98 protein-coding genes, 3 tRNA genes and 4 pseudogenes (2 of these 105 only partly in view) are annotated in these 114481 nt (G+C 72.7%); 41 read left to right on the top strand and 64 right to left on the bottom strand.

All coding sequences use genetic code 11. From position 1 onward, the window contains the following. Positions 1-1381 carry the 3' portion of a flotillin family protein gene (locus Sdia_RS05460; protein WP_100455210.1) on the top strand. It extends 86 nt beyond the left edge of the window, so 1381 of the gene's 1467 nt are visible here — the last part of the coding sequence; its start codon lies off the left edge, out of view; it ends in the stop codon at positions 1379-1381. A 113-nt stretch (positions 1382-1494) separates the two neighbouring features. After that, entirely contained in the window at positions 1495-1791 is a 297-nt protein-coding gene (locus Sdia_RS05455) for a metal-sensitive transcriptional regulator (RefSeq protein ID WP_100455209.1), read from the top strand. 17 nt (positions 1792-1808) lie between these two features. On the opposite strand, the gene Sdia_RS05450 is transcribed toward Sdia_RS05455, so the two are convergent. From Sdia_RS05450 to Sdia_RS05440, 3 genes are all read right to left on the bottom strand, one after another. Next, positions 1809-2849: an NAD(P)-dependent alcohol dehydrogenase gene (locus tag Sdia_RS05450; protein WP_100455481.1), complete on the bottom strand. Its 1041-nt coding sequence runs from the start codon at positions 2847-2849 to the stop codon at positions 1809-1811. An 885-nt stretch (positions 2850-3734) separates the two neighbouring features. Beyond that, on the bottom strand, positions 3735-4952 hold the full coding sequence (locus tag Sdia_RS05445; RefSeq protein ID WP_115068915.1) for a PP2C family protein-serine/threonine phosphatase: 1218 nt from the start codon (positions 4950-4952) through the stop codon (positions 3735-3737). Positions 4953-5007: 55 nt separating this feature from the next. After that, on the bottom strand, positions 5008-5694 hold the full coding sequence (locus tag Sdia_RS05440) for an NAD(P)-dependent oxidoreductase (protein ID WP_189500079.1): 687 nt from the start codon (positions 5692-5694) through the stop codon (positions 5008-5010). Positions 5695-6218: 524 nt separating this feature from the next. Between Sdia_RS05440 and Sdia_RS05435 the strand changes: the two genes are divergently transcribed. After that, positions 6219-6629 carry a COX20 family protein gene (locus Sdia_RS05435; protein WP_100455206.1) on the top strand — a complete coding sequence of 137 codons (411 nt, stop codon included), beginning with the start codon at positions 6219-6221 and terminating at the stop codon, positions 6627-6629. Positions 6630-6707: 78 nt separating this feature from the next. Continuing rightward, complete coding sequence (locus tag Sdia_RS05430; protein WP_100455205.1) at positions 6708-7622, top strand: hypothetical protein; 915 nt, start codon at positions 6708-6710, stop codon at positions 7620-7622. Positions 7623-7649: 27 nt separating this feature from the next. On the opposite strand, the gene Sdia_RS05425 is transcribed toward Sdia_RS05430, so the two are convergent. After that, positions 7650-9767, bottom strand: a complete 2118-nt coding sequence (locus Sdia_RS05425) for a PhoX family protein (RefSeq protein WP_124287412.1) — start codon at positions 9765-9767, stop codon at positions 7650-7652. Between the two features lie 617 nt (positions 9768-10384). On the opposite strand from Sdia_RS05425, the gene Sdia_RS05420 reads away from it, so the two are divergent. From Sdia_RS05420 to Sdia_RS05405, 4 genes are all read left to right on the top strand, one after another. Next, positions 10385-12178: a VWA domain-containing protein gene (locus tag Sdia_RS05420; protein WP_189500078.1), complete on the top strand. Its 1794-nt coding sequence runs from the start codon at positions 10385-10387 to the stop codon at positions 12176-12178. 107 nt (positions 12179-12285) lie between these two features. Further along, the gene (gene metG / locus Sdia_RS05415) at positions 12286-13902 is read left to right on the top strand and encodes a methionine--tRNA ligase (RefSeq protein ID WP_189500077.1); all 1617 of its coding nucleotides are present in this window, start codon (positions 12286-12288) and stop codon (positions 13900-13902) included. A 110-nt stretch (positions 13903-14012) separates the two neighbouring features. Beyond that, positions 14013-14507 carry a MarR family winged helix-turn-helix transcriptional regulator gene (locus Sdia_RS05410; protein WP_115068919.1) on the top strand — a complete coding sequence of 165 codons (495 nt, stop codon included), beginning with the start codon at positions 14013-14015 and terminating at the stop codon, positions 14505-14507. A 55-nt stretch (positions 14508-14562) separates the two neighbouring features. Beyond that, a complete protein-coding gene (locus Sdia_RS05405; RefSeq protein WP_189500076.1) occupies positions 14563-16146 on the top strand; it encodes an MFS transporter in 1584 nt (527 codons plus the stop codon). A gap of 9 nt (positions 16147-16155) precedes the next feature. Here Sdia_RS05405 and Sdia_RS05400 read toward each other — a convergent pair whose 3' ends face one another. The 4 genes from Sdia_RS05400 to Sdia_RS05385 form a co-directional block, all read right to left on the bottom strand. Beyond that, positions 16156-16962 carry an aminoglycoside phosphotransferase gene (locus tag Sdia_RS05400; protein ID WP_189500075.1) on the bottom strand — a complete coding sequence of 269 codons (807 nt, stop codon included), beginning with the start codon at positions 16960-16962 and terminating at the stop codon, positions 16156-16158. An 89-nt stretch (positions 16963-17051) separates the two neighbouring features. Beyond that, positions 17052-17189: a hypothetical protein gene (locus tag Sdia_RS05395; RefSeq protein WP_008415295.1), complete on the bottom strand. Its 138-nt coding sequence runs from the start codon at positions 17187-17189 to the stop codon at positions 17052-17054. Then, positions 17186-18304 carry a radical SAM protein gene (locus tag Sdia_RS05390; RefSeq protein ID WP_100455198.1) on the bottom strand — a complete coding sequence of 373 codons (1119 nt, stop codon included), beginning with the start codon at positions 18302-18304 and terminating at the stop codon, positions 17186-17188. The genes Sdia_RS05395 and Sdia_RS05390 overlap by 4 nt, the downstream gene beginning before the upstream one ends. Continuing rightward, positions 18292-18579, bottom strand: a complete 288-nt coding sequence (locus tag Sdia_RS05385) for a hypothetical protein (protein WP_100455480.1) — start codon at positions 18577-18579, stop codon at positions 18292-18294. The genes Sdia_RS05390 and Sdia_RS05385 overlap by 13 nt, the downstream gene beginning before the upstream one ends. A gap of 356 nt (positions 18580-18935) precedes the next feature. Here Sdia_RS05385 and Sdia_RS29930 point away from each other — a divergent pair. From Sdia_RS29930 to Sdia_RS05375, 3 genes and pseudogenes are all read left to right on the top strand, one after another. After that, positions 18936-19313 (top strand): annotated as a pseudogene (locus Sdia_RS29930) (helix-turn-helix domain-containing protein); the annotation flags it as partial. Positions 19314-19412: 99 nt separating this feature from the next. Beyond that, complete coding sequence (locus tag Sdia_RS05380; protein ID WP_229830799.1) at positions 19413-20798, top strand: helix-turn-helix domain-containing protein; 1386 nt, start codon at positions 19413-19415, stop codon at positions 20796-20798. Positions 20799-20829: 31 nt separating this feature from the next. Beyond that, a pseudogene (locus Sdia_RS05375) lies at positions 20830-22019 on the top strand (dihydrofolate reductase family protein). 12 nt (positions 22020-22031) lie between these two features. Here Sdia_RS05375 and Sdia_RS05370 read toward each other — a convergent pair. From Sdia_RS05370 to Sdia_RS05355, 4 genes are all read right to left on the bottom strand, one after another. After that, complete coding sequence (locus Sdia_RS05370) at positions 22032-22640, bottom strand: phosphatase PAP2 family protein (protein ID WP_164379436.1); 609 nt, start codon at positions 22638-22640, stop codon at positions 22032-22034. Beyond that, on the bottom strand, positions 22637-23926 hold the full coding sequence (locus Sdia_RS05365; RefSeq protein ID WP_100455193.1) for an MAB_1171c family putative transporter: 1290 nt from the start codon (positions 23924-23926) through the stop codon (positions 22637-22639). Before Sdia_RS05365 ends, Sdia_RS05370 begins: the two co-directional genes overlap by 4 nt. 75 nt (positions 23927-24001) lie before the next feature. Then, complete coding sequence (locus Sdia_RS05360; protein WP_100455192.1) at positions 24002-24607, bottom strand: toxin; 606 nt, start codon at positions 24605-24607, stop codon at positions 24002-24004. Between the two features lie 6 nt (positions 24608-24613). Then, on the bottom strand, positions 24614-25237 hold the full coding sequence (locus Sdia_RS05355; protein ID WP_185393179.1) for a hypothetical protein: 624 nt from the start codon (positions 25235-25237) through the stop codon (positions 24614-24616). A gap of 832 nt (positions 25238-26069) precedes the next feature. Here Sdia_RS05355 and Sdia_RS05350 point away from each other — a divergent pair. From Sdia_RS05350 to Sdia_RS05335, 4 genes are all read left to right on the top strand, one after another. Beyond that, positions 26070-27056, top strand: a complete 987-nt coding sequence (locus Sdia_RS05350; protein ID WP_100455191.1) for an alpha/beta hydrolase — start codon at positions 26070-26072, stop codon at positions 27054-27056. Between the two features lie 338 nt (positions 27057-27394). Next, on the top strand, positions 27395-29680 hold the full coding sequence (locus Sdia_RS05345; RefSeq protein ID WP_100455190.1) for a (Fe-S)-binding protein: 2286 nt from the start codon (positions 27395-27397) through the stop codon (positions 29678-29680). A 374-nt stretch (positions 29681-30054) separates the two neighbouring features. Then, on the top strand, positions 30055-30606 hold the full coding sequence (locus tag Sdia_RS05340; protein ID WP_189500074.1) for a GNAT family N-acetyltransferase: 552 nt from the start codon (positions 30055-30057) through the stop codon (positions 30604-30606). 62 nt (positions 30607-30668) lie between these two features. Next, entirely contained in the window at positions 30669-30923 is a 255-nt protein-coding gene (locus tag Sdia_RS05335) for a hypothetical protein (protein WP_189500073.1), read from the top strand. Between the two features lie 89 nt (positions 30924-31012). Here Sdia_RS05335 and aspS read toward each other — a convergent pair whose 3' ends face one another. Further along, positions 31013-32797, bottom strand: a complete 1785-nt coding sequence (gene aspS / locus Sdia_RS05330; RefSeq protein ID WP_124287418.1) for an aspartate--tRNA ligase — start codon at positions 32795-32797, stop codon at positions 31013-31015. A 371-nt stretch (positions 32798-33168) separates the two neighbouring features. Here aspS and Sdia_RS05325 point away from each other — a divergent pair, with 371 nt between their 5' ends. Next, the gene (locus Sdia_RS05325; RefSeq protein ID WP_100455186.1) at positions 33169-35502 is read left to right on the top strand and encodes a SpoIIE family protein phosphatase; all 2334 of its coding nucleotides are present in this window, start codon (positions 33169-33171) and stop codon (positions 35500-35502) included. Positions 35503-35558: 56 nt separating this feature from the next. Here Sdia_RS05325 and Sdia_RS05320 read toward each other — a convergent pair whose 3' ends face one another. The 3 genes from Sdia_RS05320 to Sdia_RS05310 all read right to left on the bottom strand — a co-directional run bounded on the left by Sdia_RS05320 (position 35559) and on the right by Sdia_RS05310 (position 39213). After that, positions 35559-36668: an AI-2E family transporter gene (locus Sdia_RS05320; RefSeq protein ID WP_164494941.1), complete on the bottom strand. Its 1110-nt coding sequence runs from the start codon at positions 36666-36668 to the stop codon at positions 35559-35561. Positions 36669-37453: 785 nt separating this feature from the next. Beyond that, positions 37454-38410: a pirin family protein gene (locus Sdia_RS05315; protein ID WP_124287420.1), complete on the bottom strand. Its 957-nt coding sequence runs from the start codon at positions 38408-38410 to the stop codon at positions 37454-37456. Positions 38411-38718: 308 nt separating this feature from the next. Then, positions 38719-39213, bottom strand: coding sequence for an SseB family protein (locus Sdia_RS05310; protein ID WP_100455183.1), 495 nt, complete (start codon positions 39211-39213; stop codon positions 38719-38721). Between the two features lie 140 nt (positions 39214-39353). Here Sdia_RS05310 and Sdia_RS05305 point away from each other — a divergent pair, with 140 nt between their 5' ends. Then, positions 39354-41180 carry an acyl-CoA dehydrogenase gene (locus Sdia_RS05305; RefSeq protein ID WP_100455182.1) on the top strand — a complete coding sequence of 609 codons (1827 nt, stop codon included), beginning with the start codon at positions 39354-39356 and terminating at the stop codon, positions 41178-41180. 143 nt (positions 41181-41323) lie between these two features. Here Sdia_RS05305 and Sdia_RS05300 read toward each other — a convergent pair whose 3' ends face one another. Further along, complete coding sequence (locus tag Sdia_RS05300) at positions 41324-41851, bottom strand: GNAT family N-acetyltransferase (RefSeq protein WP_100455181.1); 528 nt, start codon at positions 41849-41851, stop codon at positions 41324-41326. A 227-nt stretch (positions 41852-42078) separates the two neighbouring features. Here Sdia_RS05300 and Sdia_RS05295 point away from each other — a divergent pair, with 227 nt between their 5' ends. After that, entirely contained in the window at positions 42079-43056 is a 978-nt protein-coding gene (locus tag Sdia_RS05295) for a zinc-binding dehydrogenase (protein WP_189500071.1), read from the top strand. A 108-nt stretch (positions 43057-43164) separates the two neighbouring features. Here the strand turns inward: Sdia_RS05295 and Sdia_RS29925 are convergent, their stop codons facing one another. Beyond that, the gene (locus tag Sdia_RS29925) at positions 43165-43524 is read right to left on the bottom strand and encodes a DUF6083 domain-containing protein (protein ID WP_229830747.1); all 360 of its coding nucleotides are present in this window, start codon (positions 43522-43524) and stop codon (positions 43165-43167) included. An 845-nt stretch (positions 43525-44369) separates the two neighbouring features. On the opposite strand from Sdia_RS29925, the gene Sdia_RS05285 reads away from it, so the two are divergent. Next, positions 44370-45659 (top strand): M18 family aminopeptidase, encoded by a 1290-nt coding sequence (locus Sdia_RS05285; RefSeq protein ID WP_100455178.1) that lies wholly within the window; start codon positions 44370-44372, stop codon positions 45657-45659. Positions 45660-45881: 222 nt separating this feature from the next. Next, a complete protein-coding gene (locus Sdia_RS05280; RefSeq protein ID WP_100455177.1) occupies positions 45882-46112 on the top strand; it encodes a DUF6458 family protein in 231 nt (76 codons plus the stop codon). Between the two features lie 21 nt (positions 46113-46133). On the opposite strand, the gene Sdia_RS05275 is transcribed toward Sdia_RS05280, so the two are convergent. The 3 genes from Sdia_RS05275 to Sdia_RS05270 form a co-directional block, all read right to left on the bottom strand. After that, the gene (locus Sdia_RS05275; RefSeq protein WP_189500070.1) at positions 46134-47987 is read right to left on the bottom strand and encodes an NHL domain-containing thioredoxin family protein; all 1854 of its coding nucleotides are present in this window, start codon (positions 47985-47987) and stop codon (positions 46134-46136) included. Between the two features lie 92 nt (positions 47988-48079). Then, positions 48080-48295: a DUF7848 domain-containing protein gene (locus Sdia_RS30880; protein ID WP_435896911.1), complete on the bottom strand. Its 216-nt coding sequence runs from the start codon at positions 48293-48295 to the stop codon at positions 48080-48082. A gap of 11 nt (positions 48296-48306) precedes the next feature. Then, positions 48307-48504, bottom strand: coding sequence for a hypothetical protein (locus Sdia_RS05270; RefSeq protein WP_100455174.1), 198 nt, complete (start codon positions 48502-48504; stop codon positions 48307-48309). 280 nt (positions 48505-48784) lie between these two features. Between Sdia_RS05270 and Sdia_RS05265 the strand changes: the two genes are divergently transcribed. Beyond that, entirely contained in the window at positions 48785-49369 is a 585-nt protein-coding gene (locus tag Sdia_RS05265; protein ID WP_100455478.1) for a DNA-binding protein, read from the top strand. On the opposite strand, the pseudogene Sdia_RS29920 reads toward Sdia_RS05265, so the two are convergent. Next, positions 49359-49646 (bottom strand): annotated as a pseudogene (locus Sdia_RS29920) (transcriptional regulator); the annotation flags it as partial. The gene Sdia_RS05265 and the pseudogene Sdia_RS29920 overlap by 11 nt on opposite strands. A gap of 123 nt (positions 49647-49769) precedes the next feature. Here Sdia_RS29920 and Sdia_RS05255 point away from each other — a divergent pair. Continuing rightward, positions 49770-50885 (top strand): helix-turn-helix domain-containing protein, encoded by a 1116-nt coding sequence (locus Sdia_RS05255; protein WP_189500069.1) that lies wholly within the window; start codon positions 49770-49772, stop codon positions 50883-50885. An 89-nt stretch (positions 50886-50974) separates the two neighbouring features. After that, a complete protein-coding gene (locus tag Sdia_RS05250; RefSeq protein WP_115068929.1) occupies positions 50975-51466 on the top strand; it encodes an LURP-one-related/scramblase family protein in 492 nt (163 codons plus the stop codon). 41 nt (positions 51467-51507) lie between these two features. Here the strand turns inward: Sdia_RS05250 and Sdia_RS05245 are convergent, their stop codons facing one another. Beyond that, complete coding sequence (locus Sdia_RS05245; RefSeq protein ID WP_100455171.1) at positions 51508-52311, bottom strand: carbon-nitrogen family hydrolase; 804 nt, start codon at positions 52309-52311, stop codon at positions 51508-51510. Between the two features lie 386 nt (positions 52312-52697). Between Sdia_RS05245 and Sdia_RS05240 the strand changes: the two genes are divergently transcribed. Further along, positions 52698-53522, top strand: a complete 825-nt coding sequence (locus tag Sdia_RS05240; RefSeq protein ID WP_100455170.1) for a maleylpyruvate isomerase family mycothiol-dependent enzyme — start codon at positions 52698-52700, stop codon at positions 53520-53522. Between the two features lie 89 nt (positions 53523-53611). Here Sdia_RS05240 and Sdia_RS05235 read toward each other — a convergent pair whose 3' ends face one another. Together Sdia_RS05235 and Sdia_RS05230 are read right to left on the bottom strand one after the other, a co-directional pair. Then, the gene (locus Sdia_RS05235) at positions 53612-54964 is read right to left on the bottom strand and encodes an MFS transporter (protein WP_185393187.1); all 1353 of its coding nucleotides are present in this window, start codon (positions 54962-54964) and stop codon (positions 53612-53614) included. Further along, positions 54961-55629, bottom strand: a complete 669-nt coding sequence (locus Sdia_RS05230) for a GntR family transcriptional regulator (protein ID WP_100455168.1) — start codon at positions 55627-55629, stop codon at positions 54961-54963. Before Sdia_RS05230 ends, Sdia_RS05235 begins: the two co-directional genes overlap by 4 nt. A gap of 280 nt (positions 55630-55909) precedes the next feature. On the opposite strand from Sdia_RS05230, the gene Sdia_RS05225 reads away from it, so the two are divergent. Next, on the top strand, positions 55910-56851 hold the full coding sequence (locus Sdia_RS05225; protein ID WP_124287422.1) for a D-alanyl-D-alanine carboxypeptidase family protein: 942 nt from the start codon (positions 55910-55912) through the stop codon (positions 56849-56851). Between the two features lie 169 nt (positions 56852-57020). On the opposite strand, the gene Sdia_RS05220 is transcribed toward Sdia_RS05225, so the two are convergent. From Sdia_RS05220 to pdhA (Sdia_RS05210), 3 genes are read right to left on the bottom strand one after another with little or no spacing between them, the layout of a single operon-like run. Continuing rightward, positions 57021-58457 carry a dihydrolipoamide acetyltransferase family protein gene (locus Sdia_RS05220; RefSeq protein ID WP_100455477.1) on the bottom strand — a complete coding sequence of 479 codons (1437 nt, stop codon included), beginning with the start codon at positions 58455-58457 and terminating at the stop codon, positions 57021-57023. Between the two features lie 20 nt (positions 58458-58477). Continuing rightward, a complete protein-coding gene (locus tag Sdia_RS05215; RefSeq protein ID WP_100455166.1) occupies positions 58478-59458 on the bottom strand; it encodes an alpha-ketoacid dehydrogenase subunit beta in 981 nt (326 codons plus the stop codon). A 2-nt stretch (positions 59459-59460) separates the two neighbouring features. Next, a complete protein-coding gene (gene pdhA, locus Sdia_RS05210) occupies positions 59461-60777 on the bottom strand; it encodes a pyruvate dehydrogenase (acetyl-transferring) E1 component subunit alpha (protein WP_100455165.1) in 1317 nt (438 codons plus the stop codon). 340 nt (positions 60778-61117) lie between these two features. Between pdhA (Sdia_RS05210) and Sdia_RS05205 the strand changes: the two genes are divergently transcribed. After that, positions 61118-61780: a response regulator gene (locus Sdia_RS05205; RefSeq protein ID WP_189500068.1), complete on the top strand. Its 663-nt coding sequence runs from the start codon at positions 61118-61120 to the stop codon at positions 61778-61780. A gap of 104 nt (positions 61781-61884) precedes the next feature. Here Sdia_RS05205 and Sdia_RS05200 read toward each other — a convergent pair whose 3' ends face one another. Further along, positions 61885-63450: a protein kinase domain-containing protein gene (locus Sdia_RS05200; protein WP_100455164.1), complete on the bottom strand. Its 1566-nt coding sequence runs from the start codon at positions 63448-63450 to the stop codon at positions 61885-61887. Between the two features lie 413 nt (positions 63451-63863). On the opposite strand from Sdia_RS05200, the gene Sdia_RS05195 reads away from it, so the two are divergent. After that, positions 63864-65501, top strand: coding sequence for a protein kinase domain-containing protein (locus Sdia_RS05195; protein WP_100455163.1), 1638 nt, complete (start codon positions 63864-63866; stop codon positions 65499-65501). 126 nt (positions 65502-65627) lie between these two features. On the opposite strand, the gene Sdia_RS05190 is transcribed toward Sdia_RS05195, so the two are convergent. From Sdia_RS05190 to pdhA (Sdia_RS05145), 10 genes are all read right to left on the bottom strand, one after another. Then, complete coding sequence (locus tag Sdia_RS05190; protein WP_100455162.1) at positions 65628-66176, bottom strand: bacterial proteasome activator family protein; 549 nt, start codon at positions 66174-66176, stop codon at positions 65628-65630. An 18-nt stretch (positions 66177-66194) separates the two neighbouring features. Beyond that, entirely contained in the window at positions 66195-66992 is a 798-nt protein-coding gene (locus Sdia_RS05185; RefSeq protein WP_229830715.1) for a hypothetical protein, read from the bottom strand. Between the two features lie 252 nt (positions 66993-67244). Continuing rightward, positions 67245-67631: a hypothetical protein gene (locus tag Sdia_RS05180; protein ID WP_100455160.1), complete on the bottom strand. Its 387-nt coding sequence runs from the start codon at positions 67629-67631 to the stop codon at positions 67245-67247. A gap of 207 nt (positions 67632-67838) precedes the next feature. Continuing rightward, the gene (locus Sdia_RS05175; protein WP_100455159.1) at positions 67839-68822 is read right to left on the bottom strand and encodes an NAD(P)H-quinone oxidoreductase; all 984 of its coding nucleotides are present in this window, start codon (positions 68820-68822) and stop codon (positions 67839-67841) included. A gap of 187 nt (positions 68823-69009) precedes the next feature. Then, positions 69010-70116, bottom strand: coding sequence for a potassium channel family protein (locus Sdia_RS05170; RefSeq protein WP_100455476.1), 1107 nt, complete (start codon positions 70114-70116; stop codon positions 69010-69012). Further along, a complete protein-coding gene (locus tag Sdia_RS05165) occupies positions 70113-71960 on the bottom strand; it encodes a molybdopterin molybdotransferase MoeA (RefSeq protein ID WP_229830713.1) in 1848 nt (615 codons plus the stop codon). Before Sdia_RS05165 ends, Sdia_RS05170 begins: the two co-directional genes overlap by 4 nt. Continuing rightward, positions 71957-72883 carry an NTP transferase domain-containing protein gene (locus tag Sdia_RS05160; RefSeq protein WP_115068934.1) on the bottom strand — a complete coding sequence of 309 codons (927 nt, stop codon included), beginning with the start codon at positions 72881-72883 and terminating at the stop codon, positions 71957-71959. The genes Sdia_RS05165 and Sdia_RS05160 overlap by 4 nt, the downstream gene beginning before the upstream one ends. A gap of 175 nt (positions 72884-73058) precedes the next feature. Then, a complete protein-coding gene (locus Sdia_RS05155) occupies positions 73059-74516 on the bottom strand; it encodes a dihydrolipoamide acetyltransferase family protein (protein ID WP_189500067.1) in 1458 nt (485 codons plus the stop codon). Beyond that, positions 74516-75580 carry an alpha-ketoacid dehydrogenase subunit beta gene (locus tag Sdia_RS05150; RefSeq protein ID WP_100455155.1) on the bottom strand — a complete coding sequence of 355 codons (1065 nt, stop codon included), beginning with the start codon at positions 75578-75580 and terminating at the stop codon, positions 74516-74518. The genes Sdia_RS05155 and Sdia_RS05150 overlap by 1 nt, the downstream gene beginning before the upstream one ends. Then, complete coding sequence (pdhA, locus tag Sdia_RS05145) at positions 75577-76773, bottom strand: pyruvate dehydrogenase (acetyl-transferring) E1 component subunit alpha (RefSeq protein WP_115068935.1); 1197 nt, start codon at positions 76771-76773, stop codon at positions 75577-75579. Before pdhA (Sdia_RS05145) ends, Sdia_RS05150 begins: the two co-directional genes overlap by 4 nt. 204 nt (positions 76774-76977) lie before the next feature. Between pdhA (Sdia_RS05145) and Sdia_RS05140 the strand changes: the two genes are divergently transcribed. After that, entirely contained in the window at positions 76978-77442 is a 465-nt protein-coding gene (locus tag Sdia_RS05140; RefSeq protein ID WP_185393192.1) for an Lrp/AsnC family transcriptional regulator, read from the top strand. A 337-nt stretch (positions 77443-77779) separates the two neighbouring features. Here Sdia_RS05140 and Sdia_RS05135 read toward each other — a convergent pair whose 3' ends face one another. The 9 genes and pseudogenes from Sdia_RS05135 to Sdia_RS05100 form a co-directional block, all read right to left on the bottom strand. Continuing rightward, positions 77780-78484, bottom strand: coding sequence for a TetR/AcrR family transcriptional regulator (locus Sdia_RS05135; protein WP_100455152.1), 705 nt, complete (start codon positions 78482-78484; stop codon positions 77780-77782). Between the two features lie 116 nt (positions 78485-78600). Then, positions 78601-79362, bottom strand: a complete 762-nt coding sequence (locus Sdia_RS05130; RefSeq protein WP_371874234.1) for a TrmH family RNA methyltransferase — start codon at positions 79360-79362, stop codon at positions 78601-78603. Between the two features lie 82 nt (positions 79363-79444). After that, positions 79445-80662: an HTTM domain-containing protein gene (locus Sdia_RS05125; protein WP_100455474.1), complete on the bottom strand. Its 1218-nt coding sequence runs from the start codon at positions 80660-80662 to the stop codon at positions 79445-79447. After that, a complete protein-coding gene (locus Sdia_RS05120) occupies positions 80659-81801 on the bottom strand; it encodes a DUF5819 family protein (protein WP_181844061.1) in 1143 nt (380 codons plus the stop codon). Before Sdia_RS05120 ends, Sdia_RS05125 begins: the two co-directional genes overlap by 4 nt. A 104-nt stretch (positions 81802-81905) precedes the next feature. After that, complete coding sequence (locus Sdia_RS05115) at positions 81906-82253, bottom strand: rhodanese-like domain-containing protein (RefSeq protein ID WP_115068938.1); 348 nt, start codon at positions 82251-82253, stop codon at positions 81906-81908. Positions 82254-82347: 94 nt separating this feature from the next. After that, entirely contained in the window at positions 82348-83454 is a 1107-nt protein-coding gene (locus Sdia_RS05110; protein WP_370464563.1) for a J domain-containing protein, read from the bottom strand. Between the two features lie 101 nt (positions 83455-83555). Continuing rightward, complete coding sequence (locus Sdia_RS30695; protein ID WP_371874227.1) at positions 83556-83840, bottom strand: DUF2252 family protein; 285 nt, start codon at positions 83838-83840, stop codon at positions 83556-83558. A gap of 121 nt (positions 83841-83961) precedes the next feature. Beyond that, positions 83962-84009: pseudogene (locus Sdia_RS30690) on the bottom strand (hypothetical protein); the annotation flags it as partial. Positions 84010-84602: 593 nt separating this feature from the next. After that, a complete protein-coding gene (locus tag Sdia_RS05100) occupies positions 84603-85064 on the bottom strand; it encodes a winged helix-turn-helix transcriptional regulator (RefSeq protein ID WP_124287427.1) in 462 nt (153 codons plus the stop codon). Positions 85065-85209: 145 nt separating this feature from the next. Here Sdia_RS05100 and Sdia_RS05095 point away from each other — a divergent pair, with 145 nt between their 5' ends. After that, entirely contained in the window at positions 85210-85872 is a 663-nt protein-coding gene (locus tag Sdia_RS05095) for an FMN-dependent NADH-azoreductase (protein ID WP_189500066.1), read from the top strand. A 347-nt stretch (positions 85873-86219) separates the two neighbouring features. On the opposite strand, the gene Sdia_RS05090 is transcribed toward Sdia_RS05095, so the two are convergent. Continuing rightward, a tRNA-Leu gene (locus tag Sdia_RS05090) sits at positions 86220-86306 on the bottom strand. Between the two features lie 644 nt (positions 86307-86950). On the opposite strand from Sdia_RS05090, the gene Sdia_RS05085 reads away from it, so the two are divergent. The 6 genes from Sdia_RS05085 to pknB all read left to right on the top strand — a co-directional run bounded on the left by Sdia_RS05085 (position 86951) and on the right by pknB (position 95029). Continuing rightward, a complete protein-coding gene (locus tag Sdia_RS05085) occupies positions 86951-87811 on the top strand; it encodes an FHA domain-containing protein (RefSeq protein ID WP_100457406.1) in 861 nt (286 codons plus the stop codon). Between the two features lie 10 nt (positions 87812-87821). After that, positions 87822-88337 carry an FHA domain-containing protein FhaB/FipA gene (locus Sdia_RS05080; RefSeq protein ID WP_023418347.1) on the top strand — a complete coding sequence of 172 codons (516 nt, stop codon included), beginning with the start codon at positions 87822-87824 and terminating at the stop codon, positions 88335-88337. 144 nt (positions 88338-88481) lie between these two features. Next, positions 88482-89966, top strand: coding sequence for a Stp1/IreP family PP2C-type Ser/Thr phosphatase (locus Sdia_RS05075; protein WP_100457407.1), 1485 nt, complete (start codon positions 88482-88484; stop codon positions 89964-89966). A 26-nt stretch (positions 89967-89992) separates the two neighbouring features. Further along, positions 89993-91405, top strand: a complete 1413-nt coding sequence (locus Sdia_RS05070) for an FtsW/RodA/SpoVE family cell cycle protein (RefSeq protein ID WP_100457408.1) — start codon at positions 89993-89995, stop codon at positions 91403-91405. Next, the gene (locus Sdia_RS05065; protein WP_100457409.1) at positions 91402-92859 is read left to right on the top strand and encodes a peptidoglycan D,D-transpeptidase FtsI family protein; all 1458 of its coding nucleotides are present in this window, start codon (positions 91402-91404) and stop codon (positions 92857-92859) included. Before Sdia_RS05070 ends, Sdia_RS05065 begins: the two co-directional genes overlap by 4 nt. A 193-nt stretch (positions 92860-93052) precedes the next feature. Next, positions 93053-95029: a Stk1 family PASTA domain-containing Ser/Thr kinase gene (pknB, locus tag Sdia_RS05060; protein ID WP_100457410.1), complete on the top strand. Its 1977-nt coding sequence runs from the start codon at positions 93053-93055 to the stop codon at positions 95027-95029. An 86-nt stretch (positions 95030-95115) separates the two neighbouring features. Here the strand turns inward: pknB and Sdia_RS05055 are convergent, their stop codons facing one another. The 5 genes from Sdia_RS05055 to Sdia_RS05035 form a co-directional block, all read right to left on the bottom strand. Then, a complete protein-coding gene (locus tag Sdia_RS05055; RefSeq protein WP_207205665.1) occupies positions 95116-95889 on the bottom strand; it encodes a class E sortase in 774 nt (257 codons plus the stop codon). Further along, positions 95873-97309 carry a class E sortase gene (locus Sdia_RS05050; protein WP_115068941.1) on the bottom strand — a complete coding sequence of 479 codons (1437 nt, stop codon included), beginning with the start codon at positions 97307-97309 and terminating at the stop codon, positions 95873-95875. The genes Sdia_RS05055 and Sdia_RS05050 overlap by 17 nt, the downstream gene beginning before the upstream one ends. Next, on the bottom strand, positions 97306-97944 hold the full coding sequence (locus Sdia_RS05045; protein WP_100457413.1) for an aminodeoxychorismate/anthranilate synthase component II: 639 nt from the start codon (positions 97942-97944) through the stop codon (positions 97306-97308). The genes Sdia_RS05050 and Sdia_RS05045 overlap by 4 nt, the downstream gene beginning before the upstream one ends. Then, positions 97941-98117, bottom strand: coding sequence for a hypothetical protein (locus Sdia_RS05040; protein WP_100457414.1), 177 nt, complete (start codon positions 98115-98117; stop codon positions 97941-97943). The genes Sdia_RS05045 and Sdia_RS05040 overlap by 4 nt, the downstream gene beginning before the upstream one ends. A gap of 249 nt (positions 98118-98366) precedes the next feature. Further along, entirely contained in the window at positions 98367-99149 is a 783-nt protein-coding gene (locus Sdia_RS05035; RefSeq protein ID WP_181844062.1) for a DUF881 domain-containing protein, read from the bottom strand. A gap of 143 nt (positions 99150-99292) precedes the next feature. On the opposite strand from Sdia_RS05035, the gene crgA reads away from it, so the two are divergent. Continuing rightward, positions 99293-99547 (top strand): cell division protein CrgA, encoded by a 255-nt coding sequence (gene crgA / locus Sdia_RS05030; protein WP_100457416.1) that lies wholly within the window; start codon positions 99293-99295, stop codon positions 99545-99547. A 403-nt stretch (positions 99548-99950) separates the two neighbouring features. Here crgA and Sdia_RS05025 read toward each other — a convergent pair whose 3' ends face one another. Further along, positions 99951-100850 carry a rhomboid family intramembrane serine protease gene (locus tag Sdia_RS05025; RefSeq protein WP_115068942.1) on the bottom strand — a complete coding sequence of 300 codons (900 nt, stop codon included), beginning with the start codon at positions 100848-100850 and terminating at the stop codon, positions 99951-99953. 143 nt (positions 100851-100993) lie between these two features. Then, a complete protein-coding gene (locus Sdia_RS05020) occupies positions 100994-101527 on the bottom strand; it encodes a peptidylprolyl isomerase (protein ID WP_100457418.1) in 534 nt (177 codons plus the stop codon). Positions 101528-101917: 390 nt separating this feature from the next. Here Sdia_RS05020 and Sdia_RS05015 point away from each other — a divergent pair, with 390 nt between their 5' ends. Beyond that, complete coding sequence (locus tag Sdia_RS05015; RefSeq protein ID WP_189500065.1) at positions 101918-102646, top strand: DUF5324 family protein; 729 nt, start codon at positions 101918-101920, stop codon at positions 102644-102646. Positions 102647-102992: 346 nt separating this feature from the next. Here Sdia_RS05015 and Sdia_RS05010 read toward each other — a convergent pair whose 3' ends face one another. Next, on the bottom strand, positions 102993-104102 hold the full coding sequence (locus Sdia_RS05010) for a hypothetical protein (protein WP_115068943.1): 1110 nt from the start codon (positions 104100-104102) through the stop codon (positions 102993-102995). 553 nt (positions 104103-104655) lie between these two features. Beyond that, positions 104656-104728, bottom strand: a tRNA-Ala gene (locus Sdia_RS05005). Positions 104729-104951: 223 nt separating this feature from the next. Between Sdia_RS05005 and Sdia_RS05000 the strand changes: the two genes are divergently transcribed. Continuing rightward, on the top strand, positions 104952-105500 hold the full coding sequence (locus Sdia_RS05000) for a helix-turn-helix domain-containing protein (protein ID WP_100457421.1): 549 nt from the start codon (positions 104952-104954) through the stop codon (positions 105498-105500). 47 nt (positions 105501-105547) lie between these two features. Then, a complete protein-coding gene (locus Sdia_RS04995; RefSeq protein ID WP_115068944.1) occupies positions 105548-106948 on the top strand; it encodes a serine/threonine-protein kinase in 1401 nt (466 codons plus the stop codon). Between the two features lie 98 nt (positions 106949-107046). Here Sdia_RS04995 and Sdia_RS04990 read toward each other — a convergent pair whose 3' ends face one another. The 3 genes from Sdia_RS04990 to Sdia_RS04980 form a co-directional block, all read right to left on the bottom strand. Further along, a complete protein-coding gene (locus Sdia_RS04990; RefSeq protein ID WP_229830708.1) occupies positions 107047-108381 on the bottom strand; it encodes a hypothetical protein in 1335 nt (444 codons plus the stop codon). Beyond that, on the bottom strand, positions 108378-110336 hold the full coding sequence (locus Sdia_RS04985; protein ID WP_181844063.1) for a vWA domain-containing protein: 1959 nt from the start codon (positions 110334-110336) through the stop codon (positions 108378-108380). Before Sdia_RS04985 ends, Sdia_RS04990 begins: the two co-directional genes overlap by 4 nt. Before the next feature lie 299 nt (positions 110337-110635). Continuing rightward, a complete protein-coding gene (locus tag Sdia_RS04980; RefSeq protein WP_003999697.1) occupies positions 110636-110764 on the bottom strand; it encodes a DLW-39 family protein in 129 nt (42 codons plus the stop codon). Positions 110765-111090: 326 nt separating this feature from the next. Between Sdia_RS04980 and Sdia_RS04975 the strand changes: the two genes are divergently transcribed. Further along, on the top strand, positions 111091-111504 hold the full coding sequence (locus Sdia_RS04975; protein WP_189500064.1) for a DUF6344 domain-containing protein: 414 nt from the start codon (positions 111091-111093) through the stop codon (positions 111502-111504). Between the two features lie 235 nt (positions 111505-111739). Here Sdia_RS04975 and Sdia_RS04970 read toward each other — a convergent pair whose 3' ends face one another. From Sdia_RS04970 to Sdia_RS04960, 3 genes are all read right to left on the bottom strand, one after another. Then, positions 111740-112144, bottom strand: a complete 405-nt coding sequence (locus Sdia_RS04970; RefSeq protein WP_124287434.1) for a hypothetical protein — start codon at positions 112142-112144, stop codon at positions 111740-111742. A gap of 61 nt (positions 112145-112205) precedes the next feature. Beyond that, positions 112206-112916, bottom strand: a complete 711-nt coding sequence (locus tag Sdia_RS04965; protein ID WP_115068945.1) for a peptidase inhibitor family I36 protein — start codon at positions 112914-112916, stop codon at positions 112206-112208. A gap of 264 nt (positions 112917-113180) precedes the next feature. Then, positions 113181-113254, bottom strand: a tRNA-Ile gene (locus Sdia_RS04960). A gap of 260 nt (positions 113255-113514) precedes the next feature. Between Sdia_RS04960 and Sdia_RS04955 the strand changes: the two genes are divergently transcribed. Next, positions 113515-114481, top strand: partial view of an IS1182 family transposase gene (locus tag Sdia_RS04955; protein WP_189500063.1) — the 5' portion only. The gene runs 692 nt beyond the window's last position; the window shows 967 of its 1659 coding nt (coding positions 1-967); its start codon is at positions 113515-113517; the stop codon falls past the right edge of the window.

The following is a 114481-nucleotide window of genomic DNA, read 5'->3' as shown; positions in this document are numbered from 1 at the left end:
CGGTCCCAGCGAGGCGTTCATCATCACCGGCCGTCGGGGCAAGAAGTCCACCGACCCGGACACCGGCCGCGTCATCACCGACAACAGCGGGCAGAAGGTCGTCGTCGGCGGCGGTGTCTTCGTCGTCCCGTTCGTGCAGCAGCGCTTCACGCTCGACCTCTCCAGCCGCCACATCCCGGTCTCCGTCCGCGGCGCGGTCACCCTGCGCGGCGTCAAGGCCAACCTCGAAGGCGTCGCCATCGTCAAGGTCGGCGGCAACGAGGACGCCATCCGCGCCGCTGCCCAGCGCTTCCTCCAGCAGCAGGGCGGCATCGTCGGCTTCACGCAGGAAGTGCTCTCGGGCGCCCTGCGCGCCATCGTCGGCCGGATGTCGGTCGAGGACATCATCCGCGACCGCGCCACCTTCGCCGGGCAGGTCGCGGAGGAGGCCGAGACCAGCCTCTCCGGTCAGGGCCTCATCCTGGACGCCTTCCAGATCCAGGACATCACCACCGAAGGCTCCTACCTGGAGGACCTCGGCCGTCCCGAGGCCGCCCGCGCCAAGCAGGAGGCCGACATCGCCGAGGCGATCGCCAAGCGCGCCTCGGAGCAGGCCCGCCTGAAGGCCGCCGAGGAAATCGCCATCGCGGAGCGGACCTTCTACCTGAAGCAGGCCGAGATCAAGGTCGAGACGGAGGCGGCCGGGGCCAAGGCGAACGCCGCCGGTCCGCTCGCCGAGGCGGCCCGTCAGCAGGAAGTGCTGATGGAGCAGGAGAAGGTGGCCGAGCGCCAGGCGGCGCTGACCGACCGCGAGCTCGACACGAAGGTGCGTAAGCCCGCCGACGCCGCGCGGTACCAGGCCGAGCAGGAGGCGGAGGCCCGCCGGATCGCCCAGGTCAAGGAGGCCGAGGCCGACGCGCAGCGGGCCCGCCTGACCGGTGAGGGTGAGAAGGCGCACCGTGCCGCGCTCGCCGACGCCGTGCGCATCGAGGGTGAGGCCGACGCGGCCGCCATCGCGGCCAAGGGGTCGGCCGAGGCCGAGGCCATGCGGAAGAAGGCCGACGCGTTCGCCCAGTACGGCGACGCGGCCGTCCTCCAGATGCTGGTCGAGGTGCTGCCGCAGGTCGTCGCCAAGGCGTCCGAGCCGCTGAGCGCCGTCGACAAGATGACGGTGATCTCCACCGACGGTGCCTCCAAGCTCTCCCGCACCGTGGTGGACAACGTCACGCAGGGCATGGAGCTGCTCCAGTCCACCACCGGGATGGACCTGACCAGCGTCCTCAAGGGCATCACCGCCAAGGAGGGGACGTCCACCGTCCCCGCCCAGGCTCCCGCGCAGGACGCCCCGGCCGCCCAGGACGCGGCCGACGGCGGCGAGCAGAAGATCGACATCCGCGACTGACGCGCGCGCCCGCCGCGCGGAAAGGCTCCGGCCGCCCTCGGGGCACCGGAGCCTTTCCGTGTCCGTCTCCTCCCGGTGTCATCCTGGGAGGGAACACCTACGAAGGAGCCCCCGTGCAACTGGAACTCGCCGAGTCGGACCTGAAGTCCGTACTGAACCGTCTCAAGCGGGCCCAGGGCCAGATCGCGGGCGTCGCCCGCATGATCGAGGAGGGGCGGGACTGCGAGGACGTCGTGACACAGCTGGCCGCCGCCTCCCGCGCGCTGGACCGGGCCGGCTTCGCCATCATCGCCACCGGGCTCCAGCAGTGTCTGACCGACGACCTGCGGGACGGGGAGAACGCCACCACCCCGGAGTCCCGCGAGGAGATGCGGGCCCGTCTGGAGAAGCTCTTCCTCTCCCTGGCCTGAGCACCCCGGCCCGCGGGTCAGCTCCCGGGCACGATCACGGCACGGCCGCGCACCTCGTTGGCGTGCAGCCGCTCGTACGCCTTCGGGGCCTCCTCCAGGGTGTACGTCTCGACGTGCACGGTGATGTCGCCGCCCCGGGCCAGGTCGTAGACCTCGACGAGTTCGCTGCGGCTGCCCCAGTACGGGGCGGTGACCACCGTCTCGTAGGCCGTGGTGCCGAAGCCCACCTCGACCGAGCCGCCGCCGATGCCGACGATCGTCACATCGCTCTCGACTCCGGCGCACTGCTGGGCGATGGCGGTGGTCGGGGGCACACCGACGAAGTCGAAGACGGCGTCCGCGCCCCGCCCGCCGGTCAGCTCGCGGATGCGCCCGACCGCCTCGTCGTCGGAGATCAGCGCCTCGTGCGCGCCGACCTCGCGGGCCAGCGCGAGCTTCTCCTCGGAGACGTCCAGCGCGATCACCCGGGTCCCGGTCATGGCCCGCAGCAGTTGGATGCCGACATGGCCGAGGCCGCCCGCGCCGATGACCACGGAGGTCGAGCCGGGCACCAGCTTCGGCATCGACCGCTTGATCGCGTGGTACGGGGTGAGGCCCGCGTCGGTCAGCGGTACGGTCCGCACCGGGTCGAGGCCGCCGAGCGGGATCAGGTGCCGCGGCGAGTCGACGATCATGTACTCGGCCATGGCTCCGGGGGCACCCAGGCCGGGCGGCAGGATCTTCAGCTCCTCGGCGCGCAGGCAGTAGTTCTCCTTGCCCTGCGCGCACTTCACACAGGTCCCGCAGCCCCAGGGCCCGTAGACCACCACGGCGTCCCCCAGCCGCACCGTGTCGACCCCCTCGCCCACCTCCGCGACCACCCCGGCGCCCTCGTGGCCGAGGGTCAGCGGCAGCGGGAAGGGCACCTGCTCGGCGGGCCAGCTCATCACCGCGATGTCGGAGTGGCAGACGCCGGCGGCGGTGACCTTGAGCAGCACCTCCCCCGGCCCGGGCCGCGGCACGGGTATCTCCACCACCTCGGGCGCCGTGCCGACCTCGCGGTACTGGACCGCCTTCATCGTCTCGGGGAGCTCCTCGGGCTGACTCATCTCTCTCCTCCACGTCGGTGCGCTGGCCGGGCCTTCGGTCCGGCGACCCGGCGCCCGGTACGGGTGCCGGACGAGCCGATGGGCGCCACCCGGCTGGGCGCCGGAAGCGGGTCGACCGCGCGCGTACGGCGAGCCGGTCCCGCCCGCCGCCGCCCGCCGCGGACGCCCTCTCGCGTGCCCCGCGCCGGGCGCACCCGCCGGTCCGCCCGGCCACGCGGACACTCCTTCCACCCTCCCGCCTCCGCGCCGATCCCGCGATCCGGGACGAGAGGGGCGACCGACGCCGGAGTTCGCCGGGTGCGAGGCGGCGCCTGCGCGCGGCCCACGACGGTGGGGTGCCGTGGGCGGGGCGGCTCCGGCTGCGGCGACCGGCGGGGCGGGCAACTGGCGAGGCGGACGGCCCCGGGCGGAGGACCGGCGCGTGGGCGACCGCCCTGCGCGGGGGCGCCGTCTGCGGAGCGCCTCGTCTGCGGAGCGGCCTCGTCGCGGCCGTCCGCCGCGCCTGGCGTCGGCGCTGGCTCGGCGTCGGCGCTGGCTCGGCGGTGGCGTCGGCGGTGCGGCGGCTGAGGCCTGGCCTCCCCGGTGCGGTCGAGAGCGCCGGCTCTCCAGGACCGAGGTGGTCTCGTCCGCGCGTCTCCGGCACCCCGGGCCCGACCACGCCCGCTGGTCGTGCACCGCGCCAGCCGGTTCGACCGGCCGCGTTCCGCCGGGCCACCGCAGGCGGTCAGGTCCGGCGCCCGCAGCGCTCTCGCCGCTTCGGGCCACCGCAGGCGGTCAGGCCCGGCGCCCGCAGCGCTCTCGCCGCTTCGGGCCGGCGAGGGCACTGACGCCCCTCCCCCGGCTGGGACGGCCGGTCTACGGGAACGCTTCGCGTGGCGGCTCGACCGGTAGGGGCCTGAGGGCCAGGAGGGTGAGGTCGTCGGATTCCCAGCGGGCGCCGCTGACGTGGCGGTCCACGGCGTCGCGGACGTAGCGGACCAGGCGCTCCGGCTGGGTCAGGCCGGGGTCCTCGGCGACGGCTCGAGCGAGGTCCTGCTGGAGCGGATAGAACGCGCCGGTCCTGTCTCGGGCCTCGGTGACGCCGTCGGTGAAGAGCAGCAGCGTCTCGTCGGGTGCCAGACCGTCGCGAGCGATCCGGGGGCCGCTGCCGGGCGGGTCGCAGGCCAGCTCGCCCATGCCCAGTGGCACGCCGCCCGTGGACGGCAGAGCACGCACCCCGTCCGGGCCGACGGCCAGCGGCGGCTCGTGGCCCAGCGTCGCCAGGTCCATCCCGGAGACGCCCCGTCGCACCGTGCCGGGCTCCACCGGGTCGAAGGAGAGCACCACCGCCGTCGCGAACCGGTCACTCTCGTTCCGGCCGATGAAGCGGCTGTACGCCTGCTGGCGCTTCATCCGGGTCTCCAGGCGGCGGGCGACGTCCCGCAGCAGCCCCTCGTGATACGCGGCCTCACGGAACGTGCCCAGCAGCACCGCCACCGCGGCCACCGCGCCGATTCCCTTGCCCTGTACGTCGCCGAGGACCACCCGGGTGCCGTGCGGGCTCGGTTGGAGGTCGTAGAAGTCACCGCCCACCCGCGCGACACGGTCGGCGGTCACGTACAGCGCCGACCAGTCGAGGCCGCCCCACTGGAAGGGGAGGGGCCGCAGCACGGTGTCGCGGACGACGTCGGCGACGAGGGCGAGCCTCTCCGCGCGCCGCTCGTTGGCCCGGCGGACCGCGCAGGCGGCGACCGACGTCGAACCGGCCGCCACCACCAGGAGGAAGCCGGGCAGCCCCGTCTCGGGAACCGGGTGGAGGACCGTGTCCACCAACAGGTAGGCGGCCAGGGAGAGCACCGAGAAGACGACGGTGCCGCCCACCCCGGCGAGCGCGGCCGTCAGGGCGGGGACCATCACCACCCAGGTGATCATCCGGAACCCGCTACTGGTCCACAGGTCACCGAGAACGATCAGGACGAGAAGCACCGCGGGAAGGACCCGGACGGCATCCCGTCCACGCAGCCACGTCGGCGGGAACGCGGGTACGCGACCGAGCCGGCTCACTCTCGTCGCGTCCCCCTGCACCCGCCGCATCGTCCCCACCTCCCGCCTGCTTCTCCTCGCCACGCCAACGGGCCAGCTCCGTGGCTCAGTACGCCACCGAGATCCGGGTACGCGGATGACGGTGGAGTTCCGCCTCGTCGACCACGGCCACCGCGAAGTCCTCGGCGCTGATCCCCGAGGCGTGGCTGCCGCCCGCCCCCTCCGCCGTCAGCAGTCCGTCGCCGCCGATCCGGTAGTGCCCGGTCCGCTCACCGGGAGCGATCTCCGGCGCCGGGGAGACGTACGTCCAGTCCAGCCCCGGGTCGTCGATGTCCCGGTAGAACCAGAGGACATCCTGCTGGGCCAGCGCCTCCGGCCGGTACGCCTCGGGGAAGCCCTCCTCCTCGACCAGCGGACGGTCCGGCGCCACCTCCAGACTGCCCGCGCCACCGACCACGACCAGCCGCCCCGCACCCGCTCCCGTGGCGGGCCCGGGCGTGGTGGCGGCGGCCGCGCTCACGCCCTCGGCCAGCGCGACGTTGACCGCCAGGAAGACCTCGCCCGGGTCGGAGCCGTCACGGGGCGGAGCGACGGCGGAGATGACCGCGTCGGCGTCCACCGCCAGTTCACGCACCCGCTCCGGGTCGCCCGCGTCGCCCACCGTCACCACCGCACCCGGTACGGGCGCGCCGCCGCTCCGGCTGACCGCCAGCACCTCATGGCCCCGGTGCACCGCCTCGGCGGTGATCCGGCTGCCGATCATGCCGGTGGCCCCGAACACCACGATCTTCATCGGGATCTCTCTCCCACGTCCTGCCTGGCCCGCCCGCGCCTCGGCCCGAGCACTCCGGTCTCCGCGCCGCTCACGGTCTTCGTCCGCCGCCCCATCTGGCGCCTCCCACTCGGTCGTTCTTCCGGCTGCGAAACTCTCCGCGGCCGTCAACCGCCTGCCGCCCGGAGATGTTTCACGTGAAACATCTCCGGAGGACCGGGACCTTGGCGATGTTTCACGTGAAACATCGGCGCCTGCCCGGCCGTCCGGTCCCGCACGGTCGGCCCCAGCCACACCCGGCACCGGGCCGCCGACCGCCAGAGAACCACGCCCCTCTCGCCCCCGCACCTCGTACGAGCCGTCCCCGCGCACCAGGGAGGGCGCCGCGCCGACCGGCCCCCGAGTTGCCGTCGCGGTCCTTGCGGTGTGCTCTGGAAGGAGGCCGTGGACCGGCCGCACCGGAGCCGTGCCCGGGCCGAACCTCCGCCCGGGCCGCCGAGCGCAGCGCGTACCGCCCGCGGCTCACCGGCTGAGAGGAGCCCGCCATGTCGCACGCCGCCCAGGTCAGGGGAGACACCCGACGCCCGCACGCTCCCGCCCGCCATCCAGCGACGAGCAGGGCGTCGATCGGCTGGCCACTCGTCCTGGCCGTGCTCTACGGCTGCTGGGGTGCCACCCTGCAACGCGACGCCGGGCCGATCACCTGGCGCAACGTGCTCTTCGGCATCGGATCGGGCCTGGTCGTCGGCGTCGTCGCCTTCGTCCTGCACAAGGCGATGACCCGGGCGATCCCGCAGCCGGTGCGGGCGGCGGTCTGGGGAGTCTTCGCCGGAGCGGTCTTCGGCTACCTGTACAGCCTCAGCGGCGCGAGCATCCTGCGGTCCATCTTCCTGGGTCTCGTGCTGGGGCTGGTCGTCCTCGTCTCGGTCTTCTACCGGTACCACACCAAGGAGTAGCCGCCGGGCGGGTTCCGGGTGACCCGATGAGCCCTCCACGGGTGGCGTCCGCCGCCCGGCACCGCTTCGCTGGACTCCGTGAGCAGTCCCGCGAACGCCGAGCGTCCCGCCGCCCGAGCCCCGTCCCGCGCCCGCCGCGCCGGACGGGGCTTCTCGGCGGCCGCCTCCGGGGTGCTGCTGGTCGTCACGGCGCTGCTGGTGCCGCTCGCCATCCTCTCCGGCTGGGCGCGGCTCGACATCGGCGACGTGGACGAGTACGTCGGCACGATGGAGCCGCTCGCCTCGAACGAGCACGTCCAGGCGGACATCGCCGCGGCCGTCACCGACCGGGTGATGCGGGAGCTGGACACCGGGCCGCTCCAGGACACCGTCGCGGAGTTCGTGGAGAGCGCGATCCGCTCGTTCACCACCACGGAGACCTTCCGCACCGGCTGGAACGCCGCCAACCGGGAGGCGCACGGCGCCGTCCAGCGCGCCCTGCGCGAGGGCGACGGGAACGGTGCGGTCACCCTCAACCTCGCCCCCATCACCCAGCAGGTGAAGGACCAGCTCGAGGCCGACGGGGTGCCGTTCGCCGACCGGGTGCCGGTCGAGGACGTCGAGGTGACGATCCTGGAGGCGCACCGCTTCCCGGCCGCACGGCAGAGCTTCCGCCTCCTCCAGGAGGCCGGGCTCTGGCTGGCGGGCGCCGCCGTGGTGACCGCCGCTGTGGGCCTCCTGCTCGCCCGGCGCCGGGCGCGGGCCGCCGTCCTCACCTGTCTGGGCGGAGCACTGGCCTGCGGAGCGCTGCTGATCGGCATCGTGATCGGGCGCCGGGCCACCCTCGACGACCTGCCCCGGGACGTCTCCGAAGCCTCCGCCGCCGCCGTCTTCGACGCCCTGGCGAGCGCGCCGAGGACCCTGGCGTGGGCGGTCCTCGGCGGCCTGCTCGTCCTGGCACTGGTCATCGCGGTCCTCGCCGGGTTGCGGCGTACCCGCCCGGCCCGGCGCTGACCCGCCGGCCCGTCGGCCGGCCGCGGCTCAGACGCCGATGTCACCGCCGTCGGCGCGCCACACCGCGACGACCGCCGGGCGGACGATGCGTCCGGGCCCGTCCGGCCACTGCGAGGCGGGCTGCTCCACGGAGGCCCCGTCGACCTCGCCGGGGTGCTGGACGGCGACCAGGACGCGCCGGTCCTGGATGACCGGGCCGCAGGTCTCGGCGCCGGTCGGGACGGTGAGGAACTGCTTCAGTTCGCCCTTGCGCGGGCCGCTGGTGGCGACGCCGAACAGGCCGTCGTGGGAGCCGAGGGCGTTGCCGTCGGTGGAGATCCAGAGGTTGCCGTGCGGGTCGAACGCGACGTTGTCCGGGCAGGAGATCGGGCTGACCTTCTCCTTGGGGAACCCGGCGAAGTACGTGGCCGGGTCCTGGGGGTCCCCGGCGACGAGGAACAACGACCAGGCGAACCGGGTGCTGGTCGGGTCCTCGCGGTACTCGGTCAGCTCCAGGACCTGACCGTGCTTGTTGCTGTTGCGCGGGTTGGCCTCGTCGGCCGGAGCCTTGCCCTCCTTGCCCCGGTCGCTGTTGTTGGTCAGCGCGATGTAGACCTTGCCGGTGCGCGGCGAGGGCTCCACGTCCTCGGGCCGGTCCATCTTGGTGGCGCCGGCCTTGTCCCCGGCGAGACGGGTGAAGACGAAGACCTCGGCGGCACTCATCCCGGGCACGTGCGAGACGTCGCCGCGCGGTCCGGCGGTGGCCAGCGGGATCCACTGGCCGCTGCCGTCGAACTCGCCGTCGGCGGGCAGCTTCCCGCTGCCGTCGATCTGGTCGGCGGGCGAGTCGCCGGTGAGCTTGGCGACGTACAGGGTGCCCTCGTCCAGCAGCGTCAGGTTGTGCTCCCGGGCGGCGCGGGAGTCGCCCTTGCGCATCCGCTTGGAGGAGACGAACTTGTAGAAGTAGTCGAACTTCTCGTCGTCGCCCATGTAGACGACCGGGCGCCCGTCGCGGGTCAGCCGGGGCTGCGCCGCCTCGTGCTTGAACCGGCCCAGCGCGGTCCGCTTGCGCGGAGTGGAGTCCGGGTCGTACGGGTCGAGTTCGACCACCCAACCGTGGCGGTTGGCCTCGTTGGGCTCCTCGGAGAGGTCGAAACGCCGGTCGAACCGCTCCCACTTGCGTTCCGAGGCGCCGCCGGAGATGCCGTACCGCTTGAGGCGGGCGGCGGTCTCGGGGTCGGTGACCTTGTCGGCGTGGGCGAAGTACTGGTTGAAGTTCTCCTCGCCGTGCAGCGTGGTGCCCCACGGGGTGGTGCCGCCCGCGCAGTTGTTGAGGGTGCCGAGGACGGTGGTGCCCCGCCGGTCGGCGCTGGTCCGCAGCAGCGGGTGGCCGGCGGCGGGGCCGGTGACCTCGAAGCGGCTGGTGGCGGTGAGGCGGCGGTTGAGGCGGTGGCGGCGGACCGGGGTGAGCCGGCCCGAGCGCCGTTCCTCCTCCACGACGACCACCGAGAGGCCGTGCGCCGCCCAGGCGATCTCGACCTGCTCGCGGCTGGGGTTCTCCGGGTCGTACCCGGCGAACATCAGGATCTCGTCGGTGTACTCGTGGTTGGCGACCAGCACCTGGCGGCGGGCGCCCCCGTGCTCCCGGCCGCGCTCGTCCAGCGGAAGCAGGGAGAGGAAGTCGTTGTTGTAACCGAACTGGCCCGCCTGCGCCCTGGCGCTCTGGCGTTTCTCGTCGAACTCCGGCGCGCCGCGCAGGATCGGGTCGCCCCAGCGGATGACGACCTCCTGCGCGTACCCCTTAGGGACGCTGACCTGGTCCAGTTTGTTGGGGGCGACCGGGGTGAACCGCAGGCCGCGCGCGCCCTTGCCGTTGCCCGTGCCGGGCCGGTGGCCGCCCCCGTGCCCGGGACGCCCGCCGTGCGCGACGGCCTGCCCGGCACCGGGGCCGACGACGGCGGTGCCCGCCGCCCCGGCGACCGTGACGACGGCGGCCGCCCGCAGGGCCGACCTTCTGGAGAGGGCGCCGGCGATCACGTCACCGACGTACTCGTTGCCACTGGTGTTGGGCGTCTCGTGGAAGCAGGCGTCCCCGCAGCGGAAACGGCAGGTCAGCGCGGAACGGCCGCCAGGGTGCGATCCGATCAGCGGAAGCAGCTTGCGCATGGTCTCCTCCGTCCGGGCCCCGGCACCGGCGCCCGTCTGCGCCGGCCGACCGTGAAAGCCCCGGTCGGCCGCGACGCTAGGAGGGCCGACGGGCAACCCGGCGGACGAGAGTTGAACGGCGCATGAACCCCCGGCGCACGCCCTCCGGTTGCACTGTGGTGGAGTACGCCGGGGTGCTGCTCGGCGTCTCGCGGCCGCCCCTCCCCAAGATCACCCGTGCGGGCGGCTAACCTTACGTGTCCGCCCTGGCCAGAACCGGGGGCCCGGGCACACACCGGGACTTCGCACCGGCGGGGACCAACTCACGCGAAGGGTTGCGCTGGTGACTCGGGTGATCTCGCCGCCGCGTGCACGCGCGAGCTTCCGCCGGAGCGGCCCCAGCAGTACCGTCCCGGCCAGTCCGCCCCACGGAGTTTTAACGGACTCCGCCCTTCCCGTCGGTCACACTGCTTGAACCCGATCCGCCCCCGCCCCCTCGCCCTCCTCCTCAGCGGCCCAGCGTCCCGACCGACGCGGACCGCGACGCACGTGCAAGATCGGCTGCCGCGCCTTCCTGGCGCAGGGCTGGATTCGATCTCCCACCGGCTGGAGCCGGTGGCCCCCTCGAAAGGAACCTGATGGGCATTCTCAGTCTCCTGCGGAACGCGCTCGGCCGGTCACGCAAGAACCGGGACGCCTCCGAGGCCGGTTCCGGCACCGGGACCGAGAACTCGGCGGCGGTCCCCCCGGCCCGTACCGAGGACGCCTCCCGCGCCGGCACTCCGGCCCCCGACACCGCCACCCCGTCCGTCCCGGAGGCCCGCACGGAGCGGGCGCCGGCCGCCGACGAGCCGGACGCCGCCCCCGACCTGGTCGCCGCCGCCTTCGACCGCGACGCCGCCGGCGTGCCGAGCCCCCAGCGCTCGCCCGAGGACGACCCGGACGCCTCTCCCGCCACCCCGGCCGAGTCCGCCGCGAAGCCCGAGGCGGCTGACGAACCGGAGCCCGCCGCCCCGGCCGAGCCCGAGGCCGGGCGAAAGACCGACGCCGAGCCGGAGACCGAGGCCGAGCCGAAGACCGACGCCGAGCCGAAGACCGACGCCGAGCCGGAGGCCGAGGCCGAGCCGGAGGCCACCGATGAGGCCTCCGCCACGACCGAGGCGGTCGGTGCGGCCGACACCGCCGAGCCGATCGTCGCGCCCGTACCGGCCGACCCGGAGGTGCCCGAGGCCCTGATCACGGAGCCCTCGATCTTCGACCCGAAGCCGGAGGCGGCGGAGCCCGCCCTCTCGCCGGAGTCGGCGACCACCCCCGAGCCGACCGCCGAGCCCGAGCCCGCCGCGAAGACGGAGGAGGCCGAGCCGGAGTCGGCGCCCGAGCCCGCCAAGCCGGAGGCGGCGGAGCCCGCCCCCGAGCCGGTAGCCGCTGACCCCGAGCCCGCCAAGCCGGAGTCGGCCAAGCCCGAGTCGGCCAAGCCGGAGCCCGCCAAGCCGGAACCCGCGCCCGCCAAGCCCGAGTCGGCCAAGCCGGAGCCCGCCAAGCCGGAACCCGCCAAGCCCGAGCCCACCAAGCCGGAAGCCGAGCCCTCCAAGCCCGCGCCCGCCAAGCCGAAGCCCGCCAAGGCAGCCGAGAAGTCGGCCGAGGACGCGGCCGAGCCGGAGGCCGAGCCGGAGGCCGAGCCGGCCGGCAGGCCCGCGAAGGCGGCCGCCTCGAAGGCGGCCGGCAAGCCCGCCAAGCCGGTGGCGAAGTCCGCCAAGGCGGCCGCCAAGCCCACCGAGGCGGCCCGGTCGAAGGCGTCGGCTCTGCCGGTGGCGGACGCGGGCCAGGCGCTCGCCGACGCGGGCCTGACCGGGGCCAAGGCCAAGGTGTACCTGGTGCTCGACCGTTCCGGGTCGATGCGCGGCTACTACAAGGACGGCAGTGCCCAGGGCCTCGGCGAACAGGTGCTGGCGCTGGCCACGCACCTCGACCCGGCGGACACCCCCACCGTGCGGGTGGTCTTCTTCTCGACCGACGTCGACGGCAAGGGCGAGCTGACCCCGGAGGCGTACGAGGGCCGGATCGACGAGCTGCACGCGGAGTGCGGCCGGATGGGGCGGACCAGCTACCACCGGGCCGTGGAGGAGGTCACCGCGCTGCACAAGAACTCGGGCGCGAGCGAGCCCGCCCTGGTGATCTTCCAGACCGACGGTCCGCCGGACGTGAAGACCGTCGCCACCGAGGCACTGAAGGCGGTCGCGGACGCTCCGCTGTTCTGGCAGTTCGTGGGCTTCGGCGAGAGCGAGCACAAGAACTTCGAGTACCTGCGGAAGCTGGACACCCCGCACACCGGGTACTTCCCGGCCGGCCCCGCTCCGCGCGAGCTGACCGACGCGGAGCTGTACGCCGGGCTCCTCGCCGCCTTCCCGCAGTGGCTGGCGGCCCGCGCCTGACCCCGCCTGACCTGTGCGGCCCCCGGTCCCCGGACCGGGGGCCGCACCGCGTTCCACGCGCTGAAACGCGGTGAAGCGATCTTCGGCGGGCCGTTAGGATTTCGCCCATGGCGGCCAATGGAAACGAGAAGCAGGGGACGAAGGCGTACTACGTCACGACCCCGATCTACTACGTCAACGACGCTCCTCACCTGGGCCACGCCTACACGACCGTCGCAGGCGACGTGCTCACGCGCTGGCACCGTCAGCGCGGCGAGAAGGTGTGGTACCTCACCGGCACGGACGAGCACGGTCAGAAGATCATGCGCACCGCCGACGCCAACGGGGTCAGCCCGCAGGAGTGGTGCGACAAGCTCGTCACCCAGGCGTGGAAGCCCCTGTGGGAGCACCTGGAGATCGCCAACGACGACTTCATCCGCACCACTGAGAAGCGCCACACCGACCGCGTCCGGGAGTTCGTCCAGGACCTGTGGGACAAGGGCGAGATCTACAAGGGCGGCTACGAGGGCCCGTACTGCGTGGGCTGCGAGGAGTACAAGCTCCCCGGTGAGCTGCTCGACGGCGAGGGCGAGTACGCGGGTGAGAAGCTCTGCCCGGTGCACAAGAAGCCGGTGGAGATCCTCAAGGAGGAGAACTACTTCTTCAAGCTGAGCGAGTACGCCCAGCGCCTCCTCGACTTCTACGAGGCCAACCCGGGCTTCATCCAGCCCGAGTCCGCGCGCAACGAGGTGGTCAACTTCGTCCGCCAGGGCCTCACCGACCTGTCGATCTCCCGCTCCACCTTCGACTGGGGCGTCAAGGTCCCCTGGGACGACAAGCACGTCATCTACGTGTGGGTCGACGCCCTGCTGAACTACGCGACGGCCGCGGGCTACGGCTCCGACCAGGCCCGGTTCGACGCCACCTTCCCGGCCGACGTGCACCTGGTCGGCAAGGACATCCTCCGCTTCCACGCGGTGATCTGGCCCGCCATGCTGATGGCGCAGGGCCTCCCGCTGCCCGGCCGGGTCGTGGCCAACGGCTGGCTGCTGGTCGGCGGCGAGAAGATGTCCAAGTCGAACCTGACCGGCATCAAGCCGCAGGACCTCACCTCGCACTTCGGCGTCGACGCCTACCGCTGGTACTTCCTGCGCGCGATCTCCTTCGGCCAGGACGGCTCGTTCTCCTGGGAGGACTTCTCCGCCCGCTACACCAGCGAGCTGGCCAACGACTACGGCAACCTCGCCTCCCGCGTCGCCGCGATGGTGAACAAGTACTTCGGCGGTGAGCTGCCCGCCGCCACCGCCTCCGGCGAGGCCGAGCAGGCGGTCCGGGAGGGCCTGACCAAGGCCGTCGCCGCCGCCGACCGGGCGATCGGCGAGGAGATCGACTTCCAGTCCGGCATCCTCGCCATCTTCGACTTCGTCAAGCAGGTCAACGGCTACATCACCGAGCAGGAGCCCTGGAAGGTCGCCAAGGACGACAGCGAGGAGGGACGGGCCCGGCTCGCCACCATCCTGTACACGGCCGCCGAGTCCCTGCGCGCCATGGCCGTCCTGCTCAACCCGGTGATGCCCGACACCTCCCAGAAGCTCTGGGACTCCCTCGGCGCCGAGCCGCACCTCGGCCCGCTCGCCGCCCAGCGCATCGACGAGACCGCCGACTGGGGCCGCCTCCCGGCCGGCGCCACCGTCACCAAGGGCGCCGTCCTCTTCCCCCGCCTGGAGGAGCAGCCGACGGCCTGACCAGCCGTCCCGCCCTGCGAAGCGGCCGGTCCCCTCCCCGGGGGCCGGCCGCTTCGGCGTTCTCCGCACCGCTTTGACATAGGTATGACGCCATACCTATTCTCCTCCCCGTGGACACGACAGCGCGCACGCCGGACGGGACGACGCCGGACGAGGGCGCGGCCGACCGGCTCGCCCGGGACCTCGCCCTCGTCCTCCCCGCCCTCCACCGCGCCCTGGACCGCCGCGTCGACGCCGACTTCCCGCACCCCAAGCCCGCCGAGGGCCAGATCACCCTGATGCGGCTGATCCGGGACCGGGACGGCATCACCGTCCGGGAGGCGGCCGAGGTGCTGCTGGTGAAGCCCAACAACCTCAGCGCGACGGTGACCCACATGGTGGCCGCGGGGCTGGTCGAGCGCCGCCGGGACCCCGACGACAAGCGCGTCACCCACCTCCACCTCACCCCGACCGCCGCCGAACGCACCCACGCCGTCGACGAGCTGATCAGCGGCTACGTCGAACAGGCCCTCGCCACCCTCAGCGACGGCGAACGGGGCGCACTCGGCGCCGCCGTCGGAGCCCTGCACGTACTGGAACGCGGACTCCACCCGTCCGCCCCCTGACCCACCCCGTGCCAACGGCCCCGTACGGCCATCCGTCTCCCTGCGAGGAACACCCATGTCCACCCGGACCCCCGAAGCCCCGCCCGAACCGGCCCCCGCACCCCCGTCGCCCACCCGGCGCGGCAACCCGTGGCTGACCCTCATAGCCGTCGCCTTCGGGCTCTTCATGGTGGCCCTGGACGGCTCGGTCGTCTCCATGGCCAACCCGGAGATCGGCCGCGACCTGAACGCCGGCACCGCCGACCTCCAGTGGGTCACCAACTCCTACCTGCTGGCGCTCGCCGCCGCCCTCATCCTCGGCGGCAAGCTCGGCGACCGCTTCGGCCGCCGCACGTACTACCTGATCGGCGTCGCCGGCTTCACCCTCGCCTCGGTCGCCATCGGCCTGGCCGGGTCGATCGAGGGCGTCATCGCCTTCCGCGCCGTCCAGGGCTTCTTCGGCGCGCTGCTGATGCCGAACACCCTCGGGCTGCTGCGCGCGGTCTTCCCGCCGAAGAAGTTCGGCATGGCGGTGGGCATCTGGGCGATGGTCTCCTCGGTGTCGACCGCGCTGGGCCCGATCGTCGGCGGCCTGCTGGTCGAGCACGTCAACTGGGAGTCGGTCTTCTTCATCAACGCCCCCGTCGGCGTCCTCGCCCTCGCCTTCAGCGCCTGGGTGCTGCCGCAGGCCAAGGGCGAGGAGGGGCGCGGCGCGCGCTTCGACATCCCCGGGGTGGTGCTGCTCGCCCTCGGGCTGCTGCTCGTCGTCTTCGCCGTCGTCAAGGGCGAGACCTGGGGCTGGGCTTCCCCGGCCACCGTGCTGACCCTGCTCGCCGGCCTCGCGGTCCTGGTCGCCTTCGGCCTCTACGAGAACCGGGTCGCCCACCCGCTGCTGCCGATGCGCCTCTTCCGCAACCCCGCGCTGACCGTCGGCACCGTCATCACCGCCGTCAACTTCTTCGTCCTGCTCGGCGTGATCTTCTTCGTCATGCTGTACCTCCAGAACGTGCGCGGCTACAGCCCCGTCGAGTCCGGCGTACGCACCCTCCCGCTCAGCCTCGCCTCGGTCGTCGCCGCCCCGCTCGGCGCCGCCCTCACCGGCCGCTTCGGCGCCCGCCTGACGATGCCCCTCGGCATGCTGCTCCAGGCCGGCGCCTCCCTCGGCATCCTCGGCTGGGGCCTGGACACCGCCTACGCCGTGCTCTGGCCGCCCTTCGTGGCGCTCGGCCTCGGCATCGGCATGGTCATGGCCGCCTCCTCGGACGCCATCGTCGGCAACGCGCCCGTACGGGACGCGGGAGTCGCGGGCGGCCTCCAGTCCACCGCCCTCCAGGTCGGCGGCGCCCTGGGCACCTCCGTCCTCATCTCCCTGATCAGCAGCCGGGTCTCCTCGACCTTCGGCGCCGAACTGGCCACCGCCGGAGTCCCGGCCCCCGTCGCCGACGGCCTCACCGAGGCCAAGGACGCCGTCGCCATGGGTGTGGCCCCGGTCGGCCCCCGCCTCCCCGATGCCCTCCACGGCCCGGTCACGGAGGCGGCCGGCCAGGCGTTCCTGAACGGGGTCCACACGGCGGTCTGGGTCACGGCCTGCCTGTGTGTGGCGGGGGCGGTGGCTTCGGGGTGGGTGCTGCGGCGCCACACGCCCGCCTCCGCGAACTAGGCGCCGGGCTCAGGCCCTCGTCCGGTACTCGTCCCAGACCCTCGCTGCCGCTTCCAGCCTGGTCGTCCACGGATCGGGGTCGCTCGTGCTGATCTCGGTCCACAGACGATGGCTGGCGGCGGCGAAGGCGGTGATTCCTGGGCCGGAGGCCGCGGCCCAGGCCAGAGTCCGGGCCGCCCAGCCTTCCGCCGAGGCGGGGGTGTGGCCGGAGGCGATGAGCCAGATGACCCAGTAGGCGGCGTCGAGCCAGGCGGCCCCACGCGTGGCCCAGGCCCAGTCCACGAGACGGGCTTCCTCGGCGATGAGGACGTTGGTGTTGTTCAGATCGGTGTGCAGAAGATGGTCGCCGGAGAAGAAGGCCAGGTCGGCCGGGTCCCCGGCGTACTCCTTCAGGCGTTGCTCCGCCTGGCGGAGCGGGATGCCGGGGCGGGGCGTTCCGCCGAGCCGGTTCAGCAGGGCGACGACCTTCGGCAGATCCGGGGAGCCGGGTGCGTAGTCGGCGTGGTGGTGGCCGGTCAGGGCTTCGAAGCCGAGGAGGTCCCAGCCGTGGCTCACGACATGCCAGCGCAGTGCGGGAGCCAGCCCGGTGAGGAAGGGGGCGACCGCTGCCTCGCGGGCCTGGGCCCAGACGCGGGGGTGGTCGGTGCGCAGGCCCTTGACGTGCCAGGTACCGGAGGCCGAAGTGAGGCGTACGGCGATTTCGCTGTTGAACCCCTCGGCCGCCTCTTCGGCGTGGAGCAGGGGTCCGGTGTGCTCCTCGACAGCGGCCCGTACGGCGGACGGAAGCTGGTCGACAGTGAAACGGGCAGTGGGCATGCGGCGCCTTTCCTCGGTATGCCGGTGCGTCGGCCGGGGCTCGCCGTCCACATACCGGCGAGCCCCGACGCTCTCACCTGCCTGAACGACTACCGGTAAGGGTTGTCGTCGTTGCAGCCTGGGACGGCCCCTTCGGTCAGCGTCTCCAGGTCGTCGAGGAGTACGACTTCCTCGGGTTCCCGCAGGGCAGTCGGCGGGCTCGTGATCTCCACCATGACAGCGGTCATCGACGGTCTTCCTTTCCGTGTCGGCAATAGGTGTTGAGTGGTGCCTTCGCCTCCTGGTACGCCTTGGCGAGCGGTCGGCAGACCCGGCAGGTGCCGGAGAGCAGACAGCCGCCGCAGCCACCGGTGCGAAGCATCTGGGCATCGGCGATGCGGGGGAGACGGCGGAGCCCGTCCAGGCCCTCGGTGACCAGGTCGACGGGGTTTTCGCGGCCGACCTTGCACATGGTGGCCAGGCCGTGCGGGTCGACGTGGAAGAAGGTGTGACCTGCGGGACAGCCCTGGAAGACACTCGTCTTGTCCAGGAATCCGGGTGCTTGCGCGGCCAGCGGTTCGGGGTCGCCCGTGTACGTGGGGGAGATGGTGCCGTATTCGGTGCGACGGGCACCGTAACGGTCGGCGAAGGCGCGCATGGCGTCGACCTCGTGGGCGTTGTGCCGGGTGATGATCAACGCGAGTTCGAGAGGGACGCCTGCTGCCCGAGCGGCGTCGAGCCCTTTCCGCACGAGCCGGAAGGCTCCCTTCCTGCGCGTCAGGGAGTCGAAGCTGTCGGGCGTGGCGCCGTAGAGGGACACCGTCACTTTGTGCGGTGGCCGGTTCCTGAGCATGGCGATGATCTCGGGGTGGTGCAGCCGGGAGCCGTTGGTCAGGATCTCGATGAGCATGCCGGAGTCGTACGCGAGAACGTAGGCATCCACGAAGTCACGGTCGATCAGCGGCTCGCCGCCGGTGAACTGGAGCCAGAGCACTCCCGCGTCGCGCAGAAGGCGCAGCAGCCGCGCCTTCCCGTCCCAGGGCAGGCCCTCGAACTTCCTCTCCGCGAGGTAGCAGTGCTCGCAGTTGAAGTTGCAGCCCTTGTTGATCTCCCAGGTGGCCCGTCCGTAGCCGAGGGGCGTCTGGGGGCGTACGAGGACGGCGATCCGGAACGGTGTGGCGGCGAGGTCGAGGTCCCACGCTTTCCGCGCCCCTTCCACGAGCCACTCGGGGACGGGACGGCCGCTGTCGGCGAGGGCGGCGAGTTCGTTGTACCTCGTACGGGGCAGTCTCATGCCGGCCCGGATGCCCGGGCGGGCGACGAGGAAGGTGCCGTTGTACGGGCTCACGATCAACTGGTGCACGAGGTCTCCTCGCTGTACGCGGCTACGTCCCAGGTGTGCCGCTCGGGGTGCCCGGAGTACAGGCAGCAGGCGTCGGCGTCGGTGACGAGGGGCGGCACCGGGCAGTCGGGCAGCGTGACGGCCTCCGCAGTGCCGCCCTCGTCCCAGCGGAGCCACAGGGCCGCGTACGGTTCGGTCTCGGCGAGCAGGCCGTGGTGCTTACCGGTGCTGTGCGGCGGCAACTGGCACCGCACGGCTCTCCCGAACCAGCAGGCGGACCAGAGGGCGGTCAACACGTCGACCGGTACCCGGCGCCGGTGTGCGCAGAGCATCACGTCACCGGGCCGTGAGCGGCTTGCGGCTGTCGGGCGCGGCAGCCCTGGCACTGGCACGGCGGGTACCGTTCATGGCTCACCGATGTCGGCCTCGCCCTGCTCACGCGCACCTTTGTCGTCGGGCCCCACGTGCGGCCGGAGTCGCGCGAGATCCGCAGCGTCATCCGTACCTCGTCCTCGTTCTGTCCGTTCGCCATGGGTCGAGGATTTCGGGCGGCAGCCAGAGCGGAAAAGGTCCAACGGGTTACCCAACGTGGGTAACATCACTGTCCGTTCATCTTTCGCAGCGATCCGTAGTCCCGTAGGGGAGCGTGCCGATGTCTGAGCTGCCTCATTCACCGGAACTTCCGGCCGGTCTGCTGACGGACCCGGCAATGATCGACGCGTGCCGACGCCGGGATTTCGGCGCGGTCTTCCGGCTCGTGAAGGCCCGGGCCGGCGTCTACCCGTCGATGATCGCGCGGCGGTGCGATCTCACCCCGAGCCGCGTCGGTGAAGTAATGGCGGGGCGACGGCAGTTGGTGCACATGGATGTTGTCGAGCGGATCGCCGACGGCTTGCGCATTCCTGGGCACCTTTTTGGCCTGGCTCGACGTGGTTGGGAGACAGCGCCAAGCCAGGCCGTCGGGGAGCAGCAGCCGGGAGCTCCAGTCGGCGCGGGTGGGACCCTCAGCACGGCGGCCTCGCTCGATGGCCTTGCCGGACCTAGCAGCGGTCGATCCGGACGGCTGGAACTGCCCAGGGATGTAGAAAATTTCGCGAAGTGGCAGCAACCGAACGGCCCGGCTCTGGGAGTGGGTCCCTGGCATCGCTGGGGCTCTGAGTTGCGCCAGTACCGTCAGGCGAAGCGGCTCTCACAGCAGGCTCTGGCCTGTGTGACGCTGATCGATCGCTCGCATATCGGGCGTTTCGAGCGCGCCGAACGCCCAGTGCCCCGGCATGCTGCCATCGCCTTCGACGAGGCACTCGGCTGCGCCGGGAAGTTGGTCCGCTCCTGGGAGGAGGCCCGGCACGATCCCTGCCAGGGTGCCACTGGAGCAGGGGGCGAGGCGCCGGGCTGCGGGGCCAGTGCTTGTGGCCCTGGGGCCAGCACCCCAGCGTCCCTGGTCACGGACGGGCAAGGGCAGGCAGGCTCAGGCGAGGACGGCACGGACATCGTCGTCGCTCCAGCCCGTGTTCATGGAAGGATCGTCCTCGTGCCCGTTCCTCGCCGCATCGTTCTGGCCGCCGGACTGTTCGGCTTCGCTGCGGCGGCGGTGCCGCTTCCGGCGGCGGCCTCGGTCCCGCCTGCCGACATGCTGTCTCCCGTGGAGCACTTCACCCACCTTCGCCGGGCGATGATCCAGACCGACAATCTGATTGGGCCCCGGAATGTGCTGCCCGCACTACAGCAGCACCTCACCTCCCTCGCGGCGAGGCGCCGTGCAGCTCGGGGCGCGGATGCCGCCGAACTCCTCGCGCTGGAGACCCGTTACGAGGAACTGGCGGGTTGGCTCGCACAGGACATCGGGGACGAGCGCACGGCCCAGGGACATACGGCCAGGGCGCTCGACGCTTCCCATGCCACCGGTGACACCGACCTCACCGCATACATTCTCGGCCGCAAGGCCCAGCTTGCTCTGGACACCGGGCATCCGGCCGACGCTTTGGGCATGGCGGCCGCTGCACGGCGTACCGCCCACCCCGGAAGCCGCTTGGAAGTCATCGCCGTACTGCACGAAGCCCACGCCCATGCCGTACTGGGTGACGCCGCCAGTACTCACAGAACGTACGAGACGGCGCTCAGTCTTCTCGAACGCGCGGAGGGTGACGGAGTCTGGGGCTCGTGGCTCGATGTGCCGTACATCAACACTGCCCGCGCCCGTTCCCTCGCCGCACTTGGTGCCTACGAGGAGGCCGCAGCCGGTTTCAGCAGCGCCCTCTCGACTCTGCCGACCGCGTACCGTCGCGACAGGGGTGTCTACCTCGCTCGTGGGGCTCGGGCTCATGCGGGTGCCGGCGACCTGCCTCTGGCAGCGAAGTTGGGCGGGCAAGCCGTGGGTATCGCGGTGGAGACTGGTTCCGCGCGGATCGTCGAACAGCTAGGCCATCTCGACCAGGTGTTGGCCACCGCACCGGGTGAAGAAGGCATCACCGAGTTCCGCGCCGCCCTTGACCGCATCGTCCTGCATCCAGTCTGACCTGTACGCCCAACACCTCCGGGAGCCCCTCATGCCCCGCCCCCACGTCCTTCTCTCCGCCGCCGTCTCGATCGACGGCCACCTCGACACCCGGCCCGGTGAGGACCGGCTCCTGCTGTCGAACGCGGCGGACTTCGATCGCGTCGACACCGTCCGGGCGAGTGCCGACGCGATCCTCGTCGGAGCCGGGACGCTGCGGGCCGACAACCCGCGGCTCCTCGTCAACTCGCCCGAACGCCGGGCGGCCCGTGTTGCCGTAGGGCGGCCCGAGTACCCGCTGAAGGTGACCCTCACCGGTACGGGCGCGCTCGACCCGGGGTGGAAGTTCTGGCACCACGGGGGCGACAAGCTCGTCCTGGCTGTGGGGGAGGAGGCGACGGAGAAAGCGCGGGCGAACCTCGGTGACCTGGCCAGGGTCCAGCAAATCCCTGCCGGGACTGTGTGGCCGGCCGCCCTCGATCTCCTAGGCGACGCGTACGGCGTCGGGCGGCTGATGGTCGAAGGCGGCGGGTCCCTTCATACCCAGCTCCTCGAAGGGGCGTACGCCGACGAACTCCACCTCGTCGTCGCCCCGTTGCTCGTCGGCCAGCCGGACGCCGTGCGCATGCTCGGCCCGGCGCAGTACCCTGGCGGGCCCAGGGCACGCCTCCGGCTCCTGGAGGCCCGGCAGATCGGCGACGTGGTACTCCTGAGGTACGCCCCCAAGGATCGGTCCACGGAGCAACGATGAGCCTCACTCCCTCGCCCGGCGGCGCTCCTGGCGCCGGTCACGCCCCCAGCACCGCCGACCGGGAGTGGCTGGCCCTCGCCTGCGAACTGGCCCGGCTCTGCCCGCCGTCGGCCACCGCGTTCAGCGTCGGGGCGGTCGTGGTCGCGGCCGACGGTGCCGAACTGGCGCGCGGCTACTCCCGCGAGGGCGACCCGCACGACCACGCCGAGGAAGCCGCTCTCGCCAAGCTCCCCGCCGGGGACGCCCGGCTCGCGACCGCCACGGTCTACAGCTCCCTCGAACCCTGCGCCCGCCGGGCCTCTCGGCCGCGCCCCTGCACCCAGCTCATCCGGGACGCGGGCGTCCGCCGTGTCGTCACCGCCTGGCGCGAGCCCGACACCTTCGTCCCCGGCGCCGACGGCACCGAACTCCTGGAGGGGGCAGGCGTGACGGTGGTGGAGCTTCCGGAGTACGCGGAGGCGGCGCGGCTGCCCAACCGGCACCTGGTCTGAGGGCGCCCCGGGTCAGCCGATCAGGAACCCGGCCGCGGTGGCCATCCCCGCCGCCGTCCCCGCGCACACCTGCCCCACCGTGTGGTACCCCAGTGCCACCCGCGACCAGCACACCGCCGCCGTCAGCGCGTACGCGGCGAGCCACGCCGGGTGGTGGACCACGGCGAGTTGGGTCACCACGGCCGAGGCGACGGCCGCGTCCACGGAGATCTTCCAGACCGTGTTGACGGCCAGCAGGACGACGGTCATCGCCCACAGCGCCAGCATGGTGACGAGGATGTCCCGGGGCGCGCCCCCGGCCACCATCACCAGCGAACCGGCGCCGATGGAACCGAGGATGACGAAGAAGATCGGGGCGCGCTTGGTGCGGTCGACCACGTGCCGGTCGCCCCAGGCGCCGCGCCCACGCCGCCACTCGATGTACCCGGCCGGGATGAGCCCGGCGCAGAGCGCGCCGAGGAAGCCCCAGGGCAGCCCCGACCAGTGCCCGCCGGCCGCCGCGAGGCCGATCCCGAGCATCCCGGCGAGCAGGACGTTGCGCGGCTGGAGGACGTCGGTGACGCGGCGGGCGGTGGTGTTCTCCGGTGCCTCGGGCGCGGTGGGTGTGGTGCTGGTGGTCATCGGGTCGGCTGCTCCGGGGAGTTCGGGACGGTGGCGCCCTCGCCCGCGCGGGCGGCGGCGAGGACGGCGGCGGTGCGGGCGGCGGGGAGGGTGCGGCAGGCGGCGGCGACCCGGACGAGCCAGGCGACCTCGCCCTCCTGGTCCTCGGCCTGCCGCGGGTCGGTGGCGGGCGCGGCGGGCCCGGCGGGAGCGCCCTCGGCGTGCGCGGCGAGCGCGGCCCGTATCCAGTGGGCGTCGGTACGCGGGCCCCGCTCGTCGGGGTCGGTGGTGTCCTCGGCGGCCGCGGCGCGGGCGGCGTCGGCCAGGTGCTCGGGCGCGTAGTGGCGGAGCTTCTCCACGGCGTCGGCGATGTCGGCGGACCAGCGGTCGACGCGCAGGTCGGCCGGGGTGTCGAAGCGGGTGACCTCGCGCAGCAGGGAGGCGGGCGGGGCGAAGGGCTGCTCGGGGAAGGCGGTCATCAGCTCGCGCCAGAGCGGGTGCAGCCGTGCCTGGGCGCGCCAGAGCCGGGCGCGGCGCAGCCCGGTGGAGAAGGCGGGCAGGGAGGCGCCGACGGCGAAGAGGACGAAGAGGAGGACCTGTCCGGCCTCGGTGACCTTGTCGAAGGTGTCGGCGAACTCCACGCTCGGCCGGTCGACGACGCTGACCCACATGAACAGGGTGCGGCTGGCGGTGTAGGCGACGCCGATGAACATGGCGGCGGTCATCATCGACAGGCCGACGCGCAGGTGGCGGGCGGTGGCGTCGGCGGTGGCCAGCTTCCACTGGTAGGCGCAGACGGCGCTGGCGGCGCCGAGGTAGACGTAGAAGACCGTCATGTAGAGGGTGGCGCCGGGCTGGCCCGCGTGGTCGGAGACGAAGCGGTCGGAGGGGACCGAGCGGTCGACGACGGTGAAGAAGAGTACGGTCAGGAGGATGAGGGTGGCGACCGAGGCCTTGGTCGCGATGCGCTGCACGAGGCGGGCGAAGCGGACGTGGCGGGGGACGGCGCCCCGGTCCGGGTAGCGGCCGTAGATGGCGACGATGTAGCTGAGGATGGCGAGGATCGCGACGGTCGCCGTGTAGTGCTTGATGAGGACGGCGAGGTCGGTGACCGGGCTGTTGTTGAGCGCGGTGCGGACGACCTCGGTCTTGGTCCACAGGGCGGCGGCGAATCCGGCGTAGCAGCCCCACAGCGCACGTCTGCGCCGGTCCTCCTCGTCGCCCCAGAGGGCCGCCGGCATCCGCCACAGGGCTACGGCCGTCATCAGCGCGGCGACGAGGTAGCCGGCCAGGTCGAGGGTGCTCACACGAGGTCCTTGGGTGGGGGGTCGCGGCCCGGCGTGGGGCGGGCCGGGCGGTGGGGGCCGTCCGAGGTTAGTGCGTCAGGGCCGCCGCCGGAACAGGGAGCGGGCGCCCCGGCGGTGGGAGACGGGCCGGGCCAGGGAGTTGGCGAGGCGGCCCATCATGTCGTCGCCCGCCACCTCGCGGGCCATGCGCGGGATGAGGGAGGCGCCGAACTCGGCCACCCGCTCGTCGTGGGTGTCGTAGACGGCGCGGGCCTGCACGGGTCCCTCGATGCCGGGGAGGGGGTCGCCGTCGGGCCCGGGCGGCCCCTCGTCCGGCTCGCGGCCGAGGACGCGGCCGATCAGGCTGGCGTCGAAGACCGGGAGGAGGCGGCGGAGCTGGTCGCCGTCGAGGCTGGTTCCGTGGTCGAACCACTCGTGGCACAGCTCGTGCAGGATGACGTGCTGCGTCTGGTAGGCGGTGGGGCGCTTGCGGTACAGGACGAAGCTGGTGGCGGGGGTCTTCAGCCGCAGCCCGCAGGCGGAGTGGACGCGGGTGAGGTGGTCGGGGATCTCGTGCAGGACGATGGCGCGCCCCCGGGCGGCCTCCATGTTGGCGACGAGGCCGGCTATCCCGAAGGGCGACGGTATCGGGAGGTCGGCGAGGCCGTCCTCGCACTCCTTGCGCAGCGCGCGCAGCGACATGGCCGCTCAGCTCCCCGCGTCGCCGGGCCGGCCGTCGCCGCCCGGTTCGTCGCGCTGCCCGCTCTGCTCCAGCAGGGAGAGCGCGAACTGGAGGAGTTCGGGCGGCAGTCCGTGGGCGTCGAGGCCGCGGCCGGCGACGCCGTTGATCTCGCCGGTGCGCCGTTTGACGAGGAACTGGAGCCCGGCCACCACGTCGTCGACGACCTCGGACTCCTCCTTGAAGAACCGCCAGTCGACGCCGAAGCCGAGCCCGAGGGCCTTCAGGATCTCCTCGGAGGGCTGGGTGACCTTGCCGGCCAGGATGTTCGAGAAGTAGCTGTGCGAGAGGGAGCCGCCGCGGCTGCGGACCAGGTCGGAGAAGTACCGGCCGGAGATGCGCTGGCCGGGGAAGGTCTTCTCGACCATGTACTCGACCTTCTGCCGCAGCGTCGTCAGCTCCGGGGCGTCGTCGGCGGCGCTCTGCCCGGCCGGCGGCCGGTCGGTCACCGGCGGGTGGGCGGGGTCGCCCTGCGGGGCGCCGGAGGGGGCGGCGAGTTCCTGGCGGGGCGTTCCGGCCGGGGCGTCGGCGGGGCCGGTCGGCGGCCGCTGCCCGGCCTGTGCGGTCTCCCCCGAGCTGGCAGCGTTGTTCATCCGGCCCCCCACTGTCCCCTCCGCCGTTCCTGCCCGGCCGGCGCCACGGTGTTCGAATTTCGGTCGGCGGGGTCGTACTGTAACGGACCCTCTGAGACCGCCCGTCGGCCTCGCGCCATGTCTGCCCCTCCGTACCCGCCCCAGTCCCGTCGCCGGCGCCCGAGACGCGTCCGAAGGGGCGTGACGGACGCCCGAACGGGCGACGGCCGAAAGGAAGGGCGGACAAAGGGGAGCATTGCGCTCCGGCTGCGAATTCAGACTTGCGTAAACACTCTACGTCACTGTTAACTCGAAAAAACACCGGCAGGGGACCGCGAGGGGAGTGCCCTGAAGGTGACCGGGCGCGTTGCCGCCGGGGTTCCACCGTGCGCGCTCGCCGGCGCGGCGGGCCCCGGTGGTGACACAGGCCGGCGGCGGGACGCGGCACCACACGCGCCGGCCGCCCGGACCTGCACGCGACCGTTCCCGGGCCGCCCACGGGGGTGGCGGCGCGGGGGCGAACGGCGCGTGCCCGGGGGCCCGTGACCGCCACACGGGCAGCCGGACCCGGGAGACCGGGTGACCGGTGAAAGACCTCAGGGCCGGCGCAGGCCGGTGAACCGGGGGTTCACGGGGGAAGGGGCCGCCTGTCGGGGGACGGCGGCCGGTACGACGCCCCGGGGGAAGGCGTCGTACGCCGGGGGCCGTCCGTCGCGGTGGGGGACGCGCGAGGGACGGCCCCCGGCATCATGCGGCCGGGTCCGGGGCAGACCTCACCGGACCACTCCTTCCGGACACCGGCCCGGCTGGGCCGCCTCCCGCGCCCGCGCGCACCACCCCCAGGAGCCCGACCGTGCCCGCCCCTTCCGAGGACGCCCCGCCGCCCGCCCCGCCCTACGATCCCGAGCTGGCCGGTGTCGCCGCCGAGCTGCGCCGCACCACGCCCGACACCGCCGAGGCCGACATGGTCCCGGCGATGCGGGAGGCGGCCGCCGCCTACCCGGAGGTGACCGACGAGCTCCTCACGGCCGACGGCGCGTGGCAGGTCCACGAGGACGACGCGGACGGCGTCCCCGTCCTCGTCTGCCGCCCCACCGCCCCCGCGCCCGGCCCGCCGCCGGTCCTCTGCGTCGTGCACGGCGGCGGCATGATCGTCGGCGATGCCCGCCAAGGCGTCCTCGACCCCCTCACCTACGCGCGCGAGCTGGGCTGCGCCGTCGTCTCCGTCGCCTACCGGCTCGCCCCCGAGCACCCCCACCCCGCCCCCGTCGAGGACTGCCTGACCGCGCTGGCCTGGACCCTCGGCGAGGGTGCCGCCGCCCACGGCCTGGACGCCGGCCGGGCCGTGCTGCACGGCACCAGCGCGGGCGGCGGCCTCGCCGCGGGCGCCGCGCTGCTCGCCCGCGACCGGGGCGCGCCGCTCCCGGCCGCGCTCATGCTGCTCTCCCCGATGCTCGACGACCGCAACGACAGCCTCTCCGCCCGCCAGCTGGCCGGCTCCGGCGTCTGGGACCGCGCGGCCAACGCGGCGGGCTGGGCCGCGCTGCTCGGTGCGGCGGCCGGCGGCCCGGACGTCTCCCCGTACGCGGCCCCGGCCCGCGCCGGGGACCTCTCCGGTCTCCCGCCGCTCTACCTGGACGTCGGCTCGGCCGAGACCTTCCGCGACGAGGGGACGGCCTTCACCTCCCGGGTCTGGGCGGCGGGCGGCCGGGCCGAGCTGCACGTCTGGCCGGGGGCCTTCCACGGCTCCGACGGCCTGGTCCCCGGGGCCCGGGTGTCCCGGGCCGCCCGTGCGGCCCGCCTGGACTGGCTGCGGCGGGTGCTGGCACTGCGCGGCTGAGCCGGGGGCGTGGACGCGCCCGGCGGGCGATGCCCGGTGAAGCGCCGTCCATGTCGGATGATGTGGTGATCGAACACGTCACGGAGGCCGTGGAGGAAGGTGTGGCGGTGCGGTGCCGGGCGACGGCCCCGTCCCGCCGCTCAGGGTTGCCTCAGCGACGCAGATCACCGCCGTGCTGGCTACAGTGCGCTCGAATAAATGGGTAGTCTCGTACGGACTGAGTAAGTTACCGCTTAGTAATGAGCGTGCGGGTCACCCGCCGCCCTGGGCGGAGCCGGCTCGGTCGTCGTCCGCACCATCCGCCTAGCTATCCGCTCGCGCAGGTTCGAGGAGCCTCCATGCAACTCGCCGCGATCATTGTGTCGTTGACCCTCGCCGTCGTCGGCGTGGCGCTGTTCGGCCGGGCCATCGCGCAGATCTACCGGTACGTCCGCCTCGGGCAGCCCGTCCCCGCGGGCACCCGGACCGACGAGCCGGTGCAGCGCACCGTCACGGTGGCCAAGGAGTTCCTCGGCCACACCCGGATGAACCGCTGGGGCGTCGTCGGCGTCGCGCACTGGTTCGTCGCGGTGGGCTTCTTCGCGCTCGTGCTCACCCTGGTCCACGCACTGGGACAGGTCTTCCAGGCCGACTGGCAGCTGCCGATCATCGGCGGCTGGGCGCCGTACGAGATCTTCACCGAGCTGGTGGGTCTGCTGACGTTCCTCGGCATCGCCGTGCTGATCGTCATCCGCCAGCTCTCGCGCCCCGACCGGCCGGGCCGCAAGTCCCGCTTCGCCGGCTCCAACGCCGGCCAGGCGTACTTCGTCGAGGCCGTCATCCTCATCATCGGCCTGGCCATCCTGGTCCTGCGCGGTCTCGAGGGCGCCCTGCACCACGTGGACCACTTCCAGTGGTCGTACCTGGTGACCTACCCGATGGTGGCCGCCTTCCGCGGGCTCAGCACCCAGACGCTGCAGAACCTCGTCTACCTCGTCGCCACGATCAAGATCGGTACGTCCTTCATCTGGATGATCACCGTCGCGCTCAAGACCGACATGGGTGTGGCCTGGCACCGTTTCCTCGCCTTCCCGAACATCTGGTTCAAGCGCGAGGCCGACGGCTCCACCGCCCTCGGTGAGCTGAAGCCGATGGTCTCGGGCGGCAAGGAGATCGACTTCGAGACGGTCTTCGACGACGAGGAGGGCGCCGAGGAGGCGGTCTTCGGTGCCTCGCAGGTCGAGCACTTCTCGTGGAAGGGCCTGCTGGACTTCTCCACCTGCACCGAGTGCGGCCGCTGCCAGTCGCAGTGCCCCGCCTGGAACACCGGCAAGCCGCTCTCCCCGAAGCTGCTGATCATGTCGCTGCGCGACCACGCGCACGCCAAGGCCCCGTACCTGCTGGCCGGCGGCGGCAAGACGATGGAGGGCGAGGAGAAGGCCACGGCGGAGCAGCTCAAGGACGTGCCCGCCGCCGCCCTCGCCGAGGCGGAGCGCCCCCTCATCGGCACCGCCGAGGAGAACGGCGTCATCGACCCGGACGTCCTGTGGTCCTGCACCACCTGTGGCGCCTGCGTCGAGCAGTGCCCGGTGGACATCGAGCACATCGACCACATCGTCGACATGCGCCGCTACCAGGTCATGATCGAGTCGGCCTTCCCCTCCGAGGCGGGCACGATGCTCAAGAACCTGGAGAAGAAGGGCAACCCCTGGGGCCTGGCCAAGAAGAAGCGGGTCGAGTGGACCAAGGAGGTCGACTTCGAGGTCCCGATCGTCGGCCAGGACGTGGAGGACCTCACCGAGGTCGACTACCTCTACTGGGTCGGCTGCGCCGGCGCCCTGGAGGACCGCGCCAAGAAGACCACCAAGGCCTTCGCGGAGCTGCTGCACATGGCGGGCGTCAAGTTCGCCATCATGGGCGGCGACGAGAAGTGCACCGGTGACTCCCCGCGCCGCCTGGGCAACGAGCCGCTGTTCCAGCAGCTCGGCCAGGAGAACGTCGCCATGCTGAACATGGCGTTCGGCGAGGACGACGAGGACGCCTCGACCAGGAAGCCCAAGGCCGCGAAGAAGATCGTCGCGACCTGCCCGCACTGCTTCAACACCATCGCCAACGAGTACCCGCAGCTCGGCGGCGAGTACGAGGTCATCCACCACACCCAGCTCCTCCAGCACCTGGTGGACGAGGGCAAGCTCGTGCCGGTCACCCCGGTCGAGGGCCTGATCACCTACCACGACCCGTGCTACCTGGGCCGGCACAACAAGGTCTACACGCCGCCGCGCGAGATCATCGCCAGCGTGCCCGGCCTGCGCAACGAGGAGATGCACCGCCACAAGGAGCGCGGCTTCTGCTGCGGCGCCGGCGGTGCCCGGATGTGGATGGAGGAGCGGATCGGCAAGCGCGTCAACGACGAGCGCGTCGACGAGGCCCTCTCCCTCAACCCGGACATCGTCTCCACCGCCTGCCCGTTCTGCCTCGTCATGCTGACCGACTCGGTCAACGGCAAGAAGAACGACGGAAAGGCCAAGGAGAGCCTCTCGGTCGTCGACGTCTCCCAGCTCCTCCTGGAGTCGGTCAAGACCCCGGCCGACCCCTCCGAGGACCAGGCGACCACGGACGCCCCGGAGCCCGAGCCGGCGAAGTAGCACCGGCCGGTCCGGCCGGCGTACGACCGGAAGGGCCGCCCCCCGCCGTGCTGGCGGGGGGCGGCCCTTCGGCGTGGCCGCGCCCGTCGCCGCGTCGGGGCGAGCGGGTCGCTCGGGCGCCGTGCGGGCGGGGTGCGCGGGCGCCCGCACCGGCCATGGAGCGGCGGACCGTGGTGAGGCTCTTCGGGTGCGGTCACGAGGGCGGCGGGCGGGGGCTCCGAGCCCCCGCCGCCCGATGACGTGGCGCACGGCCCGGCCGGGCCGGCCGCCGCTGCTCCGGCCCGCCCGCCCCCGGTGTCCCGGCGAGGGCGAATCCGCTCGCCCCGGCCACCGGCCCGCGCCTAAGCTGCACGTCCGAGCGAGCTGGGGAGTGGGTGCCCGTGGAGATGCCGATACGGACCGAGCGGCTGGTGCTGCGGCCGTTCCGGGCGGAGGACACCGACGCGCTCCACGCCTACCAGCGGCGGGAGGACGTGGCGCGGTACCTGTACCGGCCGCCGCTGGACCGGGAGGGGTGCGCGAAGCTCATCGCGCGCAGCGTCGAGTCCCCGGAGTGGGGCACCACCGGGGCCGACCTGTGGCTCGCGGTCTGCCTGCGCGGGCAGGTGATCGGCGAGACGGGTCTCCAGCTCCGCTCCGCGCTCGCCGCGCAGGCGGAGATCGGCTGGGTCTTCGCGCCGGAGTACGCCGGCCACGGCTACGCCACCGAGGCGGCCCGGGCCGTCCTGGCGGCCGCCTTCGGCCCGCTCAAGGTGCACCGGGTCTACGCCCGGCTCGACGCCGACAACAAGCCCTCCTGGCGCGTCTGCGAACGGCTCGGCATGCGCCGCGAGGCGTACCTGGTCGACAGCGACGTCAACCCGGCCACCGGCACCTGGGGCAGCGAGTACGTGTACGCCATGCTGGCCAGGGAGTTCGCGGGCTGACAGGATGCCGCCCGCGGCCCCGGGGCCGCTCCGTCACCGGCTCCCGCCACCGCGAGGTCCCCTTGGTCACCGGTCTCACCGTCGCCGTGCCGCTCGTCCTCGTCGTCGGCGCGGTCGTCCTTCTGGCCCGCCTCGACAGCAAGGGCCCGGCCTGGCTCACCGCCCACCGGGTCGCGCGGGGCACGCCCGGCCAGTGCGTGCACTGCGGTTCGAAGCGGACCCGGGTGCTCACCACCGACGACGCCCTCAACGGCAGCCTGGAGTGCCGCAGCTGCCACCAGATCACCCGGGGCTCCGGCCCGGCCCCGGCGGCCTGACCCCGGCCCCGGCCCGCCCCGTACGTACGCGACAGGGCCCGGTCTCCCCGAGGGGAGGCCGGGCCCTGTCGCGCGTGCGGGCGAGGGGACTACTTGTCCTTGTCCTTGGCCTTGTCGGCGACCGGCTTGCGGAGCTGGATGTTCAGCTCGCGCAGGCGGGACTCCTCCAGCTCGGTCGGGGCGCCCATCATCAGGTCCTGGGCGTTGCCGTTGAGCGGGAAGGCGATGGTCTCGCGGATGTTGGGCTCGTCGGCGAGGAGCATCACGATGCGGTCGACGCCCGGGGCGATGCCGCCGTGCGGCGGGGCGCCGAGACGGAAGGCGCGGAGCATGCCCGCGAACTCGCGCTCGACGGTCTCCCGCTCGTAACCGGCGATCTCGAAGGCCTTGAGCATGACCTCGGGCTCGTGGTTCCGGATGGCGCCGGAGGAGAGCTCGATGCCGTTGCAGACGATGTCGTACTGCCACGCCAGGATGTCGAGCGGGTCCTTCTCCTCCAGGTCCTCCATGCCGCCCTGGGGCATCGAGAAGGGGTTGTGGGAGAACTCGATCCTGCCGGTCTCCTCGTCCTTCTCGTACATCGGGAAGTCGACGATCCAGCAGAAACGGAAGACGTTCTCCTCGAAGTGGCCGGAGCGCTTGGCGGCCTCCACGCGGACGGCCGACATGATCTTGGAGACCTCGTCGAACTCGCCGGCCCCGAAGAAGACCGCGTGGCCCGGCTTGAGGCCGAGGCGCTCGGTGAGGACCGCGACGTCGTCCTCGGTGAGGAACTTGGCGATCGGGCCGGACAGGGCGCCGTCGTCGCCGACGCGGACCCAGGCGAGGCCCTTGGCGCCCTGCTCGACGGCGTAGTCACCGAGGCCGTCGAAGAACTTGCGGGACTGCCCGGCGGTGTCCGGCACCGGCAGCGCGCGGACGTGCTTGCCGGCGAACGCCTTGAAACCGGAGTCGGCGAAGACGTCGGTGATGTCGACCAGTTCGAGCTGGGCGCGCAGGTCGGGCTTGTCGTTGCCGTACTTCAGCATCGACTCGCGGAACGGGATGCGCGGGAACGGGGAGGTGACCTCGCGGCCGCCGCCGAACTCCGTGAACAGATCCGTCATCAGCTTCTCGATGGGACGGAAGACGTCCTCCTGCTCGACGAAGCTCATCTCGACGTCGAGCTGGTAGAACTCGCCCGGCGAACGGTCGGCGCGGGCGTCCTCGTCGCGGAAGCAGGGCGCGATCTGGAAGTACCGGTCGAAGCCGGAGATCATCAGAAGCTGCTTGAACTGCTGCGGGGCCTGCGGCAGCGCGTAGAACTTGCCCGGGTTCAGGCGGGAGGGGACGACGAAGTCGCGGGCGCCCTCGGGAGAGGTCGCGGCGAGGATCGGGGTCGCCATCTCGTTGAAGCCCAGAGCCGTCATCTTGTGGCGGATCGCCGAGATCACGGCGGTGCGCAGCATGATGTTGCGGTGCATGCGCTCGCGGCGCAGATCGAGGAAGCGGTACTCCAGGCGGCGCTCCTCGTTCACCCCGTCCTCGGCGTTGATGGTGAAGGGCAGCGGACCGGCCTCGCCGAGCACCTCGACCTCGGAGACCTCGATCTCGACCTCGCCGGTGGGCAGCTCCGGGTTGACGTTCTCGGCGCCGCGCGAGACGACCCGGCCGTCGACCCGGACCACGGTCTCCTTGGAGAGCTTGTCCAGGGTCTCGGCGGCGGGGGTGCCCGGGCGGGCGACGAGCTGCGTGATGCCGTAGTGGTCGCGCAGATCGATGAAGAGGATGCCGCCCAGGTCTCGGCGATTGTGCAGCCAGCCGCTCAGCCGGACGTCGGAGCCGACGTCAGAGGCGCGGAGCTCGCCGCAGGTGTGGGACCTGTACCGGTGCATCGTCGTTCATCCAGTCTTCGGAGGTGGGGTTCGGGGTGACTCAGCCCGGACCCAGGTTACCGCTCGGGGCTGGGCCCTTCGTCGGGATATCCCTGGGGGGCCCGGGGCCGGGGCGCGCCCGCTCTGCCGGGCGCCGCGCGGGCGCTCCCTCGGGGTCACGGACGGCTTCGGGCGCCGGCCGGGCCGAGGTTGGCGAGGCGGCGGTCCCGGGTGCGCGGCGGCGCCGGCCTCGATCGCCGGCCGGGCTGCCCTTCGCGGCCCCGGCCCTTTGCGGCCCCGGCCCTTTGCGTTCGCCCAGCTGAGGGACGCCCTGGACCCGCTCGGAGCAGGGGCCGGGTCGCGCGTGCGGCCCGGCGGAATAAAGTGGGGCAATGCGCACCGAGGATTCCCTCCCGGACGTGAGGGACGTCCTGGCCGCTGTGGCCACGGGCCTGTGGCGCTGGGACAACGCGAGAGGCGTCGTCACCATCGACGCGGAGGCCGCCCGCCTGCTCGGCCTGCCCGAAGAGGCCGCGGTCCTCCCCGAAACGGTCGTGCGCGCCCGCTTCCACCCCGTCGACTGGAACGAGATCAACGGCGTCGTCTCCCTCGCCCTGACCGAGAACACCCTCGCCGAGGTCCGGCTGCGCGTCATGGACGGCGACGGCCGCGTCCTGCGGACCGTACGCAGCCGCTCCAAGCCGGAGCGGATCGGCCCCGAGCGCCGGGACGTGCTGCTCACCGGGACCCTCCAGGAGGTCAGCGAGCCCCCGGCGGGCTCCCGGGCCGCCGTCACCGGCGACTGGCGCCGCTCCCGCGAGGCGTTCCTGCTGGACGCGGGCCGCGCGCTGGCGGAGGCCCGCTCCACCGACGAGGTGCTGCGGGTCGCCGCGGGCCTGTCCATGCCGGGCTTCTCCCCGGACGGCCTCGCCGTCTTCGGCGTCGAGGGCGACAAGCTCACCGTGGTCGGCCACCACGGGCAGAGCTCCGGCGACGAGGAGCCCTTCCTCGACATGGACCTGGAGACCTCGTACCCGGCCGCCGACGTGATCCGCACCGGCCTCGCCGTCTACCTCTCCTCCCCGGGGGAGTACCGCGAGCACTACCCCCTGACCTGGCCCCTGGCCAGCCGCTTCGACCGGCAGTCCTGGGCGTTCCTGCCCCTGGTGGCGGGCGGCCGCACCATCGGCGCCTGGATGGCCGCCTTCACGTACCGGGTCTACTTCACCCCCGACGAGCGCTCCGTCCTCACCACCGTCGCCCGGATGCTCGCCCAGGCCCTCTCCCGCGCGGGAGACGCCGAATCGGCCCGCGAGCTGACCGACGGGCTCCAGCGCACCATGCTGCCGACGCTCGGCCCCTCCATCCCGGGCATGAGCGTCGCCGCCCGCTACGTCCCGACCGGCGGCGGCCTCCAGGTCGGCGGCGACTGGTACGACATGATCCCGCTGCCCAGCGCCGCCCACGGCGAGGAGACCGGCGGCGGCCACCGGTACGCCTTCGTCATCGGCGACGTCCAGGGCCACGACGTCCGCGCGGCGGGCCTGATGGGCCAGCTCCGCATCGCCCTGCGCGCCTACGCCGCCGAGGGCCACCGTCCCGACGCCGTCCTCGCCCGCGCCACCCGGTTCCTCTCCGGGATCATGAGCTCGCGGACGTACGGCTCGTCCGGCGGCCGCGGCAAGGGGGAGGACGGCGCCCTGCCCGTCGACGAGTACGCCGAGTGGCGCTTCGCCACCTGCCTGTACATCGAGGCCGACCCGGCGACCGGCGTCCTGGAGGTGGCCCGGGCCGGCCACCCGGACCCGGTCATCCGGCTGCCCGACGGCACCGTGCTGCTGCGCCCCACCACGGGCGGGCTGCCGCTGGGCATCGACCCGGACGCCGACTACCCCATCACCCGGATCGTCCTCGAACCGGGTGAAACGATCATGCTGTGCACCGACGGCCTGATCGAGACGGGCGGCCACGACTTCGCCACCGGCTTCGACCGGATCCGCGCGATCATGGAACGCCCCGGTCCCCCGGCCTCCGACGAGGCGGAGCAGGGCCGGGACGCGGGCACCCCCGACCGCGACCTGCTCAGCGGCGACGGCCTGGAGGACCTCGCCGACCGGCTCGTCCAGGCGGTCCACGGCCCCTCCTCGTACCACCGCCCCGGGCCGCTGGTGGACCGGCGCGACGACGACATCGCGGTGCTCCTGATGCACCGCGACCTGCACGCCACCGGCGGCCCCGTCACCGCCGGACGGCGGACCGTGGTGAGCATCCGGCAGGACGAGGGCCGGCGGATCTCCGAGGCCCGCCAGCAACTGCGGGCCGTCATGCACGACTGGGCCGACGAGGAACAGGTCGACTCGGCGGTCCTGCTCCTCTCCGAACTGCTCACCAACGTCCTCGTCCACACGGAGGGCGACGGGCTGCTCACCGCCGAACTCCTCGGGCCGCCCGACGGCTCGCGCTGCCTGCGCGTCGAGGTCTCCGACCCCAGCGACGCGCTCCCGCACAAGCGGGCCCCGGGGGAGCTGGCCTCGTCGGGCCGCGGGCTGGTCCTGCTCGATCTGCTCGCCGACGCCTGGGGCGTCGACCCGCAGGGCACCGGGAAGTGCATCTGGTTCGAGATGGCCGAGCACGAACCCGGCTCCGACGGCAGCGCCGAGGACGAGGTGCCGGAACTCGACGAGGCCGCCCTCGACCGGCTGGCCGAGGCCGCCGAGAACCTCTGACCGCCGGGTGCCCCCGAGCGTCCCGGGCCGCGGGGCCTCGGGGAGCGGGGAGCCTCCTACGGCGCGGGCTCGCCGGGCGGTCCGGCGGGCGCCGCCGTGGCGCCGCCCCCGCCCGCGTACCGCTCACGCAGCTCCGCCACGATGCCGAAGGCGGCGGCGGTGGCCGGCACCGCGAGCAGCACACCGATGATCCCGCCGACCGTCGCACCGGCCGTGATCGCCACCAGCACCACCGCCGGGTGCATCTGCACGGTCCGGCTCTGGATCACCGGCTGGAGCACGTTGGCCTCCAGCACCTGCACCAGAAAGATCACCAGCAGCGTCCAGAGCGCGATCGCGAACCCCCGGTCGGCGAGGGCCACCAGCACCGCCAGCACCCCCGAGACGAACGCTCCCAGGTAGGGGATGTACGCGCCGATGAAGACCAGCGCCCCCAGCCCGGCCGCGCCCGGCACCCCGAGGATGAGCAGACCGACCGTGGTGAGGACCCCGTCGATGAGGGCGATCAGGGTGGTCCCCCGCATGAACCCCTCGACGGCCCGGTAGGCCCGCCGCCCGATCGCCTCCGTCATCTCCCCCACCGGCCCGGGCGCCATCGTGCGCAGCGACACCGCGACCCGGTCGCCGTCCCGGACGAAGAAGAAGACGAGCAGCACCGCCAGCACCGCCATGGCAGCGCCCTGCGCCACCACACTGAGTCCGCTGATCACCCCGGACGCCGCCGTCCCGCCGAACTGCCCGAACAGCCCTCGCGCGTTCGACGCCAGATCGTCCAGCGTGGTCCCGGCGGCGCCGAAGAACCCGGCGACGTCCTGCGCCGCCTGCTTCGCCGACGCGACGATCTGGTCTCCCGAGTCGACCAGCGCCACCACCACGATGTACGTCGCCCCGCCCACCACCACCAGCACCGCCGCACAGGTCAGCCCCGCCGCCAGCGACCGCTGCACCCGCATCGCCAGCAGCCGCCGGTGCAACGGGGTCAGCAGCGCCGTCCCCAGCAGCGCCAGCAGCACCGGGATGACGGCCGCCTTGAACAACACGCACAGCCACACCGTCACCCACGCCACCCCGGTCACCAGCAGCACCACCACGCACCAGCCCGCGACCCGCACCGCCGCCTCCGGCAGCACCCCCGCCCCGCCCTCACCACCACGACGCTCACTCATCCCCCGAGCCCACCACAGACCGAACGCCCCGTCCCCCGGAACAAGTCCGTGCGGGTGACGGGGCGTCAGGCTCCGCGTTCCGAGCGGCCCGCGGGGCGGGTCGGCGGTGCCCAGCCCGGGTCTCCCCCGCCGTCGCCTTCCGCGTGGCCTCGAAGGTGCCGTCGGGCAGCCGCCCCTGAGCGCCGTCGGCACCTTCCCAGGAGACCTCCCAGGAGAGCGAGGCGGTGAGCGGGTAAGGGGCACCCCCGCTCGCGCGCGGGTAGCTGGTGCCGCACAGGGGCCCTGTCGCCGCCACTCTTGGCGTACGGGGTCCCGATGGGGCCGTCGCCGATCGCGCACCCGCCCGAGGCGGGGTGCGTCCGGGCGCCCGGGGCGCGCGGACCGAGGTGCGGAGAGACGGGCTTCGCGGTGGTCCCCGCTCACGGACCGGTGTGCGGAGCCTCGGCGCGCACCGCTGTTCGCCCGGCCCCCGAAACCCCGCCGGAACGACTCGGGCAGTTCGGTCTCGGGCCGACCTGCCTCCCCGGGCGACGCGGGGGCGCCCGCCGAGGCCGACGCCCTGCCGTTCTCCGGCTCGGCGCCCCCGCTCCTGTCCGCGCCCTCTTCCTCACCGCCGCCGAAACCGGGACACCGGTGGAGGATGGGGGGGCTCGAACGGAGCAAAGCCGTCCACGGCGCGGGCGCCCGTGCCACGCCGGGCAATGACCGAACGCCCCGTCCCCCGGTGGCGTCGCCGACCGGGGGCGGGGCGTCGGAGGGGGCCGCTCAGGGGCCGGACCGGGGGGTCACATGCCGTGGACCGCGGGGACGGTGCCGAGGCGGCCGGCCTGGAAGTCCTCGAAGGCCTGCTGGAGTTCGGCGCGGGTGTTCATGACGAACGGACCGTAGTGCGCCATCGGCTCGCGCAGCGGCTTGCCGCCGAGGAGGACGACCTCCAGGTCGGGGGTGTGCGCGTCCTGGCTCTCGTCGGCCCGCAGGGTCAGCGCCGAGCCGGCCCCGAAGACCGCCGTCTGTCCGGTGTGGACCGGGCGGTGGTCGGTGCCGACGGTGCCGCGCCCGGCGAGGACGTAGGCGAGACCGTTGTACTCCTCGCGCCAGGGCAGGGTCACCTCGGCGCCGGGGCGGACCGAGGCGTGGATCATGGTGATCGGGGTGTGGGTGATGCCCGGCCCCTCGTGTCCGTCGAAGTCGCCCGCGATGACGCGCAGCAGCGCGCCGCCGTCAGCGGTGGTCAAAAGCCTGACCTGGCCGCCTCGGATGTCCTGGTAGCGCGGGTCCTTCATCTTGTCCTTGGCGGGCAGGTTGACCCAGAGCTGGAGCCCGTGGAAGAGGCCGCCCGACATGACGAGCGACTCCGGCGGCGTCTCGATGTGCAGCAGCCCCGACCCGGCGGTCATCCACTGGGTGTCGCCGTTGGTGATGGTGCCGCCACCTCCGTTGGAGTCCTGGTGGATGAAGGTCCCGTCGATGATGTACGTGACCGTCTCGAAGCCCCGGTGCGGATGCCAGGGAGTCCCCTTCGGCTCGCCGGCGGCATATTCCACCTCACCCATCTGGTCCATCATGATGAACGGGTCCAGGTGCTTGTAGTTGATCCCGGCGAACGCGCGGCGCACCGGGAACCCCTCCCCCTCGAAACCGTTCGGCGCGGTCGTCACCGCCAGCACCGGCCGCTGCACGGCATCGGCGTCGGCGACCACTCGGGGCAGGGTCAGCGGATTCTCAACAGTCACAGCGGGCATCGCGGGAACCTCCTAGGCCAACACCAGAGTAGTTGAAGGATGAACTACTTGTCACCCTCAACCTCCGCCGCCCCGGAACCATTCCCGGCACACCGGAGCCACCCCGGACACCAGAACGGGCCGGACACCGGTGATCGGTGTCCGGCCCGGAAACCCGAGTCCGCCCGGCACCCGGCGGAGAACCGGGCCGGAGGCGGGCGACCGGCGGACGGCCGCGCCGGGACGACTCCCGCACCTCCGGGGGCGGCGTTTGAGCCCAGCCCTCGCCGGGGCAAGCCAGAAGCAGACCCGGAGCCGAGCGCGCAGCGCTACCCGTACATCCGCCGCATCGCGAAGTCCACCATCTCCTCGACAGCCTTGGCGTCGAACACCATGCGGTGCTCACCCTCCATGTCGAGAACGAACCCGTATCCCGTCGGCAGCAGATCGATCACCTCGGCCCCGGTGATCACGAAGTGCTTGGAGTCCTTTCCGGCGTACCTGCGAAGTTCCTTCAAGGAGGTGAACATGGGGATGACCGGCTGCTGGGTGTTGTGGAGCGCGAGGAACCCGGGATTGTCACCCCGGGGGCAGTACACCTTCGAGGTGGCGAAGATCTGCTGGAAGTCCTCCGCGCCCATCGCCCCGGTGGTGAAAGCGCGCACGGCCTCGGCCAGGGAGGGCGGCGACGGCTCCGGGTAGAGCGGCTGCTGCGGCTGCCCGTACCCGCCGATCCCGCCGGCCTGCTGCGGGTCGCCGTAGCCGCCCGCCTGGGGCGGAGCGTAGTGCTGCTGTCCGCCCGCGTTCTGGTCGTAGCCGTACATGTGCAGAAGGGTAACGAGTATCGAGTCACAGATGGGCGGTCAGGGGTTGCTTCTTATTACTGACCGGTAGCATCATCGGTAGTTACCACCCGGTATTGCATCGAGGATCTTGCCTCCCGAGACAGACGGAGCCTTGCGCCATGGGCCACTACAAGTCGAACCTCCGCGACATCGAGTTCAACCTCTTCGAGGTGCTCGGTCGCGACAAGCAGTACGGCACGGGCCCGTTCGCGGAGATGGACGTCGACACCGCCAAGAGCATCCTGGAGGAGGTCGCCCGCCTCGCGGAGAACGACCTGGCCGACTCCTTCGCGGACGCGGACCGCAACCCGCCGGTCTTCGACCCCGAGACGAACACCGCCCCGGTCCCCGAGTCCTTCAAGAAGTCCTACAAGGCCTTCATGGAGTCGGAGTACTGGCGCCTGGGCCTGCCCGAGGAGATCGGCGGCACCACCGCGCCCCGCTCCCTGATCTGGGCCCACGCCGAGCTGATCCTCGGTGCCAACCCCGCCATCTGGATGTACTCCTCCGGCCCGGCCTTCGCCGGCATCCTCTTCGAGGAGGGCAACGAGGTCCAGAAGAAGGCCGCCGAGATCGCCGTCGAGCGCCAGTGGGGCTCCACGATGGTCCTGACCGAGCCGGACGCCGGTTCGGACGTCGGCGCCGGCCGCACCAAGGCCGTCGAGCAGGCGGACGGCAGCTGGCACATCGAGGGTGTCAAGCGCTTCATCACCTCGGGTGAGCACGACATGTCGGAGAACATCCTCCACTACGTCCTCGCCCGCCCCGAGGGCGCCGGCCCCGGCACCAAGGGCCTCTCGCTCTTCCTCGTCCCGAAGTACGAGTTCGACTGGGAGACCGGCGAGCTGGGCGAGCGCAACGGCGTCTACGCCACCAACGTCGAGCACAAGATGGGCCTCAAGGCCTCCAACACGTGCGAGATGACCTTCGGCGACAAGCACCCCGCCAAGGGCTGGCTCATCGGCGACAGGCACGACGGCATCCGCCAGATGTTCCGCATCATCGAGTTCGCCCGCATGATGGTCGGCACGAAGGCCATCGCCACCCTCTCCACCGGCTACCTCAACGCCCTGGAGTACGCCAAGGAGCGCGTGCAGGGTCCCGACCTCGCGCAGTTCATGGACAAGACCGCGCCCAAGGTCACCATCACCCACCACCCCGACGTGCGCCGCTCGCTCATGACGCAGAAGGCGTACGCCGAGGGCATGCGCACCCTGGTGCTCTACACCGCCGCCGTGCAGGACACCATCCAGGTCAAGGAGGCGGGCGGCGAGGACGCCACGGCCGACCACGCCCTGAACGACCTGCTCCTGCCCATCGTCAAGGGCTACGGCTCGGAGAAGTCGTACGAGCAGCTCGCGCAGTCGCTCCAGACCTTCGGCGGCTCCGGGTACCTCCAGGAGTACCCGATCGAGCAGTACATCCGGGACGCCAAGATCGACACCCTCTACGAGGGCACCACCGCGATCCAGGGCCAGGACTTCTTCTTCCGGAAGATCGTCCGCAACCAGGGCGCCGCCCTGAACACCCTCGCCGGTGAGATCAAGGGCTTCCTCGCCGAGGCCGACGGCGGCGAGGCCCTCGCCGGTGCCCGCGAGCAGCTCGCCAAGGCCGCCGTGGAGCTGGAGGCACTGGTCGGCGTCATGCTGACCGACCTCGCCGGCACCGAGAAGGACGTCAAGTCCATCTACAAGGTCGGCCTCAACACCACGCGCCTGCTCCAGGCCTCCGGTGACGTCGTCGTCGGCTACCTGCTGGTCAAGTCGGCCGCCGTCGCCGCCGCCGCGCTGGAGACCGCCTCCGCCAAGGACAAGGCGTTCTACGAGGGCAAGATCGCGGCCGCGAAGTTCTTCGCCGCCAACGTCCTGCCCGGTGTCGCCCAGGCCCGCGCCCTCGCCGAGGCCGTCGACCTGGACGTCATGGAGCTGGACGAGGCGTCCTTCTGATCGCCCCGGCCGGCGCCGCCTGACGGTCCTCGCGGTCCGTGGCGGTGCCGTGGCCGCAGCAGTACCGGGTACAGGCCCGCTCCCTCCGGGGGGCGGGCCTTCGGCGTCGGTGGCCCGCCGGCCCGGACGTGCTCGGGCGCCGCTCAGTCGTCGAGGGCGATCCAGAAGCGGCACTTGCGGCCGAGCACCGTGTCCCGCACGTCCTCCAGCACCGCGCCCTGGTGCTCGGCGACCCGCGCCGACGCCTCGTTGTCCTCGTCGCAGGTGATCAGGACCTGGTCGATGCCGCGCGCCCTGGCCTCCTTCAGCATCTCGCCGAGCGCCCAGGTGGCGACGGACCGGCCGCGTGCCGAGGGGCGGACGGAGTAGCCGATGTGGCCGCCCGCCTCCAGGAGGAAGCCGTTGAGCCGGTGGCGCAGGTCGATGGCGCCGAGGAAGACGCCGTCCTCGACGATCCACCGGTGGGTGGCCGGTACGTACCCGCCGACCGGGTTCGTCTCCTGCTCCCGCAACGCCTCGGTCCACAGACGGAACCCCTCCGCCGTGTCCAGGCCCTGCTCCGGTACGAGGTGCCGCCCGGCCCCGTCCTCGGTCCCCAGCGCCTCCCACTCGGCGCGGGCGGCCAGCCAGGAGGCGTGCAGGGCGGGGGAGGGTTCGATCAGCTGCGGCATGGGAGGACGGTATCCGCCCGCCGCCCCCGCCCCGTGCCGCCCTGTCCCTCACTCGCGCCCGGGCATCGCCCACGCCTCGCCACCGCGCCGGTCCCGCGGTTCTTGACCTGAAGTCCGCTTGAGGCCGCAGGGTGGCGAACGGCCGCGCCGCCACAGGTGCGGCCGGGACCGCCGGCCGGCCGTCCGCCGGGCCGGGCGACCGACACCACGCACGGAGGAGACGGACGATGAGGGCAGTGGTCATACGCGCGTACGGCGGCCCCGAGGTACTCCGGTACGAGGAGGTGCCCGACCCCGTCCCGGGTCCGGGAGAGGTCCGGATCGCCGTCCGGGCGTGCGGTGTCCACTTCATCGAGGGCCGGCTGCGGGCCGGCGGCGCGGAAGGGCTGCCGCCCGCCCCGGGGCTGCCCGCGATCATGGGCAGCGAGACGGCGGGCACGGTCGACGCGGTGGGCGAGGGCGTGGGCGACGCGTGGCTCGGGCGACGCGTGGTCACCCGGTCCCCGAGCCCGGGCGGCTACGCCTCGCTCGTCACCGCCCCCGTCTCCGCACTGCACGAACTGCCGGACGCCCTCGGCCACGAGGCCGCCGTCACCCTCATCGGCACCGGCGCCATCACGCTCGACTTCCTCGACCAGGTCGCCCCGGTCCCCGAGGACGTGCTGCTGGTCCTCTCGGCCGCCGGGGGGATCGGCCGCCTCGCCGTCCCTCACGTCCGTGCGCTCGGCGGCACCGTGATCGGCGCGGCCGGCGGCACCGCCAAGACCGGGACGGTGCGTGCGCTCGGCGCCGACCTCGCCGTCGACTACGACCGGCCGGGCTGGAGCGAGGCCGTCCGCGCCCGCTTCGGCACCGACCGGCCCGTCACCGCCGTCCTCGACGGCGTCGGCGGAGAGAAGGCCGCCGAGGCGTACGGGCTGCTCGCCGACGGCGGTCGTCTGGTCACCATCGGCGCCTCCTCCGGCAGCTGGTTCGCCCCCGACCCGCAGGAGGCGGCCGCCCGCTCGGTGACGGTCGTCCCCGCCATCGAACGGTGGGTCGCCCAGGACGCCGACCCCCGGCTCTCCCGCGCCCGTGCCCTGGAGGCGGGAGCGGCCGGCCGCCTGGAGGCCGGCTACCAGAGCTTCGCCCTCAGCGAAGCGGCCCACGCCCACGCGGAGATGGCGGCCCGCCGGACCACCGGGAAGGTCGTCCTGGTCCCCTGACGACCGACACCCCGCCGCCTCCGCTCGGGGAGGGAGGCGGCCTCGCCCGTCCCGTCCCGGGCTCCGCGCGGAGACCCCGCGCGAGGGCGGACCCCGTGGGAGGCCCCCTCAGCCCCGCCCGCCGTGGGAGCGCCGGCGCGCCAGCAACTCGGGGGACTCCAGCGGGGCCGGGCGGGCCGGGCAGACCGAGAAGTGGCTGACCCGACAGGTGTCCGCCGGGACCGCCCGGCCGAGTGGCAGCGCCGTCCCGTCCGGCGCGATCCGCCACCGGTGACGCGCCGGGACCCGGTACGCGGGGAAGGGGTCGGGCTCCATCGGTATCCAGGCACCGCCGACCGTGGTGTGCCAGCGGCCGGGCGCGAGGCAGTAACGGCAGGTCATCGGCTTCCCCGCGCCGGGCGAGGGCACCGCCTCAGCCCGTTCGGGGAGCGGCTGGCCGTGCTCGGCGCGGACCAGGGTCGCGGTCATCACCGGCAGGAGATCGCCCAGCCGCACGGGATCACCGGCCGGTGCCGGAGAGGCCGCCCCCGTGCAACTGGGGCAGAGTGGCAGCGCCAGCGGGCCGTGCCACCGCGCGCCGGGTGCTCCGCAGGCCGGGCAGGCGGGGCCGGGTGGCCCCGCCTGGCGCGGCAGCACGGGAGCGGAGTCCGCAGCGGAGCGCTCCGGCCCGGAGCTGCGCCGGACGAGGGGCGCCCGGCTTCGTGAACCCTCGGGCAGAGCCCGGAGGCCACCGGGCTCACGGGCGGTGTACGCGGAACGGTAGGTCTGCGAGGTCACCTGGTCCCCCCTCGGTCGGCGGTCACCGCCGGTCCGCCTCCGGCGGCGGGCCGACAGCGCGTGGGCCCGGGCCGGACCCCCGACCTGCCCGGCCCCACGCGCCTGCCGCGATGGTGGCACGGGGCACTGACAACGCCCGGGCGCGAGGGTGTACAGCGGGGATCGCGTGCGCAGTCGCCGCACGGGGGCAGGGCCTGGTCCGCCCGTGAGGCGGGGCGGGCGGGTGAGGGCTCAGGCGCCGTACAGGTGTTTCACGTGGAACCGGGCGCTGGACGCCGGCGCAAGAGAGCCGGCGCCGGGAAACCGGCGTCGGAGAGCCGGGGCGGAAAGGGCTGATGTTTCACGTGGAACCAGACGACGGGGACCTTGAGTGGCACCGGGAGCAGGCTCGGCTTGCCCCGGGCGCGAGGTTTCACGTGAAACATCCGGCTGGCGGCAGAGGCCCCTTTCCACCCCGGGCGGAGCCTTCCCCCGGGAATCGCCTGGTCTCCGCCGCCCCCGGCCCGTAGGAGGAGACGCCTGGTTAGGCTGGGCGTATGAGCAGACCCGCCCGCTTCGACCGCGGCCACACCGACGACCTCCTCACCTACCTGGCGGCGAGCCCGTCCCCGTACCACGCGGTGGCCAACGCGGCCGAGCGGCTGGAGAAGGCCGGTTTCCGCAAGGTCGAGGAGACCGACGCCTGGGACGGGACCACCGGCGGAAAATACGTTCTGCGGGGCGGCGCCCTCATCGCCTGGTACGTCCCGGAGGGTGCCGAGCCCCACACCCCCTTCCGGATCGTCGGCGCGCACACCGACTCCCCGAACCTGCGGGTCAAGCCGCTGCCGGACACCGGCGCGGCGGGCTGGCGGCAGGTCGCCGTGGAGCTCTACGGCGGCACTCTGCTCAACACCTGGCTGGACCGGGACCTCGGCCTCGCCGGGCGGATCACGCTCAAGGACGGCCGCGACGTCCTGGTCAACATCGACCGGCCGCTGCTGCGCGTCCCCCAGCTCGCCATCCACCTGGACCGGAGCGCCAACGACGGCCTGAAGCTGGACCGGCAGAAGCACATGCAGCCGATCTGGGGCCTCGGGGACGTGCAGGAGGGCGACCTCATCGCCTTCGTCGCGGAGGAGGCCGGGGTCGACGCCGCCGAGGTGGCCGGCTGGGACCTCATGCCGCACCCGGTGGAGGCACCCGCCTACCTGGGCCGCGACCGCGAACTGGTCGCCGGTCCCCGGATGGACAACCTCCTCTCCGTGCACGCGGGCGCCGCCGCGCTCGCGGCCGCAGCCGCCACCGCGGACCTGCCGCACATCCCGGTCCTGGCCGCCTTCGACCACGAGGAGAACGGCTCGCAGTCGGACACCGGCGCCGACGGCCCGCTCCTCGGTTCGGTCCTGGAGCGCTCGGTCCACGCCCGGGGCGGCTCCCCCGAGGACCGCGCCCGTGCCCTCGCCGGGACCGTCTGCCTCTCCTCGGACACCGGCCACGCCGTCCACCCGAACTACCCGGAGCGGCACGACCCGACCCACCACCCGCGCGCCAACGGCGGACCCATCCTCAAGGTCAACGTCAACATGCGCTACGCCACCGACGGTTCGGGCCGCGCCATCTTCGCCGAGGCGTGCGAGAAGGCCGGGGTCCCGTTCCAGAACTTCGTCTCCAACAACGCGATGCCCTGTGGCACCACGATCGGCCCGATCACCGCGGCCCGCCACGGCATCAAGACGGTCGACATCGGCGTCGCCATCCTCTCCATGCACAGCGCCCGCGAGCTGTGCGGGGCCGACGACCCGTTCCTGCTGGCCAACGCCCTGACGGCCTTCCTGGAGGGCTGACCGGGCCGGCCCACGCCGGGGCCGCCCACACGTAAGGCGGTGCCGGCCGGGCCTCAACAGGCCCGGCCGGCACCGCCTTTCGCATCTCCACCACGCTCCCTGCCGCTTGCCGGGCGGACGCGGGGGTACGCGCCCCGTGCACAGGCTTACGACAGGACGCGCGGCAGCCGCCTCTCCAACCGGGAGGGGAACTCCGCCGTCCACCTACAGGAGGCGACAGCCATGGGCCTCGGCGGATGCATCATCCTCATCGCCGTGGGAGCGATTCTCACCTTCGCGACCGACTGGGAGCTGGAGGGGGTCAATCTCACCCTGGTCGGGGCGATCCTCATGCTCGTCGGCGTGATCGGCACCGTCGCGTTCACCAGCATCGCCCGGCGCCGGCGCCTGCTCATGACGCAGGCACCGCCGGTCGTCGAAGGCGACCGCCCCCGCGACGACCGCCTCCTCTGAGAACGGCCCGGCGGACGGCGGTCAGGAACCGGCCGCGTCCTCGTCCATCCCCGCGAGGACGAGCGCGAGCCGGTCCGTACCGCCGGACCCGCCGTCCCCCTCGCCCGGGGCCACGACGCGCACCGGGACACCCCAGTCCTGCTGGTGGACGTGGCACGCCGGGTACTCGTTGGACGGGTCGTCGTCGCAGGAGGCGGCCATCGCCGACACGTGCAGCACGCCCTCACCGATCTCCGGGTTGAGCGGCAGCTCGCGGAACAGGTCCGTGCCCGCGCCGTCCCCGTCGAGCAGCAGCTCGGGCGGGGTCGCGGAGACCAGCAGCCGGGTCGAGGGCCCGTAGCGCGTGTCCAGCTTCTGCCCGGCCGGCGCCTGGAAGACCACGTCCAGCCGGAGCCTGCCCGGCGCGATCTCGGTGGCGGCCCGCTGCGTGCGGTGCGCGACCCCCTCGACGCGGACCGCCTCCTCGGGCAGCCGCAGCCGCGTCAGCCGATGCCGCGCCGACTCGACCACCACGATCTCCTCGCCCGCCAGCACCGCGCCCGAGGGCTCCCGCAGATCCGTCGCGAGGGTGCTCACCTCGCCGGAGGCCGGGTCGTAGCGCCGCAGCGCGTGGTTGTACGTGTCGCTGACCGCGACCGAGCCGTCGGGCAGCACCGTCACCGCCAGCGGGTGCTGGAACAGGGCCTGCGCGGCGTCGCCGTCCCGGTGCCCGAAGTCGAAGAGTCCGGTGCCGACCGCCGTGTGCACGGTGCCCTCCGGGTCGACCCAGCGCAGCGCCGAGGTCTCCGAGTCGGCCACCCACAGCCGCTCGTCCCCGTCGGCGGCCAGCCCCGAGGGCTGCGCGAACCACGCCTCGGCCCCGGGCCCGTCGACCAGCCCCTCGTTGGTGGTCCCGGCCGCCACGGCGACCGTCCCGGCCTGGGGGTCGTACGTCCACAGCTGGTGCGTCCCCGCCATGGCGATCCACACCCTGCCGCCGAACCAGGCCACGTCCCACGGCGAGGAGAGGTCCACCTCGCGCGCCGGTCCCGAGGTCGGCGACCCCTGCCACCACTGCCGCCCGGTCCCGGCCGGCGTCGACACCACGCCGCTCGCCAGCTCGACCCGGCGCAGCGCGTGGTTGACGGTGTCCGCGACGATCACCGCGTCGCCCTCCGGGGTCAGCGCGAGGCCCTGCGGCTCGCTGAACCGCGCCTCGGCCGGGCCGCCGTCGGCCAGCCCGCGCTCGCCCTCGCCGCCGATCCGCCGGACGACGCTCTCCCCGTCCTCCGCCAGCTCCACCAGCTGGTGCCGAGTCGTGTCGCTGACCAGGAAGTTCCCCGAGGGCAGCAGCACGGCGCGCCCAGGGAACCGCAGCGCCCCCGCCACCGGCTCCGGCGGCACGTACGGCCCGTCGCCGCGCCGCAGCGTCCCCTTCGCCCCGTGCTCCGCCTCCAGCTCCTCGACCAGCTTCTCGATGGCGTGCGCGTGCCCCTCACCGGCGTGCTGCGCGACCACGTACCCCTCGGGGTCGATCACCACCAGCGTCGGCCAGGCCCGCACCGCGTACTGCTTCCAGGTCACCAGCTCCGGATCGTCCAGCACCGGGTGCTCCACCCCGTACCGCTCCACCGCGTCCACCACGGCCTGATGCTCCGCCTCGTGCACGAACTTCGGCGAGTGCACCCCCACGATCACCACGGTGTCCCGGTGCCGCTCCTCCAGCTCACGGAGCTCGTCGAGAACATGCAGACAGTTCACACAGCAGAACGTCCAGAAATCGGCGATCACGATCTTCCCCCGAAGACCCTGGAGACTCAGCTCATCGCCACCCGTATTGAGCCAGCCACCCTTTCCCACCAGTTCAGGGGCGCGGACACGTGCACGCTTACTCATACGCCAAGGGTGCCATCCGCCGAGGGCGGGGGGCGCATCCCGGCCATGCGTTCACGGGGGTGACACAGTTCCGGGCCCCGGGAACGGCCCGTTCACCCCTCCCGCGTCACCCGCGCCCGATCCGTGAACACCCGCCGGTACTCCCCGTGCCCCGTCCGCCCGGCATGCCGCAACGCCCACTCCTCCACCACTCCGGCCTCCGCCCCGGCACCGGACCTCTCCCCGCACCCAGGCTCCGCGCAGAACACCTCACACACCGGCGCCACCCCCTCCACCCGCCGCATCGTGTGCCTCACGAACCGGAACACCGCCCGCCGACTCACCGATGCCCCTCGGGATGCCGCCGCAGGAACACGTTGCAGTCACTGACGGTCGTCATGTCCCCACCGGCCCGCGCCCAGCTCCGCACACGGGCCAGCTCGGTGCAGTAGGGGCAGCCGTCGACCGGGGTGGGTTCCGGGTCGAGACGGAGAGGGAGTTCCACAGGGCCGGTCTGGTACCTCGTAGGTTCGCTCATGGCGGCATCGTCGCGGCCCCTCAAGGACGTATCGACAGCGAAACGGGGACGTCTGGGCCTCTTCTCGCTACGGTCGGAGAAGGCCCAAACGTCCGTGGGAGATGCCTTGAACTCTGCCCTGCGCTCGGCTATCGCGGATGCTGGACTCAGCCCGCGCCAACTCGCCCTGCGCATCGGGGTCACCAGCAAGACCGTGGAACGGTGGCTGGCAGACTCCGGGCTGAGGCCCCACGCAAGGAACCGCGATGACGCCTGTCGGGCGTTGGGAGTGGATGAGGACATGATCTGGCCGCAGGCAGTCAAGGACCGCATCAAGAGCGGCCACGACCGTGAACTCGTCCAGAGCTACCCGTACCGGTCGGCGTGCCCGTCGACCGTGTGGGCGGACCTGATCGACTCGGCCGACGAGGAGCTGTTCTTCGCCGGGTACACCAACTACTTCCTCTGGACGCAGGTCCCCGCCTTCGCGGACACCCTGCGGCGGAAGGCGGCCGAGGGCTGCCGGGTGCGGTTCCTCCTGGGCGACCCGGAAGGGCAGGTGACCCGGCAGCGGGAGGTGGTGGAGGACGTGGCTCTCTCCGTCTCGACGCGCATCCGCATCACCTTGGAGAACCTCGACCGGCTGGGGAAGCTGGACGGACTGGAGACCCGGTTCAGCGCGCCCGAGGACGCCACCAACCACGTGAGCCTCTCCGTCTTCCGCTTCGACCGCGAGGCCCTGGTCACCCCGCACCTCGCCCGGCTCGTCGGCCACGACTCGCCGCTGTTGCATCTCCGCAGGCAGGGGGAGAAGGGCATGTTCGAGCGGTTCAGCGAACATGCCGAGGAATTGTGGCGGACGGCGGTTCCCCTGCCTACGCGGTGAGGCCCAGCGACCCGGCCAGTCGTCCCGGACCCGGTGGAGGAGACGGAGCGTCCCCCAGGTCCCGTACGAGCGTGACGGCTGCGCTGTGCTGCCGACACCACCCCGGCGCCACCCGCCGCAACCGCTCCAACGCCCGTACCGCCTCCGCCGCGTTCCCCATGTCCGTATGCGCCCGGGCCACGTCCAGCAGCCAAGCGCGCCAGGACGGCGGTGTGTCCCGGCTCAGCCTCATGCCCCTGGCCAGCGTCAACGCCTCCTCCGGGCGTTCGTTCTGCAGGCGTGCCGCCGACTCCTCCGACCCACTCCTCGGCCCCATGATCGCCAACTCGGTGGCGTGAAGTGCTCGGTAGCCATGGCGCAGACGCTACGCCCGGGAACGTCCGCAGAGGCACCATGAGCCATGGCCATCGCCACCCTCATCAGAGACCTCCGCACCGCCCGAGGCTGGTCCCAGGGCCGACTCGCCGGTGCCGTCAACGAGGTGTTCGGGACCGGGCTCGACCGGGAGTACGTCAGTCGGTGGGAGCGCGGGAAGGTCGTGCCGGGGCCGTACTACCTGCGGTGTCTGTCGGCTGTGCTCGATGTTCCGCTCGCTGTGCTGGAGGGTGAAGTGAACCGCCGTACGTTCCTGTCGGATGCCGCCGCCACGGCCATAGCGCCCGTGGTCGCCTCGGATCTGCTCCACGCGGGGTTCGCCGCCCGGCTGCGGGGCGGGCCGGACGTGGAGGAGTGGGAGGCGAAGCTCGCCACGTACGGGACGCAGTACATGAGCATGGGGGCCGCCGACATCCAGCGGCGGATCTCCGGGGAGCTGGTCGCGGTGCAGCAGCAGTTGGAGGAGCCTCGGCTGTGGTCGGTGGCGGCGCGGCTCATGACTCTGTACGCGAAGACGTTCCCGGGGGCGGACGGGGCCAAGGCGGTGGGGTGGTACCGAATGGCGGCCATGGCGGCGGACCGGTCCGGGGACGAGGCCACGCGGGTCTGGGTGCGCGGGCGGGCCGCCATCGCGCTGGGGTACGAGGGCGCCTCGCTCGGCGTCGCGGACATGTTGGCCGACCAGGCCATGTCGATCAGCGAGCGCCCCTCGCTGGGGCTCCTCAACGCCGTCATGGGCAAGGCGCACGCGGCTGCCCTGCGTGGGGACGAGGGCACGGCGCGGGCGCTGCTGGAGCAGGGCCGCGCCGTCTTCGACCGGGCCGGCTCGTACGAGCAGACCTCGGACTACGCCGTGCCCTGGTGGCGGATGAACGTCTTCGTGTCGCTGCTGGCGGCCCGGCTGGGCGACGAGGACGCGGCGGTGGCGGCGCAGGAGGCGTCGGTACGCGAACTCCCCGCCGAGCTGCCTCGCTTCGCGACCCACCTGGAGATGCACCGGGGGCTGATGCTGGCCAGGTCGGGGGACAAGGCCGGGGGCGTCGCGCATGCGCGGGCCGCCTTGGACGCCCTGCCGCCCGAGAAGCACTCGCTGACGTTGCGGTTGTTGATGGGCGAGGTGGAGGGGGGAGTAAAAGGGTGAGGCGTGACCGGAATCCGTAGCGGGGCGGAACCACGCCCCTCCGCGCGCCGCCCGCGCATTCCCCCGCCCCCAGCGGGAACCTGACCCCCATGAGATTCCAAGTGCGTGAACGGATCTTCGGGGTCGGCGACGACTACTGGATCGAGGATGCCGACGGGCGGAAGGTCTACCTCGTCGACGGCAAGGCCATGCGGCTGCGGGACACCTTCGAGTTGAAGGACGTGGACGGGCGGGTGCTCGTCGACATCCGGCAGAAGCTGGTGAGTCTGCGGGACACGATGGTGCTCGAGCGCGGCGACGAGAAGCTCGCCACCGTGAAGCGGAAGCGGCTCTCGCTGCTGCGGAACCACTTCCGGGTCACCATGGTCGACGGGACCGAACTGGACGTCAGCGGGCGCATCCTCGACCGGGAGTTCGCGGTCGAGTACGACGGGGAGCTGCTGGCGCAGATCTCGCGGCGCTGGCTCACCGTGCGCGACACCTACGGCGTCGACGTGGTCCGGGACGACATGGACCCGGCGTTGGTCATCGCCATCGCGGTGTGCGTGATCACGCTCGCCGAGAAGGGCCGGGAGGACTGAGGCCCTGGGCGGAGGCGGGTGCCGACCAGGGCCGGCCGCCGTTACGGCCGGATCTCCTTCGGCTCCGCCAGCCCCAGCCGCCGGTCCTTCAGAGCCGGGAAGCGGTCACGGGTCGCGGCGACCGTGGCCGGGTCGAAGTCGACGGTGAGGATCTCCTCCTCGGTGCCCGCCTCAGCCAGCACCTCGCCCCAGGGGTCGACGACGAGGGAGCGGCCCGCCTGCTCGGTCCCGGCGTGGGTGCCGGCGGTGCCGCAGGCCAGGACGTACGCCTGGTTCTCGACGGCGCGGGCGCGGGCCAGGAGGTTCCAGTGGGCGGCACGGCGGGCGGGCCAGCCGGCGGGGACGACGAGGGTCTCGGCGCCGGCGTCGACCAGGCCGCGGAACTGCTCGGGGAAGCGCAGGTCGTAGCAGGTGGCGAGGCCGAGGGTGGTCTCCGGGAGGTCGACGGTGACGAGGCGGTCGCCGGCGCCCATCAGCACGGCCTCGCCCTGGTCGAAGCCGAAGCGGTGGATCTTGCGGTAGGAGGCGGCGAGGGTGCCGTCGGGGGCGAAGACGAGCGAGGTGTTGTAGAGGCGGCCCCCGGCGTCGTGCTCGGGGATGGAACCGCCGTGCAGCCAGACACCGGCGTCGCGGGCGGCCCGGGAGAGGGCGAGGAAGGTCGGGCCGCGCAACTCCTCGGCGTGCTCCCCGAAGTGGTCGAAGGCGAAGGCGCCGGTGGTCCACAACTCGGGGAGGACGACCAGGTCGGAGCCGGTTCGCTCGCGGACCAGACCGGCGGCGCGGTCCCTGCGGGCGGCCACCGATTCGGCCGGGTCGACACAGATCTGGATGAGCGAGGCGCGCACACTACCACCGTCCTGGCATTCGAACCGTCAACACAGGCCTACGATCGTCACACGAAAGCACTGCCGGGGTGCCTTGGGGCAGCGTACTGTGCTGTTCCACGAAGGGGCGCGTCGGAGGGGACCGAACACCCGGCATGCCGGCCCCTCGTCCCGAGCGGACGCGCCGCCCGCACGCCCGCCGTCCACACGATGTCCGCCAGCCGTCAGCCGTCCGTCCGCCCGCTGTCCGTTGCCCGACTGCCCTTGTCCGAAAGCGACCGGGGACCGGTGGTCCGTACGATGCGCGTACGGAGACGACCCGTACGACCGTACGGGCCGCCCGCACCGCCGTTCGCCCGTACCCGCCGTCATCCGACCGCCCGCGCACCACTCGCCCGAGGGATCACGTGAGTCTCCATCCCAGCCTTCAGTCCTACGCCGATGCCTGGACCCACTCCGTCGAAGCGATATCCGAGCTGGTCCAGCCACTCCCCGAGGCGCAGTGGAACCTCGCGACGCCCTGCCCGGCCTGGTCGGTGCGTGATGTGGTCTCCCATGTCATCGGCCTGGACTGCGAGATGCTCGGCGACCCCCGTCCGATCCACACGCTGCCGCGGGACCTGTACCACGTGCGGACGGACCTCCAGCGGTACATGGAGATGCAGGTGGACGTACGGCGCCACCACACGGGGCCGGAGATGACGGCCGAGCTGGAGTACACGATCATCCGGCGCTCGCGCCAGTTGCGGAACGAGACGCGGCAGCCCACCACCGCGGTGCGCGGCCCCCTCGGCACCGAGCAGACCCTCGAAGCGGCCATGCGCCTGCGTGCCTTCGACGTCTGGCTGCACGAGCAGGACCTCAGGACGGCGCTCGGCCGGCCGGGCAACCTGGACTCGCCGGGCGCGCTGGTCGCCCGCGACATGCTGCTGGACGGCCTGGCGAAGGTGGTGGCCCGCGAGGCGGGTGCGCCTCCCGGCACGGCCGTCGTGGTCGACGTGCAGGGCCCGGTGGAGTTCCTGCGGACGGTACGGGTCGACGCCGAGGGGCGCGGCTCGGTCGACGGCTCGCCCTCGCTCGGCCCGGCCGTGACACTGAGTCTGGACTGGGAGACGTACGTCAGGCTGGCCGCCGGGCGGGTGCGGCACGAGGCCGTCGGCGACCGGGTCAAGACCGAGGGCGACCCGGAGCTGGCCCGCGCCATCCTGGACAACTTCGCCGTCACGCCGTAGCGGCCGGCTCCGGCGGACGCGGTACGTACGCCGAGGCCCCGGTCCCGGTCGCCCGGGGCCGGGGCCTCACGCCGTCCCGCCCGTCCGCGTCAGGCCGGTACGTGGACGGTCTCCACCCGGCTGGCGACCAGGCGTTCGCTCTCGCGGCGCAGGGCCGCCCGGCGCAGCCGGAGGATCTGCGCGGTGCCGAACGCCTGGAGGACGAGGAGGACCGAGAACGCGACGCGGTAGTTGTCGCCTGTCAGGTCGAGGAGGACGCCGATGGCGAGCAGCGAGGTCATGGAGGCGGTGAAGCCGCCCATGTTGACGATGCCGGAGGCGGTGCCCTGCCGCTCGGGCGGGTTGGCCGGCCGGGCGAAGTCGAAGCCGACCATGGAGGCCGGCCCGCAGGCGCCGAGGACCATGGCGTGCACCAGCAGCAGCCAGGCCGGGGCGGTGCCGGGCCAGCTGAGGACGGCGGCCCAGCAGGCGGCGGTGGCGAGGACCGTGCCGAGGACGATGACGCTGCGGGCTCGGTGGTTACGGGCGATGAGCTGGCCGTAGACCAGGCCGATCACCATGTTGGCGAGCACCACCAGGGTGAGGAGTTCCCCCGCCTCGGCGCGGGTCATCCCCTGGGCCTCGACGAGGTACGGCAGTCCCCAGAGCAGCAGGTAGACCATGGCGGGGAACTGCGTGGTGAAGTGCGTCCACAGGCCGAGCCGGGTGCCGGGCTCGGCCCAGGACCGGGCGATCTGGTGGCGGACGAAGGCGGCGCCGCGGTGCTCCTTGGGGACCGGCGGCGGTGCGTGGCCCTCGGGGTGGTCCTTGAGGAAGAGCAGCATGAGGCCAAGGACCAGGACGCCGAGCAGGGCGCTGCCGCCGAAGGCCGCCTCCCAGCCGATGCCGTGCAGCAGGCGGGCCAGGACCAGGGTGGAGACGAGGTTGCCGGCCATGCCGACCAGTCCGGCGAGCTGGCCGACGAGCGGGCCGCGGCGGGCGGGGAACCAGCGCGAGCCCAGCCGCAGCACGGAGATGAAGGTCATCGCGTCACCGCAGCCGAGCAGGGCCCGGGAGACCAGCGCCATGCCGTAGTGCGGGAAGAAGGCGAAGCCGAGCTGCCCGAGGGTGAAGAGGATGACGCCCCAGGTCAGGACGCGCTTGGTGCCGACCCGGTCGACCATCAGGCCGACGGGTATCTGCATACCGGCGTAGACCAGTAGCTGGAGGATGGAGAAGGTCGACAGGGCGGAGGCGTTGATCTCGAACCGGTCGGCGGCGTCGAGTCCGGCGACGCCGAGCGAGGTGCGGAAGATGATCGCGACGAAGTAGACGGAGACGCCGACCGACCAGACGAGGACCGCGCGCCGGCCGCCGGGCGGGTCCGGCGGGCGCAGACCCGGCCCGGGACGGTCGCCCGAGGAGCCGGGGGTGCCGGGCGGCGTGGGGGTGGAGCTGGTCACCGGTCCTCCCCCCGGATCAGCTCGCGGACACGGCCGACGTGGCCGCGGACGCAGGCGGCGGCGGCCTCGGCGTCGCCGGAGCGGATCGCCTCCAGCAGTTCGGCGTGTTCGGTGAGGTTGGCGGCGATCCGGCCGGGGTGGGCCTCCATGACGGCGACACCCATCCGCAACTGGCGGTCGCGGAGCTGGTCGTAGAGGCGGGAGAGGATCTGGTTGCCCGCGTTGCGGACGATCTCGGCGTGGAACGAGCGGTCCTTGTCCGAGACGGCGGCGAGGTCCCCGGCCTCGGCCAGTCGGCGCTGCTCGGCGAGGAGCCGCTCCAGCCGGGCGATGAGGGCGGCGGGTGCGGGGACGGCGCGGCGCGCGGCGTGCTCCTCGACCAGCAGCCGGGTCTCGACGACGTCGGAGATCTCCTGGGCGGAGACCGGCAGGACCAGGGCACCCTTCTTCGGGTAGAGCTTCAGCAGCCCCTCGACCTCCAGTTTGAGGAGCGCCTCACGGACCGGAGTGCGGGAGACCCCGACGGCCTCGGCGAGGCCGCCCTCGGTGAGGAGGGTGCCGCCTTCGTAGCTGCGGTCCAGGACGGCCTGCTTCACGTGCCGGTAGACGCGGTCGGCGGCGGGCGGCTTCTTCTCGGTGGGGGCGGTGGGGGGCGCTGAGGACATGCACACAGGATAGATACATGACGCGTACACCATCAGCGGGCCGCCGGGGCTTCCCGCGATGTGGACGATGACTTTGCTCACACAGGGCAAGGCGGAGCAGGCCGGTCGCCCGCCGCCCGCGGTTCCGGTGATCAGCCGTTCCACGCCGGGCGGAACCCACGTCCGGCCTGACTCGCGAGCCACGCGGCCGTACAACCCTTCGGCCCGTCCGTGAGTCTGCTCTGCGCGTCCGGAATCCAGGGAGATCCCGGGCAAGGAACGCGAACTCGGAGCTTCCCCTGTGACTTTCGGCATTTCGGGCGGTCGCCGCGCGGCCGCCGTCCTCCTCACCACCGGCGCGGTACTGGTCGCCGGTCCCCTCGTCAGCCCCGCCGCGGCCGCCTCGTCCGCCGCCGCGCCCAAGGTCAGCGCCAAGGGCGCCTTCCTGATGGACGCCGGCAGCGGGAAGACGGTCTTCAGCAAGACCGCCGACACCAAGCGGCAGATGGCCAGCACCACCAAGACCATGGCGGTCGCCGTCGTCCTCGACACCAAGGGCGTCAACCTGGACAAGAAGGTCACGGTCAAGCAGACCTACCGCGACTACGTCGCCAAGAACGGTGCCTCCACCGCCGACCTGCGCACCGGTGACAAGCTGACCGTGCGCCAGCTTCTCTACGGGACGATGCTGCCCTCCGGCTGCGACGCCGCCTACGCGCTCGCCGACACCTTCGGCACCGGCTCCACCGTCTCCGCCCGGACCAAGTCGTTCATCTCCAAGATGAACGCCAAGGCCAAGTCACTCGGGATGAAGAACACCAAGTTCGACTCCTTCGACGGGATCTCCAAGGCCGGGAACAACTACTCGACCCCGCGCGACCTGGCCAGACTGGCCCGGCACGCGCTGAAGAACAGCACCTTCAAGGCCGTGGTGAAGGCGGCCTCCACCAAGCAGAAGGCCACCGCGAAGAGCGGCGGGACCCGCACCTACACCTGGTACAACACCAACAAGCTGCTCGGCTCCTACAAGGGCGCCACCGGGGTCAAGACCGGGACGGGGACCGCCGCGGGGCCGTGTCTGATCTTCTCCGCCACGAAGAACGGCAAGACGCTGGTCGGGGTCATCCTCAACGACAACAACCGGTACGCGGACGCCGGCAAGATGCTCGACCACGGCTTCGGCAAGAAGACCACGAGCACCCTCAAGGTGAGGCCGCTGCCGCAGGGCGCCCAGCAGGACTGAGGCGACGAGCCGCCTCTGTGACGGGGCGTCAGTGATGTTTCACGTGAAACGTGGTGATGTTTCACGTGAAACCCTCCTCAACCGCCCCGTGTTCCACGTGACACCACGAGGGGCGCCCGCGAAGTGCGGGCGCCCCTCCAGGCGTTCAGGCGGTACTGCTGTCAGTGACTCAGGTCCAGGTCAGCAGTCGCTTGGGGTGCTCCAGGACCGCCGCCACGTCGGCAAGGACCTTGGAGCCGAGTTCGCCGTCGACCAGCCGGTGGTCGAAGGAGAGAGCCAGGGTGGTGACCTGGCGTGGCTTGACCTTGCCCTTGTGGACCCAGGGCTGCCACTTCACCGCGCCGAAGGCGAGGATGGCGGACTCCCCGGGGTTGAGGATGGGGGTGCCGGTGTCGACGCCGAAGACGCCGACGTTGGTGATGGTCACCGTGCCGCCCTGCATGTCCGCCGGGGAGGTGCGGCCCTCGCGGGCCGTGGAGACCAGCTCGCCGAGGGCGGCGGCCAGTTCCGGCAGGGTCTTGGCCTGGGCGTCCTTGATGTTCGGGACGATCAGGCCGCGCGGGGTGGCGGCCGCGATGCCCAGGTTCACGTAGTGCTTGCGCACGATCTCCTGGTTGGCCTCGTCCCAGGCGGCGTTGACGTCCGGGTTGCGGCGGATGGCGACCAGCAGGGCGCGGGCCACCATGAGCAGTGGGTTGACCCGGACACCGGCCAGGTCCTTGTCGGCCTTCATCTTCTCGACCAGCTTCATCGTGCGCGTCACGTCGACCGTGACGAACTCGGTGACGTGCGGCGCGGTGAACGCCGAGCCGACCATCGCCTGCGCCGTGGCCTTCCGTACGCCCTTGACCGGGATGCGCGTCTCGCGGGCGTCCGGCGCCGTGGCGGCGGGCTGGGCGGGCTCCGGGGCTCCCTGCGGCTGCGGGGCGGCGGCCGGGGCGGGAGTCGACGGGGCCTGCGGGGCGGCCGCCGCGTGGACGTCCTCCCGGGTGACCACGCCGCCCTCGCCGGTCGGCACCACGGCGGCCAGGTCGACCCCGAGGTCCTTGGCCAGCTTGCGCACCGGCGGCTTGGCCAGCGGCCGGCCGGCGCCGGAGACCGGGACCCCGTTGGCGACGGGGGTGGCCGGGGCCGGTGCGGCGGGCGTCTCGGCGGCCGGAGCCGCCTGGGCCTCCGGTGCCGGGGCCGCCGGGGCCTCTCCGGCCGGACGGCGGGCCCGGCGCTTGGTGGAGGACTCGGAGACCCCGTAACCGACCAGGACCGGCTGGCGGCCCTTGGGCGCGGCGTCCTCGGCCTCGGCAGGCGCCTCGGCGGGGGCGGCCTCCGGCTCGGCGGCCGGTGCGGCGCCGCCCCCGACGGCGACCGAGATGATCACCTGGCCGACGTCGACCGTGGTGCCCTCGGGGAAGCGCAGTTCGCGCACCGTCCCGTCGAAGGGGATCGGCAGCTCCACCGCCGCCTTGGCCGTCTCCACCTCGCAGACGACCTGGCCGTCGGTGACCGTGTCGCCCGGCTGGACGTACCACTTCAGGATCTCGGCCTCGGTGAGGCCCTCGCCCACGTCGGGCATCTTGAACTCGCGTACCGCCTGAGCGGATTCCGTCATCGTCGTCACGTCCCTCTCCCTCAGAACGCCAGCGAGCGGTCGACGGCGTCGAGCACCCGGTCGAGGCCCGGCAGGTACTCCTCCTCGATCCGCGCCGGCGGGTACGGCGCGTGGTAACCACCGACCCGCAGCACGGGCGCCTCCAGATGGTAGAAGCACCGCTCGGTGACGCGGGCGGCGATCTCCGAGCCGGTGCCCAGGAAGACCGGGGCCTCGTGGACCACGACCAGCCGGCGGGTGCGCTCCACCGACCGCTGGATCGCGTCGAAGTCGATCGGGGACATCGACCGCAGGTCCAGGACCTCCAGCGACTTGCCCTCCTCGGCCGCGGCGTCGGCCGCCGCCAGGCAGACCTTCACCATCGGGCCGTAGGCGGCCAGCGTCAGATCGGTGCCCTCACGGGCCACCAGGGCGCCGTGCAGCGGGGCGGGGATGGCCTCGCGGTCGAGCTCGCCCTTGTCCCAGTAGCGGCGCTTGGGCTCGAAGAAGACGACCGGGTCGTCGCTCTGGATGGCCTGCTGAAGCATCCAGTAGCCGTCGGAGGCGTTGGCCGGGGAGACCACCTTGAGGCCCGCGACGTGCGCGAACAGGGCCTCGGGGGACTCGCTGTGGTGCTCCACCGCGCCGATGCCGCCGCCGTAGGGGATGCGGATGACGATCGGCAGCTTCACGGTGCCCAGCGAGCGGGCGTGCATCTTCGCGAGCTGCGTGACGATCTGGTCGTACGCGGGGAAGACGAAGCCGTCGAACTGGATCTCCACGACCGGCCGGTAGCCGCGCAGGGCCAGGCCGATCGCGGTGCCGACGATGCCGGACTCGGCGAGCGGGGTGTCGATGACCCGGTCCTCGCCGAAGTCCTTCTGAAGGCCGTCGGTGACGCGGAAGACTCCGCCGAGTTTGCCGACGTCCTCGCCCATGATGAGGACCTTCGGGTCGTTCTCCAGGGCGGTGCGCAGCGATTCGTTGAGGGCGCGGGCGAGCGCCAGCTTCTCCGTGGCCATGATCAGTTCGCCTTCCCGGTCACGTCGGCGTGCCCGCCGTCGGCGTCCTCGAACGACGCCTGGTACGCCGCGAACTCGGCCCGCTCCTCGTCCACGAGGGCGTGCCCGTCCGCGTAGGTGTGCTCGAACATCGCCATCGGGTCGGGGTCGGGCATCGCCCGGACCGCCTCCCGCACGCGACGGCCGAGGGTCTCGCTCTCCTCCTCCAGGGAGGCGAAGAACGCCTCGTCGGCGTGGCCCTCGGCCTCCAGGTGGGTGCGCAGGCGCAGGATCGGGTCCCGGGCCTCCCACGACTCCCGCTCGTCGTCGGAGCGGTAGCGGGTCGGGTCGTCGGAGGTGGTGTGCGCGCCCATCCGGTAGGTGAACGCCTCGACGAGCGTCGGGCCCTCGCCCCGGCGGGCACGGGCCAGCGCCGCCTTGGTCACCGCGAGGCAGGCGAGCACGTCGTTGCCGTCGACGCGGACGCCGGGGAAGCCGAAGCCGCTGGCACGCTGGTAGAGCGGCACGCGCGTCTGCTTCTCGGTGGGCTCGGAGATGGCCCACTGGTTGTTCTGGCAGAAGAAGACCACGGGCGCGTTGTAGACCGCGGAGAAGGTGAACGCCTCGTTCACGTCGCCCTGGGAGGAGGCGCCGTCGCCGAAGTAGGCGATCACGGCGGAGTCGGCGCCGTCCTTGGTGATGCCCATGGCGTACCCGGTGGCGTGCAGCGTCTGGGAGCCGATGACGATCGTGTAGAGCTGGAAGTTGTTGCTGTTCGGGTCCCAGCCGCCGTGGTTGACGCCGCGGAACATGCCGAGGAGGTTGGCCGGGTCGACGCCACGGCACCAGGCCACGCCGTGCTCCCGGTAGGTCGGGAAGACGTAGTCGTCCTCGCGGGTGGCCCGGCCGGAGCCGATCTGCGCGGCCTCCTGGCCGAGCAGCGAGGCCCACAGGCCCAGCTCACCCTGGCGCTGGAGCGAGGTGGCCTCCGCGTCGAAGCGCCGGGTGAGGACCATGTCGCGGTAGAGGCCGCGCAGCTCCTCGGGGGTGATGTCGGCGACGTACGGGTCGTACTCGGCGTCGGCGACGCGCTCGCCCTCGGGCGTCAGCAACTGCACGAGCTGCGGCTCGGCCGGGGCCTCGGCCCTGGCGGCCTTGGCCGGGGCCTTGCCGGACGCCTTGCGGGCGGGGGCCTTGGCGGCGGTCTTGGCGGGTGCCTTGGCCGTCGCCCGCTTGGCGGGCTTCGGGGACTTGGCCACCCGGGCGGTCCGTCCGGCGTCGCCGCCGGTCTCGGTCCCGCCGCGGCGCGTCCCTCGCGCGGCACTGCTCTCCACGGTCACGTGTGCTCCTCCGTCGATCCGGCCCCGGGGTCCACCGGGAGCCTGGTGCCCCCTCGTCGATGACGGGGGGAGGCTCGCCCGTCCCCGTACGCGCACGGGGTGGGTGCGAGCCCGGGAACAAGGCGTGACAGGTGCCCCGGCGAACGCCTGTGACATGCACGTTACCCAGTGCTGCACAAAACCGCGAAACCCTACCTGACCTGCGATTTTCCTCGGAAGTCCAAGTAAATTCGGAAAGCGGCGCACAGCTCCAGGTCACAGCCTCGCAGGGTGCCGGAACACCGGCACGTTATCCCGGTCACCCCGGGCGCGGGAAGAGTTGGTGTGTGAGACTGCTTCCGTGCGCGAAGGCGGAAAAATCACCGTATTCCTGCTCGACGACCACGAGATGGTGCGCCGGGGCGTGCACGAGACGCTGTCGGCCGAGGACGACATCGAGGTGGTCGGCGAGGCGGGCACGGCCGCCGAGGCCCTGGCGCGCATCCCCGCCACCCGCCCCGACGTCGCCGTCCTCGACGTACGGCTGCCGGACGGCAACGGGATCGATGTCTGCCGCGAGGTCCGCGCCCGGGACGAGTCGGTCAGATGCCTGATGCTCACCTCGTACGCCGACGACGAGGCCCTCTTCGACGCGGTCACGGCGGGCGCCTCCGGCTACGTCCTGAAGGCCGTCCGCGGCGGTGACCTCCTCGACGCCGTCCGCGCGGTCGCCGCCGGCAGGTCCCTCATGGACCCGTCCGCCACCGCCCGCCTCCTGGAGCGGCTGCGCGACCGCGACGTCCCGGTGGGCGGCGACCGCCTGTCCGTCCTCACCGACCAGGAACGCAGGATCCTCGACCTGATCGGCGAGGGGCTCACCAACCGGGCCATCGGCGACCGCCTGCACCTCGCCGAGAAGACCATCAAGAACTACGTCACCGTCCTGCTCGCCAAGCTCGGCATGGAACGCCGCTCCCAGGCGGCCGCGTACGTGGCGCGGCTGCACGCGGAGCGCGGCGAGTAGGGCGCCCGGGCGGCGGTACGCCGACGGGCCCCCGGTCGTGGTGACCGGGGGCCCGTCGGCGTACGCGCGGTACGGCCAGGGTCAGGCGGGGGAGCCTGCCGGGCTCACGGACCGCCCTCGGGAACCGTGGGGTCCTCAGGCGCGGGCGGCTCCTCGGACGACGGAGGCGGTTCCTCCTCCGAGTGCGTCGGGTCGGGGTCCTCCGGCTGGGAGGGCTGGTCGTCCGTCGGCGCCGGGTTCGTCGGCGACTCCGGGGCGCCCTCGGTGGGCTGCTCGTTCGACCAGCCCGGGTCGCCGGTCGGCTGCGGCGGGTACTGCTGCTCGGTGCCGCCGTTGTCGCCCGGCAGCGTCTCCTCGTCGGTCTCCTCGTCCGAGGGCGAGGAGGACGGCGAGGGGGACTCCTCGGTGGCCGAGGGGGACGGCTTCGCCGGGGACTTGTTCTCGTCCCCGTTGCCGATGCCCTGCATGGCGAAGGCCACGCCGCCGACGACCGCCAGCACCGCGAGCACCGCGATCAGCCACATCCGGCCGCGCCCGGGGCCGCCGGGGCGGCCGCCGCCCTCGTAGCCGCCGTCGTCCGCGCCGGGCGGCCGGATCATCGGCTGCTGCATGGTGCCCGGGTCGGGGTGCGGGAGGCCCGCGCCGCCCATCGCGCCGACGCCCATGGCCGGGGTGTTCCCGCCCTCGTGCAGGTCGACGGGGCCGGTGTTCCAGGTACGGGTGTGACCGCCCTGCTGCTGGAGCATCTGGAGGCCGTACTGGACCAGACCGCGCATCTCCTCGGCGCTCTGGAACCGGTCGTCCGGGTCCTTGGCGAGGGAGCGCATGACCAGACCGTCCAGCTCCGGCGGGGCCGCGTCGGAGACCTCGGACGGCGGCACCGCCTGGTCCTGGACGTGCTGGTAGACCACCGACAGCGGGGTCTCGCCGGTGAAGGGGGGCCGCAGCGCCAGCAGCTCGTAGAGGAGGCAGCCGGTGGCGTAGAGGTCGGAGCGGTGGTCGACGGCCTTACCGAGCGCCTGCTCCGGGGAGAGGTACTGCGGGGTGCCCATGACCATGCCGGTCTGCGTCATCGTCGACTGGGCGCCGTGCAGGGCGCGGGCGATGCCGAAGTCCATGACCTTGACGGCGCCGGCGTGCGTGATGATGACGTTGGCCGGCTTGATGTCGCGGTGGACGATGCCGTGCTGGTGGCTGTAGGCGAGCGCCTCCAGGACCCCGGAGACGATGATGAGCGCCTGCTCGGGGCCGGGTGCCTCCGCGTTGACCAGCAGGTCGCGGATGGTGTGGCCCTCGACGATCTCCATCACGATGTAGGGGACGGTGCTGTTGCCGACCCGGTCCTCGCCGGAGTCGTAGACCGCCACCACCGCGTGGTGGTTGAGGCCCGCGACGGACTGCGCCTCGCGCGTGAAGCGGGCCTTGGAGACGGGGTCCTCCGCCAGGTCCGAGCGGAGGAGCTTCACGGCGACGGTCCGGCCGAGCCGGACGTCCTCGGCCGCGAAGACCTCCGCCATACCGCCCCGGCCGAGGCGTCGGGTCAGCCGGTAGCGGCCGTCGCCGACGAGACCGCCGTTGCCCCACAGTTCCGGCGCGTCATGGGGGTCCGACATGTCGCCGCCAGTCGCCTCGGGGTCGGACGGGCCCTGAGCGCGCTGCGTCTGTGCCATCGGTCCTCGCCGTCGTGTCTTGATCGTCACTGTCCGCGCGCTCGGGTACTCACTCGGGGTACTCGGAAATGCTCGGGTCTCGCCCGGAGGGTCGCGCGGGTGCTCCGACGGGTCACGCTACAGCCTCATGGGGCCCCGCCGTTCCGAGAAGGACCGGCCATCAAACCCCGAAACCCCCCTACGGGGCAAATCCCCCACCGCTCGGCGAGGCGGCTCCCCCGGCCCCTCCTCGCCTCCCGTGAGCAGGTGCGGACGGGTGCGCACGGCCTCCATCCCCCAGGTGCGGGCCCTGTCGTCGTACGGTCACGGAACGGCCACCCGGCTTGACGTGTCCGTGGCCTGCGGCAGACTTGGCGAGAATGTAGGGATCACCGACCGGCGGGCACTCACCGTGCCGATGGGGGACGCACGACATGAGCCAGGACGGCGCACAGGGCCGCTACGCGGGGCGGGCGGTGGCCGGTGGGCGCTACCAGCTCCGGGATCTGCTGGGCGAGGGCGGCATGGCCTCCGTGCACCTGGCGTACGACACGGTCCTCGACCGGCAGGTGGCGATCAAGACCCTCCACACGGAGCTGGGCCGCGAGGCCGCCTTCCGTGAGCGGTTCCGCCGTGAGGCCCAGTCCGTGGCGAAGCTCACCCACACCAACATCGTCTCGGTCTTCGACACCGGTGAGGACGACCTCGACGGCACGGCCACGCCGTACATCGTCATGGAGTACGTCGAGGGGCGGCCGCTCGGCTCGGTCCTCGACGAGGCGGTCTCCCGGCAGGGCGCGATGCCCGCCGACCAGGCGCTGAAGATCACCGCGGACGTGCTGGCGGCACTGGAGATCAGCCACGAGATGGGCCTGGTCCACCGCGACATCAAGCCGGGCAACGTCATGATGACCAAGCGCGGCGTCGTGAAGGTCATGGACTTCGGCATCGCCCGCGCCATGCAGTCCGGCGTCACCTCCATGACGCAGACCGGCATGGTCGTCGGCACCCCCCAGTACCTCTCCCCCGAGCAGGCCCTCGGCCGCGGGGTGGACGCCCGTTCCGACCTGTACTCGGTCGGCATCATGCTCTTCCAGCTGGTCACGGGCCGGCTCCCGTTCGAGGCGGACTCGCCGCTGGCCATCGCCTACGCGCACGTGCAGGAGGAGCCGGTCGCGCCCTCCTCGGTCAACCGCGCCCTGCCCCCGGCGGTGGACGCGCTGGTGGCCCGCGCGCTGAAGAAGAACCCGAACGAGCGGTTCCCCACCGCCGAGGCGATGCGGGACGAGTGCCTGCGGATCGCCCAGTCGCTCCAGCCGGCCGCACCGAGCATCGTCCCCGGCCAGCAGACGCAGAGCGGCGCGGGCGTCGGCTCGGCCGTCTTCCCGCCGGTCGGCCAGCAGCCGCCCGCCACCGGACCGGTGCAGACCCCGTACCAGCCCGGCCCGTACGGCGCGCAGACCCCACCCCCGGTCCACCACCACCCGGCCCCCACCCCGGCGCCCGGCTACGGCTACCCGCAGCAGTCCGGGTACGCCACCCCGCAGCCCTACGGCCACCAGAGCCCGGCGACGCCGCCGCCGTACGCGGTCGCACAGCAGCAGGGCGGCAGCGGTGGCGGCAAGCGGCAGATGCCGCTGGTCGTCGGGTCGATCGTGGTGGTGCTGCTCGCCATCGGCGGTCTGGTCACCGCGCTCGCCCTGCAGAACGACGACGACCCGCAGGCGGGCGGCGACCCGGGGACCTCCGAGGGCGAGGGGAAGGACGGCAAGAAGCCCGGCTTCCGCGGCCCGGACCTCACCAAGACGATGGACTCCGAGGAGTGCACCGACCCCGACGTGGCGTACAACGACCCGGACAAGATCCGCGTCCCCGACTTCACCTTCACCAACATCACGTTCGTGAAGAAGTGCCTCCAGGCCGCGAAGTGGAAGTACGACACCACCGCGGTCGACGAGAACGCCTACGGCAAGGACACGGTGATGCGGCAGTCGCCGAAGGCCGGCACCGAGGTCGACCCGGACGACATGCCGCCCATCCAGCTCGACGTCTCCAGCGGCAACCCGAGCTGACCCCCACCTGGCCCGCCCGTAAGGGGCTCAGGCGTCACCGGCCCTTCCGGCCCTACGGCGTCCGGGCCGCGCCGACGGGCGGTGAGCCGGACGGGCCGGTGAGCCGGACGGGCAGGTGAGCGGGTCCTACAGGTACGGGCCGCCGGTGCGGCCGGCGGCCGGGGAGGCGCCCTCGGCCTCCTCGGGGGCGACGCCGGGCGGCAGCGCGCGGCGCATCTGCTCCAACTGGGCGCGAGCCGCCATCTGCTGGGCGAAGAGGGTGGTCTGGATGCCGTGGAAGAGGCCCTCCAGCCAGCCCACCAGCTGCGCCTGGGCGATGCGCAGTTCGGCGTCGCTCGGGGTGGCCTCGTCGGTGAAGGGCAGCGAGAGCCGTTCCAGCTCCTCGACGAGTTCCGGGGCGAGGCCGTCCTCCAACTCCTTGACGGAGCTGGAGTGGATGTCCTTGAGACGGTTCCGGCTCGCCTCGTCGAGAGGAGCCGCGCGCACTTCCTCCAGCAGTTGCTTGATCATGCTGCCGATGCGCATGACCTTCGCGGGCTGTTCGACCATCTCGGTCACCGGCACTTCGGGGGATTCGTCGTCGCCGCCGCCCAGCGCCATCCCGTCCTGGCCCACGATCAGGACCTGCGGGTTCTCCGTCGAGCGTGACGACCGTTCGTTCCTGGGCATCTCCATGGGGCCATTCTGTCGCACTCAGATCCGACGCACGCGCAGGGCGACGAAGACCAGGCCGAGACCGAGACCGACCATGACCAGCCCGCCTCCCAGGGGTAGCACCTGGGGGGACCGCCCCGCCGTACGGGCCGTCTCCCGCCGGCCGGCGCTGGGGTCGGCCTCCCGCGCCTCGGCATCGTCGGCGACGTCGCCCTCCTCGTCGGGACCCGCCTCGGCGGCCTCGTCGCGCGGCCCCGCCGGGGTGTCGGGAGCGGCCCGGTAGGCGCTCTCCGCGTGCGACGCGGGCAGCGAGCGCGCGGGTGCCTGCCGGTGCTCCTGGGGGCGGACGGTGGGAGAGGGCGGCGCCGTGGGGGAGGCGGTCGGCTCGGACCGGTGCTCGGTGGGCTCCGGGCGGGCGGCCGGGGGCGGCCCGGTGGGGATCGCCTCCGCTCCGTGGCCGTCCGGGGAGGGGGCCGCCGCAGCCGGCGTGCGCTCCGGCGGCGCGGCGACGGTGTGCGCCGCCGTCGGGTCGGGCATGCCGTGCGCGTGAGAGTCCCGAGGGCGGCCGGACTCCGGCCCGGGGTCGTGGCGCCGGGCGCCTCCCGGCGGCTCGGGCCGGGCGCCTTGGCCGGTGCTCGCGCCGGAGCCCGGAACGCGGGTCCACGGGTCGGCGGTCTCCGCCCGGTCCGGTTGCTCGCGCCCCGCCGCGCCGCCCGTCGTGGCGGCGGCCGGCTCGGTGCGCGCGGGTGGCGCCGCGAGGGCGGGAGAGGCCGGGACCGCGAGCAGGGCGGTGGCGGTGAGCAGAAGTGCGGGGAGTGCGGTGCGCCGTGCGGACACGCGCGGCTTCACGCCGGTGATCACGTCATTGCCCCCTGTCGGAGCCGGGTCGCTGGGCCGTCCGGGAAGACGACCGCGCTCGCGGGCCCGAGCTGCTGCGCCCCGGCCCCCCATGGATCGATCGACGTAACCAGCGTCACACGGCCCTCGCGCCCCGGCATCTCGGTTACCCAGCGCCGCCACGCCGAAGCCCCGCGTACGAGTGAGCGGGGCGCGGCTTGTACGGGCGGTGCCCGAGCGGGCGGAGCCCCGTCAGCCGGTGGCCTGCTCCAGCTGGACGGTGAGGCGGCGGGTGCGCTCCATGAGCCAGCCGGCGGTGAACAGGCCGGAGCCGGCGGCGAACGCCGGGGCGGAGAAGACGAGGAGCGCGACCGGGGTCGTCCAGTCGCGGACGGCGGCGCAGTTCCGCTCGTGCCGCTCGTCGCCGTTCAGCACCGACCGGTTGCTGTACGGGTCCGGGCGGTCCGCGAACGCGGGCGGCGCGCAGGTCTTGGAGCTCCGGTCCACCCCGTGGGGCACGAACACCTGCCAGGCGGCCCACCCCCACGCCAGGACGGCGAGGACCAGCAGGATCCACCCGAAGCCCAGCAGGCGGTTCGACTGTGCGTGGAAGTCCCGTTCGACGGCTGCTGGATGCATCTCGGCTGTCCCCCGTGTCCGGTCGGCCTGTCGGAGCCCGGCTGGGCCGAGAACCGCCGATACAGCTCCCCGCGACCGCCATGGACGATAGCCCGGCCACGCGAACGCTCCGGCAACAGGGCCCGGCTGAGAGGACATCAGGCTCCGGGCGTCACCTCGCGCCCCTCACGGCGGGCCCCGGCCGGCGCCCGGCCGGGGCCCGGGGGCTCACTCCCCGGTGACGAGAAGCACCTTGCCGATGTGGCTGCTCTCCTCCAGGGTCCGGTGCCCGGCCGCCGCGTCCCGCATCGGCAGCTCCCGGTCGACGACCGGCCGCACGCGCCCGGAGTCGATGAGCGGCCAGACATGCTCGCGGACGGCGGCCACGATGGCGGCCTTCTCCGAGGCGGGACGCCCCCGCAACGAGGTCGCGGTGACGGCGCCGCGCTTCCGCAGCAGCGAGGCGATGTCCAGCTCCGCCTTGGTACCGCCCTGCATGCCGATGATGGCGAGCCGCCCGTTCGTCGCGAGCGCCCGCACATTCCGCTCCAGGTACTTGGCGCCCATGATGTCGAGGATGACGTCCGCCCCGGCCCCGGCGGTGACCTCGCGCATCTCCTCCACGAAGTCCTGCTCGCGGTAGTCGATGAGGAAGTCCGCGCCCAGTTCGCCGCAGAACCGGAGCTTCTCCGGGCTGCCCGCGGTGACGGCGACCCTGGCTCCGACCGCCTTGGCCAGCTGGATCGCCATCGTCCCGATACCGCTGGCCCCGCCGTGCACCAGCAGCGTCTCGCCCGGCCGGAGCTGGGAGACCATGAAGACGTTGGACCAGACCGTGCACACCACCTCGGGCAGGGCCGCCGCCGTCCGCACGTCGACACCGGCCGGCACCGGCAGCAACTGGCCCGCGGGCACGGCCACCTTCTCGGCGTACCCGCCACCCGACAGCAGCGCGCAGACCTCGTCCCCCACCGCCCATCCGGAGACTCCGGGGCCGATCTCCGCGATGCGCCCGGAGCACTCCAGGCCCGGGTACGGGGAGGAGCCGGGCGGCGGATCGTAGAAGCCCTGGCGCTGGAGCAGATCGGCTCGGTTGACGGCACCCGCGACGACCTCGACGAGCACTTCGCCCTCGCCGGGCACCGGGTCGGGGACAGGGGCCCAGATCAGGGCCTCGGGTCCACCGGGTTCGGGGATCGTGATCGCATGCATGGTCGCGAGGCTACGCCAGCTCCGGGACGGCACGACGGGCCGGCGAGGGCGCGCCGCGACAGGTGGGACGCCAGCGGCCCTGACGCGGCGCCAGGCGGATGTTTCACGTGAAACATCCGCTTCGACGCGCTGTCTCCGCCTCTCGCCCTGTTTCACGTGGAACAGGGCGAGAGGGCGACCGGGCGGCTCAGGCCGGAGGGCGCTTGGGCCCCGCCGCCGTGGGGCGCACCGGGGTCGTCCCCGGCTTGTTGTGGATGATCGTGATCACCCGGTCGGTGAGCTGGAGCGTGCCGATGGCCGGGTCGTCGTATCCGAGGAGCCGGTGGCCGCGCAGGACACTGACCACCAGGTCGCCGGTCTCCCGGGGTGTCTTGCCCACCTCTGCCTTTATCACCGGCCGTTCGACCAGATCGAGCCCGCTCCCCTGCTGGATCAGGTCCTCCATCACCGTGCCCGCGCTGGGGCTGAGCACGGAGAGACCGAGCAGCCGCCCGGCCGCGCTGGCGCTGGTGATCACGGCGTCGGCGCCGGACTGCCGGAGCAGCGGCGCGTTCTCCTCCTCGCGGACGGCGGCGACGATGTTGGCGCCCCGGTTGAGCTGGCGCCCGGTCAGGATGACGAGGACGGCGGTGTCGTCGCGCTGGGTGGCGATGATGATGCGGCGGGCCTTCTGCACCTCGGCACGGAGGAGGACATCGCTGCGGGTGGCGTCGCCGACGACCCCGACGAGGCCCTCCGCGGCGGCCGCGTCGATCACCTTCTCGCTGGGGTCGACGACGACGATCTGGTCCTTGGAGAGACCGGAGGCGATCAGGGTCTGGATCGCCGAGCGGCCCTTGGTGCCGAAGCCGACGACGACGGTGTGCTCGCGCAAGGAGGACCTCCAGCGGTTCAGCCGCCATTCCTCCCGAGTCCGCTCGGTGAGGACCTCCAGCGTGGTGCCGACCAGGATGATCAGGAAGGCGACCCGCAGCGGGGTGACGGCGAGGATGTTGATGAGCCGCGCGCTGTCGCTGACCGGCACGATGTCGCCGTAGCCGGTGGTGGAGAGCGTGACGGTGGCGTAGTAGAAGGCGTCCAGGAAGTCCACGGAGTCGTCGGCGCCGTCGCCGTAGCCGTCGCGGTCCAGGTAGACGATGAGGACGGTGATGATCAGGACGACGAGCGCCATCGAGAGGCGCTTGGCGACCTGGAGGAGCGGACGCTCGACGACGCGGTGCGGCAGTTTCACGCGGTGCGTGACGAGGTGTTCGTCCGCGTCACGCGCCATGGCGTCCTGACCGGGCAGTTTCACGTGAAACCGCCGCCCCCGCCCGTCCACGGCAGAGCCAGCAGCTCCGCCTGGTCCCCGGCGTGGGCGCCCCCGGGCTCCACCACCACCAGCGCGTCCGCCGCGGCGACGCCGCGCAGCATCGCCGGACCGCTGAAGCTCAGCGGCCGCGCCCGCCCGGCGTCCACCCGCACCGGCACCAGCCGGGTGTCGGACGGATGGCCCGGGACCGGCGCGTCCAGGACGGCGGTCGGGGCGAGGGTGGTGGCCTCGGGGCCGGGCGGGGCGGTGGCCGCGAGCGGGCCGGTGGAGAGCTGCACCCGGCGAGTCTCGTACACGTCGGGGCGGGCGCTGCCGCCGGGGGTGCGTCCCGCCGCCGGCCGCTCCCGCAGCGGCGCGCCGGCGAGGCCGCGCAGCAGGGGCACAGCGAGGGTGAGCAGCCCGCAGACGGCGGCGAGCGGATTGCCGGGCAGGCCGACCAGATGCTGGCCGGGGGCAGTCCGCGCCAGCAGCATCGGGTGCCCCGGCCGGACCGCGACCCCGTCGACCAGCAGCTCGGCGCCGAGCCGCGCCAGCGTCGGATGGACGAAGTCGACGGGGCCGGCCGCCGTCCCGCCCGTGGTGACGACGAGGTCCGCCTCCGAGGCGGCCAGGGCCCGGGCCAGCGCGTCGGGCCGGTCCCCGAGCCGCTCCACCGTCCGGACCTCGGCACCGGTCTCCCGCAGCCAGTGCGGCAGCATCGGCCCGAGGGCGTCGCGGATCAGGCCGTCCTGGGGGAGCCCGCTGGTGAGCAGTTCGTCGCCGAGGACGAAGAGGTCGACGGTGGGGCGGGCGTGGACCGCCAGCGTGTCGTACCCGGCGGCGGCCGCCAGTCCGAGGACCGCCGGGGTCACCGCGCTCCCGGCGGGCAGCAGGGTGTCGCCGGTCCGGCACTCCTGGGCGCGCGGCCGGATGTCCTGTCCGTGGACCACCTCGCGCTGCGGTTGCAGCCCGCCGTGCGCGTCGAGCCGGCCGTGCTCGCTGCGGATGACGGCGGTCACGTCACGCGGGACCCGGGCGCCGGTCGCGATCGGCACCGCCTCGCCGTCGGCCAGGGCCGCGCCGGACTGCCCGGCCAGTACGCCCTCCTCCCGCACCCGCCAGGGCCCCGGCCCGGCCACCGCCCAGCCGTCCATCGCCGAGGTGTCGAAGGGCGGCAGATCGGTGAGGGCGGCCAGCGGCCGCGCCAGGACCAGCCCGAGCGCCTCGGCCAGCGGCAGCTCCAGCGCGGGCCGCACCCCCGAGGTCCGCTCACGGACGGCCTGCCCGGCCCGCCCGGCCATCCGTACCGCCTCGGGCCAGCCGGTCGCCGCGCGGCCCGTGGGGCGTGCGCCACGCTGCCCGTGCGCCGCCGCGCCGGCGTCGGTGGGGGTGGCCCGGGCGGTGGCGGAGCCGGCCGCGTCCGCCGGCGTACGGACCTCCGCGGCGTCGTCCGACGAGGTCGCCGCGGAGCCCGGCGCTTCGGACGACCGCCTCGGGCGGGTGCCCCGGGTGCCGCCCGGCGACGCGTGCGCCGGGCCGGGCGGCTCGGGACCGTACTCCGCGGGCCACTCGGTGCGGGACGGGGCCGCGTCGGCGGCGGGAGCGCCGTCCTGCTCCGGCAGGCCGCCGTCCGGTTCCGGCGGACCGCCGACGGTGCCGGGACGCGGCTCGGCCGGCCGGATCGCCCGGGGGTCCTCGGCGGCCCGCCGCACGTCACCGGTCCGGCCGTCGGCCTCCTGGTCGTACGGGGCGGCGGGCTTCTCGCGGACGCGGCGCGCGGAGGCGTCGTTGACCAGGGCCAGAACGCTGTCGAAACCGTCCGGGTCGGGGGTCTGGCCGCGGCTCACCCGGTGCCTGCCCCGGGCTCGGGCGGTACCTCGGCCGCCCAGCGCTCGGCGAGGACCGCCGCCTTGCGGGCCGCCTCGGCCACCGCTTCGGGCCCGCCGCCCGCACGGCCCGCCGCGTATCCCACCAGGAAGGTGGTGAGCGGGGCCGCCGGGCGCTCGACGCCGTGGGCGGCGTCGCGGGCGAGGTCGAGAAGAAGGCGGATGTCGACGTCCAGGTCGATGCCGAGTTCTTCCTTGGCTGCCAAGATCCATTCATTCAACACGTGCCCATGCTCCCTGATCCGTGCGCGGGCCGCCGCGAGGTCCCCCCAGGTGTCGCAGTCGAAGGAGACCGGCGCGTCGGGCCGCTCCACGAGGTGAGCCTTCGCCAGCCGCGAGGTGAGCCGCCGCAGCGGAAGCCCTGTCAGGTCGCCCTCCTCAGCGCGGATCTCATCGAGCGCCCGCGCCAGCGGGCCTCTGCGGTACGCGCCGACGAGCGGCTGGTCCCGGCCGTCGGCGTCCCGGGCCAGTACGGCGTCCGCTTCGCCCTCGGCGAGCCGCCCGAGCAGGGCGTGTACCGCCGCCTGGTCCAGGAACGGCAGATCGGCGGAGAGCACGACCAGGGCCTCCGGCCCCTCGGCGCCGCCCGCCGCCCGCACCCCCGCCGCCAACGCGGCGAGCGGACCGCCGCCGGCGGGCTCCTCCCGGGCCCACACCACCGCGCGTGCCACCGCCCTCGGCGCCGCCACCACCACGGTGGTCTCCGCCGCCGCGCAGGCGGCCAGCACCCGGTCGACGAGCGCCCGCCCCCCGACGCGCAATCCCGGCTTGTCCACCCCGCCGAGCCGCCGTGCCCCGCCCCCGGCGAGCACGACGGCGTCGAACGCCCCCACCGGCCTTCCGCCACCGGCGACAGACCTGTCGCCGCCGCTCCCAACGCCCATGCCCCCGAGTATGCGCGGCCCGGCCCCGGCTCCCCTCCCCGCTCACCGCCGAGTGGCCGTACGGGACCACGGGTCGGCGGGCTCCTCGGGACCGGGCCCCCGGCGCGCACCGGCCGGGAGCGGCCCGGGCGACGTCCGGGGCCCCCGTTCGCGCGCCCGGGTCCGACCCCGCCGGTCAGATCCCCCGGAGCAACACCGCGGGCTGCTCCACGCAGTCGGCCACGTACCGCAGGAAGCCGCCGGCGACGCCACCGTCGCAGACGCGGTGGTCGAAGGTGAGCGAGAGCTGCGTGACGTGCCGGACGGCCAGCTCCCCCTCGTGGACCCACGGCTTGGGGACGATCCGCCCCACCCCGAGCATCGCGGCCTCGGGGTGGTTGATGATCGGCGTGGAGCCGTCGACCCCGAAGACGCCGTAGTTGTTGAGCGTGAAGGTGGAGCCGGTCAGTTCCCCGGGGGTCAGTGTCCCGGCGCGGGCCGACCCGGTGAGACGGGCCAGCTCCTCGCTGAGGGACTCGGCGCCGCGCGTGTGGGCGTCACGGACCACGGGCACGACCAGGCCCCGGTCGGTCTGCGCGGCGAACCCGAGGTGGAGCCGTTCCAGCCGGACGATCTCCCTGGCCTCGGTGTCGACCCGGGCGTTCAGCTCGGGGAAGCGGGCCAGCGCGGCGGTGCAGATCCGGGCGAGCACCGCCAGCAGCGAGATCTTCGGGGCGTCCGGACCGCCCGCCGCGTTCATCGCCCGCCGGGCGGCGAGCAGTTCGGTGGCGTCGGCGTCGACCCAGCAGGTCGCCTCCGGGATCTCCCGCCGGCTCCGGCTCATCTTGTCGGCGACGACGCCCCGCAGCCCGCGCAACGCGATCCGCACCTCGCCGTCGGCGGCCGACGCGGCGGCGGGCTGCTCGGCCGGAGCGGCAGCGGCGCCGATCGCCCGCTCGACGTCCGCCCGGAGGATCAGCCCGTCGGGGCCGGAGCCGGTCAGCGTCCGCAGCTCCACCCCGTTCTGCCGGGCCAGCCGCCTCACCAGCGGCGAGATGACCGGCACCGGGCCGGCGGCGGGCGCGGACCCGTTCTGCCGCACCGCCGCGTCGGGGGTGACCGCGTGGCGACCGTACCCGGAGGGCACGCCGCCCACCGGGCCGGCGGCCGCTGCGGGCGCCGGGCCGTCGACGGCGCCCCCCGGGGTGTGCGAGGCGGGCCGGACGCGTCGGCGGCGGGCCGGCGGCGCCCCCGTGCCGTAGCCGACCAGGACGGCCCCGGAGGTCTCCCCGGCGCCACCCGCCTCGGCCGCTTCCACGTCCGCCCCGGCCGCTTCCGCCACGACGCCGGCCAGGTCACCGGAGCCGGGGCCGGGGCTGCCCGACCCGCGGCCCGGGGCGGGCGTGCCCGCGCCGACCGCGACCGTCAGCAGCGGCGCTCCGACGGCCAGCTCCTCGCCCTCCTCGCCGTACCGCGCCGTGACCACGCCGCCGTACGGGCACGGCACCTCGACCATCGCCTTGGCGGTCTCGACCTCGACCACGGGCTGGTCGACGGCGACGGCCTCGCCGACCTCCACCAGCCAGCGCACGACCTCCGCCTCGGTCAGCCCCTCACCGAGGTCGGGCAGCTTGAACTCCTTGACCTCGGCCATCAGCTCCGGGCCTCCCACTGCAACCGCTCGACCGCGTCGAGGACCCGGTCGACGCCGGGCAGGTGGTGCCGCTCCAGCATCGGCGGCGGGTAGGGAATGTCGAGTCCGGCGACCCGCAGCACGGGCGCCTCCAGGTGGTGGAAGCAGCGCTCGGTGACCCGGGCGGCGATCTCCGCGCCCGGCCCGGCGAAGCCGGTCGACTCGTGGACCACCACGGCCCGCCCCGTCCTGCGCACCGAGGCGCAGACCGTCTCGTCGTCGAAGGGGACCAGCGACCGCAGGTCGACCACCTCCAGTTGCCGCCCGTCGGCCCGCGCGGCCTCGGCCGCCTCCAGGCAGACCGGGAGCGAGGGCCCGTAGGTCAGCAGGGTCGCGTCGGCGCCGGCGCGCCGGACCACGGCCCGCCCGATCGGCTCGACCTCGGCCGGCGCCTCGGGCGACCAGTCGGACTTCGACCAGTAGAGCCGCTTCGGCTCCATGAAGACGACCGGGTCGTCCGAGGCGATGGCGGCCCGCAGCATCCCGTACGCGTCCTCGACGGTCGCCGGGGTCACCACGTGCAGGCCGGGCGTGGCCATGTAGTACGCCTCGGACGAGTCGCTGTGGTGCTCGACGCCGCCGATGCCGCCGCCGTAGGGGATGCGGATGGTGATCGGCAGGGGCATGGCGCCCCGGGTGCGGTTGCGCATCTTGGCGACGTGCGAGGCGAGCTGCTCGAAGGACGGGTAGGCGAAGGCGTCGAACTGCATCTCCACGACCGGGCGCAGTCCGTACATGGCCATACCGACGGCGGTGCCCAGGATGCCGGCCTCGGCCAGCGGGGTGTCGGTGCACCGGTCGTCGCCGAACTCGGCCGCCAGACCGTCGGTGATCCGGAAGACGCCGCCGAGCGTGCCGACGTCCTCGCCGAGCACGTGGACGGCCGCGTCCTCGGCCATGGCGTCGCGCAGCGCGCGGCCGATGGCCTGGCCCAGGGTGGCCGGCTTGGCCGTCTTGGCGCGGCGGACCGGACGTGCCCCGGTCGTCCCGGCGGTCCCGGTCGTCTCGGGCGCGGAGGCGGTCATCGGAGGTCCTCCCCGTGGCTGGCGGCTTCGGCGTCGAGTTCGGCGCGCAGGGACGCGGCCTGCTCCCGCAGTTGCGGGGTGGGCTCGGCGTAGACGTGGTCGAAGAGGTCGGCGGGGGTCAGCTCGGCCTCGGCGTTCATCCGCTCGCGGAGCGTGGCGGCGAACCGCTCGGCGTCCTCGCGGACCGCCTCGAACTCGGCCGCGTCGGCGAGGCCGCGGGCCCTCAGCGCGCCTTCGACCAGCTCGACGGGGTCGTGGGCGCGCCAGGCCTCGACCTCCTCGGCGCCCCGGTAGCGGGTGGCGTCGTCGGCGTTGGTGTGGGCGTCGATGCGGTACGTGATCGCCTCGACCAGGGTCGGGCCGCCGCCCGCGCGGGCCCGGGCCACCGCCTCGGCGAGGACGGTGTGGACGGCGACGGCGTCGTTGCCGTCGACCAGGCGGCCCGGCATCCCGTACCCGACGGCCTTGTGGGCGAGGGAGGGGGCGGCGGTCTGCTTGTCGAGCGGAACCGAGATGGCGAAACCGTTGTTCTGCACGAGGAAGACGACGGGCGCCTGCCAGACGGCGGCGAAGTTGAGCGCCTCGTGGAAGTCGCCCTCGCTGGTCCCGCCGTCGCCGACCATGGCCAGCGCCACCACGTCGTCCCCCTTGAGCCGCGCCGCGTGGGCGAGGCCGACGGCGTGCGGGAGCTGGGTGGCGAGCGGCGTGGAGAGCGGCGCGATCCGTACGGCGCGCGGGTCGTACCCGGTGTGCCAGTCGCCGCGCAGCAGCGTGAGCGCCTCCATCGGGTCCAGGCCCCGCGCGACGGCGGCGAGGGTGTCGCGGTAGCTGGGGAAGAGCCAGTCGCGCTCCTGGAGGACCAGCGCGGCGGCGACCTCGCAGGCCTCCTGGCCGGTCGAGGAGGGGTAGACGGCGAGCCGGCCCTGCTTGGTGAGGGCGGTGGCCTGCGTGTTGTAGCGGCGGCCGAGCACCAGCTCGCGGTGGAGGCGCTTCAGGAGCGCGGGGTCGACCTCCCCGGCCGCCTCGGTGCCGAGGACGCGGAACGGGGACTCGTCGGGCAGCAGCGGCCCGGGGTCCACACGGGGACGCCAGACGGGCGGCGTGACGGTGTGCTCCGCCGCCTCGGGTGCGTCTTCGGGGCCGGTGCGCCGGCGCCGGTCGACGACCGGCGTACTCTGCCGCTTCTTCGACACGTCGCCTCCTCCTTGTCACGAACGGTCACACAGGGACGGGGCGCCCGCACGGCGTGCTGTGACGCGCCTCACCAACCGATTGTTCGGTCGCCGATGCATTTTGGCTACGGGCGGCCCCAGGATGTGGACGAACGGTTCTGCGCCGTGCGGAGCGGGCACAGGACGTCCACAGGGCGGGCCCGCCGGGAGTGGGGAGCGATACGAATGGCCGAGCAGACGGAACCTCGACCCCTGGACGCTGTCGACAGGCACATCCTCCGACTGCTCCAGGCGGACGGCCGCGCCTCGATCCGGTCGGTGGCCGATACCGTCCACGTCTCGCGCGCCAACGCCTACGCACGCATCAACCGCCTCATGGACGACGGCGTCATCCGCGGCTTCGGGGCGCGCGTCGACCACGAGCGCGCCGGGCAGGGGGCCTGTGCCTACATCACCCTGAAGATCGTCCAGAACTCCTGGCGCACCGTCCGCGAGGAACTCCGCCGGCTCCCCGGCGCCGCCCACATAGCCCTGGTCAGCGGGGACTTCGACGTCCTGCTCATGGTGCACGCCCCCGACAACCGCGCCCTGCGCGAACTGGTCCTCACCCGCCTCCAGTCCATGCCCGACGTCCTCTCCACCCGGACCCTCCTGGTCTTCGAGGAGGAAGAGCTGTCACCCGAAGGGTGACGCCCCCGGCTCGGGCCCGGGCCGTACACCGGCCCGGGCGGCCACGGCGGGCACACGCGTCAGGCCGGGCGTTCCGGGCCGCACTCCCACCCGGCCGGCGCTCGGGCCGCGCTCCAGGCCCACCGGGGGCCGGGCCGTCCCCGACCGGCGGCGGAGTCGGCCCGCGACCGTCGCGGACGCGTCGCGGCCCCGACCGCCCGACGCACCGCAGGCCGAGGACGGGCTCGAACGCCGGCCGGGCCGAGGGGGTACGGGCTCCGCCGGGAGCCGACGGGCGGAAGGCCGCGACCCCGTGGCCGGCCGGTGCCGGACCGTCACGGCCCGCCGACCGCCCGGGTCACCCCTGCGCCCGCAGGCCCGAAAAGGCGATCCGCACCACCGCGTCGGCGATGTCGGCCCCGCTCCCGACGGGCCCCTCCTCGTACGGCGACCCTCCGTCGCCGCCCTGCCGGACCCCGTCCGGCCGGTACCACTCGACCACGGAATTGATCATTCCGAAGAGCAGCCGCGTGGCCATCCGCACCTCGACGTCGCCGCGCAGCTCCCCCTCCTGGACGGCGGCCGCGAACAGCCCGGCCACCCGGTGGTCGAACTCGCGGCGCCGCTCCAGCGCCCACCGCTCGGTGTCGGTGTTGCCGCGCACCCGCAGCAGCAGCGTCACGTAGGGCAGTTCGGCGGCCAGCACCTCGACGGTGCGACGCGTGACGTACTGGGCGCGCTCCAGCGGGCGGCCGGTGACCGCGCCCTCCTCGTCGAGGACGGCGAAGAGACCGTCGATGGCACGGCTGACGGCGAGCCGCAGCAGCTCCTCCTTGGAGGAGACGTGGTGGTAGATCGAGGACTTGGAGATTCCGGCGGCCTGCGAGAGGTGCTCCATCGAGGTGCCGTCGTAGCCGCGCTCGTTGAAGACCCGCACCGCCACCGACAGCAGCGTCTGCGGCGTGTACGTGTCACGCCCGCCCCGTGTCGCGCGGCCGGCGCCCCGCCCCCGCTGCCCGGCCGTGGCCGTGCCCGGCGAGCCGCTGCCCTGCTGTGCTGTCATGCCCGCGATCCTCCCGTACGGATACCGGCGGCCCGGCAAGGGGGTGCGCCCCGCCGAACCGACCGGTCGTTCGGGCAATCTAACGCGATCCCCGCCCCGCGGCCCACCCGGAACCGTCAGGCCGGCGCCGCCCCCGAGGCGGAGGCCCAGTGGAAGAGGGCCATGCCCACGCTGGTCGCCAGGTTGTAGCTGGAGACCTGGGGGCGCATCGGCAGGGCGACGAGCTGGTCGGCGCGGGCCCGCAGCCCGGCCGAGAGCCCGTGCCGCTCCGAGCCGAAGGCGAGCAGCGCGTCGTCCGGCAGGGCGAGCCCCCGGATGTCGGCGCCCTCCGGGTCGAGCGCGAACAGCGGCCCGCCCGGCAGCTCGGACACCTCCAGCGGGGCCACCGCCGTCGCGAAATGCAGTCCGGCGCCGCCGCGCACCACCGTCGGGTGCCACGGATCGAGCGGCCCCGTCGTCACCACCCCGCTCGCCCCGAACCCGGCCGCCAGCCGCACCACGGCCCCCGCGTTGCCGAGGTGGCGCGGCTGGTCCAGCACCACCACGGGGGTGCGCCGCTCCCCGCGCAGCGCCGCCGCGACAGCCGCCGGAGCAGGCCGTTCCGCCAGCGCCGCCACCCCGGTCGGGTGCGGCCTCGGCACCAGCGCGCTCACCGCCTGGGCGTCCACCTCCACCAGCAGCCGGGCCAGCACCTCCCCGAGGTCCGGCGCCAGCTCGGCCGCCAGCTCCAGTGTCCCCGCCCGGTCGGTGCAGAGCGCCACCGGCACCACCGCTCCGAACCGCAACGCGTGCTTCAGCGCGTGGAACCCCTCCAGGAGCACGTGGCGGGGGGCCGCCTCGGCCAGCAGCCCGCGCCAGCGCGCCACCGCCTCGTCCAGTGAGGCGGGGAGCGGTGCGCCAGGCGGAACCGACGGCTCCGGGATGGCCCCGGGCGGGCCGTACGCGTTCATGGCGGGAAGCCTACGACGGCCGGACGGGCGGCTTCCGCGCCGGTCCGGCCGGCTCCCCGGCCTCGTGCCCGCCGTACCGGCCCCTTCCGAGCACCACTCGCGCCCGGCGCACCACCCCGTCGCGCGCCCGCGCGCACCCTCGGCCCGCCCACAGCAGGAAGACCGTCGGCAGGAAGACGGAGTCCGCCGCGATCATCGCCATCGAGAAGAACGGCAGCCCCAGCAGCACCGCGATGGCCAGGTGCTCGGCCATCATCAGCGCGAGCAGCGCGTTCTTCGCCCGCCGGTTGAGCAGCGCGAACGGGAACGCCACCTGCGTCAGCACCGTCCCGTACGTCATCGCCAGCACCAGCAGCCCCTGACCGGCCAGCATCTCGGAGAGGCCGGGCCACGGCGAGAACGACTCCAGCTGCAACGGGTAGTAGACCGCCGTGCCGTCCTGCCAGCGACTGCCCTGGATCTTGTACCAGCCGGCGGTCGCGTAGATCAGGCAGGTCTCCGCCATGATCACCAACAGGGCGCCGTTGTGCACCAGGTGCGCCACCACATCACTGAGGACGTACGCCTGCCCGTCCGGCGCCCGCCGCCCGAGCCACCACCACACCGCCTGTCCGGTCAGCAGCACCCAGAAGAACAGCAGCCAGCCCCAGCCGGCCACTCCGAGGGCGGTCACCACCGCCAGCGCCGCCGCGCTGCCCGCCCACAACACCGGCCCGGCCCGGTCCGCCCACGGCTCACGCCCCCACGCGCCGGCCCGCGCCGCCCGGCGCGCGTCCAGCGACCAGACCTGGCCGCACCGGGTCAGCACCAGGTAGATCGCGAGCAGGTGGACGACGTTGTCCCCGCCGTCCCCGACGAAGATGTTCCGGTTCTGGAGCGAGAGCACGCCCACCATGAACAGCACGGACATCGTCCGCGTCCGCCAGCCGACCAGCAGCAGCGCGCTCGCCACCACCGCCAGCCCGTACACCGCCTCGAACCAGAGCCGCCCGTCGGACCACATCAGCAGCGTGAACGCGTCGTTCCCCGCGATCAGCCGCCGCGCCATCGACCAGCCCCACGGCCCCTCGGGCCCGTAGAGCAGATGCCGGTGCGGGAACTCCCGCAGCAGGAACAGCAGCCACGTCGCCGCCAGCCCGATCCGTACCACAGCGGTCTGGTACGGGCCCAGCGAACGCGAGGTCACCAGGTGCACGCACCGCGCGAGCCGGGCCAGGGCCGCCCTCAACGCGCACCCCCCGCCGCGTCCGCGCCCCGCCCGTTCCCGGCACGCCGGAGCTGAAGCGTCCCACCGAGCGGCACGTCCGCATCCGTCACCGACCACCACCCCAGCTCGCGGTCGACCGGCTCCCGGCTCACCTTCTCGTCGCTCCACGGAGGCGACGGGACCTGAGTCGTCCGCGAGCGCACCTGTATCCGGTCGACCACCCCGTCCCGCGTACCGTCCAGTTCGGTCACCAGCCTGGTCAGCACGATCCTGCGCACGTACCGCTCGGAGAGCTCGCCGCGCAGCCCGTCCGGCACTCCGTCGCCGTCGTGCGAGTTGACGTAGAAGTCCCAGCCCCGGCGCAGCAGGTTCTGCCGCGTGTGGCTCGGCAGCAGGTTCCCGTCGATCGCCTCGCCGTCCAGCACCGACAGGTCGACCCAGCGGGTGCGGTCCAGCGTCCCGTCCTCCGTGAGGACCTCGGCGCGCGCCTGCACGGCGATGTTCTGCTGCAAGGGGTTGGGCGCGAACAGCTTCCAGTTCTGCTCGAACTCCGGGTAGACGTAGTCGTCGACCGCCCGCCCGTGCTGCTTGGTCACCGTGTTGGCGGGTGCGACGTGCAGGAAGACCATCAGCAGGTGCACCCCCGCCCCCGCCGCCACCAGCGCCAGCACCACGGCCGCCACCACCTGGTACCCGAGGCGCAGCCCCGCGATCCCCGGGCCTCTCGCCCCCGCTCCGGCGGCGGCACGGGTACGCGCCGCCGCGCGGAAGAGGCTGTCCGCGCCGGCTTCGCCGGCCGGTTTCGAGGACGCCGCGGCCGGGGTCTGGGGCGGGACGGAGAGACCGGGCGCGGTGCCGAGGGCGTACACGGTGCGGCCCGGCGCCCCGGCCGGCACGCCCCCGTCCTCCCGGCGCCCCTCCGCCGCCTCCGCCGGTGGGCCTCCCGGAGCCGGGCCGGCCCCGTCGCCCCGCTCACCCCCCTCGGACGACGGGGCGGGCACCCGGTCCGTCGAGGGGGCGGTGCCGCAGACCTCCCCGGGGGAGGCCGTCCGCTGTGCGCGGATCCCCGGCCGTGGAGCGGGCGTACGATCCGCGTCCTGCCCGTCCCCGTCCGCCTCCGGGGTCGCCTCCGCGTCCCCGACGCCGCCGTATGCGTCCATCCGAACCGTCCCCGTTCACCGAGCGGCGGCGTTCATGGGCCGCCCCGCGCAGAAACCGTACTCACGGCACGATCCCCCCGCAGGGCCTCGCCCCGGTCCGTCTCTCAGGCGACGAACCCCGGCCCGCCCTTCTCGTCGACCAGCGGCCGGCCAGCCGTCTCCCAGGCCCGCATGCCTCCCTCGACGTTCACCGCGTCGATCCCCTGCTGCCGCAGGTACATCGCGACCTGGGCCGAACGGGCCCCCGACCGGCAGACCACGTTGACCCGGCCGTCCTGCGGGGCGGCCTCGGTCAGCTCGCCGTACCGCTCGACGAAGGCGCTCATCGGGATGTGGAGCGCCTCGGCCGCGTGGCCGGCGTTCCATTCGTCGTCCTCCCGGACGTCCAGCAGGAAGTCCTCGCCGGACAACGCTCCGATGTCGACCGTGGGTACCGCAGCTCCGAAATGCATGGACCCGACGCTACCGGACGCGCCCCGGCCGATCCCTCGCCCCGGCCGCACCGATCGCGGCGGGCCCTGGTCACCGGGGCCCGGACGGCCCGGGTCACCCCAGCAGCGCGGCCAGCTCCCGTTCGCGCCCGGCGACCTCGGCGAGGAGTTGCTCGGCGATCTGGTCGAGCAGGCCGTCGGGGTCGTCCTGCGCCACGCGCAGCATCGAGCCGATGGCCCCGTCCTCCAGCTCCTTGGCGATCAGCGTCAGCATCTCCTTGCGCTCGGCCAGCCACTCCAGCCGCGCGTACAGCTCCTCGCTCCGGCTCGGCGGCTGCTCCTCGGGAGCGGGCCCCGCCTCCCACTCGGCCGTCAGCACCCGCAAGGCCTCCTCGTCGCCGAGCGTGTACGCGTTGTTGACCCGGGCGATGAAGGCGTCCCGGCGCGCCCGCTCGGCCTCCCCCTGCGCCAGGTCGGGGTGGGCCTTGCGGACCAGGTCGCGGTAGAGGCGGCGGGCGTCGGCGCTGGGACGGACCCGCTGCGGCGGCCGCACGGGCTGGTCGGTGAGCATGGCCGCGCCCTCGGGGGAGAGCCCCTCGGAGTCGATCCAGCCGTGGAACAGCTCCTCCACGCCCGGCATCGGCATGACCCGCGCCCTGGCCTCCCGGGCCAGCCGCAGATCCTCCGCGTCCCCGGTCCGCGCCGCCTTCGCCTCGGCGATCTGGGCGTCCAGCTCGTCGAGCCGGGTGTACATCGGGCCGAGCTTCTGGTGGTGCAGCCGGGAGAAGTTCTCGACCTCCACCCGGAAGGTCTCCACCGCGATCTCGAACTCGATCAGCGCCTGCTCCGCCGCCCGAACCGCCTTCTCCAACCGCTCCTCGGGGCGCCGCACGGCTCCTCCGTCCCCGGCCCCGTCCCGGGCTTCGGTCTCGGGGCCGGCTCCCGCGTCGGCTCCGGCTCCGGCTCCGGCCTCGGCCCCGGCTGCGGTTCCGGCCTCGGCTCCGGTGCCGGTTTCGGCTGCGGTTCCGGCCTTGGCCCCGGCTGCGTTCCTGGGTCGGGCTCCGGTGCCGGTTTCGGCTGGGCGGTCACTGTCCGCCCCGGGTCCGGCGGCGTCGGGAACGGCGGTACCACCCGGCTCGACAGCGCCTCCGGCCGGCTCGGCAGACTCCGGGCCGGCACCGGCCCGCGCCTGACCGGCGGGCACACCGTCGGTGGCGACCACGCCGGAGGGCGCTTCACCGGCGGCCCCCGTGGCAGAGGGCACGCCCGGGGAAGGCTCGTCCAGGACGGGGTCGGCGGGCAGAGATTCGGCTTCCGGGCTCGTCACTCGTCCAGCCTAGGCCCTGCGGTCAAACCACCGCGCCGATCGGACGGGCCGGGGCGGGGCTCGGCCGGTCCCGAGCTCGTGGGGGCCCCTCCCCCCTCCCCCCCTCCCCCTCCTCCCTCCCGCCCGGTCGGCACCAGCGAGGTCGCCTGGAAGACCTTCATGGCGGCCGCGACGCCCTCGTTCATCGCGCCGCGCACCTTCGCGGACGCCCTGCGGCCGAGACGCTTCAGGTCCCCCTCCCAGGGGCCGTGGGCCGTCTCGTCGAAGTCGTCGAGGTCCATGACGAGCCCGCCGCGGGCGTCGCCGTACAGACCGCAGTTGCCCGCGTGAGTTGCCCGCGTGCGCGTCGCCGCACAGGTGCGCGCCGATACCGGTCGCCTGCGTCCGCGCCAGGTCGGAGGCCATCAGCCCGGCCGAGCCACGCGGGAAGGCGCAGGGACTCGACGCCACCCGTCCGACCCGGATCGGCGTGAGCGCGGCCAGGCGCCCCAGGCGCCCCCCGGTCGAACTCCTCGACCGACGCCACCGGGTCAGCCCGGTCCGGGTCGATCACCACCTCGGCGTGGGCGCCGCGCGGAACCTTCCCTCGCAGCGCCTTCCCGGCCCGCCGGGGACCGTCGCGCTCCGGCCACCGGGCGAACCCCCGCCACCCGGGCAGCCGGGCCGCCCTCTCCGGCGAGGGCCCGTCCCCGCCGTCCCGGCCCCGTCCACACCGGTCGTCTCCGCCGTCACGGGCGTCGTCACCTGACAAATCGCCTCCCCCTACGAACTCGCGGGAGACCCCGCCCACCGGGCACGTCCCGCACACCCTGCCGCGGCACCGCGCCGAGCGAGGCCCCGTGCGAGGCCACCGCCCGCCCGTCGCGTACGTCCGGCCTCGCGAGAGCGACCGTACCGCCGTCACCGAGAGCCGGCGGAGACCTGTGGACAACCCGGAATTGTGGACAACTCCGTCCCCCACACGAGCCACCGCGGCCCCACGCGCTCCCGTCCCCACAAGCCCCCGGACACCCGCGCGGCCGCCCCCGGAGGGCCTCAGCCAGTCAGCACCCCGTGCCAGGCTCCCGCTCGGCGCCGCCCAGCAGGTACTTCTGGCCCCAGCAACGAAGGGCCGCGAGCGCGGGACCCAGCTCGGCCCCGGCGTCGGTGAGGCGGTAGGAGACGCGCAACGGCGGGCCCTCCGCCACCTCGCGGACGACGAGCCCGGCTCCGGCCAGCTCCGTCAGGCGGTCGGAGAGCATCCGCTCGCTGATGCCGGGGACGGCCCGGCGCAGGTCGGCGAAGTGCGCGGGCTGCGTCATGAGGACGGCGATGATCGGTCCGGTCCAGCGCTTTCCGAGCAGCTCGAAGACCCGGGTGATCCCCAGGTCGACCACGCCGCAGGCGCCCGGAACGTGCGCGACGTCCCGGCGCTCCCGTGTCCCGGCCTGGTGACGCGCTCCCTCGTCCCCGGCGTCGTCCCCGCGTACGCCGTCCGCTCCCGTGGCCTTGCCGTTGCCCGCCATACCTCTCAGGGTACTGGGCCCCGAGTAGGGGGTGAAAAAAAGTAAGTAGCTGTGTTATCCATAGTTGCGCACTGAACAACAGGCAGCCCGAGCACCGTCGACGCCGCCGCGCCGGGCCCCGCCGCACGCCTCCCCAGGAGAACCCATGGCCACGCTGCTCCACGTCGATTCCGCGATCTCCCCGACAGCCTCCGCCTCCCGCGACGTCACCGCCGCTTTCGTCAAGACGTGGACCGAGGCCCACCCGGAGGGCCGGGTGATCCACCGCGACCTCGCCGCCCACCCGGTGCCGCACCTCGACCACTTCGCCGTGTCGGCCGGCTTCGCCGACCCCTCCGAGCACACCGAGGAGCAGCGGGCGGCGGCCGCCTTCCGCGACGAGCTGGCCACCGAACTGGAGTCGGCGGACGCCGTGCTGATAGGCGCCCCCATGTACAACTTCACGATCCCCTCGACCCTCAAGGCCTGGCTCGACCAGGTGATCATCGTCGGGCGCACCGGCGGCGAGGCCGGCACCGTGGCCGGCCGGCCCTTCACCGTGGTGGCCAGCCGTGGCGGCTCGTACGCCGCGGGGACCCCTCGCGAGAGCTTCGAGTTCGTCCAGAACTACCTGGAGAAGGTGGTCACCGGGATGCTCGGCGCGGAGATCGACTTCATCGTCCCCGAGCTGACGCTGGCCCCGGTAAACCCGGCGCTGTCCGAACTGATCCCGCTCTTCGAGTCCTCCCGCACCAAGGCCCTGGAGGAGGCGGACGAGAAGGCCCGCGCCCTCGCCGCCCGCCTCACCGAGGCGGCCACGGCCGCCTGACCCCGCCCCCGGCCCCGTACCGCGCCCCCGGACACCCGCGCCCGCCACCGGCGGAGCCGACCGTTCCGGGGGCGCGGCGGCTTCCACCCACCGGACGGGGCACCCTCTTCGCGACGACCACGCGCCCCCCAAGCCGGCTGAGACAATCGTCACACCCCCGGCTTCGCCGCCTCGCCGGCGCCCCCAACCCCGACAGACCGCTCCGGCCACCAACACCCACGGCCGCGCGACGCACGCCCCGCACGCCACCGCATCCCGCATCCCGCATCCCGCACGGACCCCTACGTGGACACAACGAAAACCGGGCCCCCATCAGAACTTTCGTCCTGATGGAGACCCGGTCTCCATGGTGCGCGAGGGGGGAGTTGAACCCCCACGCCCTTTCGGGCACTGGAACCTGAATCCAGCGCGTCTGCCTATTCCGCCACCCGCGCATTGGGTGTTGCCTTCCGGTCCGGCCCTGGTGGGGCGCGGCGCCTTCCGACATCCAGAAGATTAGCACGGTGTTCCGGGTGGAATCACATCGCTTTCCCGGAGCCCGCCCGCGACCCGCCGACAGTCCGGAACCAGATCCTCCGCGGCCCCCTACCGCCGCCCCCTTCGGCCCGCTCGCGGCCCACGGCTCCCACCGCACACGCCCCGCACCCGCCGCCGCGGACCCGCCTCCCCGGCACGCCACCGCATCCGGGAAGTGACGATCGGGCGTCGGCCGCTCCCGTCCCCCTCGCGCATACGCGACACTGAACAGGGAGAGCACCGGGGAAGCATGGTCCGCGGGCGGCAGCGCGCGGCACCGGGCCACCCGTGAGAAAGTCCGGACCGCTCGCGCGAGCCGACCGCCTGGCCGGTGCGGCACCCGCAAGCGCGCGCCGGGACCCAGGACCCTGGCAAGGCCACCCGTGGCCGTGGCAGGGTCCCCGGGAAGGTTCGCCCCGAGTCGTGAATCGGCGTGCGCGGGGCATGTCTTGTGAGGGGCGACACTCGTGGGCGGGGCCGACAGGGGGAACCAGCCGATTTCCCGGCGCGTGGATACGATCAGTAAGCAGTACCAGGAAGCCAACGACGGAGGAGGTGCCCCATGGGAGTCCTGAAGCGTTTCGAGCAGCGGCTCGAGGGTTTGGTCAACGGCACCTTCGCCAAGGTCTTCAAGTCCGAGGTGCAGCCGGTCGAGATCGCCGGCGCGCTCCAGCGCGAGTGCGACAACAACGCGACGATCTGGAACCGCGACCGCACGGTCGTCCCCAACGACTTCATCGTCGAGCTCTCCACCCCGGACTTCGAGCGGCTCAGCCCGTACTCGGGCCAGCTGGGCGACGAGTTGTCCGGCATGGTCCGCGACTACGCCAAGCAGCAGCGGTACTCCTTCATGGGCCCCATCAAGGTCCACCTGGAGAAGGCCGACGACCTGGACACGGGCCTGTACCGCGTCCGCAGCCGCACGCTGGCCTCCAGCACCTCGCAGACGCCGGGCGGCGCTCCCGCACCCGGCGGCCACGCCTACCCCCCGGCGCCCCCGCAGGGCGGCCCGACCGCCGCCGGCCGCCCGCCCCAGGGCGGTTACGGCTACCCGCAGCCCCCGGCCTCCCCGCCGCCCATGCCCCCGGGCCCTCCGCCCGGGACGCACGGCGGCGGCCCCTCGCTCGCCGGGGCGGGCTCCGCCACGCGCCGCTGGATCGAGATCAACGGCAACCGCCACCAGATCTCCCGCTCCACCCTCGTACTCGGCCGCAGCACCGAGGCCGACGTGCGCATCGACGACCCCGGAGTCTCCCGCAGGCACTGCGAAATCCGGACAGGTTCGCCCTCCACGGTCCAGGACCTCGGGTCGACCAACGGCATCGTGGTGGACGGACAGCACACCACCCGCGCTACGCTCCGCGACGGCTCGCGAATCGTCGTGGGCAACACCACCATCATTTACCGGCAAGCCGAAGGGTGAAGCGGGGGCAATGTCAGAGCTGACCCTGACGGTCATGCGGTTGGGTTTCCTGGCCGTTCTGTGGCTGTTCGTGATCGTGGCCGTCCAGGTCATCCGCAGCGACCTGTTCGGCACGCGGGTCACCCAGCGCGGAGCACGGCGGACCGCCGAGGCGCGTCCGCAGCAACAACGCCAGCAGGCCGCGCCGCCGCAGCAGCGCGCCCAGGGCGGATCGAGCCGCCAGCGCCGCGGGGCACCGACGAAGCTGGTGGTGTCCGAGGGATCGCTCACCGGCACCACCGTCGCCCTCCAGGGGCAGACGATCTCGCTCGGCCGCGCCCACGACTCCACGATCGTGCTGGACGACGACTACGCCTCCAGCAGGCATGCCAGGATCTACCCGGACCACGACGGCAAGTGGATCGTCGAGGACCTCGGGTCGACCAACGGCACCTACCTCGACCGGACCCGGCTCACCACCCCGACCCCGATTCCGCTGGGCGCACCGATCCGTATCGGCAAGACCGTCATCGAGCTGCGGAAGTAGTACGACAATGAGCGAGCGGAGCGAGCGGGCCGTCGAGACCCACCGTCAGGGTCCCGTTCAGGAGGCGCTCCCGACCGGAGGGTGGGCAGTGTGGCTCGATCAGACCGGCTGTACCCGGAACCGTCGACAGGTGAGGTGCGGCGCATGAGCCTGTCACTGCGCTTCGCGGCGGGGTCGCACAAGGGCATGATCCGCGAGGGGAACGAGGACTCCGGGTACGCCGGCCCCCGCCTCCTCGCCATCGCCGACGGCATGGGCGGCCAGGCCGCGGGCGAGGTCGCCAGCTCCGAGGTCATCACGACCCTCGTCGAGCTGGACGACGAGATCCCCGGCTCCGACATCCTCACCTCGCTGGGCGCCGCCGTGCAGCGGGCCAACGACCAGCTGCGCGTGATGGTCGAGGAGGACCCGCAACTGGAGGGGATGGGCACCACGCTCACCGCCCTGCTGTGGACCGGGCAGCGCCTCGGCCTCGTGCACGTCGGCGACTCCCGCGCCTACCTCCTGCGGGACGGCGTGCTCACGCAGATCACGCAGGACCACACCTGGGTGCAGCGCCTCGTCGACGAGGGGCGCATCACCGAGGAGGAGGCGACGACGCACCCCCAGCGCTCGCTGCTGATGCGCGCGCTGGGCAGCGGTGACCACGTCGAGCCCGACCTCTCCATCCGCGAGGTCCGCGCCGGCGACCGGTACCTGATCTGCTCCGACGGACTCTCCGGCGTCGTCTCCCACCAGACGATGGAGGAGGCCCTCGCCAGCTACCAGGGCCCGCAGGAGACCATCCAGGAACTGATCCAGCTCGCCCTGCGCGGCGGCGGCCCGGACAACATCACCTGCATCGTCGCCGACGTCCTCGACGTCGACGCCAACGACACCCTCACCACCCAGCTCAACGACACCCCCGTGGTGGTCGGCGCGGTGGCGGAGAACCAGCACCAGCAGCAGGACAGCGGTGCCATGGAGACCCCGGCCGGACGCGCCGCGGGCCTCGGCCGCCGCTCGTCGGCCCCCAGCGGCTCCTTCGGCCCGCCCGGCAGCGGCTCCTCCGCGGAGTACACACCGGAGAACTCCTTCGGCGCGTACGGCGAAGGGGACTTCGAGAAGCCGCGGCGCGGCCGCACCTGGCTGAAGCGGTCCCTCTACACGGCACTGGCGCTCGCGGTCGTCGGCGGCGGCCTCTACGGCGGCTACCGCTGGACCCAGACCCAGTACTACGTGGGAACCAAGGACGACCACGTCGCCCTCTTCCAGGGCATCAACCAGGATCTGGCCTGGGTGTCGCTCTCCAAGGTCCACCGCGACCACCCCGAGATCGAACTCAAGTACCTCCCGCCCTACCAGCGCAAGCAGGTGGAGGCGACCATCGCCGAGGGCGGCATGGACGAGGCCAGGGAGAAGGTCGAGGAACTCAGCGTCCAGGCGTCCGCCTGCAAGAAGGACGCCGAGCGCCGCGCCGCCGCGCAGAAGCAGCAGGAGGAGGCGAAGCCCGGCAAGGGCGACTCCGGCGCGGCCGAGAACCTCACCGACGACTCCAAGAGCAAGAACAAGTCCGATGCCACTCCCACGCCCGGCCCCAGCCTCTCGGAGGAAGAGCAGAAGCTGGTCCCGCTGTGCGGTAAGCAGTAAGCAGCCGTTGGGGGCCTTTTCACGCCATGAGCAGTAGTACGACACAGACTTCGACCATCGGGGCCATCGGCGCGCCGAGCCGCCGCAACACCGAGCTAGCCCTCCTGGTGTTCGCGGTGGTCATCCCCGTGTTCGCGTACATCAACGTGGGCCTCGCGATCAACGGCGAGATCCCGACCGGCCTGATCGGTTACGGCATCGGCCTCGGCCTGCTGGCCGGCGTGGGCCACATCGTGGTGCGCCGCTTCGCGCCCTACGCCGACCCGCTGCTGCTGCCGCTGGCCACCCTGCTCAACGGCCTCGGCCTGGTGCTGATCTGGCGCCTGGACCAGTCGGAACGGCTCATCCGCCGCGCGGAGCAGCTCTACGGCGCGTATTCGGCGGACGCACCCAAGCAGCTCATGTACTCGGCGATCGGCATCGCCTTCTTCGTGGCCATCCTGCTGCTCCTCAAGGACCACCGGGTGCTCCAGCGGTACACCTACATCTCGATGGTGGTCTCGCTGGTCCTCCTCGTACTGCCGATGTTCTTCCCCGCCGTGAACGGCGCGAAGATCTGGATCAACGTCGGTGGTTTCACCCTCCAGCCGGGCGAGTTCGTCAAGATCACCATTGCCATCTTCTTCGCCGGCTACCTGATGGTGAAGAGAGACGCGCTCGCGCTGGCCAGCCGCCGGTTCATGGGGCTCTACCTCCCGCGCGGACGCGACCTCGGACCGATCCTGATGATCTGGGGCGTGAGCCTGCTCATCCTCATCTTCGAGACGGACCTCGGTACCTCCCTGCTGTTCTTCGGCATGTTCGTGATCATGCTGTACGTCGCCACCGAGCGGACCAGCTGGATCGTGATCGGTCTGGGCATGTCGGCGGCCGGCGCCGTCGGTGTGGCCACCTTCGCCAGCCACGTGCAGGCGCGCGTCGACGCCTGGCTGAACCCCTTCGACCCCGACGTCATGCAGCAGACCGAGCAGATCGCCCAGTCCCTGATGTCCTTCGGGTCAGGCGGTGTGCTGGGCACCGGCTGGGGACAGGGCAACTCCGACCTCATCGGCTTCGCCGCCAACTCCGACTTCATCTTCGCCACGGTCGGCGAGGAGCTGGGGCTCGCCGGGATGATGGCCTTCATCCTCCTCTACGCCCTGATCATCGAGCGGGGCGCCCGCACCGCGCTGGCCGCCCGCGACCCCTTCGGCAAGCTCTTCGCCATCGGCCTGACCGGCGCCTTCGCCCTCCAGGTCTTCGTGGTCGCCGGCGGCGTGATGGGGCTCATCCCGCTGACCGGTATGACCATGCCCTTCCTCGCGTACGGTGGTTCGTCGGTGCTCGCCAACTGGGCGCTGATCGCCATCCTGATCCGCATCAGTGACACCGCACGCCGTCCCGCCCCGGCGCCGGCTCCTTCCCCCGACGCCGAGATGACCCAGGTGGTGCGCCCGTGAACAAGCCCCTGCGCCGGATCGCGATCTTCTGCGGTCTGCTGGTCCTCGCCCTGCTGCTGCGGGCCAACTGGGTCCAGTACGTCCAGGCGGACTCACTCGCCACGCACGAGAAGAACCGCCGCGTCTCCATCGAGCGGTACGCCCAGCCGCGCGGCGACATCATCGTCGACGGCAAGTCGATCACCGGTTCCAAGATCACCAAGGGCACCGACTACAAGTACAAGCGGACCTACAAGAACGGCGAGATGTGGTCGCCCGTCACCGGGTACGCCTCACAGCTCGTCGGTGCCACGCAGATCGAGAACCTCGAGGACGGCATCCTCACGGGCAACGACGACCGCCTCTTCTTCCGCCGCACGCTCGACATGCTGACCGGCAAGAAGAAGGAGGGCGGCAACGTCGTCACGACGCTCAACGGCGCCGCCCAGAAGGCCGCGTTCGAGGGGCTCGGCGACCGCAAGGGCGCCGTCGCCGCGCTGGACCCGTCGACCGGCGCGATCCTCGCCCTGGCCTCCGCCCCGTCCTACGACCCCGGGGTCTTCGCCGGGATCACCAACAAGGACGGCGAGGAGTTCTCCAAGCTCGACAAGAACAAGGACAAGCCGCTCGTCAACCGCGCGCTGCGCGAGACGTACCCGCCCGGCTCGACCTTCAAGGTCCTCACGGCGGCGGCCGCCCTGGAGCACGGGCTGGTCACCGACATCGACGCGAAGACCGACACCCCGCTCCCGTGGATCATGCCGGGCACCACGACGCCGCTGCCGAACGAGGGCAACATCCCCTGCAAGGACGCGACCCTCCGGGACGCCCTGCGGGTCTCCTGCAACACCGTCTTCGGCAAGATCGGCGCCGATCTCGGCAAGGACAAGATGCTGGAGACGGCGGAGAAGTTCGGCTTCAACGAGGAGCAGTTCACGCCGGTCCGCTCCAACGCCTCCGTCTTCCCCAAGGAGATGGACCAGGCGCAGACCGCGCTCTCCTCCATCGGCCAGTTCGAGACCGCCGCCACTCCGCTCCAGATGGCCATGGTCACCTCCGCCATCGCCAACGACGGCGTGCTGATGGAGCCGTACATGGTGCGCGAGCTGCAGGCGCCGAACCTCGACGCGATCGAGACGCACGAGCCGAAGAAGATGAGCGAGCCGCTCTCCAAGGAGAACGCGCAGAAGCTCCAGCAGATGATGGAGACGGTCGTCAACGACGGCACGGGAACCAACGCGCGCATCCCGGGCGTCACCGTCGGCGGCAAGACCGGTACCGCTCAGCACGGTGTCGACAACAGCGAGAAGCCCTACGCCTGGTTCATCTCCTACGCCAAGACGGCCGAGGGCTCCCCGGTGGCGGTCGCGGTGGTCGTCGAGGACGGCAGCGCCAACCGTGACGACATCTCCGGTGGCGGTCTCGCCGCGCCCATCGCCAAGTCCGTCATGGAGGCGGTCGTGGGCAAGAAGTGAGCTCGCGGCCGGCCATGACGCCCGTCACGGCCGGACAGTTGTGGATCTTCACGCGCGGGGATACCGGTCAGGTATCAGCTCACGGCCAGGGCCGGACCGGCCCGTGCGGGGCGGGTACCGTATGGCCGGGCAGCACACCGCCGGACCACACACGGGTGCGGTCGGGACCGACGGAGAGAGCTGGTAGGTAGCTATGGAAGAGCCGCGTCGCCTGGGCGGCCGGTACGAGCTGGGCTCGGTGCTCGGCCGTGGTGGCATGGCCGAGGTGTACCTCGCCCACGACACGCGTCTCGGCCGGACCGTCGCCGTGAAGACGCTCCGGGCCGACCTCGCCCGCGACCCGTCCTTCCAGGCCCGGTTCCGCCGTGAGGCCCAGTCGGCCGCCTCGCTCAACCACCCAGCGATCGTCGCCGTCTACGACACCGGCGAGGACTACGTCGACGGGGTCTCCATCCCGTACATCGTGATGGAGTACGTCGACGGTTCCACCCTCCGTGAACTGCTGCACTCCGGGCGCAAACTGCTGCCCGAGCGCTCCATGGAGATGACCATCGGCATCCTCCAGGCGCTGGAGTACTCGCACCGGGCCGGCATCGTCCACCGCGACATCAAGCCGGCCAACGTGATGCTGACCCGCAACGGCCAGGTCAAGGTCATGGACTTCGGCATCGCCCGTGCCATGGGCGACTCCGGCATGACGATGACGCAGACCTCCGCCGTCATCGGCACGGCCCAGTACCTCTCGCCGGAACAGGCCAAGGGGGAGCAGGTCGACGCCCGTTCCGACCTGTACTCCACCGGCTGCCTGCTCTACGAACTGCTCACCGTCCGGCCTCCGTTCGTGGGGGACTCACCGGTCGCCGTCGCGTACCAGCACGTACGTGAAGAGGCCCAGGCGCCGAGCGTCTTCGACCCCGAGATCACGCCCGAGATGGACGCCATCGTCCTGAAGGCCCTGGTCAAGGACCCGGACTACCGCTATCAGTCCGCCGACGAGATGCGTGCCGACATCGAGGCGTGCCTCGACGGCCAGCCCGTCGGCGCCACCGCCGCCATGGGCGCTGTCGGGTACGGCGGCTACCCGGACGACCAGCCGGCCGCGGCGATGCACCCGCAGGACGCCGCCGCCACCGCCATGCTCCCGCCGACCAACCCGGACGACGGCGGTTACGGCTACGACGACCGCCCCGGGCGCCGCCGCCAGCCGCCGAAGAAGAACACCAACATGTCGACGATCCTGCTGGTCGTCGCGGGCGTCCTGGTGCTGATCGGCGCGATCTTCATCGGGAAGTCGGTCTTCGGCGAGAACGGCGGCGCGGACACGGTCGGCGTCCCGAACTTCGTCGGGAGCACCGAGGCCCGGGCCAAGAAGAAGGCCGCCAACGTCGACCTGAAGCTGAAGGTCACCGCGCGCGAGGAGTGCGAGGACCAGCCCGCCAAGCACATCTGCAGCCAGGACCCCGAACCGGGCGGCGGTGAAGGCGGCAAGGTCGAACGCGGTAGCGTCATCAGCGTGGTCGTCTCCACCGGCGCCCCGAAGATCACCGTCCCTGACGTCCAGGGGCTCTCCTTCGAGAAGGCCGAGGAGCAGCTCAAGGCGAAGGGCTTCACCGACATCGAGCAGAAGGCCGAGGAGTCCGACCAGACACCCGGCACGGTGATCGGCCAGGACCCCGACCGCGACTCCGAGGTCGAGAAGGGCACCACGATCACGCTGACCGTCGCCAAGGAGAAGGCGATGACGGCCGTGCCCGACGTGAGCGGCAAGACCTGCGAGGAAGCCACCTCCCAGCTTCAGGGCAGCGACCTCAAGGCCAACTGCGTCGAGGAGGAGAACGAGGCGGAGGCCGGCAAGGTCTTCTCCCAGACCCCCGCGGCCCAGTCCCAGGTGCAGCCCGGCTCCACGGTCACGCTGAAGATCGCCAAGGAGGCCGAGAAGGTCAAGGTCCCGGGCGGTCTGCGCGGCCAGAAGCTCGGCGACGTGAAGAAGGCCCTGACCGACGCGGGCCTGGCGGTCGGCGACATCACCGGATCCCAGGACGACAACTCGCTGGTCGCCGCGTTGGACCCGGGCGAGGACGCGGAGGTGCCGAAGGGCACCGCGGTCAACCTGACCACCGTGGGCCCGCCCGGCGAGGACGGCGGCATCTTCGGCGGCCGCCGGGACTGACCTCCCGCCCGAAGGCCACGGGCCCGTACGCGCGAAGCCCCGGCACCGGATCATCCGGCTGCCGGGGCTTCGGCGTGCTCCGGGGGTCAGCGCAGTTCGGCAGGCGGGGTGCGCTGGTTGTCGACCTTCTCGACGCGGTCCAGCTCGCCCCAGACGATGTAGCGGTAGTCCGAGGTGTACACCGGGGTGCAGGTGGTGAGCGTGATGTACCGGCCGGGCTTCTTCACGCCGGCCTCCTCGGGGACGGCGTCCAGGACGTCCACGTTGAACTTCGAGGTCTCCGGGAGCATCGCGAACGTCTTGTAGACGTACCAGGAGTCCTTCGTCTCGAAGACGATCGGGTCGCCCTTCTTGATCTTGTCGATGTTGTGGAACTTGGCGCCGTGGCCGTCGCGGTGCGCGGCGAGGCTGAAGTTGCCCTCGTCGTCGGAAGGGAGCGCCGACTTCACCGGGTCCGTGTAGTAGCCGGCGACGCCGTGGTTGAGGACGGAGTTCCCGGTGCCCTTCTTGACGAGCACCTCGCCGTTCCTCATCGCCGGGACGTGCAGGAAGCCCACGCCGTCCTTGGTGTCGAGTGCACCGGGTCCCCCGGCCCAGCGGTCACGGACCGCCTCACCCTGCTTGCCGGCCTCGCGGTCGGCGACGACGTTGGTCCACCAGAGCGAGTAGGCGACGAAGAGGCCGAGGACGACACCCGCGGTGATCAGCAGTTCGCCGAAGACCCCGACGGCGGTCGCGATGACGCCGCGCTCGCGTCTGCGCGGTGCGGTGGCGGACTTTTCGTCCGCCCTGTCCTGCGTCCTCGTCGTTGCCACTGCCCCTGCCCCGTCCGTCCGGTCCGACTCAATCGACGAGCGCATCGGGTTTGCCCTTGCTGCGCGGCCGTTCCTCGACCATCTTGCCCCAGACGATCATCCGATACGTACTGGTGAATTCCGGGGTGCAGGTGGTGAGTGTGATGTACCGGCCCGGTTCGGTGAACCCGGACCCCGCGGGCACGGGGTCGATCACGGCCGTGTTCGACGGGGGAGTCTGCGGCAGGATGCTCGCCATCTCGTACACGTAATAGGTGTCCTGGGTCTCCACCACGATCGGGTCGCCCGGTGTGAGCCTGTTGATGTAGCGGAAGGGCTCGCCGTGCGTGTTCCGGTGGCCGGCGACGGCGAAGTTCCCCTTCTTCGCCCCGGGCAGCGCCGTCTTCAGGGCGCCCTCGGCGTAGTGGCCCGCCATACCGCGGTCGAGGACGCGCTGCTTGTCGATACCGGAGGCCACCGGGACGACCACGTCCAGCTTCGGGATGTGGATGATGGCGAAGCCCTGTCCGGCCTCGAACGCCCCGGGCTTCCGCTTCCCCTGCTCCCAGTCCTGCTGAAGGCTGTTGGCGGCACCGTCCGCCTGCTGCTGGGCCCGCACGTTGGTCCACCAGAGCTGGTAGGTCACGAAGAGCAGCATCAGGACGCCGATGGTGATGAACAGTTCGCCGATCGCCCCGCTGGCGACCGTGGCGGCGCTCGGCCTTCGGGCCCGCTCGGCCCGCCGCGCCTCGACGCGGGTCCGTGGCCGCTCGGCCGCCCCGCCGTCCGGCGCGGCCTCGTCCCGCGCGCCGGGCCCCTCCACTGCGGGCGCGCCCGCACGGCGGCGGCCTGTCCCGGCCCGGCGCCCGCCCGCCCTGGCGTTCCGCTTGGCGGCCTTGCGCCGTGCGGCCCGGCCGCCTTCGCCGGCCCCGGAGCGGGCCTCTCCGCCCGCCTCGGCTGTTCGGACCGGGCCCGCCGCGCGGAGTGCCATCGTCTCGTCGTCGCGAGGCTCCTCCGGCGCGGGGATGTGGTACTCCTCCTCGGCGGAGCCGTGTCCCGGCGGCGTGGCGAGGTCGCCGTAGGACGGGGCCGCGGTCTCCGGCGGACCGTACGTCTCGTCCGGCGTCGTGGGCGGGTAGGCGTCCGGCGTCGTGTACCCGGCGTGCGCGTCGTAGGGCGCCTGCCCGGTGCGGGTGGGCACCTCGGCGGGGAGCGGCCCGGCGCCGTACGCGGGGGAGGCCGCCGGGGCCTGGTAGGTGGGGGGCGGCCCTGGCGAGTAAGACTCGGCCGGGGCCGGGGTGTACGGGTCGGCGGACCCGTGGCGGGGCGCGGGCAGGTCCTGGCCCTGCTCCGGCTGCTGCTGGGGCTGGTCGGCGCGGAACCACGGGGAACTGTGGCCGCCGGCCAGCACGTCGGGGAGCGGGTCCGTGAGCGGGTCGACCGGCCCCCCGGTGGCCGACTCGCGCTCGGGCCGCAGCGCGGTCATTCCGTGGCCTTGCCCACCACCGGCGCGAGCCCCCTCGACCGGCCGACGGCTCCGGCGTCTCCGCATTCCGCCAGCCAGTTGGCGAGCATGAGGTGCCCGTGCTCGGTGAGGACCGACTCGGGGTGGAACTGGACGCCCTCCACGGGCAGCTCCCGGTGACGCACGCCCATGATGATGCCGTCGGCGGTCCGTGCGGTCACCTCCAGCTCCTCGGGGACGCGCCGGGGCTCCGCCGCCAGCGAGTGGTACCGGGTCGCGATGAACGGCGAGGGGAGCCCCGCGAAGACACCCCGACCTTCGTGGAGCACCGGGGAGGTCTTGCCGTGGAGCAGTTCCGGCGCCCGCCCCACCACACCGCCGTACGCGACCGCCATCGACTGCATGCCGAGGCAGACGCCGAAGACCGGAACGCCGGTCTTCGCGCAGTGGCGCACCATGTCGATGCAGACGCCTGCCTGCTCGGGGGCACCGGGGCCCGGGGAGAGCAGGACACCGTCGAAGCCGTCCTGGGCGTGGGCGGTGCGCACCTCGTCGTTCCGCACGACCTCGCACTCGGCACCGAGCTGGTAGAGGTACTGCACGAGGTTGAAGACGAAGCTGTCGTAGTTGTCGACGACCAGGATGCGCGTGCTCATCCGCGGGCCCCCTGAGCGTCGTCCACGGTCACGTCGTTGAACGGGAGCAGCGGCTCGGCCCACGGGAAGACGTACTCGAAGAGTGCGTAGACCACAGCGAGGGCGAGAATCAGAGAGATGACCGCCCTCACCCAGGCATTGCCCGGCAGATGCCGCCAGATCCAGCCGTACATGCCGTCCCCACTTGTCCTGCCACTCGCGGTGGTTGACCGCTGGGCATACCGACTCACGTAGTTGCAGCACCAGACTAAAGGGATCAGCGTTCTCCCCGGGCCGTCCCCGCAGAATGGGGGGCTCACCACACCTGCGGGCCGCCCCGGGAGGGCCGTTGTTGCACGTGAAACCGAGGGACGTTTCACGTGAAACCACCGCGATGTTTCACGTGAAACATCGGGCGGACCGGCCACGGTGAGGCGCCTCGGTCAGGAGACCGGCTGCGCGTAGTGCAGGTCCACGGTGCCGGCGTAGCCCGGGAGCTTGGTCTTCTCCGCATCCTCGACCTTCCAGCCGAGGCCGTAGGCGTTGACATAGAGCATGTAGTTCTGGATCTCCGGGGAGGCGGCGAGCGCCTCCTTGAGCTTCTTCTGGTCACCCACGGCCGTCACCGTGTAGGGCGGCGAGTAGACCCGCCCTTGGAGGATCAAGGTGTTGCCCACGCAGCGGACGGCGCTGGTGGAGATCAGCCGCTGGTCCATGACCTTGATGCCCTTGGCACCGCCCTTCCACAGGGCGTTGACCACGGCTTGCAGGTCCTGCTGGTGGATCACGAGGTCGTTGGGGTGCGGGTCGGGATAGCCCGGCAGCTTGGCGGTGGCGTCCGGCGGGGCGTCGGCCAGGGTCACGGAGACGGAGGAGCCGGAGATCGGCTTGGTCCCGGCGTCCTTCTCCAGGGCGCCGAGTTCGGCGTCCTCGGCCTCCGTGCTGCCGTCGTCACGTTCGGCGAGCGCCTCGACCTCCGCACGCAACGCGCTGTTGGCCTCATCCAGCTCACCGTTCTTGTGGCTGCGGTCCCGAATGAGGTCCGAGAGCTTCAGCAACGCGGTGTCGGTGCGGATATTGGTCCCGCGCGCCGTGTTGAAGCTGGTCACGAAGATCAAGCCGGCCAGCGCGAAGACACCCACGGTGAGAAGACGCACGGGACGCCGGCGGAATCGCCCACGGTCAGGACTGGAGTCCGCGTGGGGTGAGTCGGCAGAATTGCTCAACGTACCCTTGCTCTCCTTCGGTACCACGGAAGCACTACGCTAACGGACGGCCGGGGGAGACCACACCGCCCCCGGGCCGCCCGCCCGGAGCCAGCCCCCGTCCCCCTGCGCGGCCACGCAGCGCATCGACAGGAGAGACCCTCGTGCCGAAGTCACGTATCCGCAAGAAGGCTGATTACACGCCGCCCCCGGCGAAGCAGTCCACCGAGATAAAGCTGACCAGCCGAGGCTGGGTGGCGCCGGTGATGCTCGCCCTGTTCCTGATCGGTCTGGCGTGGATCGTCGTCTTCTACCTGACGGACGGCAGCCTGCCCATCGACGCGTTCGGCAACTGGAACATCGTGATCGGTTTCGGGTTCATCGCGGCCGGCTTCGGCGTCTCCACGCAGTGGAAGTAGCGGCTCCGCCCGCAGCACCTCCGGCCACCTGAGGCAAGCCCTGCCCCAAGCTATCCACTGGGTTATCCACACCTGGGGAAAAGGTCGGAAGATCTGTGGATAACTCATCTGCGGTTGACGCCGATATGACTGCCCACCGCCGCGTAGGACCTCTGTTCGCCCCTTGCCCCTCCTGGGAAGTACCAGGTCAGAGGCGAGGGGCGAACGCCTTCCGCACCCCGTGCACAAGATCCGGCACAGTCTGTGGATAACCTTCGCTCAAGATTCGAACATGTGTACAACTGCGGTCCGTCCCGCACCCGGGAAGGTGACACGGACCCCCGGTGTGCACAGTCGGCCGCAGGCAGCTGCTCCAGGCGCCACGCCTCCGGCCGCCCGGGACGGACCGCCTCGCGGCGGTCGCTCAGGTCAGCGCCATCGTCCGGACCACGATCATGACCAGGACGACCGCCAGCACCGCGCCGCAGGCACCCCACTGGACCAGCGCGCGACGCCCGCGCGGAGCGTGGACCATGGCGTACCCGATGACCGCTCCAGCGACCAGGCCGCCGACGTGCGCCTCCCAGGCGATCCGGGGGGCGAGCAGGGTGAAGACGAGGTTCAGCGCGACGAGGAGCAGGACAGGACGCAGGTCCTGGTTGAGGCGCCGCAACAGGATCACGGTCGCACCCATCAGGCCGAAGACCGCGCCGGACGCGCCGAGCGAGGGCTGCTGGGGAGCGGCGACGACGTAGGTGAGCGCGCTGCCGGCCAGCCCGGAGACCAGGTACAGCGCCAGGTAGCGGACCCGCCCGAGGGCGGCCTCCAGCGGTCCGCCGAGCCACCAGAGCAAGAGCATGTTGGAGGCGAAGTGCAGGAACTCCTGGTGCGCGAACATCGATGTGACCAGCCGGTACCACTCCCCGGCCGCCACGCCCATGACCGGTTCCCAGCCGAACTCCGGCGGCGGGAAGGCCCCGACCAGCATGAGGTGGGTCACGAACTCGTCGTTCAGCGCCAGGATCGCGACGAAGACGGCGGCGTTGATGCCCAGGAGGATCTTGGTGATCAGCCGGGGGTCGGCGGCGAGAGTGCCACCGGCGATGGTGCGCGGGGCGTTCATCGCGGAGGAGCCGGTACCCGAGCCCCGCCGGACACACTCGGGGCAGTGGAAACCGACCGAGGCGCTGATCATGCACTGCGGGCAGATGGGTCGCTCGCAACGGACACAGCTGATCCCGGTCTCTCGGTCCGGGTGGCGGTAACAGCCCGGCAGGCTGTGCGCACCAGGTGCGCCCGGCCCCCCGGATGGGCCCTGATCCATGGGATCTCTTCCCCTCGGCAGTCCTCGTACGACGGTCCGGACCACGCGGTCAACGCGCCGCCCCGCCCATCCTCTGTACGGATGGGCGGGGCGGAAAGGTTCCCTGCGCGGATATCGCCGGCAAGCGGCGAACCGGCGAGGAATCAGCCCTCGCGGGTCTCCACCACGACCGACTCGATGACCACGTCCTTGACGGGGCGGTCGGTGCGGGGGTTGGTCTGGATGGCCGCGATCTCGTCGACGACCTTCTGGCCCGCCGGGTCCGCGACCTCACCGAAGATGGTGTGCTTGCCGGTCAGCCAAGCGGTCGGGGAGACGGTGATGAAGAACTGCGAGCCGTTGGTGCCCGGACCGGCATTGGCCATGGCCAGCAGGTAGGGCTTGTCGAAGGCGAGGTCCGGGTGGAACTCGTCGGCGAACTGGTAGCCCGGGCCACCGGTGCCGTTCCCCAGCGGGTCGCCGCCCTGGATCATGAAGCCACTGATCACGCGGTGGAAGACCGTGCCGTCGTACAGCTTGTCCGTCGTCTTCTGGCCGGTCTCAGGGTTCGTCCACTCCCGCTCACCGGTGGCGAGCTCGACGAAGTTCTTGACCGTCTTGGGCGCGTGGTTCGGCAGGAGCCGCACGTTGATGTCGCCGTGGTTGGTCTTCAGGGTGGCGTAAAGCTGCTCAGCCACGATCTGCCTTCCGTTGTCCTCTGTGACGCACCGATCCTCGCACGGACCGGACGTGCCGGGCACTTCCCTCCCCCGATTCGGGCAAGCCCCCCGGGCGGCACCGGGCAGGTGCCAGGCCGTCGAAGCACGCCACCTACGGGGACACCCGGCCCGGTTCCCGGCAGCACCGACGCAGGAGTGCCCCGCCGACGAGCGGGCACGCGCTGCGGAGAGGGCCGCCGTGGCACCTGATCGCGGCACAGCATGACCCGGATGCCCGTCCCTGTGTGCTGTGAGGCCCGAGGGAAGGCATCATCGCGAAAAGGGTGGAAAGGCGAGCTATTCGGTGAACTATTCGCCTTCTGGGGCATACCCCAGGCACTCACATACGCCACCGAGGAGGAGGAACCCGTGACCCGCATCGACAGCGTGCGCGCCGCGACCGGCTCGGCGAAGGAGAGCGCGCGGCACGCCGCGGAGGCGGTGGCTCCCTACGCCGAAACAGCCAAGGAACGCGCCGCCCAGCTCAGCCATGAGGCCCGCGTCCGGCTCGCACCCAAGGTCTCGCTGGCCGCCGCCCAGGCAGCCGACCAGGCACGTCATCGGTACGACGCTCATCTGGCACCGCATATCGAGCACGCTCGCGCCCACGTCCCGCCCAAGGTCGACGAGGCCGCGCACAAGGCCGTCGTCCACACCCGGCGCGCCGCCCACCAGGCCGCGGCCTACTCGCGGCCGCACCTGGAGCAGGCCGTCGCCGCCGCCCAGCCGGCCCGCGAGGAAGCGGCCGCCCGGTCCGCCGCCGCGCTGGCCGCCCTGCGGGGGCAGGTCAGCGCCCGGCAGATCGAGAAGCTGGCCCGCAAGCAGCAGCGCCGGGGCCGGGGTAAGCGCTTCGCCCTGTCCGTGCTGGTGGTCGGAGCCGTCGCGGGCGGTGCGCTCGCCGCCTGGAAGTGGTGGGACAAGCAGGCCAACCCGGACTGGCTGGTGGAGCCCCCGGCTCCCACCGAGGTCCCGGACGGCCCGCCGCTGACCTCGGTGGATGGCACCGGCCAAGGCCTCCTCGACCCCGAGGTGCAGGCCAAGCAGGCCGACGCCGAAGCGGACAGCCGCGACGAGGAAGGCGGTTCCAAGTCCGCCTGACCGTGAGACGGATCGGTGGGGACTCCGCGTCCATGTCGATCAGCTCCATGAGGGCGGGGCCCGAAGGACCCCTTCGGGCCCCGCCCTCATGGGCGTGGGACCGGGACTCTGCTCCGGAGCCCCGGAGCCAGCACGGGCGGACGAGCCTGAGCGGAGGGACGAGGCGGGTGAGCCCGGAGAAGCCAGAGGGATGTTTCACGTGAAACATCCCTCTGGCTCACGCGCGCCTGCGACGCTCCACTCGCTCACCTCTGGAGAGCCCTCGTTACTCCACGGGCTCGATGTTTCACGTGAAACATCGAGCCCGTACCAGTCCAGCCCGTGGCCCAGCCAAGACCGCCCGGGCTCAGCCAGGAACCGCCTGGCCCTCTCCGGCCGCCTGACCGCTCCGGCGCCTGTCTGCGTAGAGGTTGAGGAGCAGCCCGGCCACCGACCAGGCCGCCAGGACGGCAACGGGCCCAGCCGCGCCCGTCCCGTCGAAGAAGCCGTTGGCGCGCAACAGGCTGCCGGAGGCACCCGGCGGCATGAGCTGACCCAGCGTGGCCCAGCCGTCGGGGAGCCAGTGGGCGCCGGTCGCCAGTCCTGACAGCGAGTTGCCGACGAACATCATCACGACGATGCCCGCGCCTAGCCCCGGGAAGCCGAAGAGGGACTCCAGGCCGAGGAAGGGCAGCGTCAGAGCCGCCATGCCGAGGGAGAGACCCAAGGCCGTCGTCCCGTACGTGCCGTCCACCGAGCCGAACCCGAACTGGATGATGGCCGCCAGCGCGAAGCCTGCCGCGAGGGCGAAGAGCACCGCTCCAGCGACACGGAGCCGCAGCCCGGTGTGGCCGGGGAAGAGCCGCACCATCGCCACCGCAGGGAGGACACCGCCGATGATCATCGGCAGCGCGGCCGCCGTGAGCCCGGCCCCGTTCGGGTCGTCCTCGGGGAAGGGCACGACGTTCCTCGGTGTCACCTCCACCCCCTGCTGCTCGGCGAGGGCCTTCCCGATGCCGCTGATGGCGGCGGAGCTGGGGTTACCGGCCGCGGTCGCCGTATAGACGGTCAGCTTCTCCCCTCCCGGGGCGAAGCCGCCCATCACGTCGCGGGCGTGTATCGCCCCGATGAGGGCCTCGGCGTCCGGGTAGGAGGTGACCTCCCAGCCGTCCGGCCGGCGCTCGTCGAGCTGCTTACCGAGAGCGTCCGCGGCAGCCGGCGGTCCCACCACACCCACCGGCAGGTGGTGGGGTCCGCCGTTCACCGCGGGAAGGCCGAAGACGACCAGCATCGCGGAGAGCACACCGGTGAGAACGGCGACCAAGGGCAACAGCTTCTTCGCCGCTCCCTCGGAGCTTCCGCGCTCCTCATTCTGCGACACGGACCCGTGCTGCTCCGGGGGAGCCGCCGAGGCCCCTCCAGCCCCTCCGTCGGCCGGCTGTCGGCGCGGGTCGTTCTCTGCGGACCTGGATGCCATGCGCTGGGCCCTTCCTGTGACATCACCGGGGCGACCGTCAGCCGGAAGCCGGTAGAGCCTGCCGGGGACCGGTCGACGAGGGGAGCCGCCCGACGGGGAGCCCCAGCTCACCCGGCGCACGCGGCCACCGGCCGGGAAGGTCGCTGCGCAAGACACACCGCGCCTCTCCCGGCGGAGGAAGCTCCCTCCGCACGAACGGAGACGTGGCCGTGCCCGGACCGGAGGCACTCCACGCCGTAGGCAACCACCGGTGACCCGGGGCCGGACTCCCGCACGGTCGTGGTCCCGACCGCCTGCCACACCGCCGCGTCCGCCCGTCCCGTCATCATGACCACGCTACGCGCGGCAGCCATCCACCGCTCGGCAGCGGCCACCCCACGGAACCACGCGAGGGAAGGGCCCACCCGGCGCGGTCAAGGTCAGCACCCGGCGCCTCGGCGATGGGCGGCGATGTTTCACGTGAAACATCGCCGCCGACACCCCGCCCACCCCCTCGCGGACACGAAAACGCCCCCTGCTCCGCGTTTCCGCAGTTCAGAGGGCGTTCTTCGGGTGGAGCCTAGGAGAGTCGAACTCCTGACATCTGCCATGCAAAGACAGCGCTCTACCAACTGAGCTAAGGCCCCGGGAGACGATACGAGTGCACAGGGGCACCCGTCGGCGTCGACCGCGACCAAGCGTACCGGGTTCCTGGCCGATCTCGGAAAATTAGTCCGCTCCTCGGGCCTCCATCCTCTGTGAACGGCGCCTGAGCGGAGTGAGTGCGGTCAGCGGTGAAGAGGGGGTCCCGGCCGCAGAGCACGCTCCGTAAGATGCGGGGAGGGTTCGCAGCAGCGAAGGGGAGTGGGCATGGACGCAGCGCAGCAGGAAGCGACCGCCAGAGCGCGGGAGCTTCAGCGCAACTGGTACGGAGAGCCGCTGGGGGCGCTGTTCCGACGACTCATCGACGACCTCGGGCTCAACCAGGCTCGGCTGGCCGGAGTCCTCGGCCTCTCCGCTCCCATGCTCTCCCAGCTCATGAGCGGGCAGCGCGCGAAGATCGGCAACCCCGCCGTGGTCCAGCGGGTGCAACTGCTCCAGGACCTCGCGGGACAGGTCGCCGACGGCAGCGTCAGCGCGGGGGAGGCGAGCGCGCGGATGGACGAGATCAAGAAGTCGCAGGGCGGATCGGTGCTCGCCCAGACAGGGCAGGCGGCGACCGGCTCCGGCGCTCCCACCGTCAAGCGGGTGGTGCGCGAGATCCAGTCCCTGCTGCGTTCGGTCGCGGCGGCGGGGGACATCATCGACGCCGCCGACACCCTCGCCCCGACCCATCCGGAACTGGCAGAGTTCCTGCGGGTGTACGGCGCGGGGCGGACCTCCGAGGCCGTCGCCCACTACGAGTCGCACCAGAACTGACGGCCGACGGGCCGACGGACGAGACGCACGGGGGAGCACGGCGCACCATGGGTGAGGTCTTCGCCGGCCGGTACGAACTGGCCGATCCGATCGGGCGGGGCGGGGTCGGCGCTGTCTGGCGCGCCTGGGACCACCGACGACGCAGGTACGTGGCGGCCAAGGTGCTCCAGCAGAGCGACGCCCACACCCTGCTGCGGTTCGTCCGCGAACAGGCGTTGCGCATCGACCATCCGCATGTGCTCGCCCCGGCGAGCTGGGCAGCCGACGACGACCAGGTCCTCTTCACCATGGACCTGGTCAGCGGGGGCTCACTCGCCCATCTCATCGGGGACTACGGGGCGTTGCCGCCGCGCTTCGTCTCCCTCCTCCTCGACCAGCTGCTGGCGGGCCTCGCCGCGGTGCACGCGGAGGGGGTCATCCACCGGGACATCAAGCCGGCCAACATCCTGCTGGAAGCCACCGGTTCGGGCCGGCCGCACCTGCGGCTGTCGGACTTCGGCATCTCCATGCGCCAAGGCGAACCACGCCTGACGGAGACCAACTACGTGGTCGGCACCCCCGGTTACTTCGCACCCGAGCAGTTGCTCGGTGCCGAACCGGACTTCACCGCCGACCTGTTCGCGGTCGGCCTGGTCGCGCTCTACCTCCTCCAGGGCCGCAAGCCCGACTCCCAGGCGCTGGCGGAGCACTTCGCGGCACACGGGACGCCGAGCGCCCCCGAGTCGATCCCGGAGCCGCTCTGGCAGGTGGTCGCCACTCTCCTCCAGCCCGACCCGCAGGCCCGCTTCCGCTCGGCCAACGGCGCGCGCAAGGCCCTCGCCTCGGCGGCCGAGCTGCTGCCCGAGCCCGGCCCGGGAGAGGAACCGGTCGAGGTCTTCGATCAGATCGGCCCCCTGCCGCCCGGGTTCGGGCCCGCCGGTCCCGAGGCGAAGGCCGGGCCCGAGGGCGCGGCCGACTCCCCCGGTCCCGCGCCCGCCGGACCCACGGTCGCCCCCGCGACGGCCACCCCTGCCGAGGCGCCCGGAGCCGGCGACAGCTCCGGCGAGCCCAGCACGGACGGCTTCCCGCTCGCCCCGCCCGCGCCCCCGGCCCAGGACCCGACGTTCGTCCCCTCACAGGCCCCCACCTCCTCGGCCCACCAGCCCGCCGCCACGGCCCCCACGACCACGCCCGCGCCCGCGCCCGGCCACGTCGACACCCGTCCGTACACCGCGCCCGGCCACGCGCCGCCCCAGCCTCACTTCCCCGCCCAGCCCGGCTACGGCTACCCCCAGGCCCAGCCGCACGGCGCCGGCTACGGCTACCCACAGGCCGCACCCCCGGGGCCGGGCCCGGCCCCGGGGGCTACGCCCTCGCGCCCCGGCCCCTCCCCGAAGATCGCCGTGCCGATCGCCCTGGTGGCCCTGGTCTGCCTCGTCGTGGGCTTCTGGGCCCTCACCCAGACCTGACCCGGGGCCCGGCCCCGCACCCCGCGGACGCGGCGGGGCCGGTGACGGTACGTCCCCGGCCCCCGCGGTACCACGTCATCCGGACACGGTCCGCCGGATCACCAGCCCTGTCCTGGCGACGGCGGATTCGCAGGCGCGCCGTTCGGCCCCGGTGCCCGGGCGGCGGCGCCGCGCCGCGCGACCAGGAACCAGACGCCCAGCCCCGCCAGAAGCACCGTCCCGGCGCCGATCCCGGAGGCGGCGACCACGGCCATCGTCTCGCCGCGTGCCACCTCGGCCTCGCTGTGGCCCGCCTCGGCCGCGTCCCGTTCCGCGTCACCGACCTGGAAGGGCCCGGCGTCGCCGGCGTACCGGGGTCCGTCGGCGGGCTCCCCCTGCACGCCGACCCGCAGGGTGACCCCGAAGTCGTCGCCCTGGAAGACCTCGGCCATCTCCGGGGAGAGGGTGAGCTGCACGTAGTACCAGCCTGCGAAGCGCGTGGCCTTGACCGCCGAGGCAGACGCGTGGCGGTTCTCGTGGGCGACCGGCTGGAGCGGCTCGGACGGCACGGTCTTGGGGCTGCCGCCGAAGAGCACGGAGCGGTCCTCGACGGGGCCGTAGGCGGGGTTGTACAGGGCGGCCTCCAGGGCGTCCGAGACGTAGGCCATCGACCGCTCGGAGGTGGCGCTGCCCAACTCGGGCTCGACATAGAGGCGCTGCCCCCAGTCGACGGGCACCCGGTAGAAGACCGATTCGCCCGGCGCCAGGCGGGTCTTGAAGCTGCCCTCGGCGAGGGCCACGGCGTCGTTGAAGCCGGTGCCGCCCGGCCGCTCCACAGGTTCGCCGCCCGGCACGCCGGCCGGGGTGCCGGTGGGGCTCGGGGAGGGCGCTACGGTCGGAGCGCCCTTGCCCTCGACCGCCGGCTCCTCGATCAGTCGCAGTTCGAGCTGCCAGGGCTCCTGCGCCGAAGTGCCCTCCGTCTCGCGCTCCACGACCACGAAGTAGGGGCCGGCCTCCTGGCAGACGCCGCCGTCCGCCTTCACCGCCCGCACCGCCTGCGCGGCCAGCGGACGTGGGTAGGCGGCCGAGCCGAACCGCCGGTCCCCCGTTCCGCACTGGTTGTCGCGGCGGTCCCGGAGCGTCACGGTGAGGCTGTCCCGCGCGTCCACCTTGGCCCCGGGCTTCGGCACGGCGACCGCCGAGGCGTACGCGTACGAGGAGGCGTCCAGGTCGACGGCGTAGTACAGCGTCTCGTTCGGCCCGATCTCCGAGCGGTGGCCGCGCCCGGCGGCCAGGGTGTGCGCGTCGGTGCTGCTCGCCTCCCCGGCCACCCGCTCGGCGTCCTCGGCGAAGACGTACGGGGCCGTGCCGCCCTCCGCCTGTGCCGGGGCCGCGCCCAGCAGCAGCGCCGCCAGTGCCAGGACCGACGCGCCGAGTCCCCCGTGCCCTCTCACGCTGTGCCACCCCTCGTCGGACCGCCCGCGCCCCGTCCGGCACGGCGCCGGACGACCAGGACCGCGACCGCCACCACGAGCAGTGCCGACGCACCGCCCACCGCGGCGAGCACCCACGGCGTCCGCCATCCTGCCTCCTCGGCGGCGGCCGTGTCCCTCGCGGGTCCCTTCTGCGCCCCGGCACCGGCGGCGGGGGCCTCTTCGGCGGTGTCCCGCGCCGGCGGGGCGTCCTTCTGGGGGCCGGCCAGTTCCGTCCCGGCCACCTCGACGCGGAGGACGACTCCGATGGCCGGGTTCTCCGCGAAGGTCGCGGTGTTCGGACCGAGGGAGACGGCGAGGTAGTAGTCGCCGGCCGCACGGACCGGCTTCACGTGGGCGGCGGGCTCCCAGCGGTTGGTCCAGGTCACGGGCACGGTGCCGTGGTCGAGGACGGACGGCTTGCCGAAGTACCCCTTGTAGGCGCTGAACTCCGTCCCCGTACTGATCGGTGCCCGCGACGGGGCGTGCAGCGAGGTGGAGACGAAGGACCGGCGGATGACCAGGTCGTCGTGGTCGATGGTCGGCTCGTTGCCGAAATCGACGGTGTAGCGCAACTGCTGGCCCCAGCCGACCTTCACCTTGTACCAGCGGGTCTGCGCGGGCAGCAGGCCGTCCTTCCAGACGCCCTCGCCGATCCGGACCGCGTCGTTGAAGCCGGTGCCGCCGGTGACGGCCTTCGCCGGGCCCTCGACGCGCGGCGCCCGGTCCTTGGACAGTTCCCCGAAGCCGGTGGCCGACTGTGCCGTCACGGTCCCCGAGGCGAGCGGCTTCTCGACCGCCGTCCGCAACTCCAGCGGCCAGCGCGCCTGGTCGGCGTCCTCGGCGGAGACCCGTTCGACCTCCAGGTGGTACGTACCGGCCTTGTCGCAGGTGGCGTTGGCCTTCGCGGTCGGGACGCGGCTGACCGCGCCGCTGAGCGGCAGGGCGCCCTCGTCCTGGTGGAAGGTGGCCCGGGCGTTGTCGCAGACCATCGGGGACTCGCCCGAGGTGTGCACCCGCAGCTCCAGCCCGTCGGAGTAGCCGACCGGAACGCCCGGCTGCGGTACGGCCGTCACGCCGAAGTCGGCGGTGCTGGTGGCGTCCAGCTCGGCCGCGTACCAGCGGGTCTCGCCGGGGCCGATGGTGTCGAGGTGCTGGCCGGGCGCGAGGGCGGGTGCCCGCTCGGCCGACGCGGCGCCCTCGATCGGGTCCCCCCGGAACTGGTAGCCACCGGCGGAGAGTTCGGCGGCGCGCTGGAGCTGGCGGGCGAGGGCGGCGGCGTCCGGGGCGTCGTAGTAGGCGCCGTGCCCGGCCTCCGCGACGCAGGTGAGCTGCTCGCGGGCCTTCCCCTCCACCTGGAAGCCGATGGCGTCGATCCTGAGGCCGGCTCCGGACTCGGCGAGCTTCTCGGCGGCCTCGCAGGGCGGCGGGGAACCGCAGTTGTCCTCGCCGTCGGAGATGAGCAGGACGGTACGGCGGCCGACCGCGCCGGGTTCCGGCTCGGGCAGGTCGGCGACGGCCTTCTGGAGGGAGAGCCCGATCGGGGTGTCGCCCTTGGGCTCGACCCCGGCGACCGCCTTCTTCACCGCGTCCCGGTCCAACGGCTCCACGGGCCGGGCGAGCCGGGTGTCGGAACAGCCGCTGGCGCGGTCGGCCCCGTAGACCCGCAGTCCGGTCGGGTAACCGTCGGGGAGGCTGTCGACCACGGTGCCGACCGCGTCCCGCGCCGCTTCCATGCGGGTACGGCCGTCACCCGCCTCGTCGGCCATGGAGCCGGAGGAGTCGAGGACCATGACGAGACCGCCGGCCCCGTCCCCCCGCTCGGGGGCCTCAGGGGCACGGGGCGGGGCGGCGGCCGTGGGCGGGCCCGCGGCCAGGGCACAGAGCACCCCCGAGAGGAGTACCGCCGCCGTCCGGCGGCCGAGCCGAGCCTTCACCGTTCCCCCTGTCCCGCGCCGGCCGTGGCCGGGCCGGCGCCCACCGGTCTCTTTGCTCCCGCAAGCTATTGATTTGCGAGGGTGAACTCAAGACCCCGGCCGTCACGGAACCGCAACAACGCCCTCCACCCCCGCCCCGTCCGGCCCATCCCGGGACACACCGCCCGGTCCCGCCGCCGAGCCGGGGGCCGCTTACGCCAGGTTCACGCCGCCCGCATCCCGAGCGGGGTCGCATCCGCCCGCGGACACACAGAACCCCGGCCGCGAAGCGACCGGGGTCAGTGCAGGACCGTCGATTCTCACGAACCCGTGGGAACGGAGTCGGTCGCCTCCGTCCACAGATCCTGCTCGGCGCGATCCGCCTGGATCTGGCGGTACACGAGGAGCCCGCCGATGGCGGCCAGTGCGACCAGGAGAAGCTTCTTCACCGCGCGACCTCGTCTTTCGTTGACGTAGGAGACCTCTGACGGCCGACTATACACACCGACCGATATCGATCGGTGACCTGTTCCCCTCGCCCCGGCCGCCTCAACTCCCTTGGCGCCGCCCGGGAGTCCGGGGAGGCGCGGACGACCACCGATGACCTCCGGCGATCTCTTCCGGTGTGATCTGGACCGCTTTTGCCTCGATGCCCCCGTCCGGGTGGTGTTCATCGGAATATCGCCGCGCCGCGAGCGTCGATCCCACGCCACGGGCCGCCGATCCACATGATGAGGAAGTACGCAAATCGCCCCACCTGAAAGTGGTGATCCTGATGGCTTCCAAGGCCGCCCACCTGTGGACCGTTCTCGTCGGTGCCTTCCTCTCCCTCTTCGCCGCGCTCGGCTTCAGCGCCCCCGCCTCGGCCACGGCGCCGCAGGCCCAGCCGCAGCCCCAGCCCCGCCCGCAGAGCGCCCCTCAGCAGACGCCCGCCGTCCCCTGCGCCGCACCCGTCGAAGCGGCGACCGCGCCCCTGTGGACACTCGGCCTCGACCGTTCGATGCCGCCCACCATGAAGCAGCGCATCACCGCCGAGGCCCACGGCTCCTCGCCCACCTGCCGCTCCACCGTCGCCGACGCCGTGACCACTCCGGCCGACGCGGACCGCGAGCCCACGGACGTCGTCGACCGCGCCACCGAGTCCCGCGCCACCCCGGCCCGCGGCTCCGACCACGAGAACCCGCCGTGACGGCCCCGCACCCGCAGCCCCAGGCCCGAAGGCACCCGCCTCCGGGCCTTTTCGCTACACGGCCCGGGGGCGCGTTCCCGGCGCTGTGCGGCTGGTCGTCCTCAGGAACGCGACGGCACAGTTCTCCGGCGGTCACCACGGGGCGCCTGACAAGGACAGCGCGCACACCCCGAAGGCCCGCACCGAAGCCGGTGCGGGCCTTCGGGGATCAGCAAGCCATACCACTACGAAAGGATCAGAACTTCCCCTGGTACAGCAACTTCTCGTCCTTGCCATAAACGAAGACCCGGCCCTCGCCGGACTCCGAGTTCTGCCAGACACCGAACGCGTTGGCGATGAGCTTGCCATTCTCAGGCGTTGCCCTGGAGCCGTAGAGCGTGGTGGCGATGAACGCTCGGTCGGACCCCTTCTCCCACTCACCGAACACCCCGGTGACCGCATCCTGGAGAGAGGCGATCGTGCCGTCATCAGCGCTTGCGGCCAGGAACGCCTCAGCCGACTTCTTCGACCTCTGCTGGTCGTCGTCAGAAGGTAGGGCGGTGTGGGTAATGGTGTGGTCAGCTGGCGGCTCTGACTCCAACGAACAGCCCGTGACCAAAGCCGCAACTGCCACGAACCCGATGATCGCTTTGGTACGCACGCGAACCTCCATGTGGCCGTGACTCCCGCCTCTGAGGGAAGGGCATGGTAGCAAGACGCCCTTACAACGTGACGGCGTCAGCCTTGTTGTTCCAGTTGCCACCGTAGGTGTAGCTGACTTTGGCGAAGTTGACGCAGCGGTCGAGACCGACGTAAAGCGAGGGGTCCGGAAGCCCAGTACGCCAGTCGTCCAGGCGGAAGCCCCCGAGCTGCCTGTTGTTGCAACCCGATCCTGCCTTGTCACGGAAATCCCAGGTGGATAGGTTCTTGGTACCCGAAGCGGACCATTTCAGCATCCGACCGCCCCAAGTGGTGGTGTCGTAGACACAGGCGTATCCGAAGATGCAGTCGTTGATGGCCTGGGTGCCCACCGAGCTGCCCAGCCGCTCTGTGCCCACGATTGAGTCTGCGGACGGAACACGAAGCGGCTCAGCCTCGAAGCCGCGGGTGTCGATGGCGTCGGGGACCTCGATGCCCTGGCCCTTGGCAGCCGCTGCGTGACCGAGACTTTCGTCAGCCAAGTCCTTCAACTCCGCTTCGACACTGTCGTAGCAGCGGACATCTCCGACGGCGACCTCAGTGCAAGTCGTTGCACCCTGCCAGCCGTCCGCGAGGTCGATCGTGCTGCCGTTGTATGTGGCGAGGATGCGCTCGGCCGCCGGCGGCTGGTCCGCTCCGGTGGCCGGGTCCTCCACCGCACTGCTCGTAGGAGCTGCCGCGACCAGCATGGTCGCTGCCAGAGACACGGCGGCGAAGGTTCTTCGGATGGACATGGCTTCCCTTCAAGTGGCCCCGCCAGGTCAGCGGAACCCATCGGACGTCGTGGTTGACGTACGTGCCGAATCTAGCGATTCAGTGAAGATCCGCGCCAGAGCAGTACCAGCCTCCACGAGGCCGAGAACGCGTGTGACAACGGTTGGCCACCTCTCCTCCTGGCGCGCCGCCCGCAGGGCGCTCCCGCCCAGGCGGTCCGCAGCCAGACACAAAAATGGCGCCTCCCGCCTGGGGAGACGCCATCCTCGTCGTTACTGCTGTTGTGGGGCTAACAGGATTTGAACCTGTGGCCTCATCCTTATCAGGGATGCGCTCTAACCAACTGAGCTATAGCCCCGCCGCGCTCTGCGGGCTCTCGCTCCGCGCGCTGACCCCTGAAGATTAGCGCACCTCGGGGCCAGTCCCAAAATCGGTCACCCGCCGCCCCGGCCGTCCCGGGCCGGGCCCACCTCGGTAGATGCCCACGCGGCCGGGCCCGGGCCCCGCCGACCCTCGGCAGACCGAAGACACCGTTGGCGAATAGGGGGCAAGCGTGACGTCGGCCTTCATGACCCGTTGTGGTCGTGAAGGCCGACGTTGTGTCTGGGGAGGGTGTCGGTGTCGCTGCACGCGAGGAAGATCGACGGGGTGCCCGAGGAGACGGCCCGGGTGGCGCGGTCCGCGTTCCCGAAGGGCAGCCTGGCCATGCGGATCCGGGACGAGCTGGGCGAGCTGTTCACGGACGAGGACTTCGCCAGCCTCTATCCGAGCAGGGGGAAGCCAGCGTGGTCGCCGGGCCGGCTGGCGCTGGTGTCGGTCATGCAGTTCGCCGAGGGGTTGGCGGACCGGCAGGCCGCCGACGCGGTGCGCGGGCGGCTGGACTGGAAGTACCTGCTGGGGCTGGAGCTGGCCGATGCGGGCTTCGACCACTCGGTGCTCACCGAGTTCAGGGACCGGCTGATCGAGGGCGACGCCGGGATCGAGCTCCTGGACCGGGTCCTCGGCGCCGCCGCGGAGCGCGGCCTGCTCAAGGCCGGTGGCCGTGCGCGCACGGACTCCACGATCGTGCTGTCCGCCGCGCGGCAGATCAACGGGCTGGTACGGCTCGGTGAAACCCTGCGGGCCGCGTTGAACAGCGTGGCCGCCCGCGAGCCGGAGTGGCTGGCCGGCTGGGCTCCGTCCGACTGGTTCGACCAGTACGCGATCCGGTTCGAAGACACCCGCCTGCCCAAGGGGAAGGCGAAGCAGACCGAGCTGATCGACCAGATCGGGGCCGACGGGCTGAGTCTGCCGGCGGCCCTGAACGCCCCGGATGCCCCTGCGTCCCTACGGCTGCTCGATCGGGTCCAGACGCTGCGGCAGATGTGGATCCAGCAGTACTTCGTCGACGACGGGCAGGTCCGCCGCCGCGACCTCAAGGACCGCCCGCCGGGCGCGGAACGGCTGGTCACGCCCTATGACACCGACGCGCGAGGCAGCGTGAAGCGCGGCACCTTCTGGGACGGCTACAAGGTCCACCTCACCGAGACCTGCGAGCCGGACCGCCCGAACTTGATCACGCACGTCGCCACCACCGACTCCACCG

The sequence above is a fragment of the Streptomyces diastaticus subsp. diastaticus genome, from assembly GCF_011170125.1.
Taxonomy (GTDB): Bacteria; Actinomycetota; Actinomycetes; order Streptomycetales; family Streptomycetaceae; genus Streptomyces; species Streptomyces diastaticus.
The sequence above is the reverse complement of the archived record's forward strand: the minus strand, read 5'-3'. Positions and strand labels throughout refer to the sequence as shown.

Coding starts and splice junctions, on each gene's coding strand:
- Sdia_RS05450 (WP_100455481.1), bottom strand. CDS start 2,849: ATGAAGGCGGTCCAGTACCGCGAGGTCGGCACGGCGCCCGAGGTGGTG.
- Sdia_RS05445 (WP_115068915.1), bottom strand. CDS start 4,952: ATGCGGCGGGTGCAGGGGGACGCGACGAGAGTGAGCCGGCTCGGTCGC.
- Sdia_RS05440 (WP_189500079.1), bottom strand. CDS start 5,694: ATGAAGATCGTGGTGTTCGGGGCCACCGGCATGATCGGCAGCCGGATC.
- Sdia_RS05435 (WP_100455206.1), top strand. CDS start 6,219: ATGTCGCACGCCGCCCAGGTCAGGGGAGACACCCGACGCCCGCACGCT.
- Sdia_RS05425 (WP_124287412.1), bottom strand. CDS start 9,767: ATGCGCAAGCTGCTTCCGCTGATCGGATCGCACCCTGGCGGCCGTTCC.
- Sdia_RS05420 (WP_189500078.1), top strand. CDS start 10,385: ATGGGCATTCTCAGTCTCCTGCGGAACGCGCTCGGCCGGTCACGCAAG.
- metG (WP_189500077.1), top strand. CDS start 12,286: ATGGCGGCCAATGGAAACGAGAAGCAGGGGACGAAGGCGTACTACGTC.
- Sdia_RS05405 (WP_189500076.1), top strand. CDS start 14,563: ATGTCCACCCGGACCCCCGAAGCCCCGCCCGAACCGGCCCCCGCACCC.
- Sdia_RS05400 (WP_189500075.1), bottom strand. CDS start 16,962: ATGCCCACTGCCCGTTTCACTGTCGACCAGCTTCCGTCCGCCGTACGG.
- Sdia_RS05395 (WP_008415295.1), bottom strand. CDS start 17,189: ATGACCGCTGTCATGGTGGAGATCACGAGCCCGCCGACTGCCCTGCGG.
- Sdia_RS05370 (WP_164379436.1), bottom strand. CDS start 22,640: ATGACCACCAGCACCACACCCACCGCGCCCGAGGCACCGGAGAACACC.
- Sdia_RS05360 (WP_100455192.1), bottom strand. CDS start 24,607: ATGTCGCTGCGCGCGCTGCGCAAGGAGTGCGAGGACGGCCTCGCCGAC.
- Sdia_RS05355 (WP_185393179.1), bottom strand. CDS start 25,237: ATGAACAACGCTGCCAGCTCGGGGGAGACCGCACAGGCCGGGCAGCGG.
- Sdia_RS05345 (WP_100455190.1), top strand. CDS start 27,395: ATGCAACTCGCCGCGATCATTGTGTCGTTGACCCTCGCCGTCGTCGGC.
- aspS (WP_124287418.1), bottom strand. CDS start 32,797: ATGCACCGGTACAGGTCCCACACCTGCGGCGAGCTCCGCGCCTCTGAC.
- Sdia_RS05325 (WP_100455186.1), top strand. CDS start 33,169: ATGCGCACCGAGGATTCCCTCCCGGACGTGAGGGACGTCCTGGCCGCT.
- Sdia_RS05320 (WP_164494941.1), bottom strand. CDS start 36,668: ATGAGTGAGCGTCGTGGTGGTGAGGGCGGGGCGGGGGTGCTGCCGGAG.
- Sdia_RS05315 (WP_124287420.1), bottom strand. CDS start 38,410: ATGCCCGCTGTGACTGTTGAGAATCCGCTGACCCTGCCCCGAGTGGTC.
- Sdia_RS05310 (WP_100455183.1), bottom strand. CDS start 39,213: ATGTACGGCTACGACCAGAACGCGGGCGGACAGCAGCACTACGCTCCG.
- Sdia_RS05305 (WP_100455182.1), top strand. CDS start 39,354: ATGGGCCACTACAAGTCGAACCTCCGCGACATCGAGTTCAACCTCTTC.
- Sdia_RS05300 (WP_100455181.1), bottom strand. CDS start 41,851: ATGCCGCAGCTGATCGAACCCTCCCCCGCCCTGCACGCCTCCTGGCTG.
- Sdia_RS05295 (WP_189500071.1), top strand. CDS start 42,079: ATGAGGGCAGTGGTCATACGCGCGTACGGCGGCCCCGAGGTACTCCGG.
- Sdia_RS29925 (WP_229830747.1), bottom strand. CDS start 43,524: ATGACCGCGACCCTGGTCCGCGCCGAGCACGGCCAGCCGCTCCCCGAA.
- Sdia_RS05285 (WP_100455178.1), top strand. CDS start 44,370: ATGAGCAGACCCGCCCGCTTCGACCGCGGCCACACCGACGACCTCCTC.
- Sdia_RS05280 (WP_100455177.1), top strand. CDS start 45,882: ATGGGCCTCGGCGGATGCATCATCCTCATCGCCGTGGGAGCGATTCTC.
- Sdia_RS05275 (WP_189500070.1), bottom strand. CDS start 47,987: ATGAGTAAGCGTGCACGTGTCCGCGCCCCTGAACTGGTGGGAAAGGGT.
- Sdia_RS05270 (WP_100455174.1), bottom strand. CDS start 48,504: ATGAGCGAACCTACGAGGTACCAGACCGGCCCTGTGGAACTCCCTCTC.
- Sdia_RS05265 (WP_100455478.1), top strand. CDS start 48,785: ATGATCTGGCCGCAGGCAGTCAAGGACCGCATCAAGAGCGGCCACGAC.
- Sdia_RS05255 (WP_189500069.1), top strand. CDS start 49,770: ATGGCCATCGCCACCCTCATCAGAGACCTCCGCACCGCCCGAGGCTGG.
- Sdia_RS05250 (WP_115068929.1), top strand. CDS start 50,975: ATGAGATTCCAAGTGCGTGAACGGATCTTCGGGGTCGGCGACGACTAC.
- Sdia_RS05230 (WP_100455168.1), bottom strand. CDS start 55,629: ATGTCCTCAGCGCCCCCCACCGCCCCCACCGAGAAGAAGCCGCCCGCC.
- Sdia_RS05220 (WP_100455477.1), bottom strand. CDS start 58,457: ATGACGGAATCCGCTCAGGCGGTACGCGAGTTCAAGATGCCCGACGTG.
- Sdia_RS05215 (WP_100455166.1), bottom strand. CDS start 59,458: ATGGCCACGGAGAAGCTGGCGCTCGCCCGCGCCCTCAACGAATCGCTG.
- Sdia_RS05200 (WP_100455164.1), bottom strand. CDS start 63,450: ATGGCACAGACGCAGCGCGCTCAGGGCCCGTCCGACCCCGAGGCGACT.
- Sdia_RS05195 (WP_100455163.1), top strand. CDS start 63,864: ATGAGCCAGGACGGCGCACAGGGCCGCTACGCGGGGCGGGCGGTGGCC.
- Sdia_RS05190 (WP_100455162.1), bottom strand. CDS start 66,176: ATGGAGATGCCCAGGAACGAACGGTCGTCACGCTCGACGGAGAACCCG.
- Sdia_RS05180 (WP_100455160.1), bottom strand. CDS start 67,631: ATGCATCCAGCAGCCGTCGAACGGGACTTCCACGCACAGTCGAACCGC.
- Sdia_RS05175 (WP_100455159.1), bottom strand. CDS start 68,822: ATGCATGCGATCACGATCCCCGAACCCGGTGGACCCGAGGCCCTGATC.
- Sdia_RS05160 (WP_115068934.1), bottom strand. CDS start 72,883: ATGGGCGTTGGGAGCGGCGGCGACAGGTCTGTCGCCGGTGGCGGAAGG.
- Sdia_RS05155 (WP_189500067.1), bottom strand. CDS start 74,516: ATGGCCGAGGTCAAGGAGTTCAAGCTGCCCGACCTCGGTGAGGGGCTG.
- Sdia_RS05150 (WP_100455155.1), bottom strand. CDS start 75,580: ATGACCGCCTCCGCGCCCGAGACGACCGGGACCGCCGGGACGACCGGG.
- Sdia_RS05140 (WP_185393192.1), top strand. CDS start 76,978: ATGGCCGAGCAGACGGAACCTCGACCCCTGGACGCTGTCGACAGGCAC.
- Sdia_RS05135 (WP_100455152.1), bottom strand. CDS start 78,484: ATGACAGCACAGCAGGGCAGCGGCTCGCCGGGCACGGCCACGGCCGGG.
- Sdia_RS05120 (WP_181844061.1), bottom strand. CDS start 81,801: ATGGACGCATACGGCGGCGTCGGGGACGCGGAGGCGACCCCGGAGGCG.
- Sdia_RS05115 (WP_115068938.1), bottom strand. CDS start 82,253: ATGCATTTCGGAGCTGCGGTACCCACGGTCGACATCGGAGCGTTGTCC.
- Sdia_RS30695 (WP_371874227.1), bottom strand. CDS start 83,840: ATGGACCTCGACGACTTCGACGAGACGGCCCACGGCCCCTGGGAGGGG.
- Sdia_RS05100 (WP_124287427.1), bottom strand. CDS start 85,064: ATGGCGGGCAACGGCAAGGCCACGGGAGCGGACGGCGTACGCGGGGAC.
- Sdia_RS05095 (WP_189500066.1), top strand. CDS start 85,210: ATGGCCACGCTGCTCCACGTCGATTCCGCGATCTCCCCGACAGCCTCC.
- Sdia_RS05085 (WP_100457406.1), top strand. CDS start 86,951: ATGGGAGTCCTGAAGCGTTTCGAGCAGCGGCTCGAGGGTTTGGTCAAC.
- Sdia_RS05080 (WP_023418347.1), top strand. CDS start 87,822: ATGTCAGAGCTGACCCTGACGGTCATGCGGTTGGGTTTCCTGGCCGTT.
- Sdia_RS05075 (WP_100457407.1), top strand. CDS start 88,482: ATGAGCCTGTCACTGCGCTTCGCGGCGGGGTCGCACAAGGGCATGATC.
- Sdia_RS05070 (WP_100457408.1), top strand. CDS start 89,993: ATGAGCAGTAGTACGACACAGACTTCGACCATCGGGGCCATCGGCGCG.
- pknB (WP_100457410.1), top strand. CDS start 93,053: ATGGAAGAGCCGCGTCGCCTGGGCGGCCGGTACGAGCTGGGCTCGGTG.
- Sdia_RS05055 (WP_207205665.1), bottom strand. CDS start 95,889: ATGCGCTCGTCGATTGAGTCGGACCGGACGGACGGGGCAGGGGCAGTG.
- Sdia_RS05050 (WP_115068941.1), bottom strand. CDS start 97,309: ATGACCGCGCTGCGGCCCGAGCGCGAGTCGGCCACCGGGGGGCCGGTC.
- Sdia_RS05045 (WP_100457413.1), bottom strand. CDS start 97,944: ATGAGCACGCGCATCCTGGTCGTCGACAACTACGACAGCTTCGTCTTC.
- Sdia_RS05040 (WP_100457414.1), bottom strand. CDS start 98,117: ATGTACGGCTGGATCTGGCGGCATCTGCCGGGCAATGCCTGGGTGAGG.
- Sdia_RS05025 (WP_115068942.1), bottom strand. CDS start 100,850: ATGGATCAGGGCCCATCCGGGGGGCCGGGCGCACCTGGTGCGCACAGC.
- Sdia_RS05010 (WP_115068943.1), bottom strand. CDS start 104,102: ATGGCATCCAGGTCCGCAGAGAACGACCCGCGCCGACAGCCGGCCGAC.
- Sdia_RS05000 (WP_100457421.1), top strand. CDS start 104,952: ATGGACGCAGCGCAGCAGGAAGCGACCGCCAGAGCGCGGGAGCTTCAG.
- Sdia_RS04995 (WP_115068944.1), top strand. CDS start 105,548: ATGGGTGAGGTCTTCGCCGGCCGGTACGAACTGGCCGATCCGATCGGG.
- Sdia_RS04975 (WP_189500064.1), top strand. CDS start 111,091: ATGGCTTCCAAGGCCGCCCACCTGTGGACCGTTCTCGTCGGTGCCTTC.
- Sdia_RS04965 (WP_115068945.1), bottom strand. CDS start 112,916: ATGTCCATCCGAAGAACCTTCGCCGCCGTGTCTCTGGCAGCGACCATG.